Here is a 91,002-nt window from a genome sequence, read left to right on the forward strand (position 1 = left end):
GTACCCCAAGATTTCTCATTGCGGTACCCCAACCCCAAGTAATTTTAGAGCGCCAGAATAATAATCTTTCCTAATAAGGCTCCATGCAAAGGTATCCGAACTATCGGATGCCTTTTATTTTTCCTGTAAGTAAAAAATATGCAAAATGCGAAAGTGGAAAACTTATTGGAAAAGAAAGCTAATTTTTAAAAGTAAATAAATATGCTTTCGATATGTCGTAAAGTGTAATTCTTATCTTGAAGCAAGTTGTCTTAATGATTAGGTCTGCCTTGTGTTTTGCATGTAAGAACAGGGCATGTAATATCCAAATAAATAAGAATACTCATCTGTTGTAAATCACATAATGCATATAACAACATTAGATTCTTAAAGTTTGATTAAGAAATGATTAAGATTTGAGCATGTTAGTTGAGTAAAAATGATAAATCCGATACTATATGGACAGGATGCCAACGTATCGGTTTTTTTATGTGGTTAACCGAATTTGCGCAAACTGGGAGGAAGCAAATGAAAATTATTAAAAGATTTTTTGCATTACTAGTAGCCCTTACATTTATGCTAGGGTTATTCTCAACAAATTGTAATGTATATGCCGATACACAAAAGGATGGCTATAACATTTCAATCTCAAATGTATCAGTTTCACCAAACCCGGTGACTGTCGGTGCACTTGCATCTCTGAAGTTTGATTTTAATATCTATACTCTGGCACAGAATGCAATGAATGTAGGGGATACAGTAACACTTTCTACAAATATTGGAACAATGTTTGGGAATTTACCAATTACAGATTTACCATTACTTGCACAAAATGGAGAGCAGATTGCGACAGCAACAATTACAGATACTGAAATTAAGTTAACTGTTATTTCTGAGTTTCCAACAGATAAAAACTTCTTCTCTGGAAGTGTATATACTGGTGGAAGACTAAAGGCTTTAGAGAATGGTGCTATTGCAGGCAATCCATCCACAAAGCAATTAACAATTGAAGATGCTAGTACAAACGTAACATTTAAAGTTCCACCTACAGTTCCAGGTACGTCAACTGGTGGAGGGACTCCAGATCCAAACACGAGAACAATTAATAACCGTTTGCTTGAAAAGCAGGGTTGGACTTCTAGCTATGATACTGCGCATATCAAGTTAATTGCGAATCAAATTGGATCGCTGCGTTTATTTAATACATATAACAATATTGATAGTTCCTTTGGAACATATGTTGAACAAACAAATTTAATGGTTGTGGATAAGATTCCTTATGATGGCGTTATCGATGAAAATACAGTTTCATTCACTGCGGTCCGTTATAACTGGATGGAAGTTCCTGCTGCTGGTAATGCGTACTATGCTCAAGCAACTCCAGGTACAGTCATGCCAATTGAATATCAAAGCAACTGGATCCCTGTAAAACAGTACTTCACACAGATTTACCAGTCGGGTTCTGATACATATGATTCTTTCTATGCAAAAGTGAAGGCACAAAAACTAAGCTATGGTATCTTTAGAGACCCAGCAACTGGTGGCGATACATTCATCGCAAATATGTCTAACGATTCATTGAAATATACAGATTTAGAACCAAACTTAGCTGGTATCGCTAAGATTAAAGATATCTATGGTGTAAATGGACCATCAAATGGAAATGTGGTTACATTCTTTGCGGAGTTTGATACACATTATCCAAGCATTACAGGTTTAGAGAATGTGACAAATACAGGTGAAGTGAAGTCTGATCAAGCAACTGATTCAGCATCTGTTTCTTATACAATCGATAAATCAAGTGGTACAGCCTCTGTGGCTGCTGGCACAGTTATCGTGAAGGCTGTAGATGCAAATGACAATACGGATGTCATTCCTAGTGCAACATTTAAGATTCAACGAAAGATCAACAATACATGGGTTGATTACTTTATTAGAGGACGTAAGGCGACTGCAACAACAAATGCAAGTGGTATCGCTACATTCTCCGGCCTATCTGTTGGTAATTATCGCTTAGTACAAGAAAGCAGTTTAGGTGATTACATATTTAATAACGATGAATTCAAGCCTAATCCTACTTACGCTACAGCAGGTACATTAGCTGCAACAACAGGTGAGTTTAGTATTACAAGCGCAACACAGCCTGGTTTTGCGACGATCGTTCCAAACTATTTATCAGTGTCTGTAAAGATTACCGGTTCAAAGGAATATGTTGATCAAAATAATGTTGAAATGACAATTCCTGGAAATACATTTAAGACAGTTCTTGCACAGATTCCTGGTGAAAACTATGATGGTGTGACATTGCCAACTTCGTTGACAGCTGATATTCAGGCTTCTCCACTAGGAAATGGTTCCTTTGAATTTGATGAAATTAAGTTCACAAAACCAGGGGTATATAAGTTCAGCGTGAAGGAAGATTTAACAAATCCATTAGATGGTGTAACGTATGATACTTCTGAAAAGATAGTTACGATTACAATTACACAGAACAACGGTACTTTGACGGCTAGTGTTGATAGTGAGCCAAGTTTCAAGAATATATTTAACTTTACATATCAAAACTTCAAGGTAAAGAAGATGCTAACTGGCGATACACCAACCACAGCTGGTGAATTCAAGTTTGAATTAACGGCAGTTAGTACAACAGCAAACGTAACTGAAGTACCAATGCCACCTGGTTCGAATCTTTCGAAGAAGGTTGTATCTGTAAATGGTGCTGGTGAAGTTGAATTTGGCCAGATTGAATTTGAAGCAGTCGGCAAGTATGTTTATAAAGTTGTAGAAGTAAATACAAACTTAGCAAATTACACATACGATCAAACAGAGTACACAGTTACAGTAGATGTAACAACAGATGCAGATAACAAATTGGTATCTACTTACGAAATCAAGAGAGGTACAGAAGTAGTTGGAAATCTCGAATTCACGAATAAATACGAGACTCCAAAAGCACCTGTAACTCCTAAGACAGGTGATAGTACAGCAAATATGATGTTCATGTTTGGTATGCTAGCAGCTTCTGCGGTATTGATGTTGTTGGCTGCTGGATATAAGAGACAATTACGTTAATAAAACTTCTATTCATACATGCATACAACATGCATGTATGAATTAGTAATATGAAAAGGATGTACAGTGTACATCCTTTATTTGTGACTAATCCACTTTAATTCGTATTCACCTGTGCACTCTAATACACCACCATCGCTGAGGTCGATGACTTCTTCGTTTTCATAGTAGTCTTTTACTCTACCTAATGAATCTTTCATGTGAAGACCTGCATCACGGATTGCAGTAACGACATATTTGCCAGGGCGTAAGCTCTTTGGAATATCGTATACACCAGGGGTAATACGTATGTGATTATCATCTGACATATAGATTAAGTGTGTATCTTTATTGTTTCTAGCAGCGTTTAATTTCTGATAGAAACGTTCACGCATGAAAATTAAATCAGAGTTATCTAGCATGTATGTATAACGTGCTGTTGGTGTAACGACATTAATACGATCTGTATCGCTACGATTGCGTAATGCATATCCCAAACGGTGACAGTTGACATAGTTTGGAGATAAGAAGTAGAACGCTACATCAGTTTCATAGAGAATACCCTCAACTTTATGGGAGTTGGTACGTGTTGTAGAATCAACGATATTTTGAATTGTAGCTTTAGAAATCTCTGCAATCTTTGAAACTGCACGTGTATAAGGGATGGAATCCTTGGTGACTGTTTGGTATGCCTTTACCTTAGAAATACAATGTTCCCCAGGATGCAGTGGCATATCATCGACAGGGTAGAACTTCGCCATCATTTCATCGATATTATGATTCTTGATGTAGGATTCCATAATCATATCGCGCATATTCTCTTGTGCGGTAACGAGTATCTGGAAGATATCGTGCTTGATAGGAAGATTATAAGAAGCTAATATGGAACGACAGTCTTTACAGATGTAATGGCCATCTTCTATTTTCTTAGGTTGGTTAAAAAGACCTTTTCCTTCACTTAGGCAGAAATCACATACTTTGTTTGCCATTGGAACCTCCTTGAATAAAAACAATATGAAAAATACATATTGGACTTTCTATTACTATAATACATATGGCAATGATATTCCATGATATAAGAATGAACTTTTCGTGTAGAGATTATACGGAGGCAAAAGTCCATAGAACCGTCAAAAATATGATAAAAAGTATATTGACTTTGAAGGCATTAAAAGGTATCATTATTACGCTTAGCGAAAAAACTGGCTTTACGGAAGTAAGGCTTATATTTAGACTAAGGTTTGGCACACTTGGAAATGTGTGCATAAAATGAAAGGAGAAACTGAAATGCCTACAATAAACCAGTTAGTACGCAAAGGTCGTACTGATAAAGTTTACAAGTCAAAGTCCCCTGCATTAAACAGAGGCGTAAACTCACTTAAGAAGCGTGTAACAAAACTCAGCAGTCCACAGAAGAGAGGTGTATGTACTCGTGTTGGTACAATGACACCTAAGAAGCCTAACTCAGCTTTACGTAAGTATGCCCGTGTTCGTCTATCCAATGGATTAGAAGTAACAGCATACATTCCAGGAATTGGACACAACCTACAGGAGCATAGCGTTGTTATGATCCGTGGTGGACGTGTTAAGGACTTACCTGGTGTACGTTACCACATCATCCGCGGTACATTAGACTGTGCCGGTGTAGCAAACCGTAATCAAAGCCGTTCATTATACGGTGCAAAGAAGCCAAAGGCTGCTAAATAAGAGAAGGGAGAATAGAACATGCCAAGAAAAGGTTATATAGCAAAGCGTGATGTACTTCCTGATCCAATTTATAATTCAAAGTTAATCACTAAGTTGATCAACAAGATTATGATTGATGGTAAGCGTGGTACAGCTCAAACAATTTTATACGATGCATTCGCTCAGATTGAGAAGAAGACAGGCGAGAACCCAATGGAAGTATTCGAAAAGGCTCTCGGCAATGTAATGCCTCAATTAGAATTGAAGGTTCGTCGTGTAGGTGGTGCAAACTTACAGGTACCAGTAGAAGTATCTGCTGAACGTAAGTTGACATTATCTTTACGTTGGATCGTTAACTACGCAAGACTTCGCCATGAAAATACAATGGAAATGCGTCTTGCCAATGAAATTATGGATGCTGCAAATGGAACAGGTGCATCTGTAAAGAAGAAAGAAGATACACATAAGATGGCAGAAGCGAACAAAGCATTCGCTCACTACCGTTTCTAATCGGGGAAGGAGCAATCAATGGCTAGAGAATTCCCGCTTAATAAGATTCGTAATATCGGTATCATGGCTCACATCGATGCTGGTAAAACTACAACAACTGAACGTATCCTTTTCTACACAGGTAAGATTCATAAGATCGGTGAAACACACGAAGGTGCGTCTCAGATGGACTGGATGGCTCAGGAACAGGAACGTGGTATTACAATCACTTCCGCTGCTACAACTTGCCACTGGCAAGATTGCCAGATCAACATTATCGATACACCGGGCCACGTAGACTTCACAGCTGAAGTTGAACGTTCCTTACGTGTATTGGATGGAGCAGTTACAGTATTAGACTCTAAGGCTGGTGTAGAACCACAGACAGAAACAGTATGGCGCCAAGCTACAGAATACCGCGTACCACGTATCGTATTCTCAAACAAGATGGATGCGACTGGTGCTGACTTTGAAATGAGCGTTGCTTCTATTGGAAATCGTTTAGGTGCTAAGGCAGCTGCAATTCAGATGCCTATCGGTGCTGAATCATCATTCCGTGGAATCATCGACTTAGTAACTATGAAGCAGCACATGTACACTAACGATAACGGTACAGATATTCAAGTTAGTGAAATTGATGAACAATTCAAGGCTAAGGCTGAAGAGATGCATTTAGCAATGCTAGAAGCAGTTGCAGACTATGACGATGAATTGATGATGAAGGTTCTTGATGGTGAAGAACCATCAGTTGAAGAAGTGAAGGCTGCTATCCGTAAGGGTGTTATGACTTCTGAATTCTTCCCTGTTATGTGCGGTTCCGCATATAAGAACAAGGGTGTTCAGTTATTACTAGATGCAGTTGTAGACTACCTACCTGCACCTACAGATATTGAAGCTATCAAGGGTACATTAGAAGATGGCACACCAAGTGAACGTCATCCTTCTGATGATGAACCATTTAGTGCCTTAGCATTTAAGGTGGCTACAGACCCATTCGTAGGTCGTCTAACATACTTCCGTGTATACTCTGGTATCGCGAAGGCAGGTAGCTATGTATTAAATGCTTCTAAGGAAAAGCGTGAACGTTTCGGACGTTTGGTTCGCATGCATGCAAACCACCGTGCGGATATTGAAGAAGTTTATGCTGGTGACATCGCTGGTGCAGTTGGTCTTAAGAACACAACTACAGGTGATACATTATGTGATGAAGAACATCCAATTGTTCTTGAATCCATGGTATTCCCAGAACCAGTTATCCAGATGTCTGTAGAACCTAAGACAAAGGGTGACTCACAGAAGATGGATGAAGCATTAGCTAAGCTTGCTGAAGAAGACCCAACATTCAGAACTTATACAGATGAAGAAACTGGACAAACAATTATCGCCGGTGTAGGTGAATTGCAGTTGGATATCATCATGGACCGTATGAGACGTGAATTTAAGGTTGAAGCTACATCAGGTGCACCACAGGTAGCATACCGTGAAACAATCCGTAAGGAAGCTGAAGTACAAGGTAAGTTTGTTCGTCAGTCTGGTGGTCACGGTCAGTATGGTGACGTTTGGATTAGATTTAGCCCTAACCCAGGTAAGGGATTTGAATTTGCTGATGAAACAGTCGGCGGTTCAGTACCTAAGGAATTTATCAAGCCTACACAACAAGGTTTGGAAGAATCCTTAAACAACGGTTTAGTTGCTGGTTATCCAATCGTAGACATTAAGGCTGTCTTATTCGACGGTAGTTACCATGATGTCGACTCATCTGAACAGGCTTATAAGATTGCGGCTTCACTTGCATTAAAGGAAGCAGCTAAGAAGTGCGATCCTGCAATTCTTGAACCTATCATGGCAGTTGACGTAACAGCTCCAGCTGATTACTTAGGCTCTGTAATGGGTGATATCACAAAGCGTCGTGGACAAATTCGTGAACAAGAAGAAACAGGTAATGCAATTAAGGTACGTGCATTCGTTCCATTAGCAGAAATGTTTGGATACGTTACAGACTTACGTTCATTTACACAGGGTCGTGGTATCTATACAATGCAAATGGACCACTATGAAGAAGTACCTAAGAACATTGCTAAAGAAATTATTGAGAAAAACACAACTAAGTAGTAAAAATGATTGTAAATAAGTACTGTTTCTAATAAAATGGAAACAGCTTATAAAGGTAGAAAAAACCAGGAGGAAAAAATATTATGGCAAAGGAACATTTCGACCGGTCGCTCGAACACGTTAACATTGGTACTATCGGTCACGTTGACCACGGTAAGACAACATTAACAGCGGCAATCACAAAGTATTTATCAACACACCCAGAAGATGGTAAGGCTCGATTCGAAGCTTACGATCAGATCGACGGAGCTCCAGAAGAGAAGGAGCGTGGTATTACAATCAACACAGCACACGTTGAATACCAAACAAATACACGTCACTACGCTCACGTAGACTGCCCAGGCCACGCTGACTATGTTAAGAACATGATCACTGGTGCTGCTCAGATGGATGGTGCTATCTTAGTAGTAGCTGCTACTGATGGACCAATGCCACAGACACGTGAACACATCTTATTATCTCGTCAGGTAGGCGTACCTAAGATTGTTGTATTCTTAAACAAGTGCGACATGGTTGACGACCCAGAATTAATCGACTTAGTAGAGATGGAAGTTCGTGAACTTCTTTCTGAGTATGGATTCGATGGAGACAACGCTCCAGTAATCCGTGGTTCTGCATTAAAGGCTTTGGAAGGCGATCCAAAGTGGGAGCCAGCAATTAAGGAATTATTAGATGCTGTTGATGCTTACATCCCAGCTCCAGTTCATGAATTCGACAAGCCATTCATGATGGCAGTTGAAGACGTATTCACAATCACAGGTCGTGGTACAGTAGCTACTGGACGTGTTGAACGTGGTAAGTTAAACTTAAACGACGAAGTAGAAGTAGTTGGTATCAAGCCTACTCGTAAGACAGTTGTTACAGGAATTGAAATGTTCCGTAAGACTCTTGACTTCGCTCAGGCTGGTGACAACATCGGTGCATTGCTCCGTGGTGTTAACCGTGAAGAAATCGAACGTGGACAGGTATTAGCTAAGCCAGGTTCAGTTACTCCACATACACAGTTCAAGGCTCAGGTTTACGTATTAACTAAGGAAGAAGGCGGACGTCATACACCATTCGTATCTAACTACCGTCCACAGTTCTACTTCCGTACAACTGACGTTACTGGTGTTATCCAGTTACCAGAAGGCACAGAATTATGCATGCCTGGCGATAACGTAGTTATGGACGTAACTCTATTAGCTCCTATCGCTGTAGAACAAGGAACTAAGTTCTCTATCCGTGAAGGTGGACGTACAGTAGGTTCTGGTTCTATCACAGAAATCGTTAAGTAATTTAATTACTTGCATAAGGCACTCATTGAGTGCCTTTTTCTGTGCGATTTCTATGAATCAAAATTCGTAATTTGCGTTATACTAGTTGTTGTAGTAAATTACAGGGGAGAATTTAACTCTATGAATAAGAGTAGTAGCAAAAGAAACATAATTATTATCATATCTTTGTTATTGATGTTTGGTATGCGTTTTCTGCCTGCATTAGCTGGTTTATCCGCATCTGGAATGCAGGTATTAGGAATCTTTGCAGGAACTTTATTATTGTGGTTAACGATTGCGATTGATTGGCCATCAATTCTATTAATAGGTGCACTTGCATTTGTGCCTGAATTAAAGATTGGTACAATCTTATCCGGTGCGTATGGTGGAACGATTGTTGTATTCTTGATGTTTACCTTTGTGGTAACATATGCACTATCGAAGACTTCCTATATCAAGAGAATAGCATTACTATTTATTAATTCTAATCTTGCGATGAAAGGTCCTTGGATGTTTATTGCATTATATTTTGCAAGTATTCTTGTGATAGGCAGTTTTATTTCACCTACGGTGTTATTCTTTGTATATCTTCCAATCTTAGAAGAAATCTATGTTTTATTAAAACTGAAGAAAGGTGATAAGTTTGCGTCTGTATTAATGATGGGAACAGTCATTATGTGCGGAATCTCTTCTGGTATGACACCGATTGCGCATGTATTTCCTGTGATAGCCATGAATGCATATACGGAGTTATATGGAAATGTGATTCATTATGGCAGTTATATGCTTGCGGCAATCCCGGTTGGTATCTTAACGGCACTAGTCACACTATTAGTTTTTCGATATGTGATTAATCCAGATACTTCAGCATTTGTAAATTACGAAAAAAAGAAGATTCATGTGGAACAGGAAAAAACAACACGTGCTGAAAATCTTGTGCTTGCGGTATTCATTCTTGTTGTATGCATGTGGGTTTTACCGAACCTATGCATGCATATCATTAAGGAAGGATGTATCTATGTTTGTCTCAAGTATTTAGATAAGTTAGGTACGGCTTTTCCGCCTTTAGTGGGAGTTGTTCTACTATCGATTATGACGGATGAAGGAAAGCCTTTATTGAACTTTGGTGAAGCAATGAGCAAGGGCGTATCTTGGCCTTCACTGATCATGTGTGCTGGTACTACTGCGCTTGGTGCAGCTATTACCAATGGTGATATTGGTGTTACTGCATGGATATCTGCAGGATTATCTCCGATTACATCGCATTTACCTGTGATGATCATGGTGTTGATTTTTATTCTTTGGGCTGCTATTCAAACAAATTTATCAAGCAATATGGTAACTGCTACAGTTGTTTCTGCCGCTGCTCTAGCGGTAACGGCGAATGTTACAGCGGTAAATATTGCTGCATTGATTGTGAATGTTGGAATGATGTCTGCATTTGCGTTTGCGACACCTCCAGCAATGCCTTGTGTAGCAATTGCGGTGTCGAGTGGTTGGACAAACACAAAGCAGATGATGGTATATGGATTTATGATTATGGTTGTAGCGGTAGTGATCTCTACGCTTATTGGTTATCCAATTGCGGCAGCGTTACTATAAATTGATTAAAACAACTAAATTTACTTGTGATAAATGATGGTTGTTCACATGCATGCCGGTAGAAGAGTCTACCGGTTTTCTTATGAAATTGGTTAAATAAATATAGATACTATACAATTTCATATTTTTGTGAAAAAATTATCATTTTCATATTGACTAACTGAATAGTGATAGTTATTATCAATAAGCAGACTTAAGTTAGATGGAGGGAAATTTAGAAAATGAAAAAGATTCTAACAACTTTATGTGCTGTTGCAATGCTGGCAGGTTGCACAGCTGGAGGATCCAAGAAGTCTTCCACAAATACAACTTCTACAAAGGAAGAAACAGCTGCTACTGTAATGGTTGGTACGGGTTCTGTTACTAACGTAGTAGGCAAAATAAATGAAGGTTATGATAAAGAAGTAAAGTTCGATACAACATTTGCGTCAGTTGTATTAGAAGGCAATGTAATCAAGTATGTATACTTTGACGTAGCTCAGGATAAGGTTACTTTTGATTCAGCTGGTCATGTTACTTCTGATAATGCTACTTCTATGTCCAAGAAGGATTTAGGAGATAAATATGGAATGAAGGACAAATCTTCAATCAAGAAGGAATGGTTCGAACAGGTTGAGGCTTTAGAGAAGTGGGCTGTTGGTAAGACAGTTGAAGAAGTATTAAATATGCCTACAACACAAAAGGATGAAAAGCACACAGTTACAGCTGATAAGGACCTTATGACAGGATGCACAATCAGTGTTACTGGTTTCCAACAGGCTTTAGATAAGGCTGTTAAGAACGCTGTTGAAGTGAAGAATGTAGCTTCTGTAGGTTCTGCAATCTTGACGGAAGTTTCCGGTAAGGACGCTACTGCTGAAAAGAGTGGTGAAGCGAAGGCTAGCTCTACATATGGTGTAGTTGCGTTAGATAATGACGGTAAGGTTGTATTCACACAGACTGACGTAGCTCAAAACGCTGTGAAGTTTACAACAACTGGTGCTTTAGATGGTGAAGCAAAGGCTGTACCTACAAAGGCTGAAAAGAAGGATGAATATAGCATGAAGAAGGCTTCTTCTATCGGTAAGGAATGGTTTGAACAGAATCAGGCATATGATGAATGGACAGTTGGTAAGACTGCTAAGGAAATCGCTGCTATGAAAGTTACTACGAACGAAGGTGGTAAGACTGTAACAGCTGATAAAGACCTTATGACAGGATGCACAATGGGTGTTGATTCTCTACAGAAGGTAACAGCAACAGCTATCGCTACCGCTTCAAAACTTAACTAATTCAAATCTATTAGAACAATCAGAATATCTTTGGGAAACCGGAGATATTCTTTTTTCTATGCGTAGAAGGAAAGTGAGGGATAGTGGTGACTATGCTATAATGAGTGGCAGGAGAAAATATGGAAGAACTACGTAAAAGTATTATTTTAAAAGTATTAATTACACTTGTATCTGGAATCTTGATGATGGTTGTGACATCGTTTTTGATGATTTTATGTAACTTTAAGATAATGTCTGTGAATGGAATAATAGGAATGATTTTATTAGTGACATTACCGCAGTTATGGTCTGTTTTAAGAAATTATAAAATTCCTACGACAGCGATATCTTTAGGGATGATTGCAGTTTCGCTTGTGCTATCGATAATCTATGGATGGACCGTCGCTAATAGTGTTGCACAGTATACAGAACCAATGAAGATGTTTGAAACAATCTTGACATATATTTTAAAGGTACATGGTTTAGCAGCTTTAGTAACAGTATTTATCGGTTATCGAACACGGAAACAATAACCAGTAGGAAAGGAAGGCTAGCATGAAAGTGATGAGTCGTTGGGGTAAGAATGTAAATCTAAATAGCCCGCTACAGGAATATCCTCGCATGCAGTTGCAGCGTGGTAGTTATACGAACTTAAACGGTCGTTGGGAATATCAGATTACAGATACAAATCAGTTACCGTATGAACATAATTGGAAGCCAATCAACGTTCCTTTCCCTTTGGGTTCACAGCTTTCAGGTAGTGATGAGATATTATTACCTGGGAAAGTATTATGGTATAAGAAACAGTTCTCTTATAAGCCAGGAGAATATCACACGTATTTAAACTTTGAAGCAGTTGATCAACAATGTATTGTTTACCTTAACGGTATTGAAGTTGGTAGACACATTGGTGGATATGAGCCATTTAGTTTTGATGTATCTAGTTATATCAAGTATCAGAATGCATTACTTGTGAAGTGTACCGATCCAAGTGATACAGGTGAGTATGCATATGGAAAACAGAAAATCCAACATGGTGGTATGTGGTATACCCCAATATCTGGTATTTGGCAGACGGTATGGTTAGAAGATGTACCGCTACATGGGGTCCATGCTTTGAAGATTACACCAAACTATGATAGACAGACAGTTTATCTGGAGATGGAAGGTGACTTTAATCATGCGACAATTACAATCAGTGCCGCAGGGAAGATGATTTATCATGAGATGACGGCGGAGATGCGCAATGAAATCTATATTGAAGACATGCATCCATGGTCACAGGAAGATCCTTTCTTATATGACTTATATATTGAAACAGAAGATGATATCGTGAAGAGTTATTTTGGTATGCGCTGTTTCACTTGTGAGAAGGATGAAAAAGGTTATCCTCGTTTCTGTTTAAATCATGAACCAGTATTCTTAAGTGGTGTATTAGATCAAGGCTATACGCCAGAGGGAAACTTAACGTATCCTGATGATGAGATGATGATTTATGATATTCAAAAAATAAAAGAGTTAGGTTTTAACATGATACGCAAGCATGTCAAAGTGGAATCTCGTCGTTGGTATTATCATGCGGATAGATTGGGAATGCTTGTCATGCAGGATATGCCGAATGGTGGCCAACCAAGTAAATTGACAACTTTATACTTACCACACTTAAATATCACGCGTATGAATGACCAGAAGCAAAAACACCTAGGTAGAGGTGATGACTGGGCTAAGAAAGCATACTATGATGAATTAAATGCAATGATTCATAACTTGTATAATGTTGTATCTATCTTCGCGTGGGTTCCTTTCAATGAAGGTTGGGGACAGTTTGATAGTGCTAAAGTAACCAAGCACATTCAATTGGTGGACTTAACACGTTTTGTGGATAGTGCGAGTGGTTGGCATGATCAAGGTGCTGGGGATTTCTATAGTCGCCATGTGTATTTCCATACCTATACAAATCCACAGAATCATGAAAAGAGAATGTCAATTTTATCTGAGTTTGGGGGTTATTCTTATTTAATTCCAGGACATAGCCTTGCTCAAAAGCTTTATGGTTACAAAAAATTCACAGATAAGTTAAAGTTAAATACAGCGATTCGTAAATTGTATGAAGATAGTATTATCCGTAATATTCCAAAGGGATTAACTGCTTGTGTATTTACGCAGTTAACGGATGTGGAAGATGAGTGTAATGGTATTATGACGGCGGATAGAGAAATCGTGAAGTTGGATGAGAAGAGAATTCGTAATCTTAATCAACGATGCATGAGGAGGTTAAAGAAATGAGAAATCAAATTGTTATCGCAGAAGCGTTAGGTGGTAGTGTTAGAATCCACGCAGTTGATACAACAGATATCGTAGAAGAAGCTAGAAAGTTACATCACTGTATGCCTACTTCTGCTGCAGCGTTAGGTAGAACCTTAACGGTTACAGCTATCATGGGTAGTGATTTGAAGAATTCCTATGAAAAGGTAACTTGTATCTTTAATGGACATGGTCCAGCTGGTACTGTACTTGCACAAGCTGATGGTAGTGGAAATGTGAAGGGCTTTATTGGAGATCCTGCAATCTATCTTGTACGTGAGGATGGGCATTTAGATGTTGGTAAAGCAATTGGTAAGAAGGGTACGTTAACCGTAACTCGTGATATGGGTTTGAAAGATCCTTTCTCTGGTATGGTGAATATTCAGACAGGTGAGGTTGGTGATGACTTTGCGTATTACTATGCAGTCTCTGAACAGACGCCTTCGGTTGTAAATGTAGGTGTACTAGTAAATCCTGATGGTAGTATTTTGGCTGCAGGTGGATTTATCTTACAGTTACTTCCAAACGCAACGGAAGAAGTCATCAGTGCATGCGAAGCGGTTGTAGCAAAGATGAAACCAGTATCCACATTGATTAGTGAAGGAAAGTCAATTGAAGACATTATTCATATGTATTTCGAAGATGCGAATTTCTTGGAATATAAGGATGTTCGTTGGTATTGCGGTTGTTCACATGAACACTATAAGGATGCGCTCGCAACGCTTTCTGACCATGACTTACAAGAAATGATTGATGATGGTAAGGGTGCAGATATTCATTGCCAATACTGTAATAAAGAATATAAATTTACACCAGAAGAATTAAAAGAAGTATTGGAGTTAAAGAAACGTGGTTAAGATTGGAAATATAGAATTACGGAATCAAATTGTCGCAGCACCTTTAGCTGGAATTTCTAATCCGGTCTATCGTGAAATCATGCATGATTATGGAGCTGGTCTTGTGGTCAGTGAGATGATTAGTGATAAAGCATTGCATTATCAAAACGCAAAGACACAGGATATGTGCCGTATTAGTGAGGGTGAACATCCAGTTGCTTTACAGTTATTTGGTAGTGATCCTGTTACGATGGCTGAAGCAGCTGAGTATCTAACCAAAAATACAAGTTGCGATATGATTGATATTAATATGGGCTGTCCTGTACAGAAGGTGGTAAAAGCTCATTCTGGAAGCTATTTGATGCGGACACCGGAGCTTGCGTATGAAGTCATGCGTGCAGTGGTGACTCATACAGATCGTCCTGTAACGGTAAAGATGCGTGCAGGTTGGGATATTGACCACATTAACTGTGTAGAAATCGCAAAGCTTGCAGAGAAGGCTGGTGTTAGTGCTGTAGCAGTACATGGCCGTACACGTGGGCAACAATATACAGGACATTCTAATAATGCATATATCAAAGCAGTAAAGGATGCAGTGAATATCCCTGTGATTGGCAATGGTGATATTCGGACACCAGAAGATGCTAAACGTATGTTAGAAGAAACGGGTTGTGATGCAATCATGATTGGGCGTGGACTTCTAGGAAGACCATTCTTCTTAAAGGAAGTAGATGCCTATCTGAATGGTGGTAGTTATGTAGAACCTGATTACAATGAGAAGTTGGATCTTGCATATCACTATGCAGAAAAGCTTTGTGAGTATGAAGGCGAAAGGAATGGCATCTGTATGATGCGTGGTATGGCTGGTTGGTATATTACAGGCTTACCACATGCCTCAGAGTATAAGAATCGTTTATCTTCTATCTCTTCTCTTCATGAGATGAAGGAAATTATCGAAGAATATCGTTTATTAATTAAGAACTTTATGGAGAAACAATAGCCATAAAGTTCTTTTCATGCATGCATAAAAAAAGCCCTGTTTTTATACAGGGCCAAACATTCATGTCGAAAGATAAGGGGGTTAGTTTCCTTCAACAGCGTTTGTACTTTCGGATAGATCTTCTGTTAGATTTAACTTACCAAAGTCAGAATCTGTTGGAAGAACTAAATCAAATTCAGGAATAGCGTTCATCTTGAATGTGAATTCATCAGCGCTTAGTCCTAAGATATGTCCACCATGTGTCTTATCATCTGATAAGAAGTGGAAGTGCCAACCTGGGAGGTTGATACCTTCTACATAATCAGGGCAGTAGATTGCGATAATCTGTCCTTCTTCATTTTCATAGTGATATTCTCTTTGTTCGCAAGCTGCTTCAGCAAGTGTAGGATATGGTTTTGCGCACTTGTAACAGCTACGTACATGCATCTTAGAGAACTTAGCATGTGCTAAGAACATGTAGAAGATATTCTTGTTTTGATCAACGATTGGTTGTAACTTTTCCTTTAATGTCTTAATATCTTCAACATTTGTGATTGTTTGTTCCTTAACAGAGTGATCAAATTTAGTAACTGTAGAGAATGCTAATGTATCTGTATCAGCCATCTTAACAACTGTTCCATCAGCTGTTCCCTTATAAGCGACACCATCAACAATTAATGCTTCGCCATCAAGTCCTTCATATGTACCGATACCTGTGTCGCAATCACTTAGTAAATCCTTTACTGTCATTGCGCCATTAAAATCACCTAACATTAATGCGTTTAATGTAGAAACCTGTAAAACCTTTTGCATAATAACTTTTTCCTTCTTTCTTTTCTTTATTTCGCCATGTTGTCTGCTGGATGTCTTTGTAATTCAGCTTTAACAAGGAATGGTGCTGCAACGTTTGTAATTGCTAGTACGAATGCTAAGATCGCGATTGTTGATGAAACAAATGGTTCAAATGCTGCGTTACTTGAAGCAGCCATTGCAGGAATAGCAAGTGCAACACCTGCAAGAGAAGCTGAAGCAACACTGATATATCCTGGACGATGTAGAATGTTACGTTCTACGAAATAAGATGGACCAATAACAATAACGAAGTATGCAATACTTAATAAGATACCTTGTGGAATCATACCTAGTGCTTTGAATAAGTTGATTGTAGAACCAAACTCAAATCCTAAGAATGGTAAGATTGTTGCATTACCACCAGCAAATACTTTACGAATATCTGCATCAAGACTACCGAGAATCATACCTAAGATGAATGGAATCAATAATGCGATAATCTGCATAACCTGAGCGATACCAAATCCAGATGTTCCATAGAAACCTAAGAATAAGATTGGTAATAGAGGCATTGAGCAAATCAACATGATACCAAATCCAGCCTTATCAGCTTCATCACCGAATGGAGAAATAATACCCATATATAGTGCAGCGTTAGCACTTGTGATTGCACATGCAACGGCTAGGAATGGAATACCGAATACACCTTCAAATCCAAATAATACATAGTATAGTGCACATAATGCATATGCAACTACAAGACGAACAATAATAAGTGGAACACTTCTACCAAGTGCAGATTTCAAATCTGAAACCTTAACACCAGTACCTGTAAAGAATAACATCAAACCAATGATCAACATCTGACCAGAGGATGAGAACATATCCTTCATAGGATTTCCTAATACAGCCCAGATATCTACATTGAAGATTCCTTGACCAATTGTGGTGATGATTGCACCAATAATTAATGGAACAAACATTGTTCCTGCTGGAACCTTCTGTAAGGATTTCCAGATGTTAACATTCTTTTTTTCTTCTGACATAACTATCTCCTTTAAAAACAACGTAATCAATATATAATTTTTTATTTGATAATGAACCGTTCTGAACATATAATAGTGAGTATTCTTTTTGTGCTATCAGCATAATCGGAGGTGTGGATGGATATTTCAAAATTAGTGGATGCGTTTTTAACTGGTGTTAACCTAGATGGACTGGTAAAAATATCATCAATATTATTAAAATGCCCAATATTAATATTAGATGATGCCTTTCATGTAGTTTCTTATTATAAGTCAGAAGACTTTCAGGATATCCCTTTTGATTCAACAATCGAGAGTAAACATATTACTTATGAAGTTGTACGTAATTTAAACTGGCAGCCAAATTTAAAGAAGCCAGTATTTTTGTCAATCGAAGAAAGCCCGTGGAGACGTAGAGTCTCAACGCTAAGCGCAGAACATAAAAATATCGGTTATTTATTTTGTGTAGATGTAGAAGGTCATTTAGAACTAGTCAGTGATAATGATATGTATAAAATTGAAATGATCCTGGCAAAACAATACTTAGCCCAGATTGAAAATCAATTTCTTTCGAAAAATACAGAAGAAGAGATTCTGACCCACTTATTAGATGGGGATTATCAGAATCCTGCTTTATTTAAACTACAAATAACGAACACGTGGCTTGAACAGATGGATCAAGGACATCTTGTACTTATTGATGTATCAAATAGAACAAATCTACAGATGTCATATCGTTCATTAGACGCAAAGTTAGAAACTGCTTTAGCAGGAACACGTCCATTCTTATATCAGAAGAATATTCTGCTATTTATACATGAAAAAAGACAAGTTGAAATACTAGAGACCATTGCAAAGGAATTCCAGGTATGTGTTGTTGTCTCTAGTGTTATAAAAGATATCTATGAGTTGCCAAAGGTTTATAAACAAATTTTAGAGGTAACCTCATTATTACAAAATAGGACTTTCTCGGCCAAAGTATTCTATACGGAAGGGTATCGTTTGCGTCTGATGTTGGACCAGATGAAAAGTCGATTTGATTTAGTACCTGATGTATATAAAAGAATGTACGAGTATGATAAAGAAAATCATACGGTATATTGTGAAACACTATATTATTATGAATTAAAAAATCATTCTGTAATTGAAACTGCACAAGAGTTATTTACGCATCGGAATACAATTGTGTATCGTCTTAGAAAAATTAAAGATATGTTTCATATCGATGATGCTCACGAGAGTGAAAAATTAATTCGTTTAATTAGTTTGGGCTTATGTTTAATTAAAATGAATCAAGATGATATTGTTCTAGAACATATGCATGCCAGTGATATATTTGGAAAGTAATGAATTATGTTATTTTGGTGAATATTGAGCTTAACAAAAAGATATCAGAAAAAATTATGATAAACTTACCGCATTGAGGTGATGAAGTATGAAAAAAGGACTAGTTCTTGAGGGTGGTGCGATGCGAGGCATCTTTACGGCAGGTGTTATCGATGTATTAATGGAAAACCATATTACATTTGATGGTGCGATTGGTGTATCTGCTGGTGCGTGCTTTGGCGTAAATCTAAAGAGTAAGCAGATTGGTCGTACGTTCCGCTATAACATGAAATACGCAAAGGATCCAAGATATGCAAGTGTTCAATCATGGATTAAAACAGGAGACTTCTTCAATGCGGAGTTCTGCTATCATACATTGCCTGAAAAGTTAGACCCAATGGATGCAGCAACATTCTCTAAAAATCCAATGAAGTTTTATTTAGTCGCAACAGATATTGAAAGTGGTAAACCATATTATTACGATGTTAAGGATATCAATAATGAATCATTAGATTTTGTACGTGCTTCTGCTTCAATGCCAGTATTTGCAAGTCCAGTACATATCAATGGACATATTTATCTAGATGGTGGTATCTCTGATTCTATCCCTATTAAGAAGTTTCAAGAGATGGGATATGAAAAGAATGTAATTGTCTTAACACAACCAGAGAATTATGTAAAAAAGCCACAGCCAATGATGAGGGCAATTCGTGCAAAGTATCGTAAGTATCCAAATATGGTACGTGATTTAGAATCGCGTCATGAAACCTATAATGAAACAATTGCATATATCAAAGAAGAGGTTGCGAAGAATAACGTATTTGTAATTCAACCAGAAAGAGCGTTAAACATTGGTAGAATTGAACATGATCGTACAAGAATTCGTGCAGTCTATGAAGAAGGTCGTAAAACAGCGATGAAAAGACTAGCAGAATTAAAGATGTTTTTAAGACAGGGTGAATGACATCATTTGAAATAGTAATTTATGATAAAATAAATACGCTATTGGGGGAATGATGAAAATAACAACGGATATGATTCATCGTGATTTACGAAAATACGCAAATGTGGTGTTAAACAATCAACCATTACTCAATTCGATTACTGCAATTCGAGAGCGTGATAGAAATCTAAAACGTAAGTTTTATGGGAAATGGTTTGGTAAGACAACCCATATGGAAGAACAAATGATTCTAAGAAATGATGGTTCTTCTTTGCGTATCTGTATTGTTTATCCAAATCATTTTAGCAAAGAGGAATGTACAGGTCTTTTATGGCTTCATGGTGGTGGATATGGAACAGCACTACCTGAAGAGTGCTATCCATATGCGGAACGTTTCCTAATAAATGGAAACGTAGTTATGGTATTGCCAGATTATCGCAAGAGCTATGAGGCTCCATACCCGGCGGCCTTAGAAGATGCTTATCTAACACTCAAGTGGATGAGGGAACATGCATGCAAGTTACATATTAACCTTCACCAACTATTTGTAGGTGGTGAAAGCGCAGGTGGTGGATTGGTGGCTGCGTTATCTGCATATGCACGTGATATGAATGAAGTGAAGATTGCATTTCAAATGCCGCTATATCCGATGATTGATGATCGCCCATCTAGCGAAAATAAACAAGAAACATTAGCCTGGACGACTTCACAAAAGTACTTCCATTGGCAGTTATATAAACGGAATCTACAGGATGTACCAGTGTACTGTGCACCCGCAAGATTAAAGGATTTTCGAAATCTACCACCGACCTTTACGGTTGTAGGAACATTAGGACCGTTCCATGAAGAAACGGTAACCTATATGAAACACTTGTATAAAGCTGGTGTGACTATCATGTTAAAAGAGTATGCGGGTTGTTTCCACATGTTTGATACATGCTGTCCAGATGCAAAGATATCCAAAGAACTCATACATCTTGAGCAGAAGGTATTTCAATATGCGCAACAAAACTTCTTTGCAAGACAAGATGAAATCAGTCAAGAAGATATATCTTTTCAAGAGGATATATTCCGTAATTTCCATGCATACATGGATAGGAAAAATAAATATTAAAGTAAAACCCGAGATGTTTATCCCGGGCTTATTTTTATAGTTGTTCTGCTTGTACTTGAATAAGATTCTGTAGCTGCATACGATACAATAATAAGTCATCCTCAAGAGGATTTAATACAGCTGCCGCAACCTTTGTGTTTAGATTTAGGAAATCTAATATATCTTGTTTTGTGACGATGTAGATATGTTCATCTTTTTGTAGTGTTGGTTTAAATTTTTGTAGTCCTTTTAATGTAGAAAATACAGGAAGATACTTTTCACCATCAGTTGCCTGCATTAAATCAACACGGTCAATATTAGATGCTTGAATACTGTCATTTTTGATTGCGTCTTCTTTTGGATAGAAGGCAACATAGAATCGACGGGCACCTGCCATATAGAGTGTTAACTCTTCTAGTATCTTTTGCATACCTTCTTCACTAAGAGGTGCTTTGCGATCTAAGAGTAGGCTTTCTAGTTTTGTATCTATCGTTGTATCAGTTAATGAATTAAATTTTTGCATGTAATCCTCACAATTTCTGCATTTATTATATAATAGGAACATGAAAATAATATTCTCTCCAACCAAAAAGATGATTCAAGATGAAGATTTAGCCCCAAAAACAACACCAGTTTTTCTTTCGAAGACAGAAATATTACTAAAAAAACTGCGTGGAATGAGTGCTGAACAACTACAGCATATGTACCGTTGTAACGATAAAATCTTAGCTGAAAATATGAAACGGATTGAAACGATGAACTTATATGAGAATCTTTCACCTGCACTATTTAGCTATAGTGGTCTTGCGTTTCAGCATTTATCTGCGACTTCTCTATGTCAGGATGAACTAGACTATCTGCAAGAGCACTTCCGCATTCTTTCTGGTTTTTATGGTGTATTAAAGCCAATGGATGGTATTACACCATATCGTTTGGAAATGTTATCGGTATTTCCAGATGGTAGTAACCTATATGACTATTGGAATGATGCGCTTTATCGTGAGCTCAATGACAATATGATTATCAATCTTGCGTCCGAAGAGTATTCACGTTGTATTAAAGATTATCTTCAAGAAAATGATCGCATGATTCATATTATCTTTGGCGAATTCAAGAATGGAAAGCTAATTACAAAGGCGACCAAGGCAAAGATGGCACGTGGAGATATGATTTGGTATATGGCACAAAATCACATCACTGATCCTGAAGACATTAAGAAATTTAATGAACATTATTACTATGATGCTGAACTTTCTGATGATACACACTTTGTATTTATTACACAGGAGTAAGATACAATGATTGGTATGATTATCGTAATCAGTATTTGTTTACTCTATCTATGGATGATTCATCCCCAGAATCTTAATGATGACAAGTGGGAAGGATTTCGTCATCACTATTATGCTCACCGTGGTTTACATGATGCACAAAGGAATATTCCAGAGAATTCAATGGCTGCTTTTTTGAAAGCAGTAGAGAATGGTTATGGTATTGAGCTAGATGTGCAACTAACCAAAGATGGTGTACCTGTTATTTTTCACGATGGAAAGACTGGTAGATTATTACGTGATGAAAATGGTGCAGTCATTAATACAGTACTCACAGAACTACCACTAGAAGAATTACAGAGATATCACTTACTAACAAGTAAAGAGAAGGTTCCTCTGTTTGAAGATGTATTAAAATTGGTAGATGGAAAAGTTCCTTTGATTGTGGAATTAAAGGTAGCCAATTCATCAACTGATACAAATGTATTGTGTAGTAAGGCAGATTTGTTGTTGCGAAAATATCACGGTGTATATTGTGTGGAGTCGTTTCATCCTGCTTGTGTAAACTGGTATCGCAAGAATCGTCCTGAGATTATTCGTGGTCAACTCGCTGAACGTCCTAACGCACAAGCAAAAGGAAAGATGTTTGTTGCAACGAGGATTATGCAGTATCTTCTAACAAACTTTATTACACGACCAAACTTTATTGCGTATAACCACCATAACCGTTATAACCTTTCACGCATGTTGTGTCATTGTCTATTTAAAAATCCTGCAGTAGCTTGGACAATTCGCTCTAAACAGGAGTTAGAAGAAAACCATAAGTATTTTGATTACTTTATTTTTGAACACTTTTTGCCAGATGGTAAATCAAGTTCCGAAGAACAGTAAATGTTTCGGAACTTTTCATTTGAACAAGGGCTTGAATAGAGAATAATATGATAAAATACTAACTATAAGGAGCTCCAATCAGGAATGAGTGATACGAGTAATTTTATTTTGAATCTATCAGTATTGTTTCGCAATACACAAAAATATTTTGATAAGATGCTGGCGCCATATGATATTGGCTCCGGCCAATTAACATTTTTATTGATTATCAATGAGAATGAGGGTATTACAATGCAAGATGTTACACGTATCAGTGAAGTGGATAAAGGTACAACAACGAAGAGTATTCAGCGTCTAATTGAACAGGGATACGTGAGTGCAGTACAGGATGAAAAAGACCACCGCATGAAGCATTTACATACCACTGATAAAGCATCCGCGATGATGACGGCTGTATATGATTTCCGTAATCAATGTCGTGCAGCACTAGCTAGTGGTGTCGATTTCGACCAGTTTGAGGAGATGTTAAATGTTGCCTGTGAAAACTCTCGTAATATTTTATCTAGTGAGCCAACTGCGTTTCATACATTAAAAATTGGTGCTTTACAGAAGACAACGATTACGGATTACCCTGGAAAAGTTGCGGCGACAATCTACACAGCTGGATGTAATATGAAGTGTCCATTCTGTAATCAGAAAGATCTTGTGTTTATTCCTGAGAAATATCGCTATATCACACCAGAGGAAATTCTTTCATACCTCAATCAGCGTAGTGGCTTATTGGATGGTGTTGTCATCAGTGGTGGTGAACCATTATTACAAGAAGAACTCATCCCATTTATTCGCCAGATTAAAGAACTAGGCTACGCAGTAAAGCTAGATACCAATGGCACAAACAATGAGAAGCTTGGAGTATTATTGGAAGAAGGCCTGGTGGATTTTGTATCACTAGATATGAAGAATAGTGCCGAGAAGTATCCGCTAACCAGTGGTCTAAAATCGGATATGGAATACAAACATCCAATTTCAGAAAGCGTACGCTTACTGCAAGAATATAAAGTAGAACATGAATTTAAAACAACTGTTGTAAAGGAATTTCATACGGTTGATGATTTGATAAAGATTGCCAAGTTTATTGGCAGTGATGCTCATTATGTATTACAACAATTTGTATCTTCGGATTCAGTGATTCAACCTGACCTGCATGCATATACTGCTGAAGAGATGGTAGAAATGAAGAAAGCGGTTGAACCGTATGTGAAGACTGTGGAATTAAGATTAGCGAAGGAGGTGTAAGTGATGTATCGTGTAAAGAAAAGAGATGGTAGTACTGCAGCGTTTAACATCAAGAAGGTCGCAAGTGCGATTCGTAAAGCGTTTGATGCATGTGATCGTGAATACACCGATAGCGTAATCGATTTAATTGCATTACGTATTACCAGTGATTTTGAACCTAAGATTCAGAATAGCTTAATTGACGTAGAAAAGATTCAGGATAGTGCAGAAAAAGTATTAAGCGAATCTGGATATGCGGATGTATCAAAGGCATATATTCTCTATCGTAAACAGCGTGAAAATGTACGTAATATTACAAATACAACATTTGATTATCATTCTGTTGTGGATAATTATATCAATACTGGAAATCAACACAGTAAAGGGAATACAACGTACTCTGTTGGTGGTTTGATTTTATCAAACTCAGCCTCCATCACCACCAATTATTGGTTGAGTGAAGTATATGATGAAGAGGTTGCTAATGCACATCGTGATGGTTATATTCATATTCATGATTTGAATATGTTAACAGGATGTAATGCAGGGTGGTCTTTAAAAGAGTTAATTCAACAAGGCTTGGGTGGGGTGGCTAAGCAAACTTCTTCCGCTCCTGCAAAACATCTGATAACCATCTGTAATCAGATTGTAAACTTCTTTGGGATTATGCAGAATGAATGGGCAGGAGCGCAATCCTTCTCATCCTTTGATACGTACCTGGCTCCGTTTGTACGCATGGATCATTTATCATTTGATGAAGTAAAGCAGAGTATGCAGACATTAATCTATGGGTTAAATACACCATCTCGTTGGGGAACGATTTCTCCGTTTGCGAATATCTGCTTTGATTGGACAGTTCCTGAAGATCTTGCGAAGCGTCCAGCGATTGTTGGTGGCGAGGAACAAGACTTTACGTATGGTGATTGTCAGGATGAAATGGCAATCATCAATCGTGCCTTCCTTGAAGTTATCTTAGAAGGTGATGCGGAAGGAAATATATTCTCATTCCCGATTCCAACATATGCAATTACAAAGAAATTTGATTGGAATAGTGAAAATGCAAAATTGTTATTAGAAGTTACTGTAAAGACAGGTCTTCCATACTTTGCGAATTTTATTAATGGAGATTTAAAGCAGAAGAATGCGCGTAGTATCTTTAGCGGTACTCATTTTAACGCAAAGAAACTATTTAAGAAGACTGGTGGTTTATTTGCGTATGGAGAAAATACCGGAACGATTGGGACTGTATCGATCAATATGGCTAGACTTGCTTATCTTGCCAAAGATGAAGAAGATTTCCTGAAACATCTAGATAAGGTATTGGATATCTCTGCTCGCTCTTTGAGTACAAAGCGTCAAGTTCTTGCAAGCCTTTTAGAAGCGGGGCTGTATCCTTATACCAAGCATTATCTTGGTACCTTTGATAATCATTTTTCTTCGATTGGAATCGTAGGTATAAATGAAGCATGCATGAATGCAAAGTGGATCCAAAAGAGTTTAGAAACAGAAGAGGCACAGGACTTTGCGGAGAATGTACTCATGCATGTGCGTAAGCGTCTAAAGGAATATCAAGCAGACCACCATGAACTTTTTAGTATTGAAGCAGTAGCGGCAGGAGATATCTCACATCGCTTTGCGTTAAAGGATAAAAATGAATATCCTGATATGGTGATTGCGATGCAAGGTGATACACCATACTACACAGGTAGTACTGAGTTACCAATCGATGGAAATGTAGATTTATTTACTCGTTTAGATATACAGAATCGCATGCAAGAAATCTATACTGGTGGAACCATCTTTAATGTACGTCTTGCGAAGAATGAGTATGACGCAAAAGGGATTGCGATACTTTTAGAGCGTATTATGGAAAACTATACAATTCCATATATCACACTCAATACATGCAATCGTGATTATCCAATTGAAGGTTATTTATACCAAGAGGCTGTTAACGAAAGATGAGTAAACTTCCACAATTAATCACAACAAAAAACTGTCCAAAGTGTAAACTCATCAAAGAATATATGGCACAAAAAAACTTCGCGTATGAAGTTATAGAAGCAGAGAAGAATATGAAACTCTGTAGAAATCTAGGAATTATGATTGCGCCTACGATGTTGGTCTATCACCAGGATAGGATTGAACAGCTCATTGGTTTTGAGGCGATTCAAAAATTTATCGATAAATAGAGTGTAGAAAGAGCTAAGACATTATGTCCTAGCTCTTTTTGTTAGATTTTATTTTTTTGAAGCAAATTTACGATATCCTGCGAAGCATAGAATAATCACTGCTCCAGCAAGTAGGAAAATATAACCAGTAATATTTGTATGGTCACTTGTTTGTGGAGAAACAGCAGTATTTTGGTTTAGGATAAATTTCCATGTACCTATAAATGTGGTGTCAGTGCCATCTGCTGTAAAAGTATCATGGTCATAGCCAACAAATACCCATTTGCCATTAGAAACTGTGATTTCTGTTTGTGCAGGTGCTTGTGCTGTGATAACTGTTCCAGGTGTGATTCCGTTTACGGCAGAAGGAAGTAAATCTGTAACCGCAGAAGGTAATACTTCTCCATTTTGACTAACGAAGGAATAATTTACATTGGAATTTCCTAAAACTCTTACGCTTGCAGTTTTTGTGACAAATCTACCTGGCGCTACTTCTGTAGAATACGTAATTGTATAATTGCCAGGAGTTGTTGTATCAACATTGTTATGTGTAATACTAATATCACTTGTATTAATAACTGTATTACCAAACTGATGATATGTTAAGTTATCAAATGGATCCCAAGAATCACCAACATGAAGTGTGATATCTTGTGTATCTAAGACTTTAACTAATTCAACATAGAATGGAGAGAGTTGAACATTTGCGGCTGCGTCAAATGTATCTGTCGTTAATGGATTTCCATCTGTATCGATCAGGTTAAGACCAGTTGAGCCTAGAAGGTAACGATAAGATGTCATCAAATCTCCAGCACTTGTTCGCTGTACACTATAACCTTCATCCTTAACAGCAGCGAAGATTGGTTCGTTATTGATAGAGTAGCTAGTATTGGAGAACGCAAGACCATCACTTGGTTGTGTAAAGTCAACTGGTGATAACATCATACTGAACATGTTGAAGCGAATATTTGATGAATTCACAGCAGGCATAAGGGCCTGGATGTTCGCTGGAACTTGACGGTATGTAGAGCCGCTCTCACGAATTGTACCGATAAATACACCATGTAGTTTATCGGCTACCTTATATCTGTAAGCAGAAGAAACGGCTTGTACAGCTGTTCCTTCACGTGCAGGTGAATAAGAGTAAACGATTGTACTCATCTGTACTTGTTCATCTGTTGTTAGTTTCATTGGAATATCCAAAGTTAATGTTTCGCCAGCACGGATAGAACCATAGAAATTAATGGAAGTAACTGTTGACCAATCAAAACTTGGAAGAGCCTGAATTTCATCATACGTATAGTTTCCTGCTGGAGAATCGTATGACACTCTAAGAGTAGAACTGTAAGTACCTGTTGTTGGATTTGAAGTGAGACGATCTGGATCTGGTACTAATGTTCTACTTGGATAATAAGGAAGTTGTAATTTAATATTTACGTTTGCGTCTGTTGTTGTGACGTTGTTTAGTTGTCCGCAAAGAGCTAAATCATGTGCGTAGTCTCTGTTGTAAATATCGGAATTGTTAGGAACAGTTGTATACCAGTTAATAGTGGAATTTGTATTCCAGTTTGTAGAGGAATACGCTCTATTTCCTGTAATGTTATCGATTGCGGCATAACGGAAGAAATATTCGACACCTCCGCCTGTGTAAATCGCATCTGGATTTGGATTTAATGGATTGTTGTAAAATGGCTGTAGTGTATCGTTGCTTGCGTGAACGGTTGTAGATGGAGTTGTTGTAAAGATTAATAAAGTGCCAAGCATAATACTTAATAGCCAAGAAACAGTCTTTTTCATTGAATTGGTCCTCCTTCTAGTTCAATAATTAAAAACAGAACAATTATATTAGAATAAGTAGTCTACAGCAAGAAAAATGAACAAATAAATGCATAAGTTGTTAAAACAAAACACATTTTGTCATATACATTTTTATATGGCGCAAGAAATGCATAAATTGAAAAGTGGTGCTACAATACATTGGATGAAAATGAATAAACCAAAAAGAAAAGTAAATACAAAAAGGTTACTGTTGGTGCTTATCGCTGTGGCGATGTTATTCGTTACAATTGGTAGTGTGCTATTACTGGGGTTGTCCTCGTTAATTGATGGCGTACGTAATTATTTTACAGGTTTTTCATTATCTATTGATGAATCGAAACTCAACGTTGAGTACGGTACTAACTTTGACCCTAAGGATATCATTACAGATGTTCATGGTACGGTAGAAGTGGATGGCACTGTAGATACTCACAAAGTAGGTACATATCCAATTACATATATTTTAAAAGGTAAGGATATTCGTAAGGAGTATCAGTATACTGTAAAAGTTGAAGACCATACAGCACCAATCATTACGATGGTGGATTCTGCCATTACGGTAAATAAAGGGGATGCATTTCAAGTAACGTCACTAGTATCTTCTGTAAAGGATCTTGTTGATGGTAACTTATCGTATAGTATGGAACTAACAAATGGTACGTATACGATGAGTGGAACTGTGGACACAAACACAATGGGTACTTATCCTGTCACTGTAACTGCCAAAGATAAAAATGGTCTTGAAGCGAGTGATATAACTTATGTGACAGTTGTAGACCCTACAATCAGTACGCCATATAAGATTGGTGTCAATCGTGTATTCAATACGGTTACGATTTACGCGTATGACCAAACAACAGGAAGTTGTACATTGCCAGTCAAAGCGATGTTGTGTTCAGTGGGGCCAGAGACACCTGCAGGTGTATTCCAAACCTTTAATCGCAGTCGTTGGCGTCCTTTGTATGGAGATGTATATGGCCAGTATGTAACAGATATCGTAAATGATATTCTATTTCACTCGGTTCCGTATTTTACGCAGAATCCAAGTGATTTGGAGTATGAAGAGTTTAATAAGCTAGGTACATCAGCTTCACTTGGCTGTGTACGTCTTTCGGTGAAAGATGTAAAGTGGATTTATGATTACTGTCCACTAGGTGTGACGGTTGAAATTTATGATGATGCGCAAAACCCAGGACCGTTAGGTACTCCTGAACAGACGAAAATTGATGTGACAAGTCCAAATCGTGGTTGGGACCCAACAGATCCAGACCCAAATAACCCTTGGCTATCTACGATACATTAAAAGAAAACCCTGTAATGTTTGATAACAACTTTATGGGGTTTTCTTATATAATAGTTGTATCTAGTTTTAGATAGTGGGGAGGTAAGGATGAGCGTGCGCAAGATTTTAATTATCGGAGGTACTGGTGTCATTTCTTCGGCTGTACTAGGAATGCTAGCGAAGAGTCGAGATACCGAGTTATACGTTATCAATCGTGGACATCGTCCATTACCTGTAATGGCTAATCATATTATCTGTGATGCCAATGATACAGCTGCGATGCAGACGATTATTGGAAGTACTGTATTTGATGCGGTTATTGACTTTGTGGTCTATACACCAGATCAAGCAAAAGATCGTGTATATTTATTCCAAAACCATACAAGACAATATATCTTTATCTCCACTGTCGTGGTATTCAATCATGAAAATAACTTCATTCTCAATGAAGACTCTGTCCAGAAGAACCGGTTATCACAGTATGGAAGAGATAAGTCGGCTTGTGAAGATGTATTCAACCAAGCAGCGAAGAAGGGCTTTCCAATCACTATCGTTAGACCTTCACAGACGTATGGCTTTGACCGTTTCCCATTGAGTGTAAAGGGTAAGAATTGCTGGAGTGTTGTATCGAGAATTCTGAGTGACAAACCAGTCATTATCCATGGAGATGGCCAATCCATCTGGCATATGATGCACAGCTTTGACTTTGCGTATAACTTTATCCAATTGATTGGAAATATGAATGCAATCAATCGTTCGATTAACCTTGTTAATCCAGAGATTGTAACCTGGGATATGATTTACGATTCATTAGGAAAGGCATTGAATCGTAAAGTACAGAAAGTACATATCGCATCTGAAACACTTGCGATGAGCACAAAGTATCCTCTTTCCGAACAGATTGCTGGGGATAAGCAATTCTCTAATCTATATACGGATATCGTAAGAGATACACTAATTCCTGATTTTAAATGTCTGATCAATTTAGATAAGGGAATTGAACTTTATACACAATATATTTGGGAACATAGTGAATCAAGAATTGAAGATCCTGAGTTTGACTTATGGTGTGACCAAGTGATTAATGATTACCATGCCTATATGGGAAGATTCAATGCGAAATTTTAAACGTAGAGAAATCTACGTTTTTTTTCTTGAGATAATATCAGTTGACATATACCCTGCGGGGGTATATAACAGATATGTAAAACGGAGGTGTGAGATGCATCAATGTGAAGTGAAACATAAAAAAAGAACTGCAGATGAGCAGAAGAAACTTGTGACTAGATTAAAGCGTATTGAGGGCCAGGTACGTGGAATACAGAAGATGGTAGAGGATGATTTATACTGTCCAGATATCTTGGTTCAGGTATCCGCTATTACAAGTGCACTAAATAGTTTTAATAAAGAGTTATTGGCATGTCACATTCGTGGTTGTGTCGCAACAGATATACGACAAGGAAAAGATGAGTCGATAGATGAACTCGTAACAGTACTTCAAAAGTTAATGAAGTAATTAGAAATGAGGTTTTATGGAAAAATATATTGTAGAAGGTATGACTTGTGCGTCTTGCCAAGCCAGAGTTGAAAAAGCTGTATCCAAGGTAGATGGTGTACAATCCTGTGCAGTCAGTCTACTAACAAATTCTATGGGAGTTGAAGGTAGTGCAGATCCAAATGCGGTTATAAAAGCTGTCGAGAATGCGGGTTACAGTGCAAAGTTACAGTCAGAGACTACTACCGAAAAAGCAGATACAGCCAGTGTTTCTGCAGAAGAGGAAGCTTTACAGGATCATGAAACACCAAAATTAAAGAAGCGTCTATGGTATTCACTAGGCTACTTAGTGATCCTAATGTATATCACGATGGGCTATGGCATGTTAGGCTTGCCATTACCAGCATTCCTAAATCACAATCATATTGGTTTAGGTTTAACACAGATGTTTCTAACATTAATTGTGATGGTTATTAATAAGAAGTTCTTTATCAGTGGATTTAAGTCATTCATGCATGGTTCTCCAAACATGGATACATTAGTCGCATTAGGTTCTTCTGTATCCTTTGCATGGTCGGTCTATGTATTGTATGTGATGACAGTGCAGATTACAGATGGTGTAGCGAACATGGAACTGATGCCACTCTATCATAGTCAGTTGTATTTTGAATCTGCCGCAATGATACTGGTATTCATTACCATTGGTAAGATGTTAGAAGCAAAATCCAAGGGTAAGACAACAGATGCACTAAAGAGTCTAATGAAGTTAGCGCCAAAGAAGGCTACCATCCTTCGTGATGGTGTTGAGACAATCATCAATATCGATGAAGTGAAGTTGGACGATATCTTCGTTGTAAAACCTGGTGAAAGTATTCCGGTAGATGGTGTGATTGTCTCTGGAGATAGTTCTATCAACGAATCTGCTCTAACAGGTGAGTCAGTACCAGTGGATAAGAGTGTCAATGATACGATTAGTGCAGGTACCTTAAATATCTCTGGGTATTTACAAGCGAAGGCCACGCATGTTGGAAAAGATACGACACTTTCTAAGATTATTCAAATGGTAAGTGATGCGGCTGCCACAAAGGCTCCAATCGCAAAGATAGCTGATCAAATTTCAGCAGTATTCGTGCCTGCAGTCATTGTCATTTCCGTCATCGTGATGATTGGTTGGTTACTTGCAGGAGCCAGTTTTGTATATGCGCTAGAACGTGCAATTTCTGTACTAGTTATCTCTTGTCCATGTGCATTAGGACTTGCGACGCCGGTAGCTATCATGGTTGGAAACGGTTTAGGCTTCCAACATGGTATCTTATTTAAGACTTCTGAAGCTCTAGAAGAAATGGGAAAGATGAATATCATCGCCTTAGATAAGACAGGAACGATTACAACTGGACAACCAACAGTAAAAGATATCTATCCAATTGGAGATATGAGTAAAAATGATTTACTGCAAATCGCATATTCTGTAGAGCAGAAATCGGAACATCCATTTGCGAAAGCAATCGTTGAAAAAGCCCAACAAGAAAACATTCAAGTATTACCAACAGAACAGTTTAAGAATGTAGTTGGTAGCGGTATTGAAGCGACACTCAACAATCATTTGATACAAGCAGGTTCGATGAGTTATATTCGAACAATCGCAGATATCTCATCTGATGTTCAAGCAAAAGCAGATGGATATGCAAGTGAAGGTAAGACACCATTATTCTTTGCGCAAGATGGAAAACTCATAGGTATGATCACCGCTGCAGATACAATCAAGGAAGATTCATTCGACGCAATTACAAAGCTAAAGAAGCTGGGTATGCAGGTAGTTATGTTAACGGGTGATAATGAGCGTACTGCTAGTGCGATTGCGAGGGTTGCAGGTGTTGACCGCGTTGTGGCTGGTGTAAAACCAGATGGAAAAGAAGCAGTTATCTCAGAACTTCAAAAACAAGGAAAAGTTGCGATGGTTGGTGATGGTATCAACGATGCACCAGCACTGACAAAAGCAGATATTGGTATTGCGATTGGTGCAGGTACTGATGTCGCAATTGATTCCGCAGATATCGTATTGTCTAACTCAACCTTAACCGATGTTGTTAGAGCAGTAAGACTTAGTCGTGCAACACTACGTAATGTCAAAGAGAATCTATTCTGGGCATTCTTCTATAACTTGATTTGTATTCCATTAGCAGCTGGTTTATTTGGCTTATCGATGAATCCAATGTTTGGTGCAGCAGCGATGGCTCTATCAAGTGTTACAGTATGCATGAATGCTTTAAGATTGAATTTATTTAAGATTGATAAAGATATTGAAGAAAAACATATAGAAAGAAAAGAGGAAAAACAAATGGAAAAGAAGATTATGATTGAAGGTATGGTGTGTGGTCATTGTGAAAAGGCTGTAAAGAATGCACTAGAAAAGATTGATGGTGTAACATCTGCCGAAGTATCACATGTTAGTAAGCAGGCTATCGTAACATTAAATAAAGAAGTATCTAATGAAGAGTTACGTAAAGCTGTTGAAGCAGAAGATTATACAGTTACAGGAATTGAGTAACAACTAGATATCGATGATATTCATCGATATCTTTTTTGGTTAGTTTTATCAAACCATGCATACAAGAAAAGAATGTCAATAAATGGCATTCTTTTTTAGACTTTCATGGGATTTTGTAGTGTTTTGTTATATTGTGAAAAAACTAATTAAATATTAAAATAAATGAAACAAACAACAAGGAGTAAACATGTACGAGATTTTTGAGACAAAAGAACGATTGAGTGCAGATAATACCTTGGAAGCCCAAAAAGTACGTAATACATTGAAAGAACATCGTGTATATCTAATCAATTTGATGGCTTCGCCAGGTGCAGGTAAGACAACAACACTTGTCAGAATGATAGAGGAGTTGAAGAAGGATTACCGTGTAGGTGTGATGGAAGCAGACGTCGATTCTGATGTGGACGCAAAGACAATTTCTAATCTAGGAGTAAAGGTAATCCAGCTCCATACAGGTGGTAGTTGTCATATGACAGCAGATATGACTGCTCGCGGAATGGATAGACTCAACATTGAAGACTTAGATGTTGTGATCTTGGAGAACATCGGTAACTTGGTATGTCCAGCTGAGTTTGATACTGGTGCGAATTTAAAATTAGTTATTCTAAGTATTCCCGAGGGTGATGATAAGCCGCTAAAATATCCACTGATGTTTCAGGTAGGCGATATCTTACTCTTTAATAAAATCGATACTAAGGCAATCTTTGATTTTGATGAAGAACGCTGTAAGGGCCATGTTCGTAAGCTAAATCCAAATATGGAATTCTATCCAATCAGTGCGAAAACTGGTGAAGGATTTTCTGACATGATAAATGCAATACGCATGCGTATTGAAGCGTGGAGGAATGTGGAATGAAAATCATAGAACTCCATAAGAGTATAACCGCATCAAATGAAAAGGATGCAGATGCACTACGTGCACAGATGAAAGAACAGGGGACGCTTCTTATCAATCTAATGAGTTCTCCAGGCTCTGGTAAGACAACACTTCTAAGTTCAACGATACAGTTGTTATCTGAGATAAAGATTGCAGTTCTTGAAGCAGATATTGAATCTGCGGTTGATGCGGAAAGAATTGAACAGTTAGGCGCTGTTGCAGTACAGGTACATACAGATGGTATGTGTCATATGGATGCAGGGATGACAAAGACAGGTATTGATGCGATGAAGGGACACGACATTGACCTAGCATTCTTAGAGAATGTAGGAAACCTAATTTGTCCTGCGGAATATGATACGGGTGCTGGAAAGAATGTCATGATTCTAAGTGTGACAGAAGGTGATGATAAACCTCTCAAATATCCATTAATGTTTGAAAAGAGTGATGCCCTAGTCATCAGTAAGATTGATGCGCTACCATATTTTGATTTTGATTTAGAAACGTGTATCAAACGCGTAAAGCGTTTAAACCCAAATATTAAAATTTTCCCTCTAAGTGCTAAAACCAAAGAGGGTATGAAAGAGTGGCTCAACTGGTTACGAGAAGAAACAGGTGAGTGGAAAGTGAGAAGATAATTATGACAACTGCCCCAAAGAAGAGAATGACAAATGAACGTGACTTCATTCCAGATCCAAACTATGTAGCTGCAGATCCAGAGAAGGAGAAACTATTACTTGACCTTGCATGCATGATTACAAACCGTATCAAGGCAAAGTTAACGCATTCTGTTAAAACAGAAGATCCAGAATATTGGATGCTAGATGAACTGCTTACAAAAGATGAAGTAAAGTTCATGTTATCATTCAAGAAGACTCGTGTTGGATATAAACCAGAAGTTCTAGCGAAGAAAAATAACATGACGCTAGAAGAAACACAAAAGATGATTGACCATCTCTGTTGGATTGGTTTGATTGAGATGAACCGTGAAAATCCAGAGAACGAGAAGCAGTATAATGTACCTATTTTCGTTCCAGGTTCTGCTGAGTTTATGATGATGAATGATGAACTAACAGAAGCTCATCCAAACCTTGCGACATTCTTTAACTTAATGACACAGATGCCGCTAGAACCTGTAACACCAATGGTTCCACTTGGTGGTGGTGGAATTGGTATGCATGTTATTCCTGTAGAAAAAGCAATTGAACATGTAAATCAATCCGTATCTGTAGAACACTTGAGTCACTGGTTAGATAAGTATGATAAGTACGCAATCAGTCAATGTACATGCCGTCGCCAACAAGAGATGCGTGGTGAAGGCTCTGGTGAAATCAATGGTGAATTCTGTATTGGTGTTGGAGACATGGCTGAATATCAGGTTGACCGTGGTAGAGCACATTATGTTTCCTATGATGAAGTCTTAGAAATCTTAAAGCGTGGTGAACGTCATGGCTTTGTACATCAAATTACAAATATTGATGGTGAAGGTAAGATTGTAGGTATCTGTAACTGTGCACCTGGTGTATGTAATGCATTACGTACATCACAGTTGTACAATACACCAAACCTATCTCGTTCCGCATATCGAGCACATGTCGAGAAAGAAAAGTGTGTTGCCTGTGGTAAGTGTGTTGAAGTTTGCCCAGTTGGGGCTGCGAAGCTAGGTCAGAAGTTATGTACAAGTTTAGGTGCAATCAAGTATCCAACAACATTATTACCAGATGAGACAGAATGGGGCGAAGACCATTGGAATCCAAATTATCGCGAAACTTCTAAGATTAACTGCTATGACACAGGTACTGCGCCATGTAAGACTGCTTGTCCTGCTCACTTAGCAGTACAAGGATATGTAAAGATGGCTTCTGAAGGAAGATTCATGGATGCCCTTAAACTAATCAAGCAAGATAATCCATTCCCTGCGGTATGTGGTGCAATCTGTAATCGTCGTTGTGAAGACGCATGTACACGCGGTAAGGTTGATCAACCTATCGCAATTGATGAAATCAAGAAATACATCGCCGCACAAGAATTAAACGCCGAAACACGCTTCGTTCCTTTATGCGAAAAGGACGATGGTGGAATGTGGTCTGATGAATATAAGATTGCGATTATCGGTGCTGGTCCTGCTGGTCTTTCAGCTGCCTATTACCTCCGTATGCATGGATATCCTGTAACAGTATTTGAAAAGGAAAGCCGTGCAGGTGGTATGTTGCTGAATGGTATTCCATCTTTCCGCTTAGAAAAAGATATTATCGAAGCTGAAATCGATGTCCTACGTCAGATGGGGGTTGAGTTTAAATACAATATTGAAATTGGTAAGGACACAACAATCCCATCATTACGCAGCGAAGGCTATAAAGCATTCTATATTGCGATTGGTGCCCAGGGTGGACGTAAGACAGGTGTTCCTGGTGAAGACGCAAATGGTGTTCAAACAGGTGTAGAGTTCTTGCGTAAGGCAAATAATGAAGCTTCAAGACATACATTAGAAGGTGATGTAGTTGTTATCGGTGGTGGTAATGTTGCAGTTGACGTAGCACGTACTGCTGTTCGCTTAACAGAAGGCAAAGTCACAATGTTGTGCCTTGAAGGTGAAAAGGAAATGCCTGCAGCTAGAGATGAAGTACTAGAAGCCAAGGAAGAAGATATTTCTGTAATGAATGGCTGGGGTCCAAAGGAAATCCTAACTGAAAATGGAAATGTTACGGGTGTTGTATTTAAGAAGTGCTTATCTGTAAAGGATGCAGATGGTAAGTTTAATCCTCAATACGATGAAAATGAAACCATCACGGTTCCATGCAAGAATGTATTACTATCGATTGGTCAATCGATTGAATGGGGCAAACTCTTAGAAGGAACAAAGGTTGAACTCAATCGCAACAATACTGCTAAGGCTGACCCAGTCACATTACAAACTGCTGACCCAGATATCTTTGTTGGTGGTGATGTATATACAGGTCCAAGATTTGCGATTGATGCGATTGCGGCTGGTAGAATTGTAGAGGATTCCATTAATCGTTTCGTTCATCCAGGACAATCTATGACAATCAACCGTGACCTACGTCATTTCATTGAATTAAATAAGGATAATGTTGTATTAGAAGAGTTTGATACAGCCAAGCGTCAAATTCCTGGACATAAACAAGGAAATCCAAAGGCTACATTCAACGATATGCGTTTGGCATTTACAGATGAACAAGTTCGTACAGAAGCAAAACGTTGTTTGGGTTGTGGTGCGACATTCGTTGATCTCAATAAGTGTATTGGTTGTGGTCTATGTACAACACGTTGTGAATTTGATGCGATTCATCTACAAAGAGATTTACCAGATGCATCTAGAATGTATCGTTGTGAAGATAAGATTAAGGCTGTTCTTCCTTACGCCGCAAAACGTAAGCTTAAGATTTTATTCAAGAAGAAGAGTAAATAACCATGCATGAGATGGGAATCGTTACACACCTTGCGAAATCTCTTACCGAAATGGCAGAAGAAAACAAGGTCACAAAATATGGCTCAGTAACCCTAGAGGTTGGTGAAGTGTCTGGTATCATGACAGATTACTTCGTAGATTGTTGGGATTATTTCAAAGTAAAGTATCCTCTATTACTAGAGTGTGAATTAAAACTAGAGACAATTCCTGCCGTGACATTTTGTGAATCGTGTAAACAGGAATATGAGACAGTAAAACATGGAAGAATATGTCCATATTGCGGTAGTGAAGAGACATACCTTGTAAAAGGTGATGAATGCGTTATCAAAGAAGTTGAAGCAGAAACAGAGGAGTAGAAATTCAAAATCTACTCTTCTTTTTTGAATGAATTGATATATAATGAACATTATTCTTTGAAGGGAGGAAAACGTGATGAGAAAAAGCATGGTTGAGGGAAACTCTTTAAAACTGATATTACAATTTGCGATTCCGCTCTTATTAGGAAATCTTTTCCAACAGACATATAATGTGGCAGATGCCGCAATTGTAGGACAAACACTAGGTCCTGCAGCGCTAGCAGCTGTTGGTGCGACCAGCAGTGTCCAGTTTTTGGTATTGGGATTTTGTATTGGTACAATGGCAGGTTTTGGGGTACCGATTGCCCAACGCTTTGGCGCAAATGATCCAAAGGGAATGCAGAGATTTGAATTCCAAGGTTGTGTCTGGACTTTCATTATTGCGGTTATCCTAACTGCCGCAACCTGTTTCTTCTGTCCGTTAATCTTGGATTTATTACGTGTTCCAGCTGAAATCTATCAGGATACATATAACTATATTATTGTGATTTTTATTGGCATACCTTTTACACTTTTATATAACTACTTATCGAGTATCCTACGTGCAATCGGTGACTCTAAAACACCATTTATCTTCTTAGCGATTTCGGCTGTACTGAACATCTTTTTGGATATATTCTGTATCATTAACTTGAAGTGGGGTGTTGCTGGTGCAGCGATTGCGACTGTATTCTCACAAGCAGTTTCAGGAGTTTTATGCTTAATTTTAATTGTGATAAAATTTCCAATTTTACATATTCATTCAGAAGAAAGAAAGTTTGATCCTGAACTATCAAAGCGATTATTGATAATGGGAATTCCGATGGGCCTACAGTATTCAATCACAGCCATCGGTTCAATGATTATGCAATCAGCAAATAACTCTCTAGGAACAGTGTATGTTTCTGCCTTTACTGCTGGTGTCAAGATTAAGCAGTTCTTGTTGTGTCCGTTTGATGCCTTGGCTACTGCTGTTTCTACCTTTGTCTCACAAAACTACGGCGCAAAGAAAGAAGACCGTATCAAAGAAGGTTTGCGTAAGGGTACTTATGTTGGTGTTGCGTATGGTGTGCTAGCAGGAATCTTCATGATTCTATTTGGAAAAGTACTCAGTACTTTATTTATTACAGGTGATGAAACAGTACTATCTGCGGCAGATTTATATCTAAGAAGAGCGGGATATGCTTGGTGGTTATTAGGTATCTTGAATGTTGTGCGTATGAGTATTCAAGGATTAGGATATGCGATGCGTGCAATCTATTGTGGTGTTGTTGAAATGATTTGTCGAACAGCCGTCTGTGTATTTTTGGTAGCAGACTTTGGATTTAATGCGATTACGTGGGCTGATCAAAGTGCATGGCTTGGCGCGGTACTCTATCTAATACCAGTAACGATTATCACGATGCGCGATATTTCAGAACAGATTCACAATGAAGCTAACGCAGATATTTTAATGAAGTAAAAAAAGATCACATGAAAATAGTGCGGAAACAATAAACATTAAATTTAAAAATGAAATAAGCATAGTATTTTATTCTTTAAATTAACAGATTGTTGAAGTATCGTTTATTTTCATAGATGATCTTTTTTAGTGAATTGCTGGTTTAATTTCTTGTGAAGAATTATACCTCTTCCGTCCCGAAGGTATAGTATTTAATTGATTTTTTAATACAAACTGTTGATAAAACAGTTCCAATCACAGGAAAAAGGAAAAAGTATATGTTTTCAATCAGATTACAGTTTTTAATCATCATTTTAGTAGGAATAGCACTTGTTAAATAAATAGGTATGATATAGATGAAAATACTACGAATAAAAGTATTAAAAATTTTATCAGGTCGATCTCGTAATTCTAGTAATTCTACCATAATTGGATTAATAGCTTCCGATCGAAGTCCTATAAAATCAAGACAAATAATTAATAGAAATATTACACCCATTGAGTATACTGCTACCAGAAGGAATAAGAAATTCATTATATGAAGCGAAATGTGATTTAGGTAAAGACAATATACATTAAAAACTATTAAAAACGGAGTAATAACAAGAGACTTCAAATTCAGATTTTTTGCAATATAAAATACTGTTAAAGGTAAAGGTTTTAAAAGCGAATAATACATTTTGCCATTGCGAATATCAATAGATATAGTATCAATGGCCTCCGAAAATAAAATTGAATAGATATTATTAATGAGAAAACTATTGCTAATATACAAGAGCATCTGGGAGTTGTTGTAGCCAGCAAAAAGGAAAACAGTTCCTCCTAATAAAAGGTATACAAAGATAGTAGAAAGATACATGCCTAAATCGGCAAGCATCCAGCTTGCTAAGTTGGCCTTATAAACGGTGGTTTTTTTCCATGAGAATCGTAAGCACGATACTATATATTGAAACATATTACACTCCGCAACTTTGATATTTTTTTATTCCATCTCCCCAAATAAATATGGAGATGATTAAAAAAATTATGATATAAATAAGTGGAATTATGAACATAAATGGCTCAATTAAGAAATTGGAATCGGTAATAATTTTTGTTGGTATATAACTAATATATGGGAATGGCGTCAATAAAAGTATTTTTTGAATTGATTTGAGAGTTAAGTCAAAAGGGAATAATGATCCGGATAAAACGTAAGATATGAATGAAATAAATGCTTTTAACCCCCATATTTCTGTGAAATAGAAAGCGGATAATCCAATTAGGATAGAAATCAAAATACTAATCGAACATGCATATAGTAAGAATGGAATAGCTTTTAGCATGCATGTGAGTATATTAGAAGTTCCCAATGCAAATATACTTACTGTAAAAATCGGGATATATACACAAATAATGCGGACAGCCATTTTTGCTAGAGCTTTGAAAATAACTAGTATAAAGTAACATTTTGGTAAGAGCAGCTTTTGACCTAAACCATTCCCTTTGATATCTTTTGCAATTTCTCTAGATACATCCATGGTAATTACCACGTAGGTTAAATTAGAGATAATAACATATAGGATTATTCCGCTATTGGTATATGCTTTAATATCAGTAGTTGACATAATACTGATGATAAAAAAGCAATTAATCACAATTGGAAAAAGTACAGATCCCAGTACTTCTCCAATGAAATAGAGAGGATACGAGACATATTGTTTGAATGAATTCTTCAGCAAACTTGTAATCACTATTTACTCCTTCTATATAATTCCTCTATTACCTCATTCAAGTCCATATCAACTAAGTTAATTTCTTTTAATCTATCAGAAGGTATTTTTCCTATGGTTTCTAGGAATTTTTGGTTATATTGTTGTATTTCTACTTGTTTTATAGTTTCATCATCCATCTTAAATTCTAAAAATTTTTTGGGCTTAACAATCATATATAATTCACTAATTGTACCTAGGAATAATTGCTTGCCCTCGTTGAGAATCAATATATTGTCACTGAGTTCTTTGATATCATCAATATTATGACTGGTTAGAATCAAAGATGCATTATTTTGTTTAACATATTCTTTCAGAAATGAACGAACGGAGCATTGAGTCGAATAATCTAAGCCTATCGTTGGTTCGTCTAAAAAGATGATTGTTGGAGTATGTAAAAAAGCAATAAGTAAATCGCCTTTCATCCTCTCGCCTAAAGATAATGTTCTTACTTGTTGTTTTAATTGGGTAGTAAGTCCAAGCTTAGATGAGAGTGAGGAAATGCGAATGTCCGCAGTTTTTCTATTGATCCCGTATACAGAAGCCATAAACAGCGCATTATCATATATGGAAATATCTTCGTCCATTTGACTTTTTTGTCCCATGATAATTGCTACGGAATTTCTGTATGATTTAATTCTCTTAAAAGGGTTGGTTCCCGTTACTTCTACCTCACCACTGTCAGGAACCATAATACCTGACAATATTTTAATAAGTGTCGTTTTACCTGCACCGTTTTTCCCTATAATTCCTAATATTTCACCATGGGAAACAGAAAAAGTGATATTTGCAAGAGCGATAGTAGATCTACAATCACTAAAAATTCTAGAATGATTGTATTTTTTACTAATATTATTGCATATAATACTCTTTGTTAACTCTTGCATTGTAGTATAGTACCTCCATGTGCTTGAACATATTTGGTGAAAGATAATGAAAATGTTGTGAGTTGATTATGGGAATGTTGATTTTAAAATACGAAGGCTATCACCTTTCAATACAGATAAACATTTATATTTGTTGCAATTATTATACATCATATTTCAATGATAGAATCCATAAGTTAATGAAGCGAGGTGAATGCTGGATTTATGGGTGATAATACCATTCAATACTCATGCATATAAAATTGAAATAAAGCTTACTCATAAATAAAAGGGAAGAACCTTTCGGAACTTCCCTTTTGTTTATGGTGGTCTCTGAGGGGCTCGAACCCTCGACCCACTGATTAAGAGTCAGTTGCTCTACCAACTGAGCTAAGAAACCATCTCGCTAATGCTTTATGATTATATAATTTAAATTTTATCTTTGCAAGAGGTTTTTAAGATAAATTTCTGTCTTTTGTTCGGAATTTTTTTAATTTTACAGAAAAATTCAAAAATGACTTGCTTGTGACGCTGCGTGATAAACTATTGTTATTATGAGGTGAGAGATATGCGTGATACTATCGAAAGAAATAAACAAAAAATGTATTCGACAGGTGAGATTGCGAAATTGTGTGGTATTACTGTTCGTACTGTTCAGTATTATGATCAACGAGGACTACTAATTCCTACTGAACTAAGTGAAGGTGGTAGACGTATGTATACTTCCGAGGATGTAGAAAAATTAAGATTATTAATTTATTTGCGCTCTCTAGGATTATCCATTGATGATATTGCCAGTATTTATCAGCAAGACAATGGTGAGAATATAATAAAGGCTTTAATTGATGAACGTATATTTGCGATAGAGAAAGAAGTTGAGGAACAAAAAATAAAACTTCAAGATGCAAAATCATTTCGTGAACAATTAAATGCAATACCAGTGATAACACAAGCATCAATGCCAAATATTGCGTATATTTTGAAACGGAAAGAGCGATTGAAACATTACCGGATACAGCTTTTCATTATTGGAATCATAGTTGGAATCATACAAGGTGCATTTTTTGTATATTCGCTATTTAGCAGAAAGTGGTGGATATATCTTGTTGTTGAGATATTGATAATTATTTTTGGATCAATTTTATTCAAAAAATATATGCATATTGTTGCCTATATCTGTCCTGAATGTCATACCGTTTTTAGGCCAAATGGAAAAGAGGTTTTTTGGGCGAGACATACGTATCGTACTAGAAAACTGACTTGTCCATGTTGTAATAAAAAAAGGTTCTGTGTAGAAACCTTACGGGAGGAAGACTTATGATTGAAATTAAAAATTTAACGAAGAAGTATGATGGGAAAGTTGCTGTAGAGCACTTATCTTTGTCTGTTTCTGATGGAGATATCTATGGTTTTATTGGGGCTAATGGTGCAGGGAAAACTTCTACCATAAAAGCAATCGTTGGTATTCATGGCTTTGATGAAGGTGATATTTTAATAAATGGTCATTCTATTCAAAGTGAGCCAATCTTATGTAAACAACAAGTGGCATATATACCAGATAATCCTGATTTATATGAGCATTTAACGGGGTATCAATTCATTAACTTTATCGCTGATTTGTATCATGTGTCTTCTGAAGATAGAAAAAATCGCATACAAACATATGGGAATCTTTTCGAAATGACAGATTCCCTGGGAAATATGATTTCTTCATATTCACATGGGATGAAACAGCGTACTGCAATTATTGCGGCTCTTATACATGAACCGAAGATATTGATCTTAGATGAACCATTTGTAGGGTTGGATCCAAAAGCTACATTTGAACTCAAGAATATTATGAAAGAAATGACACAGAAAGGATGTACAATTTTCTTCTCGACTCATGTTTTAGATGTGGCAGAGAAACTCTGTAATAAAATTGCTATCATCCATAAAGGAAAACTTGTTACATGTGGTAATACGGATACCGTAAAGGGAACAAAGTCATTAGAAGAGTTCTTTATGGAGGTGGATGCATAATGAATCAAATCATTCATTTATCAAAAGCAAAACTCTTAAATACACTACCCATAAATGATTTTTGCGGAAACAATAAACAAAAACGTAATATAGCGGTATTATTCGTTGTTGTTATTGTCTATATGGCAATAAATGTTGGTGCATTTTCTGTCACAACAACAATGAACTTGATACATGCAGGACTTGTTGAATATGTGTATGCAAGCTTGTTGTCGCTAACGAGTGTCGCTTTAATAACATTATTATTGTTTACGTTGAATGCATTATTGTTTGAGGGCAATGATTATGACATGTTGCAGTCACTGCCAGTTTCTAAAAGAGATATTATCGCAAGTAAACTATTGATTGTTTATATCTTTGCGTTTTGTTTCACCTGTGGAATGATGTTGCCAGGTATGGTGGTACATGTACTTATTACACATGCATACTTACAGCTTGCATTCGGTATTCTCTCTCTTGTGTTTGTTCCGGTAATACCGATAGGAATTGCAATCATCTTTGGTGTGGGTATTCTTTATATAGCATCTTTTGCTAAACATACAACAGTATTAAAAGTACTATTATCTGTTTTATTGTTTATTGGTTTGATGGTAGGAATCTTTCTGCTTCAAAGTGCCGGCGGTTTATCTACTATGATAGGATTACAAATGATACAGATATACCCACTATCTTTGATCTTTTTGAAGTCTAACCTATTATATGCATGCATATCAATCGTCGTTTCTGTATTAATCTTCTATATGCTTACATGGAAATATGAAGTTCTGCATAAGCTTTCCACAAAACGTAGAGTTATATACCATGATGCAACTTTTAAGCATCATTCAGCATTCCATGCGTTATATCAAAAAGAATTGAAACGTTTCTTTGGTTCGTATTTAGCAGTAATTAATCAGGGGTTTGGTGTCATTATGTTAGTAATAGGGAGTGTTTTGTTGGTATTTGTGCCACCAACAATGCTGTTTTCCATGTTGAAAGTGTCGCAAATTCCTGCAAATGTGGTGGATTATATTCCGCTTGTGATTGCGGGAATGTTGGCGTTTACATTCCCTTCAGCTTCTTCCTTATCATTAGAAGGGAAGAATCTATGGATTATTCAAACTGCTCCAATCAAGATGAAAGATATTATATTTAGTAAGATATCGGTAACATTATCTTTACATCTAATAGGATATGTTTGCGCAATCATCGCAGTATTCTTACGATTTTCGCTGTCGGTCGAACAGATGATTGCGGTGCTACTTATTCCATTAGAATATTCTTTCTTTACTGCAATCTTGGGATTTACGCTAGACTATCGATTTGCGAATTATAGTTGGGACAATGAAATTGTTCCAATTAAGCAAGGTTTACAGGTTGGCTTAACGATGTTGACTGGTTTATTTATGGTTGGATTACCGATACTACTTTCAACTTGTTTAGTCATAAATCTTTATTTTGCAATGTATCTGGTAGCGAGTATTCTATTCATTGTAAGTGTGATTCTATTTCTACTTTTGAGTAGAATTCGTACATTATCCTAGTTCAATTCCATTGCATATTAGTTTAGAACCGCATTCTGTACAGTCGATATCAAATTGTCGTTGGTATCTTTGCTCTTCTGGAATGTAGTTATTAAATTGGTCGACAAGAATATATTTGTGTTTTCTGCCTTGGTGTTGTAAACCGGAGCGGAAGGCTTGTTTAGATTGAATGGTTTTGGATGGGATTTGATATGTTTTTCCATCTTTTACAAAGTGTGTTCCTGTTTCGATGAAGGCAAATGTAATATCGTGTTTGGTGGCTTGGTGATAGAGGCTTTTAACCCACTCGTACTGGCAAGGTCTACTACCGCTGTAGTTTTCTCCACCAACGATGATTTGTTCGATTTTGTCGGATAGGTATTGTTCAATGTGTATCTCTGATAAGAGTGGGGCACACATGATTCCTTTATGTTTGAAGGGTAAATCCAATAAGATGGGGATACGTTCATCAGCACGCTTTTGATTTTCCGCTGTAACATTGATTATGATGTTTTCCCATCCATCACCCCAATCAGATGGTAAACAGGAGAGTATACGTTCTGGTCGTTTGGTTAGCAGGAAGAATTTTACATCACTGCGGATCCGCATGATATCCCAAGCTTGTGTACGCCAAGCATCTGTTTCTTCTAGGAAGAAATCCGAGGTCATACATACACGTATGAGTTCACCGCTTTTAATCTTATATTCACCCTTGCGATTATTCGCTAAGGGTTTTTTCATGTTGTTTGTTAAGCGGATGAGTGAGCCATCTTGAGCACGTATTTGGTCGAGAAAATACATATAGCAGTTTGCGCATCCTTCGCTAATCTTCTTACATCCATGCCAAGGGTTCCATGTGTCATGCATTGTGTTAGGTGAACACAAATAATTAGTTTGTGAATTTGAGTAAATTTTATACATTGAAAAAATAATCTGTATTTCTGAAAGAAATTTACATCAAATGTGAAAGAAATGTGTAAAAATACTCTGAATATAGTTGATTTTAAATTTTTACATCAATATAATAAGAACATCTTAAATAAGAGATTAGAAAACGAGGGTGGAAATGATGAGTTTCAAGAAATTGGTAAAAGGTGGCCTTGCGGCACTCATGGCTCTATCACTAGCGGCTTGTGAAGCATCCGAAGGATCTTCTGGTAAATCTACATCAACAGAAACAACTTCTGATTATGTTGCGGCTGGAGATTTGAAGTCATATACGATTGGTACATTAGGACCAACAACAGGTGACTATGCAGTATATGGTCTGGCAGTAACAAATGCGGTTAAACTTGCGGTTGAAGATTACAACGCTGCGAAAGGTACAAACATTAAGGTGGATGTACAGGATTCTCAAGGTGATCAGACACAGGCGTTAAATATCTATAACAAGTTTGTTTCTGATACAAAGGTTGCAGGTATTATTGGTGGTACTGTTTCAGGTGAATCTTATGCGATTGCAGTACAGAGTAAGGATACTGGTGTTCCTATCATTACACCTAGTGGTACTGCTGCTAATATTACGGATGAAGGTGGACCAAATGTATTCCGTGCATGTTATACAGACCCACAGCAAGCAAAGCAGGTAGCTGACTTTACATATGAGACATTAGGTTTAAAGAAGGCTGCTATGATTTATAACAGTGATGATGATTACTCAACTGGTGTAGCGGAAGCTTTCAAGGCTGAATTCGAAAGTAAAGGTGGAAAGGTTGTTCTTTCTGAAGCGTTCTCTACTTCTGATCAGGACTTCAGTTCTCAGTTAACAAAGATTGCGGCTGAAGATGTTGATGTATTATTTGTTCCAAACTACTATGAAAAGGATGTACAGATTGCAAAGCAGGCAAGAAATCTTGGCATTAAGGCACAGATTGTTGGTGCTGATGGTTGGGATGGAGCTACTAGTGTAGCTGGTAACGATGCTTCCGCAATTGAAGGTGTCATCTTCATTAACCAATACTCACCAGATATGGAGAGTGTTCAGGATATCATGAAGAAGTACAAGGAGAAGTTCGGTACAGATATTAACTCATTTGGTATCAATGCATATGACTCAACAATGTTGTTGTTACAGACGATCGAAAAGGTTGGTTCTCTTAAAGCTAGCGATATTGTAAAGGGCATTGCATCTACAGACTACAAGGGAATCTTGGGAAGTATCTCCTTTGATAGTAATGGTGACCCAATCAAGGAACCAGTATTCGTTCAAATTAAGAACGGTCAATATACAACTTATAAGAAGTAGTACTTTGAGATAGGGAGGCAATACTCCCTATTTCGTTATTTGTGGTAAGGAGGGACATGCATGAATCAGTTTTTTATGCAATTTATCAATGGATTAAACATCGGCTCAATTTATGCACTGATTGCGCTAGGCTATACGATGGTATATGGTATTGCAAAGTTAATTAACTTTGCGCATGGTGACGTCATCATGGTCGGTGCGTATATTAGTTTTATCAGTATGAAGTTTGGGTTACCGTGGTGGCTTGCGGTCATTATCTCTATCGTCGCATGTGCTGTTTTAGGCGTTGTAATGGAGAAAGTTGCGTATAAACCTTTACGTAACGCAAGTCGTATTTCATTATTGATTACTGCGATTGGTATTAGTTACCTCCTACAGAATTTGTTCCAATTGATCTTTGGCGCAAACCCACAACCATATCATGCGTTTATTACTTTACCAGCGTTAAATCTTGGTGGTATTTCAATTCAGGCAAACTATTATATTACATTTAGTGTATCTGTACTGCTGATGATCTTATTGACGTTATTTGTAAATAAGACAACGATGGGTAAGGCGATGCGTGCTGTATCAGAGGATGAAGGCGCTGCCAAGTTAATGGGAATTAACGTTGATACTACAATTAGCTTAACGTTTGCGATTGGCTGTGCTCTTGCGGCAATTGCGGGTATTCTTTATGCAAATTGTTATCCAATGATTAATCCAACCCTAGGTTCTTTACCTGGTATTAAGGCATTTATTGCGGCGGTACTTGGTGGAATCGGTTCAATCCCTGGTGCGGTACTTGGTGCGTTTATCCTTGGAATGGTGGAAGCTATGACCAAGGCATATATTTCCTCTCAGTTAACAGATACGATTGTATTTGCGATTTTGATTTTGATGTTGGTATTTAAACCGGCAGGTATTCTAGGAAAGAATGTAAAGGAGAAGGTGTAAGTGATGAAAAAACTCAATTTAAAAAACAGACTCCTACTCGAATTTGGCATTACTGCACTAGGATATATCTTGCTCGTTGTGTTAATGCGTATTGGTGTATTAAAGAGTTATTGGCAAGGTATCTTGATTACAATCTGTATCAATGTAATCTTGACGGTATCTTTAAATATGACAGCAGGTTTCCTTGGTGAACTTGCACTAGGTCATGCGGCTTTTATGGCAGCGGGAGCTTACGCTTCTGCGGTATTCACAAAGTCGATGCGTTTATTACCTATTATTGAATTTCCGATTGCGATTCTCATTGGTGGTATCGTTGCAATGATTTTAGGTCTACTTGTTTGTTTGCCAACCCTACGTTTACGTGGAGACTATCTCGCAATCATTACATTAGCCTTTGGTGAAATTGTGCGTAATGTATTGATCAACTTAAAAGTGTTGGGTGGTGCTGGTGGTTATTCCGCAATCGCAAAGAATACTACATTTACATGGGCATTCGCTTTAGCTGCGATTACGGTGTTCTTGTCGTTATCGCTAATTCATTCTCGACATGGTCGTTCGATTATTGCGATTCGTGAGGATGAGATTGCGGCTGAATCTTCTGGTATCAATACCCAGAAGTATAAAATTATTACGTTCCTATACTCTGCATTCTTTGCGGGTGTAGGTGGTGCTTTATACGCTCATTACATGGGCTTCTTACAACCGAGCGTATTTACATTAGATAAGTCGATTGAGATTTTGGTAATGGTTGTATTAGGTGGTATGGGTAGTATCTTTGGCTCTATCGTTTCCGCAAGTGTATTAACATTACTACCAGAAGTATTACGTAGTGTAAGTGACTATCGTATGCTTGTATATTCTATTGTGTTAATTCTGATGATGTTAGTGAAACACGCTCCACAAATGCAGGCGTTTTTCCATCGTTTCAAAAGGAATAAGGAGGTTCATTCATGAGTGAGAAGAAATATATTCTAGAAGTTGATGAACTCGGTATTAACTTTGGTGGTTTACGTGCTGTAAATGACTTCTCCATGAAGATTGAAGAAGGTCAGCTATATGGTTTAATTGGTCCAAATGGTGCTGGTAAAACAACTGTATTTAATATGTTAACGGGTGTATATACACCAACGGATGGTACGGTAAAGCTCGAAGGTAAGAAGATTAATGGGATGAAGCCATATGCGATTACTCGTTTAGGAATTGCACGCACATTCCAGAATATTCGTTTGTTTAAAGATATGACAGTGAAAGAAAATGTCTTAGCTGCTTTGGATACACAAGCAAGTTATGGATTATTCTCGGGTATGTTTAAACTACCGAATTCCTTAAAACAGGAAAAAGATATGGATCAAGAAGCTATATCTTTATTAGAAGTATTCCATCTGGAAAAGGATGCGGATAAACTTGCAAAGAATCTACCATATGGTAAACAGCGTGAGTTAGAAATCATTCGTGCCTTAGGTGCACATCCAAAACTATTGTTGTTGGATGAACCTGCAGCAGGCATGAATCCTCAGGAAACAAAGAACCTCATGGAAACAATTCGTCTGGTACGTGATCGTTTCAATATCGCTATCTTATTAATTGAACATGATATGAAGCTTGTCATGGGTATCTGTGAAAAGATTTCGGTATTGAATTATGGTATGTTGTTGGCAGAGGGGACACCAGAGGAAATTCGTACAAACCCAGATGTTGTAAAAGCATACTTAGGAGAGTGATGATATGCTGAAAGTAGAAAATTTAGTTGTACGTTACGGAATGATTGAAGCTATCAAAGGTATCTCCTTTGAAGTTCATGATGGTGAAATTGTTACGCTAATCGGTGCCAACGGTGCTGGTAAGACAACGACCATGCATACGATCTCAGGTTTATTAAAACCTGCAGAGGGTTCTATTTTGTTGGATGGAGTTGATATTACAAAGATTCCTGCCCATAAGATTGTTACAATGGGGCTTGCACAGATTCCTGAACGTAGAAGAGTATTCGCTTCCCAAACAGTTGAAGAAAATCTTGATCTTGGTGCCTTTACAAGAAAAGATAAGGAAGGGATTGCACAAGACTTAGAGCGTGTCTATACGTTATTTCCACGTTTAAAAGAACGTAAGAAACAATTAGCTGGTACCTTATCTGGTGGTGAACAGCAGATGCTTGCAATGGGTAGAGCGTTAATGGCTAAACCAAAGATTCTATTATTGGATGAGCCATCCATGGGTTTATCTCCATTACTTGTAAAAGAAATCTTTAGAATTATTGAAGAAATTAACAAACAAGGTACTACAATATTACTAGTAGAACAGAATGCAAAGATGGCACTTGCGATAGCTGATCGTGCATATGTACTAGAAACAGGTAAAATAACATTAGAGGGTAGTGGCCAAGAGTTGGCAGCTAGCGAGCAAGTTCAGAAAGTTTATCTAGGAGGATAAAACAATGTACGTTAAAGATCATATGACGGCAAATCCCATTACAATTACTGCGGATACACCGTTATCCAAAGCACTAGAAATTATGGGTAAAAATCACTTCCACCGTTTACCAGTTGTGGATGCGAATCATAAACTGATTGGTTTGATCACAGAAGGACTAGTAAATGACACATCTGGAAAGAACGCAACTTCCTTATCCATCTATGAATTGAATTACCTGTTATCTCGTACACAGGCAAAGGACATCATGATTCGTGATGTGCATACAGTTTCTCCGATGGTCTTCTTAGAAGAAGCTGCGCAAGTGATGTTAGAAAATACGGTCAATGTATTACCGGTCGTGGATGAAGAGAATTACGTGATTGGTATTATTACAGAAAAGGATATCTTCTTAACATTTGTTGACTTAATGGGCTTAAAACGTCAAGGCACAAGATTTGTCATGTTGATTGATGATAAACCTGGTGTATTTGCACAGGTAACGAAGTTATTTGCACAAGAAAATGCAAATGTAGAAAACATCGCTGTATATCATACAGACCGTGGCTCAGAGGTTGTTGTTAAGGCAACAGGTGAGGTTGCGGTAGATAAGATGACAAAGATTCTACAGGAAGCTGGATTCAATATTACCAATGTTGTCCAAACAACAACAGAAGATAAGACTGTTGTTTGGTTGAAGTAGATGAAATGGGGTTCTGCAAGCGCAGAACCTTTTATGATAGAATAAAGAATACGGAGGACGTATGGATATTCAGAATTTGATTTTATATGTATTTGATGTAGTGATGTTAGTTGCGTTTGCGAGAATGTTGATGGTTTCAAATACCGTAAAGATAGAGACTAAGGTTGGTAATAAGATGAAGTGGATGATTCCTGTCTTATTTCTTGCGATTGCGATGATTGGCTTTATACGTTATGAGGGTATATTCCGTATCGTACAATTCATCGTTCCAATTATTTTGGGAGTGATGTACTATTTTATGAAATCTGGATTATCAGATGAGGGCATTGTAATGATGGGCTCACTGATTAAATTCCATAAGGCAGGGCAGGTAATGCTTTCACGTTCAGATAATAGTATTTATTTTGTGAGAAATAAGATTCAAACTGCACTTTTCTTTGAGGAAGACCAGTTTGATGAAGTTAGAAACTTCTTGAAGGAACATAGTGTTAAGTCGGATTATTTAAAGAAAATATAGTTGCGTGTTTTTTAAAATATGTTATTGTTTTAAATTGTATTTCATTACAGGGGGAACATGGTTAGAAAAATCAAGCGACTAAGAAAGCCTGCGATTATACTATTAATCTTGGTGATTATTGCAATCATTGGGTGGTTAGTATACCGTGCTTTTGGGCCAGTGGTTCAAGAGGTATGGCAGATATTACAGTCTGGAAATCAGTCAGATCTAGCAGAATATATCCAAGGACAGGGTCATTATGGTGCCTATATTGCACTATTTATGATTAGTGTGCTCCAGGTAGTCAGTGTTATTTTACCGGGTGTCATTATCCAGTTTGCGGGTGCCTTCCTATTTGGTTGGTGGAGAGCTTTCCTACTATGCTGGCTTGGTTTTACTGCTGGTAATGTCTTGGTGTTTGCGATATTGCGTGGTGTGGGTAAGTCTATCCGCATTGCGATGAATAATAAAACACCAAAAGAAAACTGGTTAATGAAGAAAATCAATGAGGGAAAACCAATCTTTGTTGTGGCGGTATCATGTATGTTACCGGGGATACCAAATGGTATCATCCCTTATGTAGCAGCGCATACTAAAATAAGTTTAAAAGATTTCTCTCTAGCGATATTGTGTTCTAGTTGGATACAGATTTTATTAAGCTGTACTTCTGGTCACTTTTTAGCAGAAGGAAACTATGTCGTATCTGCACTTGCAGTGGCGATTCAAGTAGTTTCTGTTGTGGTTATCTTATTTAACAAAGATAAGATTTTAGAGAAATTATAAGGAATATAGAAATGATATCTGTATATTTTATGGGGTGATAAAATGTATCGGATATGGATTGGAATATTCGGCTTCCATTTAGGAAGCTTTTTATTATGTATGTGTCATGGGTATCTTCGAAAACGGTATACTTTACGAAGCCAGTGTGATGCATGTCATCATGTACTACATTGGTATGACTTAATACCTATACTAAGTTATGTATGGTTAAAGGGAAGATGTCATTATTGTGGTAAAAAACTTTCGAAAGAATATATTCTTGCGGAGATATTAACAGGGTTTTTATGTATGTGCATTGTTTGGAATATTGATGTTTTCAAGTGGGATGTACTCATAAGGATTCTTTTGTTCGCTATGCTTTGGTGTGTATGTTATATCGACTCTCTCATCATGGAGATACCTGATGAGATACACATCGGTATCATCATGTTATTTATCATACATGCATGTATGATAAATAACATAAGTCTACAACCATGGATACGAATGTTAGTTATATTTGTTGGTGGATGTATTATTTCGATTCTCTGTCAGAAGTTGTTCGACAAGGAATGCATTGGTGGTGGAGATTTAAAACTTTTATCTTGTATGAGTTTATTTCTTCCATTTCGAAGGATATGGATGATGTTATCCATTGCATGTTTCCTTGCGATTTTGTGGATGGATATTTGTAAGAAGAAGTGTATTGCGTTTGGACCGTTTCTTTCCATATCTTTTCTATTGGTTTTTTGTGGTTATTTTGATAGCCTCAGATGGGGATTGTGATAAACTTGTTCTATTGGAGGGAGTCGATGAAAAAGTATCTATTGATTTTAGTAATGTTAATATCGATGGTTGGTTATGTAGTAGGACTATATGGCTTCTTTCATAATCTGAATTTTATATTTCAGAAGATTACAATATCTCCATGGATGATTATCCAGGGTCTATTTCCGCTTCTTTGGGGAATCCTTGCGATCCTAACGTTTGCCATGGCGGAATATATGTATCGAAAAACTTGTCGAAATGAGGTTTATTTCCGACTCAAAGTCTCGCCATGGACAAAAAATCTATTCTTTTTTGGAATTGTTGGTGTATTAATTGCACGTCTAATAGGGATGACATACGTTGTTGTAAGTCAATCGGGAACAAATGCGAATAGAGAATTAACGCAGATCTATTTAACCACGATTGCTTTAGGAATTGCGGTGGTTATCTTTGCACAACAGCAGTACACAAAGATGAAACACCAAAAGGAATTAAAACAATTTGAGAAGAAAGCGATCCTGAATGGTGAAAGACGCTATACGATGATGGTTGTCGAAAGTGACCAAGATACAATCTGTACTGGTTTTGTCTATGGTGAAATGAAAGTAAATGATGCGATATGTCTTCACTGTAGTGATAAGGGAGATGTCGACGCAACAATTGTGGAGATACTCTGTGATAATAAGCAAGTATCTTCCGCAAAAAATCGTGTGGTAACAATCAAACTCAATCATTCCTGTAAAGATTTCTTATTGAAGTATAGTGTTATCAGCAGTATTCAAGCTAGTGCTGATCCAAGTATTATAGAGAATCCAGGTTTAAGTGGAATTTTACGTGAGTATGCAAAGTTCTTTATGAATCAAGAGTATATTGGCACACTTGTATATGAAATCTGTATGAGCGAGTATTATCTCATTAAATATACAAATGAAAACATCGATGATGAACGATTCATGTCAGTTCGTCTAAATGTTGATCCAGATAAAGCGGTATTGGTATTATTTACAGATTGGAATGCATTATTGCGATATAGTAACATATATGAAGAGGATGAAATCCAAATGGAAGTGCGTAATATCAAGGAGTGTTTTCACTTAATTCCCACGAAATATGACTCTATTGTAATCAATCCATTTGGACCAAAGTCATTCATTATTACCAAAGACTTTATGCGTCATATTCAAGAAGTTCCAGGGTATGACGAATTATTTAAAAAATAGGAGGATCTTATGAGTGCAAGTAAAGCGATGTATCAAAAGTTAGCGAAATTAGCAGTTGTACGTGGTGTAAATGTACAGCCCAATCAACCACTAGTGATTACCGCATCCGTTCGTGACTATGAGTTTGTACGCATGGTTGCGAAAGAAGCATATGCCGTAGGTGCTAGAGAAGTCATTATGAGTTGGACGGATACGGAATTAGCAAAACTAAATTATACATATCAAAGTGAAGAGACATTAACCGATATTCCAGATTGGAAATATGACATGGTAAAGCGTGAACATGATTTAGGCGCATGTTATTTACGCATTCATTCTGATATGCCTGGTGCTTTAAAAGATGTAGATCAATCTAAGGTTCGTACATACCAGATGGCTTATAGTAAGAAGATGAAGGACTTACGTAAGTATACAATGAATAACGAAGGACAATGGTGTGTAATAGGAATTCCTTCTGTGGAATGGGCAAAGGTTGTATTTCCTCATCTTTCTGAGGAAGAAGCGTTTGAGAGGTTAGAAGACGCAATCTTTATGACAAGCCGTGTTACGGAAGATAGTGATCCACTTGAGAACTGGCGCATTCATGATGCGGAACTTGTAGAACATGCACGCAAGTTAACAGAATTAAATTTCAAGCAGTTGCATTTTATAAGTGAACTAGGAACAGACTTAACAGTAGAACTTGTGGATAACCATATATGGATTGGTGGTGGGGATAAGACGCCAAAGGGAGTTTACTTCGACCCAAATATTCCAACCGAAGAATGTTTTACAATGCCTAAGAAAACAGGTGTAAATGGTATCGTGTACGCATCAAAGCCTTTAAGTTACAGTGGTAAGGTGATTGATGGCTTCTGGTTCCGTTTTGAAAATGGTAGGGTTGTTGACTTTGGCGCAAAACAAGAAGAGGAAACACTCAAGAATTTATTGGACTTTGATGAGGGTTCTAGATACTTAGGCGAGGTTGCCTTAGTTCCATATGATTCCCCAATCTCAAATTCAAATATCCTATTCTTCAATACTTTGTTTGATGAAAACGCTGCGTGTCATTTAGCGCTAGGTATGCCATATCCTGAAAACGTAAAGGGTGGTGCGGATATGAGCGAGGAAGAACTCAAAGCTGCAGGCGCAAATGAATCATCTCAACATGAAGACTTTATGTTTGGTACAAAAGAAATGAATATTGATGGTATCCAACAAGACGGTACGGTTGTGCCAGTATTTAGAAATGGAAATTTTGTAATCTAAATAGAGAAGCCACCAATTACGGTGGTTTTCGTCTATAATAAATAAGTAACTTTATATAAGGAGAGTTTATGGTAGATATCAATGAAAAATTATTAGATTTTCTACACAAGAGTCCGACTTGTTTTCATGCAATCGATGAGATAAAGAAGGTATTAGTAAAACAAGGATATCGTGAATTATCAGAGGCAGATTCTTGGAATCTTGAGATAGATGGTAGATACTTTACGGTGAGAAACCAATCCAGTATCATTGCATTCCGTATTCCTACAACAGACTATAAGGGATATATGATTGGGGCAGCACACAGCGATTCCCCAACTTTCAAAGTGAAAGAAAATCCAGAGATTGTTGGTAACGGGGTAGTGAAGCTAAACGTTGAAAAATATGGCGGTATGTTATGTGCGCCATGGTTTGATCGCCCATTATCTGTAGCGGGTAGAGTTATCGTAAAGGAGAATGGAAAACTTGTTACAAAGCTTGTACGTGTGGATAAAGACTTATTAGTTATTCCTAATCTTGCGATTCATATGAATCGTGAAGCGAATACAAATGCGACTTATAACGCACAGGTAGATATGTTGCCAGTATTTGGTACTGAAGATGCCAAGGGTAAGTTTATGGAAGTCGTGGCTGAATCAATCGGCGTAAAGGTGGAAGATATTCTCAGTCATGACCTATATCTCTATACACGTGAAAAGGGTACTGTTTGGGGCTATCAGAATGAATTTGTATCTGCAGGTCATCTAGATGATTTACAGTGTGCATTTGGGTGCCTCTATGGCTTTTTAGGCGCAAACGATAGTGAAAGTGTTCCTGTTGTGGCAATCTTTGACAATGAAGAAGTTGGTTCAGGCACAAAACAAGGTGCAGATTCCACTTTCTTAGAAGATACATTGGAAAGAATTGCGTTATCCTGTGGTAAGACTCCAGAAGAGGCTAAACGCGCAATCGCATCTAGCTTTATGGTATCTGCGGATAATGCACATGCGGTACATCCAAACCATGTGGAAAAAGCAGACCCTATCAACAGACCACAGATGAATAAGGGTATTGTCATCAAGTATAATGCAAATCAGAAGTACACAACAGATGCGGTATCTGCGGCAGTATTTAAAGAAGTATGTGCAGCTGTGAATGTTCCTGTACAGACATTCACAAATCGCTCTGATATGGCAGGTGGTTCAACGTTGGGTAATATTTCGAATGCCCATGTATCGTTGAATACAGTAGATATTGGACTTGCACAACTTGCGATGCATTCATCTTATGAAACAGCAGGCGCAAAAGATACAGAGTATCTTGTAGAGGCGATGTCACATTTCTTCTCCCTCACTTTAGAAGATGAAGGAGAAGGTGTATTCTCACTTCGTTAATTAGAATTACGATGAACAAGTCTTCGGTAGTGGGGCTTGTTTTTTGTTATGGATTGCATGAAAAGTTATTTATACATACAATATTTAAATAGAGGTGGATTTGATGGATGATTTTTTATTAGAAAAATGCAATACATTCCTGGATAATCGAAGGGCGTTACGCCGTAAATATTTCCTGTATAGCCCAGAAGGAATTGCGGATATTGCATTTATCTACATGTCTAACGAAAGAGAAATAAATTTTGAAATGTTGGAACACTGTGAAGGTGTCATCCAGAGTTCATTTCCGTTTAGCTCATTTCAATACCGTTTTTTAACGAAGGTATATGCGGCGATGATGGATGTGTCCAATATAGAACCAGATATCGTAGTCAATCGTGTGATGAGTTTTGAAGAACTTTTTAACCGTACATTTAAGGATACGATAGGGCTTGGAGTACTATGTTTTAGTGCTGCGGAAAGACCACAGGTAGAGTATCAAACCATCTACTATAGGGCACTTGCAATCTATAACCAAATGAAGGATTTACAACGCTCCTTAACAAATGATCTGGACGTGGTGTATGCAGGAATTCTGGCGATGTCTTCAAATGTTAAGGAAGATGTTGTGGATGAGCTAGTTATTATGGATGATCTGCTTGTAAATGAATATAGACTACCTAGGGATTTTTCTAGAAGACTTTCCTATGCCCTCGCCTTCTGTGACGGTACTGCAACGCAGAAGGTTCAGAATGCGATGGAATTCATTGAATCTTGTACAAGTAAATGGAATCGTCGCATAGGGTATATTTACTATGTCCTTCATGCAGTAGTCGCAAATCTTTCTATTCCGCTTGATACAATTCAAAAAGATTATGATGACGTGATAGAGTATTTAAAAAAGAGTAGACAGTATGGTTGGTTTTCTAAACCGGAAAGATCCTTACATGCATGTATGATTTTATTAAGTTACTACGTTGGAAATAATACATCTATTTATACACTGACAAATGCAATCCTTTATACGATTGCATTAATGAAAGCACTTGCCCAACGTAGTTCACGATAAACAAGCTCTATAGAGGGCTTGTTTTTATGACTTTGATTGAGGGAAAGTCATATTCTGCTTATAATATTAGTTAAAAGGGGTAAATGAAATGAATGAGCTATTATTAGAAAAATGTACAAAATTTGTAGATGATAAAAGTGAACTAAGTCGTAATATCTTCTCGTTAGAGCAGGAAAATGTGGCAATCGCCTATATATATTCTCACTTTGAAAAAGATATCAACTATGAGGCTATCAAAATTTGCGAACGAGTTATTAGTAAGTCATTCTCATTTACATCGCCTTATCGTGTTTACATGCCAAAAATATATGCTGCGATGATTGCGGCGACTGATATCGAGCCAGATGAATTTATTTCTCATGCCAAGGCATTTGAGGAACAATTTAACCGCAGTTTTTCAGATAATAGTGGTCTTGGTTTATTATCATTTACTGCGGCGAGTTTACCGGGGCTTGATTATAAGAGCATTTATTATAAGGCTCTTTCCATTTATAATCAGATGAAAGATTTACATCGCTTTTTGACGAATGATACAGATGTGGTTTATGCAGGACTCCTAGCACTTTCACCAAATCTAAAGGATGATGTGGTTGATGAGCTAGTTATCATGGATGATTTGTTAATTCATGAATATCGACTTGATAATGACTATGCAAGATTATTATCTTATATCCTAGCTTTGTGTGAAGGTACAGCGACCACAAAAGTAAGACGAACAATGGAATTTATTCAATCGTCTAGTAGTAGCTTTGATCGCGCAGTAAACTATTACTATTTTGTATTGCATGCGATTTTAGCGAATCTAGGCGTTTCACTTGATTGTATTCAGGAAGACTATAAAGAAGTTATGACGTTTTTAAAATACCAAAAGGGATATGGTATCTTCTCTGAAAATGCCAAAGAGCTACATGCATGTATTCTGTTGTTAGAGTACTACGCACCAAATTCAATTACGAATTACACTTGGATTATTGCAATTCTATTTAGAATTGCACAGAATCAAACGTTACACGGCTAAGAAAGAAGTGGTCAATATGAAAATTGCACATTTATCAGATCTTCATTTAGGAAAAAGACTCAAGGAATATTCGTTAATCGAAGATCAAAAGTACATTTTGCGACAAATCATTGACATTCTAAAACAAGAAAAAGTGACTACAGTATTACTGGCTGGTGATATCTATGATACTGGTAACCCTAGTTCAGAAGCAGTCGCTCTTTTAAGTATGTTTTTGTTGGAGTTAAAGAACTTAGATATCCATGTGATGATGATTGCTGGAAACCACGATAATGGTACAAGACTTTCGTATGGGGCTGAGATATTTGCGGACTCTAATATTCATATTACTGGAAAATATACAGGTAAGCTTGCATGCACTACCATCGAAGATGAATATGGACCAATTCATTTCTTCAGTCTTCCATATATACGTCCAATCTACGTAAATCAATATTTGGATGAGACTGAGGCTGTAGAAGGATATACGGCAGCAGTAAAACATGCATTACAAACAGTTGAGTTAAATCAACAGGAACGTAATGTAATCTTATCCCATCAATTTATTACAGGTACTGTAACCGATGAACAAGGTTCAGAGGTAAGCGTTGGTGGTACAGATAATGTGGATGGAAATGTGTTCCGTGATTTTGATTATGTTGCGTTAGGGCATATCCATCATCCACAGACAATCTTGCGAGATACAATGCGATATTGTGGTACACCTCTGAAATATTCGATTGGTGAAGCAAATACAACAAAGTCAGTCACCATCATCGATATGAAAGAGAAGGGGAATACAACCGTTTACACGGTTGATTTAAAACCTCTACATGATGTGGTTGTCATCAAAGATACCTTTGCAAATATTCTGCAAAGAAAGAATGTAAAGAATGATGACTACGTATACTTCCAACTGCAAGATGAGCGCATGGTATTTGATGCGATGAATACACTGCGTTTACGTTATCCGAATATTCTTGGAATTTCATATCCAAATTCAGCATATGAACAAAGTGAACAAGGTATTAGCTATACAAAACAAAAGAACCAAACACCACAAGAAATCTTTGGTGATTTCTTTGCGCAATATACAGGCCATGGGCTCGATGATACACAAGAGAAGATATTAGATGAACTTGTGACAAAAATCTGGAAAGAGGGGGATGAAGAATGAGACCAATTAAGTTAGTGCTCTCTGCCTTTGGACCATATGCCTCCAAGATTGAGCTTGATCTTTCGAAGTTGGGTGAAAATGGGGTTTATCTGATTACTGGGGATACTGGTGCAGGTAAGACAACCATTTTTGATGCGATTACATTCGCTTTATTTGGCAAGCCAAGTGGGGATATTCGCGATGTAAAGACCTTACGCAGTGAATACGCAAAAGAAGAGATTGAAACCTACGTCGAATTAGATTTTGTCTATCATGACGAGGAATATCATATCTATCGACGCCCTGAATATACTTATACGCATGTCCAAAAAAATGGTGAAGTAAAACAGCGTAGTAAGGCAACAGACGCATATCTCATTTTGCCAAATGGGGAACGCATTGTAAAACCAACAGAAGTTACCAAACAGGTTGAACAATTACTCGGTATGAAGAGAGATCAATTCCGCCAGATTGCGATGATAGCGCAAGGAAGTTTCCTTGAAATTTTAAATGCGGACACAAAAGAACGCGGGAAGTTATTTGAAAAAGTGTTTATGACAAGTAAGTACTCTGTTTTGATGGACCGTTTAAATCAGATGGCAAAGGAAAGTTACCTCGCACTGAATGACGCAAAATTACGTTTACAGCAGATTATCAGTGATGTGCGTGTGCCAGAGATTTTACAAGAACAATATGCGCAAACTTTAGAAACATTTGCGATGGATGATATTCAGCCAGTATATGATTTATTGGATGAAATTATCGCTAGTTCTAAAGAAAGTACAGAAAAACTACAGAGGCAAAAAGCACAAGTTCAAAACCAACTTCAGAAATCACGTAAAGAAGAAACAGAGAAAACAAAACAGCTACAAGATCTTCTATCACTTGAAAAACTATTGAAAGAAAAGCCAGCAAAGGAAGAGAAGGCTAATCTTTACGCAGAAAGAGTAAAGAATGATGGGGAAAAGTATCATATTCAAATCGATGCGTTAAAGAAAGAACAAGCACAAATTGAACATGAGTTACCTGAATATGAGAGCTTAACAAAGCTCAGTACAAAACTTGCGGAGATTAGAAAACAAATTTCTATTATTTCAAAAGATTTAGCAACCAAAACAAACTTTAAGAAGCAGTTGGATGAAGATATCGCTTTAAAGCAGAAGGAAGCACACACATTAACCGATAGTGAATTATCTTTGAATAAAGTTATTTTAAAAGAAGAAGAGATAGAAAAGAAAATTTCTGCTTTTCATCATGCAAGCATGATTCAAAGTAATTATCAAAATGCGGTTAATACTTTGAAGGAGAAAACCCAGTTACTCCAAGAAAGTACAGATAGAAAAGTAATACTTCAAAAGCAATATGATGATGCACAAATATCCTATTTCGCAAATCAGGCAGGATTGCTAGCATTAAGACTGACGAAGGGTGAACCATGTCCTGTATGTGGATCTTTAGAACATCCTCGTCCTGCCAGCCATAGTAATAAGCTTGTTACGGAAGAAGAATTTAACCAATATAAAAAGAAAGTGGATCAAGCAGAAAAAGAATATCAGATAACTAGTAAAGCATGTGCTGATGCTAGTTTAAAGATGAATGCTTTACAGAATGAGCTGGAACTAGTATTAAAGTCTGTTACAGAAGAAACAGTTTCATTTGAAGATGTACAACTGTTTATCGATGAACATACAGTACAGCTAAAGAAAGAGGAAAAAGAAATTTCAACTCGTATCAAGCAACTTCAACAGCAGTCAAAACACTATCAAGAATTGCAGAAGATAATTCCACAACTACAGCAAAAATTAACTGCTATATCTGAAGAAGTGAGTCAAAATCAAATTGCACAAACAAAGCTATCGGTGGAATATGAGCAGTTACAAAAACAAGTACAGGAAATTACTGCAAAGTTAAAGTATACTTCTGAAACAGAAGCGAAGAATCGCATATCAATGATTACAAAGCAAATCTTAGAATACCAACAACAAATCAATCGACTTGAGAATGAAAGTAAACTGGCAATGGATGAGTTAGTTTATGTAAGTGCACAGATTGATATGTTAAAGGGGAAGGTGTCATCATCTATTGATGAGATTCCAAATCAACAGAAACAACTTAAGATTCTTCAAACAGAAATTGAAAACCTACAAGTACAACAAGAAGAGATACTGAAGTGTATTCATAATACAGAAATGTATGAGAGTGATGCGCAAGATACAAAGAAGAAAATTGTGTCTGAAAGTGATGCATATCAAATAAAGCTTTCTCGTTATAGTAGTTTGAAAGAACTGGCTGATGTTGCGATGGGGAATGGTCGCTCTAGTAAAGAGAAGATTACATTACAAGAATATGTTCAGATTGCCTACCTCGATCGTATGATTCATAAGGCAAATGAGCGTTATTTATCGATGTCTAATCAACAATATCAACTTGTACGTAGTGCAGGTACGAAAGATAAGAGAAGTCATGAAGCATTAGATTTAGACGTAATCGACTTCAGCAATGGCTCAATCCGTCCGGTAAGTTCTTTATCTGGTGGAGAGTCCTTTATCGCATCACTTGCCTTAGCGTTAGGAATGTCGGATGAAATACAATCCCAAGCTGGTGGTATTCAAATTGATACGATGTTTATTGATGAAGGCTTTGGCACATTAGACCAAGATTCACTCAATAACGCAATACAGACACTAACAAATTTGTCTGGAGAAAATCGACTAGTAGGTATTATTTCACACGTCAAAGAGTTAAAGGAGCGTATCCATAAAGGTATTATCGTAACTAAAGATTTACATGGAAGTCATGGCTCTATTGCGAAAGTAATCAAGGAGGAATAAATATGTTAGAAATACGGGAATTAAATTGGCAAGATGCGGATGCTATATACCAGGTGTTCAAAGATTTACCGGAAGATGAAAATGGCTTTATGAATCCATATCATGGAATTGATAAAGAAACATTCATGCATGAAACAATGCCGAAGCTAATTAATATCGCAAATGGAATCAATTTAAAACCTGGCTATGTGCCACAAACATATTATTTTCTGTGGGAAGAGAATCATATCGTTGGTGTATATAAGTTAAGACATTATCTTAATGAAAATTTGAGAAATGGATCAGGTCATATCGGATATGGTATTTTACCGGCGTATCGAAATCAAGGTTATGCAAAGAAAGGATTAGCACTATTATTGGATATCGCAAAAGATGTGATTCGTGAGGATGAAATTTATATGGCTTCTCACAAAGATAATCCAGCATCTCTACATGTCCAACTCGCAAATGGGGCATATATCCACCATGATGATGAAGAAGAGGTATACACAAGGCTACCAATCAAACCAATCCATGCATGCATATGGGATTTAGATGGGACACTGCTAGATTCCTATGATGTAATTTTAGATAGTTTACAAGAAACAATGACGCATTACGGTCATACATATGACCGTGAATACCTTCGTAAATATGTCATACTTCATTCTGTACATCAATTTATTCATGAATTTGCAGGGAAAGAAGGATTGCAGTTTGAAATCGTGTATCAGTATTACACAACATTACAGGATGCAGGTAATGATCAAGTAAAGTTAATTAAGAACGCTAAACAAACACTGCAGTTATTAAAGTGTAAGGGTGTTAGAAATTATGTATACACACATAAAGACCACACCGCAAAACAAGTTTTGGAAGATTTAGGGATTGCGGAGTATATAAGTTATACCATTACCGGTGATGATGGTTTTGCGAAAAAACCAGATCCAGAAGGAATTCGTTATTTGCTAGATAAATTTAAGTTAAATCCAGAGTATTGCACATATGTTGGTGATCGTCGTTTAGATGAAGAAGCAGGCAAGAAAGCTGGGATTAAATGTATCCTATTCTTGGATGAAGATACTCCAGTAACACCACGCTATGAAGATACAGTTGTCGTAGATGATTTATTAAAGATTGTGGAACTATATGAATAAAGAAATCATAGATAATGCCTTATCGTATTATGGTGTCAATGATGATTGGTATCGTAACCAATGTTATGCATGCATGAAAACTATTAAAACTGACAATGGCTTAATGCAAAAGTTTGAAGAACTTCTAGATGTTTTATATGTTGATAAAACGCAGAAGATCAATCAACTTTGGTCAATTGAAAGCACTGAAGAATTATTTCATCAGCCAGTCCATCCTTTTGTGACAAGTGTTGCGTTGCTATGTGGATGTCAACTACACCAAAAGAATATGGAAAAGCATCAGTTTGATGAGGTACAACAATCTATCCACAAGACGAGGATGAAGGAAGTACTTACAAAGGATATCGTTCAAAGAAAATTAAAATCGATACGTATATCACAGATGATTTGGGGAACTTACTTTATCAATGTGCGTCTTGTGGAAGTTGGACGATTACAGTATGAATATGTAGATATGCATACCATACGAATTCATATTCCATCCGATGAGAAACTTGAGGTTTTAAAGGTAATCGATTCAATCACATCTTCTAAAAATGTTATCATGCGGTATTTTAAGGTTGAAAAACCACAATATGTTTGTGATTCTTGGCTCTTAAGTCCTGAGATTCATCAACTTGTTTCAAAAGATTCAAATATTTATCAATTCTATGAATTATTTGATGTTTCTAAAGGGTATGACTGTATTAGGGATATCTTTGATTTCGTGTATCGAACAAAGGAATGTGATTATCGTGAATTAGCAGAAGAAACATCTCTACAACGTGTTATAAAAGAGTATTTATTAGATGGAAATTGTATTCATTTAGGTTGTGGAATTCTAAAGTAGCGACAAAATTTGAGTTTTGTATAATATTTATTGACCTTTGGTCAAATGAGTAATATAATCAAATCATAAAGAGGCACTCGTATAGAAATTTTGTACGGGTGTTCCTGTTTTAACAATTGTATTTCCTTGGAAATGAAAGGGGTAATTATGATATTAGAAGTAAAGGGAATTAAGAAGACCTTTGACAAGACGGAAATTCTCCATGGAATCAGTTTTACTGTACAAAGTGGTAAGGCAATGGGATTCCTTGGACGAAATGGTGCTGGTAAGACAACAACATTCCGTTGTTTGATGAATGTGTTCAAACAAACAGAAGGCGAATTCTTGTTAGATGGCAAACCATTTGATGTGAATCAAAACCATATTGGTTATCTGCCGGAAGAACGTGGTATGTACGCAAAGGTATCTCTAAAAGATCAATTGGCGTACTTTGCAAAGTTAAAAGGGGCAGATAATAAAAAGGCTGCTGAAGAAGCAGAGTACTGGATTGATTACTTTGGATTAAAAGAATATACAAATAAAAAGTTAGAAACATTATCCAAAGGTAATCAACAAAAAATTCAGATTGCGCAAGCATTTATTAACGATCCAGCAATTATTATCCTTGATGAACCATTCTCGGGCTTAGATCCAGTCAATGCTCAAATCTTTAAGGATGCGATTAAAGAAGCTGTTGCGAAGGGGAAACTCGTTATCTTCTCCTCACACCAGATGGCATATGTTGAAGAAATGTGTGATGAGATTACATTAATTGACCATGGTAATATCATTGTCACTGGTGACTTGGAAGAAATTAAGAAAAAAGAGGGACAAGATAAGTTAGTACTTCGTGTAAATCCTGAGGATTCTACTGTTGTAGAGGATATTTTGCAAAATAAATTTGGCTTAGAGTTTCAGCTTGTGGATGGGGAATATCTGATTACAAAGAATACCGACTATACTTCGAATGAAATTTTACAGGAATTATTAAATCACGTACATGAAGTCGTGTCCTTTGGACAATATCTTCCTAGTCTACAAGATATCTTTGTAAATAAGGTAGGAGGTGAGACAAATGCGTAACTTTAGAACTGTATTTGAATTTGAATTCTTCCAACAAATAAAGAAGAAGGCAGTTATCGTCTCGACGATAATACTCGCAATTGTCGCTTTCGGTGGTGGTGCTGCTCCAGCAATCATCAACTATTTTAACAAGCCAACTGAGTTTGATAGTTCTGAGGGTGCTTCCTATCTCAATGACAGCATTCCTGGTGGATACTTTGTATCGAATGAAGATATCGCAAAGACATTAAACATTGATGAATCTAGTCTTTATCCTTCAGAAGAAGCTTTAAAAGAAGCGGTAAAGAGTGGTAAGGAATCAAAGGGATATGTAATCTATGATTACGATCACTATAAGACATATTTCCACGATAAAGGCTTCTTAGGTGGAATGGGTGATCCTTTAAATGAAGTTTTAAAAGATCATATCATCACACAAAAGTTTAATGAGAAGGGTATTAGTACCGCTGAGTATCAGGCATTAACGAATGTGAAGATTAATGCGGAAGAAGAGGTGTTAGGCCGTGATACATCAACACAGTATCTACTTGCGTTTGTATACATCATTACATTATATTCTGTAATCTTAATGTTTGGTTCTATCGTCGCTACAGCTGTCGCAAGAGAAAAAGACAGTAGAACAATGGAACTGCTCATTACAACAACTGATCCAAAGAACCTTATTATTGGTAAAGTTCTAGCAGTAACATGCGCATCGGTAATTCAATGTGGCATCATCTTTACTTCTGGGCTTGTTTCCTATTTTATCTTCAAGGGAATGTATCCAAAGATGGCTCTCTTGATTGCAAAATCGATGTTTGATCTATCGATGTTAGGTATGTATATCTTCTATTTCGTTCTCGGTCTATTATTGTATATGTTTATCTTTGCGGCTTTAGGTTCTGTCGTATCAAGAATGGAAGATGTAAACAATGCGATAAGTCCAGTAATGTTCTTGTTTATTGCTAGTTATATGATTGCGATGTCTGCTTTACAGGGTGGAGAGTCGATTGTAGTAAAAATTGCTTCATGGATTCCATTCTTCTCTGTCATGGTAATGCCGATTAGAAATGCGATTACAACAGTTGCAGCGTATGAAGTCATTGGATCGACGGTACTGACAATTATATTTATTTACTTATTCGCAAGATTATCTATCCGTATTTATCGTTGGGGAACATTGAACTATGGCAATAAGCCAAACTTCTTTAAAGTTTGTAAGGAAGTATTGTTCTCGAAACAATAATCTCAATATGCATGCATAGAATATATGTATGTGTAAAAACGATAAAAGGCTCGTGTGTTACGAGCCTTTTTGATGGTTAAGCATCTGATCTCGAGAAGCTATTCTTCATACCCATGCTTGCGGTAAAGAGAACTTTATCTAATAGGTCATCTGTATGTTGTTTTGCCATATCTGCGATTTCTTGATTCGCTGTTTGGCAGAATGTGACAGGGTCTACATCTTTTGTAAATAAAGAGTCATACTTGTTGATGAGTTGATGACCTTTTGTTTGTACTGCATTTTGATAACGGTCGATTGCGGAAGTTGTATTACTGAAATGTGCATCCGCAAGAGCACCAATAATACGATTAGCCCAATAGAAGTTATCTGTTGATACAGTTTTCTCTGTATTTGCTGTATAGATAGGTGTTTCATCGATATTTACGTAGAATGGTACAAACGCATTAAATGTATTTGAACCGAAGGCAATCCATTCAATAGAGCGGATTTCTTCCGGTGCGTATGGACGAATCTGTACGCAGGATAGGAAGTTATTGCGGTTGATACCGATTGGTCTAAAGGAGCCACGAAGTGAGGAATCACCATGCTTTCCGTATGGGTCATATGGTGTGCCTTGATAGTGATGAGATAGGACATACTTCACATCTTCTACAGTAATCTTTTGTTCTGGCACAAAACTCCAAGGAATATTGTCGGAATCAGGACGATAGTCAGCCTTAGGTCCATCCCAACGATAAGTTGTTGGATTAAAGTATCTACCAATAATCCAAGCACGTGGTGTGTTGTATACATGGTCTGCATCCGAGTGTGAACCAAAAGCATATCTTGGATTAAAATGCTTATCTTGATTTAGATTGAGATGATTCTTTTCAATAAATTCTACAAGGTCACTTGAACATAGGTGTTCTTTTTGTTTGCCGAAGGCATCCTTTAAATCGAAACTATCGATACCTAACTGGTTTGGCATTACAACGTATTCATCATCTTTGACACGCTTTGCAATCCAATGGTGTCCACCGATTGTTTCTAACCACCAGATTTCATCGATGTCTTGGAAGGCAATACCATTCATTTCATAGGTGCCGTACTTCTCTAAGATTTCACCAAGACGAAGAACACCTTCGCGAGCACTCTTGATATAAGGGAGTACAAGTGTAACAATGTCTTCTTCCCCAATACCACCAACGACTTCTGGGGTATAATCTACATCGCCTTCTTTGCCTTTAGCAGGAATATATTTTACAAGAGGATCTGCACCGAGAACTCTTTCGTTTGAAGTAATTGTCTCAGTCGCTGTAATAGAAACGTTTAATGCATTGACACCAGCAGCTCCCCAAATTCCTTTATCATTTAATGCGTCTGGCATACAGGTATAACGCATTGGGTTATTTGGAAGTGGAATTTCTACGTGTGATAAAACGGATTTATACATTTTTGGTTGGTCACTTGGATGAACTACGATAAACTTCTTGGCGGTAAAATCGCCAGCGCCGGAATCTTCGTTACGTGCTACTAAAGTAGAACCGTCATAACTAGCTTTCTTACCGACGAGTAATGTTGTACATGGCATATTGTTAATCTCCAATCTATTGTTGTGTTAATCATAACACTTCAGTGTGGTATTCATAAAAAAATTACTTCTAATTTACGGATGGATACTATATGATAACCATACGAAAAGTAAGAGGTATATAGATGTCATTAGCAGTTTTAGCATATTTAGCAGTGATCAATGTCATTGCGTTTGGTTTATATGGTTTAGATAAATATCGTGCGATGAACAACATGTGGAGAATTCCTGAGAAGACATTACTAGGAGTTGCCGCAATTGGGGGAGCCTATGGAGCATATTTAGGCATGCGTATTTTTCATCATAAAACAAAGCATTTAAAGTTTCAGATTGGGGTTCCGATTATGATGTTGGTATGGATTTATTTTGTGACAAAAGGATTTCCTGAAATACGTTAAGGGGGGTTTATGATGAAGGCAATTTTATTAGATATTGATGGTACATTAACAAATGATCAGAAGGAGATAACTCCTGAAACAAAAAGAGTATTAATGAAAGCACAAGAGCAGGGGATTCGCCTAGTCATTGCGAGTGGCCGTCCTGCAAAGGGAATTGAAAAGTATGGAAAGATGCTGGAAATGGATAAGCATCATGGATTATTTCTTTGTTTTAATGGCGCAAAGGTAATTGATTGCCAAACTGGGGAAGTTCTAGTGAATACAACGATGCAGCAGGAGTTAGTAACGAAGACACTGCAACATTTGAAACAATTTGATGTGCATCCAATTATTGTAGAAAATGAGTATATGGTGGTTGAGGATGTATATAACTGCATGATTACTGATAAAGGACGTACATTTAATGGATTTCAGTATGAAGCACGTATGAACAATTATTTACTCAAAGAGGTTAAAGATCTTGCAAGTTATGTAGACTTTCCACTCAATAAGATTTTGGTTGTTGGAGAGCCCGAGTATTTACGTGAAAATTATAAGGCTATCTCTGCACCGTTTGAAGGAAAGCTTTCTATGATGTTTAGTTCAAATTTCTTCTATGAGATGACATCTCAAGGAATTGATAAAGGTGCAGCACTACAGAGTGCATTATCAAAGCTTGGGATTGAAGCCAAAGACTGTATTGCGTTTGGGGATGCAGGTAATGATATTACAATGTTGCGGTTTGCAGGCGTTGGTGTTGCGATGGCAAATGCACAAGAGGAAGTAAAAGCAATCGCTGATGAAATTACAGATGATAATAATCACGATGGTATCGCAAAAGCACTGTTAAAATATATCCCATCTTTACAATAAAAGAAGCTAGTATGCATGCATACTAGCTTTCATGTTTTTATAAATCTTTGCACTCGTGAATTCTACGCTTAACACCATTCAAAACAACATATCCTTTTTCTGGTGCCTCACGATGAACAATGTTTTTACCATTGATATCATCTGTATGATTTGGCTCCATGATACTTGGAACATGGCGTGGTACTGTACGTACTGGTATATCTAGTGGTGACTTTGGTGGAATATAGTCATTGTTGAAAGTTTTTCTCTGTTGGTTATTTGCCTGTTGTAACTTATTGGAAAGCCCAATTAAGAGAGCAGATGTGACAACCGTCAGAAGAATTAAAGGGAAAAAACTATCTGACATAATAGTTACTCTTTAATACTTTCTGTAATTCCTTTTGCAAGACCAGCAAGACTTTGAATCTCTGAAGGGATGATAATCTTAGTTGCTTTACCATCTGCAGCAGCAGCGAAAGCTTCTAAGCTCTTTAAGCGAATGACTGTCTCATCAGCACCTGCTTCTTTGATAGCACGGATACCATCGGCAGTAGCTTCTTGGATAGCACGGATTGCTTCAGCACGACCTTCAGCTTCTTTAATTTCCTTTTCACGAGCAGCTTCAGCAGCCAAGATTGTAGCTTGTTTTTCAGCTTCGGCATTTAACACAGCAGATTCTTTCTTACCTTCTGCCTCAAGAATCATTGCTTGTTTTTGACCTTCAGCAGTTAAGATAGCAGCACGCTTTTCACGTTCAGCCTTCATCTGCTTCTCCATGGATTCACGAATCGCTGTTGGTGGTTGGATGTTCTTTAACTCAACACGAGTAACTTTGATTCCCCATGGGTCTGTTGCCAGGTCAATTGTTTGTAACATCTGAGAGTTGATTGCTTCGCGGGATGTTAATGTTTGGTCTAACTCCATGTCACCAATGATATTACGCAATGTAGTAGCAGTTAGATTTTCCATCGCCATGATTGGATTTTCTACACCGTAAGCATAATCATGTGGGTTCATAACCTTGAAGTACACAACGGAGTCAATCTGCATTGTTACGTTATCCTTTGTGATAACAGGCTGTGGTGCGAAGTCGGCTACCTGTTCCTTTAGAAGAACTCTACGACGAACATGATCTACAAATGGGAATTTGAAGTGAATACCTGCATCCCAAGTTGTACGATATCTACCGAAACGTTCGATAACATATGCGTTTTCCTGTGGAACGATGTTTGCACATGATACTGCAAGTGCGATAGCTAAGATAAAGAAAATAGCTGGAATAATAATGATTTCCATTTTAATATCCCCTCCTTATGGGTGACGGATAATAGTCTTATCCATGACATAATCGTACTCAAAATTTGACCACAAGTCAATATATTATTCAGACATTTATTCACTTTTATCTAAATTGAAAGAAAGCCTGAATTGGTTTCTTTGCGAGAGTTTTAAAATAAAGTGAATCAGTGATAAAATAGTAGGGATGAAGGGAGTCACATCATGAACGAAAATATCATTCAGGCGATTGCGACGGAGTTAAAAGTTCAACTCAGTCAGGTCGAAAATACACTATCTTTATTAGCGGAAGGAAATACAGTTCCATTTATTGCCCGCTACCGTAAGGAAGCCACAAAGGGTTTGGATGAAGAACAGATTTTCTATATCCAGAAACAATATGAATATCAACAGAAATTAGCGGAAAGAAAAGAGAATGTTCTGAAGCTAATTGAAGAGCAGGGTAAGTTAACAGAGGAAATTAAGCAGTCTGTTATCGAATGTACAAAACTATCCCAGGTAGAAGATATCTACCGCCCATATGCACAAAAGAAGAAGACGCGTGCCACAACAGCGATCAAGAATGGTTTACAACCTCTTGCGGATTGGATGCTTGCGCTACCTACCGAAGGTTCCTTAGAAGCTGAGGCAGAGAAGTACTTATCAGAGACGGTGACTTCCGTTGCGGATGCGATTCAGGGTGCGAAGGATATTATCGCTGAAGTTGTCAGTGATAACGCAAAACAGCGTTGGGCATTTAAAGATACTATCATGCAGGCAGGTGTTCTTCAGACAAAGTTAAAGAAGGATGCAGTTGATGAAAATAAAGTCTATGAAATGTACTACGATCGTAGTGAAAAGATTTCTCAACTCGCAGATCACCGTATTATGGCAATTGATCGTGCCGAGAAAGAAAAAGTTATTACAGTTTCCTTTGTCTTCGATGATGAACAGTTAAAGAAGAATGCATTAAAGACACTTCTTAAAGCCCAAACAACAATTGTTGAAGAGACTTTAAATGAAGCGGTTATAGATGGTTGTGATCGTCTATTATTCCCATCTATCGAACGTGAAATTCGCTCTGAGTTAAGTGAAAGAGCACAGAATAAGTCCATTGAAATCTTCTCTATGAACTTAGAGAAGTTACTCTTACAGGCTCCATTAAAGGGAAGAATTGTATTAGGATTTGATCCGGGTTTCTTCAATGGTTGTAAGTTAGCGGTCATTGATGAGACTGGTAAGATGTTAACTGTTAGTAAGATTTTCCCATTCTCAAAGAAGGGTGAAGATATTGAAACTTCTAAGAAGAAGTTACTAGCACTCATCCAAAAGTATCATGTTCAGATTATCGCAATTGGTAATGGTACTGCATCTCGTGAAAGTGAGAAGTTAGTCGCTGAACTGATCCATGAACAGAAGTTAGATGTTTCCTATGCAATCGTATCAGAGGCAGGTGCTTCTGTATGGTCAGCACAAGAAGCAGCACGTAAAGAGTTCCCAGATATTGAAGTTGAAGAGCGTTCTGCAGTATCGATTGGAAGACGCTTACTTGATCCACTTGCAGAGCTAATTAAGATTGATCCACAATCTATCGGTGTAGGTCAATACCAACACGACCTTCCACAGAAGGCATTAGCAGAAAGACTTGATGAGGTTGTATTGAAGTCAGTAAACCGCACTGGTGCAGATTTAAATACAGCTTCCCTAGAGTTACTCACACATATTTCTGGTTTAAATAGTGGTACAGCACAAGAAATCGTAAACTATCGTAATGAAAATGGACGCTTTACGAACCGTAAACAATTGCTGAAGGTTAAGAAGTTAGGACCAAAGGCATTTACACAGTGTGCAGGTTTCTTGCGTATCACAGATGGTGATGAACCGCTTGATCAAACATCCATTCACCCAGAAAGTTACGAAGCCGCACGTAAACTCATGCAAGCATGTGGTATTACAAAACTTGGTGAAGCAGATATCTCTTTCCCTAAGGAAAAGACAGCAGAACTTGGTATTGATGAATATACACTTAAGGACATCGAAGAAGCGATTCGTCAACCATTACGAGACTACCGTGAACAATTTGATGGTGCACTTCTTAAGAGTGATGTACTGAATATCTCAGATCTACATGTAGGGGATCAGTTATCTGGCACAGTTCGAAACGTAGTAGATTTTGGTGCCTTTGTGGATATTGGCCTACATGAAGATGGCTTAGTTCACTTATCTCATATGTCGATGAAGAGAATTTCTCATCCATCTGAGTGTGTGGCAGTCAATGATATTATTAAGGTTTGGGTATATCAAATCGATGAAGCAAGAAATCGTGTACAGTTATCCTTACTGCCGCTTGATCAATTAGAACAACGTGATGCGGCATATCGTCATCGTAAAGCAGCTGTTGGAAAGCATAACAATCAAAGACCAAAACAAAATAAGCCAATAAAGAAAGAAGTATCCATGGACGATGCGTTAGCACGTCTTAAGGAAAGATTTGGTAAATAAGCAATAAAAGATGGGTGAACATCCATCTTTTATTAATTTCTAAAAGTTTATAAACAAGTTAGTTGACACTAACTATAAAACGCAGTATTCTTTAACTGTAGTTAGTATAAACTAACTTATGGAGGAATTATGATTAAGAAAATATTGTTAGTCATAGCGATTGCTATGATGACTGCGTGTGCAGGAAATAAATCAAGTATGACAACAGGTTCTACAAAGAAATCAGATAAATTAAATGTTGTAGTGACAACCTCATTTTTAGAAGACATGGTGAATGTTCTTGTAGGAGATAAGGTTGATACACAACTGATTATCCCGGCAGGAGAAGATCCGCATACCTATGAGGCTAAGCCTGAAGATAATACAAAACTACAAAATGCAGATTTAGTTTTATATCATGGATTGCATTTTGAAGGAAAGATGGTTGAACTACTTGAATCGATTGGTGCGGTATCTGTATCGCAGAACTTTGATGAATCAAAAGTAGGTCGAATGGAAGAAAATGGAGAAACGATTATCGATCCACACTTTTGGTTTGATATTGACTTATATAAACAAGCAACGCAAGAAGCTGCTAAAGCACTTGAGGATAAATTGCCAGATTTAAAAGATGAAATTGAAGAAAACTTGCAGGCATACCTTAAGAAGTTGGATGAACTAGATGCGTATAATCGTGAACAACTCAATCAGATTCCATCTGATCATAGAATTCTAATTACACCACATGACGCGTTTAATTATTTCTCCCGTCGCTATGACATTACCGTAAAGGCACCACAGGGTGTTAGTACCGATGCGGAATTATCCAATAGTGATATGGCAGAAACTGCGGCGTATATCGTTGAACATCAGGTAAAGGCTATCTTTGCGGAAACAACAACTGACCCTGCACGCATGGAGAAGTTGAAGGAATCGTGTAAGGCAAAGGGATTTGATGTGACAGTAGTAGGTGGAGAGGGAAAAGAATTATTCAGTGACTCTTTAGCACCTAAGGGACAGCCTGGAGATACGTATATTGATATGTATCGTTTCAATGTTGACCTCATCGTATCAAATCTCAAGTAAAGGAGTCATCTATATGAGTTATATACATGTTGAAGATTTAACAGTCTCATATGGAGAAAGTCCAGTCCTTTGGGATGTGGATGTTGATATCGAAAGAAATGCAATCACAGCGATTGTAGGTCCAAATGGTGCAGGGAAATCAACATTATTGAAATGTATTCTCGGATTTATCAAGTCCATTTCAGGTGTGATAACAATCGATGGTAAAAGTCTTGCGGAAGTACGGAAACAGATTGCTTATATCCCACAGGTATCTGCAGTGAATTGGAATTTTCCGATTCGTGTAAAAGATGTAGTATTAATGGGACGTTATGCGAGTCTGGGATGGTTAAAATGGCCGCGTAAAAAAGATAAGGAACTAGCTCGTCATGCCCTCTATGAAATGGGACTTGAAGAATTTGAAAATCGGCAGATATCACAATTATCCGGAGGACAGAAACAACGTGTCTTTATCGCTCGAGCACTTTGTCATGACGCGGATTTGATTGTGATGGATGAACCACTTGCGGGAGTTGATCAAACCAGTGAACAAATTATCATGGATAAAATCAAGCAACTACAAAAAGCAGGAAAGACAATTGTCTGTGTACACCATGATTTACATACGCTAAAGAAGTACTTTGACCATGTTATATTTATCAATAAGTATGTGATAGCCAATGGCAAAATCGATGATGTATTAACAGAAGAAAATATTAGAAAGACGTATCAAAATGACAAATTTAACACAGATACTATTCTCTTATGATTTCTTAGTTGTGGCGATTGGAACAGTATTACTGGCAATTCCAAGTGCGATTGTAGGATGTTTTAGTGTTTATAAGGGACAAAGTTTAATGGCAGATGCAGTAGGACATGCGTCTTATCCTGGAGTTGTCATTGCGTTCATGTTATTTTCTGTACGTAGTTCTGTGATATTAACACTCGGTGCTGCGGTAGTTGGTATTCTTGCGTATCTAACAATACAAATGATTCGAAAGCATAGTGTGATTGATTTTGATGCGGCACTCGCGATTACCCTTACAGGTTTCTTTGGACTTGGAATGGTATTAAAGAGTTACTTACAAGGAAACTCTTCCTACATGCGTGCATCACAAGCGGGACTAAAGAATTATATCTTTGGATCTGCAGCGTTTATCATGAAGGAAGATATCATCATGATTGCGATATGTGCAATTATCGCAGCAGTATTATTGGCTTTATTCTATAAAGAATTAGTGGCTAGTATCTTTGATCCACAGTTTGCAAGTTCAATTGGGATTTCAATGCCTATCGTAAGTGGTGTCTTATTACTGATGATGGTGATGTTTATCGTTGTTGGATTAAAGTGTATTGGTGCAATTTTGATTTCCTCATTTTTAACCATGCCGTGTATCTGTGCAAATCAACATTCTAGAGATCTTAAATGGGTATTGTGTATCGCAGCTTGTGTAGCTGGAATTTCCGCATTTATAGGAACCTTTCTTTCTACAGCATATAGTGGTATTGCGACAGGGCCAATGGTAATACTTTGTATGGGTATATTTACAATCCTATCTATGATATTTGGCAAGTATGGTTTAATTGCACAAAGAAAACTTGGAAAGGATGCGAAATCATGTCAGAAGTATTGTTAACACTAATGGTAACGGCCATTGGATGTGCAATCCTAGGACCTGTTCTAATCCTTCGGAAATTAGCGATGACAGCCGATGCACTATCACATTCTGTATTGCTAGGAATTGTAGTCGCATTCTTCTTTGTGCCAGATTTACGTTCCATATGGTTGGTCGTTAGTGCATCTATCTTTGGTGTATTTACAATTTGGCTAGTTGAAGAATTGTCTCGGCATCATTTGGTAGAACGTGATGATGCTTTAGCGATTGTCTTTCCTGTATTTTTTGCCTTAGCTGTACTACTAATTACAAAGTTTTTTCGGAATACCCATCTAGATGTTGAAATTGTATTAATGGGTAATCCGCTCTTTACACCGTTTATTCGACAATTTGGCATGCCGAAGTCGTTATTTGAGATGTTGGTGATTACAGCGATGAACGGAATATTTTTACTAGTGAATTATCAGAAGTTGAAGATATCAATATTTGATCCAGAGTATGCACAATTAATTGGAATACCTGTTACATATTTATATCGTGTATTCATGGTACTAGTATCGATTACCTGTGTTGTGGCGTTTAATAGTGTTGGTGGTATGTTGGTGATTTCATACTTTGTGGCACCTGCAGCTGCCGCATGTATGATTACAAAAGACCTAAAGATTACAATATTTGTATCGATACTCTTTGCGATTATTAATTCATGGTTAGGATATCATTTCGCAATGTTGTGGAATGTATCGGTTTCTGGCATGTGTAGTTTGGTGGGTATGATTACAGTAATATTGGGTATTATCTTTCATCGAAATGGTATGTTGAGACAATGGGCAAAGTCATTTGTCAATTATGAGAAGTTCTGTGAAGATTTACTACTAGTCCATCTTTATCGTCACAAGGGAAATGCAATTGAGTTAGGGTATCAAACAATTCATCAACATCTCAACTGGTCAAATAAAATTACAGATGATCGTATCGAAAGATTAATCAAGCGAGGATATGTTGCACGTAATGATGCAAAACAACTATATTCCTTAACGGAAAAAGGAATCACATATGTTACAAAACAATTATTTCAATAGAATTTATGGATATGACAAAACGTTATATCCATTTTTGTTTTGTCTGTTAGGCGGTATAATAAGCATAAAGAATTGAGGTGTTTGAAATGAAATTATTTGAACAATTCCCACAGTATGAAGATGGGTTTATAGTATTACGTCGTTTTGTACAGGAAGACGCAAAATACCTTTCGGATGTATATGAAGTAAGATTGACAAAACGCCAAGCAGCGAAAACAATAGAAAACTATGAAAAGTCCTACCAGGATAAGGATGAAGTGATTCTTGGCATTTTTGGAAAAGAGGATGAACAATTAAAGGGTATTATTGAGATTTACGATATTCATGAGACGGAACTTTCTATCGGTTATATGGTTGTTGAGAAGTACCGTCATCAATCATATGCGAAAAATAGTGTTTATCTTCTAACGAAGAAACTAATTGAAGATTATGGTATTACATGCATACATGCAAATTGTCATGTGGATAATATTTATTCTATCCGTGTATTAGAACACAATGGATATGAAAGACTTGGACAAGATGAGGATGAGTATGTTTATGAATATAAACCAAAACAATTAGTACAGGATGCATTTGATCAAAATGAGAAGACAATCGTGCTTGCCGGTGGATGTTTCTGGGGTGTTGAAAAGGTATTTAAAGCGTTAGATGGTGTTGTGGAAACAACCACCGGATACGCAAATGGCATCACAGAGAATCCAACATATGAGGAAGTATGCCGCAATGAGACAGGGTATAAGGAAGCGGTGAAGGTGGTTTATCAACCGGATGTAGTTTCGTTATCTATCATCATTCGTGCATTCTTCTTATGCATCGACCCACGTCAACGTAATCGCCAAGGTAACGACATTGGTACACAATATCAAACGGGTATTTACTATGTAGATGAAAATGATCTTGACGTGATTAAGCCAATTTATGCACGTGAGCGTATGAAGTATGATCGTTTCTTTGTGGAACTAGAACCACTTAAAAACTTTTATACTGCGGAAGAATATCATCAGGATTATCTGGATAAGCATCCTAATGGGTATTGTCATATCACTGCGTTTGAGATGGAAGAAGTAAAGAAGTTAAATCAACTACCATGTCAAATTACAGTCATTCTTCCATCAGAAAAAGAACTGAAATTAGAAGTAAAGAAAAATACAACGATTGTGGAACTGATTCAAGAAGTACATACCGAACATCGGATTTACGCTGCACTCATCAATCATAAGAATGTACACTTTAATGAACGTATTGGTGAAGGTGATATTGTAGAACTACAGGATATTCGTGCATCGTATGGCAATACCTGTTATCAAACGTCATTAACACTTTTATATTTGAAGGCGATTCATGATGTAATGGGTAAGAACGTGACGGTTACGATAGCCAATTCATTATCCAAGGGATTATTTACTGTAATTCATGCTGGGAATGTGACAGATAATCTTGCGAAGGAAATTGAAACACGTATGCATGAACTTGTCGAGGATGATCTAGAGATTACAGAAGAGTATGTAGACCGTGATAGTGCTATTCAACTCCTACAGGATGTCAAAGATAAGAAGAGCGTAGACCTATTAAATACCGCAAGTGATTTAAAGAATGTCTATGTGCTTACACTTGCGGATGAAAAGATGATGTCTTTTGTACATGCATTACCATCCACAAGTTATATTCCATTCTTTGAAGTACGTCGCTATCGTAATGGATTGTTATTGCGTTTTCCACATCCAAACTATCCTGACGAGATTCCTCCATACGAGGAACAGAAATTACTATATGATGCATTCTCGGAGGAAACACAATGGGAGAAGTTATTAAAGGTTAGTTTTGCGTCTGACTTGAATCGCATGATTGAAAAGCAAGAATCTAAAGATTTAATTATGTTAAGTGAAGCATTACATGAAAAGAAAATTGCGATGATTGCGGAACAAATTCAAAGTGCGAAGAAGAGAATTATTTTGATTGCAGGTCCATCTTCATCTGGCAAGACAACATTTGCGAAACGTCTATGTATTCAGTTGAAGGTGATAGGTTTAAATCCATTGTATCTTGGAACAGATGATTACTTTGTTAATCGTGATGAAATGATTCCGGATGAGAATGGAAAATATGATTTTGAGGAATTAGAAGCAGTTGACCTTCATCTGTTTGAAACACAGATGAATGCATTACTGCATGGTGAGAAAGTGGATTTACCAGAATTTGATTTTATTACTGGCAAGAAGATATTTGGTAAGAGAATTACTTCCATTGATGCTTCACAACCAATTGTGATTGAAGGTATTCATGGTCTAAATCCACAACTGACGGAAGGGATTGATGATAGTGAGAAGTTTAAAATCTATATCAGTCCTCTAACACAGATTAATCTTGATGCGCATCATCGTATTCCAACGACAGATGCACGCATGTTAAGAAGAATGGTTCGAGATAATCGCACACGCGGACGCGATGGTGCGGTTACCATTTCATCATGGCCATCTGTACGTCATGGTGAAGAGAAGTATATCTTCCCATTCAATAAGGAAGCTGACGTATTCTTTAATAGCCAATGTGTTTATGAACTAGCGGTATTAAAGAAATACGCAACACCACTATTAGAAAAAGTAAAGCCTGACCAGGCTGAGTATGCTGAAGCGCAGAGGATGTTACAATTCTTATCTTGCTTTGCATCGATTGATGATGACAGTATCATTGCAAATAACTCGATTATTCGTGAATTTATTGGTGGTTCTATTTTAGTTTCTTAAAAAGGATGCTCGAGCCTTCTTTCAATTTGAAGTTATGTTTGATAAAATATGAATTTATCAGAAGGAGGGGGAAAGAATATGTCGAAGGAGAAATTCCCGACGAAATTAAGCATGATATGGCATTTTTTAAGGGGTTCCAAAGTATATTTTGGTTTGTCTATCCTCTTTGCATGTCTTGTTTCGTTATTAGAATTAATTAATCCAAGAATTATTGCATTTACTGTAGACTCAGTAATCGATCATAAAGATGTTGTATTACCAGAACTAATTCAGAACTGTGTTGATAAGGTTGGTGGAATTGCGTTTTTACGTCATAACCTTTGGATAATCGCAATTGTTGTAGTGATTGTTGCGCTACTTGCGGTATCTTGTCGTTACTTCTTCCAGTCTTTTACAGCGATGGGATCAGAGAAGTTGGTAAAGACCATGCGTGATGACCTATTTACGCATATCATGCATTTACCATTTAAGTGGCATAGTGAAAATCATACTGGTGATATTATTCAAAGATGTACATCAGATGTAGATACTATCAAGGGTTTCTTATCGGAACAGTTAATTTATCTTGTGCGTATCATTATCTTGATTGTGTTGGTGTTGTTCTTTATGTTCTCAATCAATGTAAAGTTAGCCCTAGCAACATCCACATTTATTCCAATTATTGTAGGCTATAGTTTCTTCTTCCATGCAAAGATTGGTAATGCATTTGAAGTTGCAGATGAAGAAGAAGGTAAGCTATCATCAATTGCCCAGGAAAACTTAACAGGTGTACGTGTTGTTCGTGCATTTGGACGTGAAGCTTACGAACGTGAACGTTTTGAAAAACAAAACGAACACTATACAAATATGTGGACGCATTTGATGCGACTGTTATCTGCGTTCTGGATGTCATCTGACATGATTTCTAATTTACAGATGCTAGTGGTTATTTCCTATGGTGCTATCATCACGGTAAATAATGGTATGTCTGCAGGTAACTACATTGCGTTTATTGCGTATAATTCATTATTGTTATGGCCTGTACGTTCTTTGGGAAGAACAATTGCGAATATGTCGAAGGCGGGTATTTCTATCGACCGTTTACGTTACATTATGAATTCTGAGATGGAAGAGGATAAGCCTAATGCGGTTACTCCTGATTTACTACAAGATATTGAATTTAAGAATGTATCCTATCAGTATGAAAATGGTTCGACTGAGGTATTGGAAAATGTTTCCTTCAAAATCAAAGCGGGAACGACATTTGGCATTTTAGGTGGAACGGGTTCAGGGAAATCTACACTAATGTATCTGTTAGACCGTCTATATCAGTTGCCGAATGATCATGGTCAAATTACGATTGGTGGCGTTGATATTAGAGATATGAAAGCGGAGTGGATTCGTCAGAATATTGGTATGGTATTACAGGAACCATATCTCTTCTCTCGCTCCTTATCGGAGAATATCAAGATTGCTAAACAGTCTGCAGATATGAAGGAAATACGTACAGCTGCGAAGATTGCGTCATTGGATGAAGCTATCTCACATTTTAAAGAAGGATATAACACATATGTTGGTGAACGTGGTGTTACACTCTCTGGTGGTCAAAAGCAGCGAGCTGCGATTGCACAGATGTTGATACGTAAACCGCCAATCATGATCTTTGATGACTCTCTTTCTGCAGTCGATGCAGAAACGGATGCGAAGATTCGAGCAGGTCTCAAAGATAATATTTCAGAATCGACTGTTATCTTGATTTCGCATCGTATTACAACGTTAATGGCAGCCGATCATATTATTGTTTTAGATAAAGGTAGGGTTGTAGAAGAAGGTACACATGAACAACTGTTAGAGAAACAGGGAATTTATCGTCGTATCTTTGAAATGCAATCACAACAGAGTGAGTAGGGAGGTACGTATGCAAGAAGAAAATAAAAATATATCACTTCCATACTTTGGCATTCCGAAGATTCTACCATTTGCGAAGAAATATAAATACAGAATCATTGCGATGATTCTAATGGGTTTATTTTCGAGTTTAGTAGATTCATGTTATCCGCTATTTAATCAGTATGCATTAAATCACTATGTTGGAGAGAATACTCTTGATACACTTGGACTATTTATCGCACTCTATATTGGAATATTGATTGTTCAAGTTTTACTGAACTTTATTAGTGTATTCTGGGTATCTAAGACAGAGTTAGATTTGAATCGTGATCTTAGAAATACTTCATTCAATCATTTACAGGAATTATCCTTTGCGTACTTTAACCAAAACAATGTTGGTTATATTCATGCAAGAGTTATGAGTGATAGTGGTAAGATTGGTGAACTCATGTCTTGGCGTATGATGGATGTTGTTTGGAATGGATCGTATATTCTATTCGTTATGATTAACATGGTAAGAATTAGTTGGAGACTTGCATGCATGGTGTTTGTGCTTGTTCCATTTGCAGTATTCATCATCGCATTCTTCCAGAAACGACTTGTAAAACTGAATCGTCATATTCGTGAATTGAACTCCCAAATCACAAGTGACTTTAATGAAGGTATTACAGGTGCAAGATCAATCAAGACAATGGTAATTGAAAGTATCATTGGAGATGGATTTCAAAAAGATACAGAAACGATGCGCCATGTGTCTGTGCAAGCTGCACGCTATCAGGCGTTCTTCTATTCTACAGTTACGATGATGAGTTCGATTGCACTAGCAATTGTCATGTGGCAAGGTGGCAATCTAACCATTAACAACATGATGTTAATTGGTACATTATCTGTATTTATGAGTTATGCATTAGGTATTATGGATCCATTACATAGTGTGATTACTACAATATCTTCGCTTGTCTCAATTCAAGTAAATATCGAACGTTTCAATCGATTAGTGAATACAGAGTCAGATGTTGCGGATTCACCAGAAGTTATTGAAAAGTACGGAGATACCTTCCATCCAAAGAAGGAAAACTGGGAACCACTGATTGGCGATGTAGCGTTCAAGAATGTGGACTTCAAGTATCCTGATGGCGATGAGATGGTCTTAGAAAACTTTAATCTCGATGTACCACATGGAACAAATGTCGCAATCGTTGGGGAAACAGGTGCTGGTAAATCAACGCTTGTAAATCTAGTTTGTCGTTTCTTTGAACCAACAAAGGGGCAAGTTCTCATTGATGGAAGAGATGCTCGGGAGCGTTCACAGCTTTGGTTACATTCCAATATCGGTTATGTTTTACAAACACCACACTTATTCTCTGGAACGGTTAGGGATAATCTTCGCTATGGTAAACCTACCGCGACGGATGAAGAAATTATGCATGCGCTAGATCTAGTCTCTGCAAAGTTTGTAATTGAAAAGATGGAGAAGGGTTTAGACAGCGATGTTGGTGAAGGTGGTGGAATGTTATCGACTGGTGAAAAACAACTCTTGTCCTTCGCTCGTGCAATCTTAGCAGACCCACGCATCTTAGTGTTAGATGAAGCGACAGCATCAATTGATACTCTTACAGAAAAGGCAATTCAAGATGCGATTGATACAGTTATCAAAGGAAGAACATCCTTTGTAATTGCACACCGTCTATCTACGATTGTAAATGCGGATGTTATCTTGGTTGTTCGTGATGGTAAGATCATTGAACGTGGTACACATTCAGAGCTCATGAAACAAAAGGGTTACTATTATGAACTCTATACACGTCAGTATGAAGAGATGGTAGTAGATACTGTTTCATAAAGTATGATGAGAACCTAGCGATAGGTTCTCATTTTTCGTGGTATATGCATTTGTATTCAAACTGTAGATGAGTTAACATAATTCTATGATAAGAAAAATAACAAAAATATTGATGGTATCCATTCTAGCACTGATTACACTAGCTGGGTGTCAGAAAGGCTATAGCGATAAGAATCTTATTGGGCAGTATTCATTGGTTGAAATTGAAAAGGATGGACAAGCAATTCTAGCTGATGAAATTAAGGTTGGTGATGTGACGGGTTTTATCATCTTCAATGAAGATGGAACAGGTACATTTATGATGTTGAATGATAGATTACCTTTCACCTGGAAAGATGGAAAGATTACAGGTGGTGATCAAACAATTAGTTATGAACTTGATGGCGATAAGTTAACACTCATTATATCGGCGACAGAGAAGATTTATTTGCAGAGAGAAAAATAGGATAGATACAAAAAACATTTGCATATTCAAAATTAAAAGACTTATTCAAGTACGCCAATCTTGAATAAGTCTTTATTAGTGATGAGTGTAATATAATTGACCAAGTTTCCTATATAGTGGAAATTTGTAAATCTGGTATTTCATACATACCTTGCGGTATTCTAAACGTGATTTTGTTTGCAGGTTTGCAAAATCCATTAACATATTATGATATGGATTATTTTGTAGTTGCTTTGTAAAGATATTACAGAAATAGTTAACTTCTAGGATATGGTCGTAATTACTTCGGCGCATCTTCATAGGGTTTAGTAAACGATGCAACTTATATTGAATACTATTTGCGTTAATTGCACCTACAGAGTTATTCCCATGTTGGCGATATAGAATTAGTGATTTGTTAATATAAATCACTTTTCCAAATGTCATAGCAGTAATGCCATACCATGAATCATGCATTAAAATTTGATCATAATTTTTTGCTTGAATACATAACTGGTTCAACGCTTTGTTTGCTAGTATCGTACATCCAGTAATTTGATTTTGGCAAATAAGATGTTGTAACTGTGGATTTATTCTGTAATTTGAATACGAGAAGAATGATGGACTGATAAGGTTTAAGTCATTATCAACAACCTTTAAATCACTATAGATCAGTATTGGTAAAGATGTATCTTCTTTTTCAGCGTTACGCATTGCCTGCATACATGTTTCTAACTTGTTTGGTAACCATACATCATCTTGGTCACAGAAGGCAATATAGTCACTGGTAGATTTTTTTGCCAGTGCGAAAAAGTTATCTTTGCCACAACCTACAGGTTTAGAATTTATAAAAATTTCAACAGAATGTTTTGATGTTTCTTTGAAAGAATGCAAAATATCAATTGTTTTATCTTTAGAACAGTCATCGATGATGATAAGTTTCCAATCGGTATACGTCTGCTGTTCAAGAGAAGATAAAAGTTCTGGTAAGTACTTTTCACCATTATAAGTTGCAAGTAATATGTCAATCATTTCTTCTCCTTTTCTAACCCTAGTTCAGATAATACCCTTTGATTAAAGTCATCACGTTCTCTATCGAAGAACCATCCATACTTATTAAAGTATTTACACGCACTGCTGATGTGAATGAGTAACATTTTTATATCGTGATATGATGAAGCCGCATGATTATGTACAATTGTGACATATGGATAAAAAATTGTTTTTGCGACTCTATGTATACGCCGTATTAGATCGAAGTCTTCACAGTACATAAAGAAGCGGTCATCAAAGAAAAGTTGATATTGCTCAAGTGTACTGACGCGTAAAAACATAAAGCAACCCGATAAACATGGTGGATTAAAAATTTTGTTATATCCTGAGTCTTTTAAGGTATATCGATCATTATGTGTATTATGGTGTCCAAAATGCGGAATAAAGCGCCTGAAAATCAAATCGGCGGGTGTCGGTAGTAGTTTGCAAAGGTATTGTAGATCACCGTTAGGATAAATGACTTTTGGTAACACATAACTGACATCAGGATGTTCATCACAATAGTGCTTTAATTCTGCAATAATATCAGTATCAAATTCTATGTCTGGATTTAAAACAATATGATATTCAGACTTTAAATCGATTGCTTTATGGATTGCGATATTATGGGCAGCACCAAAACCTATATTTTCCTCATTGAAAATATAGTGTACATATTTCATATTTACAAAATAATCTGTTGGTGTGGGACTGTTATCAATAATCAATAGTAATCGTTCTTGGCTTGGATGATAACTTTCTAAAACAGATTCTAATAGGTCTTTATCTGTGTTGTATAAAACTATTGATGCGCTAATCATTGGATGTAATCCTCCGAATCATCCATTTCCTTAATTTCTTGTACACGTTGTTGGCTAAATCCTTCTGTACTATCTTTACGTACGAGGATTTTAATTGTTTCAAAAATAATTTGCAAATCTAAAAGCGGTGTGTAATTTGTAATATAAATCAAATCAAGCTTTAATTTATCCAATGCAGTTGTATTATACTTACCAAATACTTGTGCATAGCCTGTTAAACCACCTTTTACCTTTTCACGGAAGGTGAATTCAGTAATCATTGCACTATATTTTTCGACATGCTCGACACGCTCTGGGCGAGGTCCAACAATACTCATATCTCCGAATAAGATATTAACCAACTGTGGGAGTTCATCAATGCGGAAAGCACGAATAATCTTTCCGACCTTAGTGATACGAGGGTCATTTTCGCCTGCCGGAATGGAACGGCCATCTTTTTCGGCATCTACAATCATGGAACGGAATTTCAAAATCCAGAAACGTTCACCGCCCAAGGAACTTCTTTCTTGTCTGAAGAAGACTGGACCGTTATCCTCTAATTTAATTGCAATTGCTGTTAAGATGAATACAGGTGACAAAAAAATCAAGGAAAGACCAGATAGGATAATATCAAAAGCGCGTTTTAAAATACGTTCGCTAAGCGATAGGCCCTTATTCTTACAAACATAAATAGGGGTATCCACTACATTTATCTCAGAAGATGATTTGATAATAATATCTGAAATTTTAGGGACTAAATGACATTGTCGGTTATATCGAAAGCACATTTTTACTAAATGATTTTCAACACGAGCAGGGACATCATTTATTAGGATTGAATCAGCATTTTTTACAATCTCTTCGAGTTTATCTTCACCTACGGAATAATGGATTGAATCTACAACGTGATACTTAAATGGGATACCAGAAATCTTTGCAAGCAATTGATTTGGTTTTCCGTAAATTTCAATGATATCTAAAGGCTTAAATAAATAACGCATTAGATTAATCATATAGTTATCTAAAACGCATAGTACGAATGATTGTACTAAGAATAGAATGAAGTATCTAAATGTAAATTCAAATAAGAAACGGAACTGACCAGTAATGGCCATAGAAATTAATACTTCGATAATATTAACTGTAAATAGTGTTAATACTTGCCCAGCAATTACATTTGCCTTACGACCAGCATCTAACGAGAAAGTCTGAATCCAATTACCGATAATGGTATACAAAAGTGTATAGATGATAACGGCCATTCCTAGATTGCCAAGACCAGTCAAATGCCCTGTTTGGTTATTTTCGATTACGAATTCGAGCCAGACAGAGTAAAACATGAATGTCGATAGAAATATCATTATAAACATACATATTGTTATGTATATATTTTTATAGAATTGATTTCTTTTCATAAAAATCTCCTTGGTTAATTATCTATTAACCATGTTACTTGTAGTGTACTAAATTGAGGACTAAAAGTAAAATTCACAAGTAATCTATTATATTTTAGCAAATCTTAAGGTGATAATGAATTGATAATTATGATAAGAGATGACAAAGTTATTTATTTGCATGGACCAGCATAAATTATTTATGGATATAGAAAGAATCAAGATGAGGCTAAACTGGAGGTAATTCAATTAAAATTAAAATGATATGAATGATTTGGAATGGAATCGTTGGTGAATATGCTTTTATTCAATTTTGGGATATAATAATTTGGTAATGTGAATTGGGTAATAAAAATACGCATTTTGGCTATGAATTTATGGTTAAAAGAATGAGATTTACCATCTATTACATAAAATAAGATTCAAGTGAAATTGAATATAAAATTACGGTAAAGAGTGATTTATTATATAATTCGACTGTTATATAAATCTAGCATATAGGGGAATAGAGATAATATGGACAAAGAAAATGCGATTGAAGTCAGAGAAATGTCAAAAACATTTAAGGTTCAGTCAGATAGGGCCAACTCATTAAAAGCTTTGTTAGTTGTAAAAAGAAAGAATCGTGTAGAACAGCATGAGGTTTTAAAAAATATTAACTTAGATATAAAAAAGGGCGAAACTGTTGCATTGATTGGAACAAATGGATCTGGAAAATCAACCCTGTTAAAGTTGATGACAAAGATTATCTATCCAACAGAGGGAACGATTAAAACTCAGGGAAAGTTAACATCACTTCTTGAATTGGGCGCAGGTTTCCATCCAGATTTTTCCGGTAGAGAAAACATATATTTTAATGCATCGATTTTTGGGCTAACAAAAAAAGAAATTGATAAACGTATTGACTCCATCATTGAATTCTCTGAATTAGAAGCATTTATTGATGAACCTATTCGTACCTATTCTTCCGGTATGTACATGCGTCTTGCGTTCTCGGTCGCAATTAATGTAGATGCAGAAATATTACTAATCGATGAAATTTTAGCTGTGGGAGATCAACACTTCCAGGACAAGTGTTATGCTAAACTGAGTGAACTAAGTGCCTCTGATAAGACGATTGTGATTGTTTCACATAGTTTGGATGTTGTTAAGAAGCTTTGTTCTCGTGCTATTTGGGTATATAAAGGTAGCATTCGTTTAGATGGTGCTCCTGCATATGTCATTAGTGAATATCTAAAACAATCAGCAATCGATAATAAAGAGAAGAAAAAGGAAGCAATCAAACTAGGTACTGCTGAATCTAGAGGAGCAACCTTTATTGATAAGCCAATTGATTTTACTTATGTTAATGAGAACACAAAAGAGTTAAAAATTAGTGGATGGTCCATCAGCGATAATCCAAATAGCCATTGTGAAGTTTGTATTGGTAAAACATTGATAGCTACCAATCCTGAGTCTAGAAAAGATGTGTTCGAAGTATATGCGCAGGATTATGCTGGCTTCATTGATGTGGATACAATTGGGTGGTATGCTACTGTAGATCCAAATGATTTTAGAGATCAAGTAGATGAAGCGGGAAATTTGTATATTACATCTAAAGTTATCTTGGAAGATGGAAAGGTAATCGCAGAGGCGAAAGTAACGGTATTTGTCGAGGATTAAAGAAATGTTCAATGAAATTTATCAATACAGAGAGTTATTAAAAACAAATATCAAAAAAGAAATTAGAGGAAAATACAAAGGATCATTTCTAGGTGTCTTATGGAGTTTTATTAACCCATTATTACAAGTAATGGTATACGCGATTGTATTTCCATATTTAATGCGTGGCACAGGGGATGATTATATTGTCTATCTAGCGACAGGTATTATTCCGTGGACATTCTTCCAGTCCACCGTGGTTGCATGTATGGCAAGTGTAAAAGTGAATGCTGGTATTATTAAAAAAGTATATTTTCCGCGTGAGATTCTGCCAATCTCAATTGTAATGAGTGGTCTAATCAACTTCTTTATATCATGCATTATTATACTCATCTTTTGTCTAGCCTACGGCTTAGGTGTGAGTTGGCATCTTATTTTCATTCCAGTGGTAGCCTTGTTACAAGCAATTTTAACATTAGGGTTTGGCTTTGCATTAGCAGCGCTTACTGCATATGCTCACGACTTAGAATATATCGTAAACTTCTTATTAACATTAGGTTTTTATGGAACACCTGTTGTTTATAAGTTAGAGATGTTTGCATCTAACTCATTTTTGATTACTTTAGTACGTTATAATCCATTAACTCTTGTTTTGAATGGTTATCGTTCAGTATTTTTATACCATCAAATACCAGCACTAAATGGATTACTTATTTTAGCTGTAATGGCGTTTGCTATATTATTTATTGGTTATTCTATCTTTGAAAAGTTAGAAAAAGGTTTTGCAGAACAGTATTAATTGCCTAATGTAAAATAACTTGGGGTTTTAGAAAAATCCGCTTTAAAATTACATGG

At 37.0% G+C, this 91,002-nt stretch carries 79 protein-coding genes and 1 tRNA gene; 64 read left to right on the forward strand and 16 right to left on the reverse strand.

Features of this window, described 5'->3' with window-relative positions; all coding sequences use genetic code 11:
- The first annotated feature begins 507 nt into the window (after positions 1 to 507).
- Complete coding sequence (locus RWM19_RS06225; RefSeq protein WP_313984956.1) at positions 508 to 3,051, forward strand: Spy0128 family protein; 2,544 nt, start codon at positions 508 to 510, stop codon at positions 3,049 to 3,051.
- 77 nt (positions 3,052 to 3,128) lie between these two features.
- Here RWM19_RS06225 and RWM19_RS06230 read toward each other — a convergent pair whose 3' ends face one another.
- Entirely contained in the window at positions 3,129 to 4,019 is an 891-nt protein-coding gene (locus RWM19_RS06230) for a hypothetical protein (protein ID WP_313984960.1), read from the reverse strand.
- Positions 4,020 to 4,317: 298 nt separating this feature from the next.
- On the opposite strand from RWM19_RS06230, the gene rpsL reads away from it, so the two are divergent.
- The 10 genes from rpsL to dusB all read left to right on the forward strand — a co-directional run bounded on the left by rpsL (position 4,318) and on the right by dusB (position 15,565).
- Positions 4,318 to 4,737 carry a 30S ribosomal protein S12 gene (gene rpsL / locus RWM19_RS06235; protein ID WP_028078655.1) on the forward strand — a complete coding sequence of 140 codons (420 nt, stop codon included), beginning with the start codon at positions 4,318 to 4,320 and terminating at the stop codon, positions 4,735 to 4,737.
- Between the two features lie 18 nt (positions 4,738 to 4,755).
- Positions 4,756 to 5,226: a 30S ribosomal protein S7 gene (gene rpsG, locus RWM19_RS06240; RefSeq protein ID WP_006526017.1), complete on the forward strand. Its 471-nt coding sequence runs from the start codon at positions 4,756 to 4,758 to the stop codon at positions 5,224 to 5,226.
- Positions 5,227 to 5,244: 18 nt separating this feature from the next.
- Positions 5,245 to 7,317, forward strand: coding sequence for an elongation factor G (fusA, locus tag RWM19_RS06245; protein WP_294024434.1), 2,073 nt, complete (start codon positions 5,245 to 5,247; stop codon positions 7,315 to 7,317).
- A gap of 83 nt (positions 7,318 to 7,400) precedes the next feature.
- Complete coding sequence (gene tuf / locus RWM19_RS06250; RefSeq protein ID WP_313984968.1) at positions 7,401 to 8,594, forward strand: elongation factor Tu; 1,194 nt, start codon at positions 7,401 to 7,403, stop codon at positions 8,592 to 8,594.
- 120 nt (positions 8,595 to 8,714) lie between these two features.
- Complete coding sequence (locus RWM19_RS06255; protein WP_313984971.1) at positions 8,715 to 10,175, forward strand: SLC13 family permease; 1,461 nt, start codon at positions 8,715 to 8,717, stop codon at positions 10,173 to 10,175.
- Between the two features lie 221 nt (positions 10,176 to 10,396).
- The gene (locus tag RWM19_RS06260) at positions 10,397 to 11,446 is read left to right on the forward strand and encodes a lipoprotein (RefSeq protein ID WP_313984973.1); all 1,050 of its coding nucleotides are present in this window, start codon (positions 10,397 to 10,399) and stop codon (positions 11,444 to 11,446) included.
- A 119-nt stretch (positions 11,447 to 11,565) separates the two neighbouring features.
- Positions 11,566 to 11,958: a hypothetical protein gene (locus RWM19_RS06265; RefSeq protein WP_313984975.1), complete on the forward strand. Its 393-nt coding sequence runs from the start codon at positions 11,566 to 11,568 to the stop codon at positions 11,956 to 11,958.
- Between the two features lie 22 nt (positions 11,959 to 11,980).
- On the forward strand, positions 11,981 to 13,711 hold the full coding sequence (locus RWM19_RS06270) for a sugar-binding domain-containing protein (RefSeq protein ID WP_313984978.1): 1,731 nt from the start codon (positions 11,981 to 11,983) through the stop codon (positions 13,709 to 13,711).
- On the forward strand, positions 13,708 to 14,586 hold the full coding sequence (gene hslO, locus RWM19_RS06275) for an Hsp33 family molecular chaperone HslO (RefSeq protein WP_313984980.1): 879 nt from the start codon (positions 13,708 to 13,710) through the stop codon (positions 14,584 to 14,586). The genes RWM19_RS06270 and hslO overlap by 4 nt, the downstream gene beginning before the upstream one ends.
- On the forward strand, positions 14,579 to 15,565 hold the full coding sequence (gene dusB, locus RWM19_RS06280; RefSeq protein WP_313984982.1) for a tRNA dihydrouridine synthase DusB: 987 nt from the start codon (positions 14,579 to 14,581) through the stop codon (positions 15,563 to 15,565). The genes hslO and dusB overlap by 8 nt, the downstream gene beginning before the upstream one ends.
- 81 nt (positions 15,566 to 15,646) lie before the next feature.
- Here dusB and budA read toward each other — a convergent pair whose 3' ends face one another.
- Both budA and RWM19_RS06290 read right to left on the reverse strand, forming a co-directional pair.
- Entirely contained in the window at positions 15,647 to 16,357 is a 711-nt protein-coding gene (budA, locus tag RWM19_RS06285; protein WP_313984985.1) for an acetolactate decarboxylase, read from the reverse strand.
- A gap of 26 nt (positions 16,358 to 16,383) precedes the next feature.
- Positions 16,384 to 17,382 carry a 2-keto-3-deoxygluconate permease gene (locus tag RWM19_RS06290; protein WP_313984988.1) on the reverse strand — a complete coding sequence of 333 codons (999 nt, stop codon included), beginning with the start codon at positions 17,380 to 17,382 and terminating at the stop codon, positions 16,384 to 16,386.
- A 117-nt stretch (positions 17,383 to 17,499) separates the two neighbouring features.
- Here RWM19_RS06290 and RWM19_RS06295 point away from each other — a divergent pair, with 117 nt between their 5' ends.
- From RWM19_RS06295 to RWM19_RS06305, 3 genes are all read left to right on the forward strand, one after another.
- Entirely contained in the window at positions 17,500 to 18,708 is a 1,209-nt protein-coding gene (locus RWM19_RS06295; RefSeq protein ID WP_313984991.1) for a helix-turn-helix domain-containing protein, read from the forward strand.
- 88 nt (positions 18,709 to 18,796) lie between these two features.
- A complete protein-coding gene (locus RWM19_RS06300; protein ID WP_313984993.1) occupies positions 18,797 to 19,651 on the forward strand; it encodes a patatin family protein in 855 nt (284 codons plus the stop codon).
- 49 nt (positions 19,652 to 19,700) lie between these two features.
- Positions 19,701 to 20,744: an alpha/beta hydrolase gene (locus RWM19_RS06305; protein WP_313984995.1), complete on the forward strand. Its 1,044-nt coding sequence runs from the start codon at positions 19,701 to 19,703 to the stop codon at positions 20,742 to 20,744.
- Positions 20,745 to 20,778: 34 nt separating this feature from the next.
- Here the strand turns inward: RWM19_RS06305 and RWM19_RS06310 are convergent, their stop codons facing one another.
- Entirely contained in the window at positions 20,779 to 21,246 is a 468-nt protein-coding gene (locus RWM19_RS06310) for an SseB family protein (protein ID WP_313984998.1), read from the reverse strand.
- Between the two features lie 40 nt (positions 21,247 to 21,286).
- Here RWM19_RS06310 and yaaA point away from each other — a divergent pair, with 40 nt between their 5' ends.
- The 5 genes from yaaA to RWM19_RS06335 all read left to right on the forward strand — a co-directional run bounded on the left by yaaA (position 21,287) and on the right by RWM19_RS06335 (position 26,292).
- Positions 21,287 to 22,015, forward strand: coding sequence for a peroxide stress protein YaaA (gene yaaA, locus RWM19_RS06315; RefSeq protein ID WP_313985001.1), 729 nt, complete (start codon positions 21,287 to 21,289; stop codon positions 22,013 to 22,015).
- Positions 22,016 to 22,021: 6 nt separating this feature from the next.
- The gene (locus tag RWM19_RS06320) at positions 22,022 to 22,885 is read left to right on the forward strand and encodes a glycerophosphodiester phosphodiesterase family protein (RefSeq protein WP_313985005.1); all 864 of its coding nucleotides are present in this window, start codon (positions 22,022 to 22,024) and stop codon (positions 22,883 to 22,885) included.
- Positions 22,886 to 22,969: 84 nt separating this feature from the next.
- Positions 22,970 to 24,121: an anaerobic ribonucleoside-triphosphate reductase activating protein gene (locus tag RWM19_RS06325; RefSeq protein ID WP_313985008.1), complete on the forward strand. Its 1,152-nt coding sequence runs from the start codon at positions 22,970 to 22,972 to the stop codon at positions 24,119 to 24,121.
- Positions 24,122 to 24,124: 3 nt separating this feature from the next.
- Positions 24,125 to 26,065: a ribonucleoside triphosphate reductase gene (locus RWM19_RS06330; RefSeq protein ID WP_313985011.1), complete on the forward strand. Its 1,941-nt coding sequence runs from the start codon at positions 24,125 to 24,127 to the stop codon at positions 26,063 to 26,065.
- Positions 26,062 to 26,292, forward strand: a complete 231-nt coding sequence (locus RWM19_RS06335) for a thioredoxin family protein (protein WP_313985013.1) — start codon at positions 26,062 to 26,064, stop codon at positions 26,290 to 26,292. The genes RWM19_RS06330 and RWM19_RS06335 overlap by 4 nt, the downstream gene beginning before the upstream one ends.
- Positions 26,293 to 26,340: 48 nt before the next feature.
- Here the strand turns inward: RWM19_RS06335 and RWM19_RS06340 are convergent, their stop codons facing one another.
- The gene (locus RWM19_RS06340; RefSeq protein WP_313985015.1) at positions 26,341 to 28,068 is read right to left on the reverse strand and encodes an SHIRT domain-containing protein; all 1,728 of its coding nucleotides are present in this window, start codon (positions 28,066 to 28,068) and stop codon (positions 26,341 to 26,343) included.
- 190 nt (positions 28,069 to 28,258) lie between these two features.
- Here RWM19_RS06340 and RWM19_RS06345 point away from each other — a divergent pair, with 190 nt between their 5' ends.
- The 9 genes from RWM19_RS06345 (at position 28,259) to RWM19_RS06385 (ending at position 39,518) form a co-directional block, all read left to right on the forward strand.
- Complete coding sequence (locus RWM19_RS06345) at positions 28,259 to 29,392, forward strand: L,D-transpeptidase family protein (protein WP_313985018.1); 1,134 nt, start codon at positions 28,259 to 28,261, stop codon at positions 29,390 to 29,392.
- 87 nt (positions 29,393 to 29,479) lie between these two features.
- Positions 29,480 to 30,499 carry an NAD-dependent epimerase/dehydratase family protein gene (locus tag RWM19_RS06350; RefSeq protein ID WP_313985021.1) on the forward strand — a complete coding sequence of 340 codons (1,020 nt, stop codon included), beginning with the start codon at positions 29,480 to 29,482 and terminating at the stop codon, positions 30,497 to 30,499.
- 94 nt (positions 30,500 to 30,593) lie between these two features.
- Positions 30,594 to 30,887, forward strand: coding sequence for a metal-sensing transcriptional repressor (locus tag RWM19_RS06355; RefSeq protein ID WP_294020266.1), 294 nt, complete (start codon positions 30,594 to 30,596; stop codon positions 30,885 to 30,887).
- Between the two features lie 16 nt (positions 30,888 to 30,903).
- A complete protein-coding gene (locus RWM19_RS06360; protein ID WP_313985025.1) occupies positions 30,904 to 33,414 on the forward strand; it encodes a heavy metal translocating P-type ATPase in 2,511 nt (836 codons plus the stop codon).
- A 187-nt stretch (positions 33,415 to 33,601) separates the two neighbouring features.
- Positions 33,602 to 34,270 (forward strand): hydrogenase nickel incorporation protein HypB, encoded by a 669-nt coding sequence (gene hypB, locus RWM19_RS06365; RefSeq protein ID WP_313985028.1) that lies wholly within the window; start codon positions 33,602 to 33,604, stop codon positions 34,268 to 34,270.
- Positions 34,267 to 34,929: a hydrogenase nickel incorporation protein HypB gene (gene hypB / locus RWM19_RS06370; protein WP_313985031.1), complete on the forward strand. Its 663-nt coding sequence runs from the start codon at positions 34,267 to 34,269 to the stop codon at positions 34,927 to 34,929. The genes hypB (RWM19_RS06365) and hypB (RWM19_RS06370) overlap by 4 nt, the downstream gene beginning before the upstream one ends.
- A 2-nt stretch (positions 34,930 to 34,931) precedes the next feature.
- Positions 34,932 to 37,721, forward strand: coding sequence for an FAD-dependent oxidoreductase (locus RWM19_RS06375; protein WP_313985034.1), 2,790 nt, complete (start codon positions 34,932 to 34,934; stop codon positions 37,719 to 37,721).
- Between the two features lie 2 nt (positions 37,722 to 37,723).
- Positions 37,724 to 38,077, forward strand: coding sequence for a hydrogenase maturation nickel metallochaperone HypA (locus tag RWM19_RS06380; protein WP_294020272.1), 354 nt, complete (start codon positions 37,724 to 37,726; stop codon positions 38,075 to 38,077).
- A 76-nt stretch (positions 38,078 to 38,153) separates the two neighbouring features.
- Positions 38,154 to 39,518: an MATE family efflux transporter gene (locus tag RWM19_RS06385; protein ID WP_313985039.1), complete on the forward strand. Its 1,365-nt coding sequence runs from the start codon at positions 38,154 to 38,156 to the stop codon at positions 39,516 to 39,518.
- A gap of 160 nt (positions 39,519 to 39,678) precedes the next feature.
- On the opposite strand, the gene RWM19_RS06390 is transcribed toward RWM19_RS06385, so the two are convergent.
- The 4 genes from RWM19_RS06390 to RWM19_RS06405 all read right to left on the reverse strand — a co-directional run bounded on the left by RWM19_RS06390 (position 39,679) and on the right by RWM19_RS06405 (position 42,514).
- Positions 39,679 to 40,452, reverse strand: a complete 774-nt coding sequence (locus RWM19_RS06390; RefSeq protein ID WP_313985042.1) for an ABC-2 family transporter protein — start codon at positions 40,450 to 40,452, stop codon at positions 39,679 to 39,681.
- A gap of 1 nt (position 40,453) precedes the next feature.
- A complete protein-coding gene (locus tag RWM19_RS06395; RefSeq protein ID WP_313985045.1) occupies positions 40,454 to 41,230 on the reverse strand; it encodes an ABC-2 family transporter protein in 777 nt (258 codons plus the stop codon).
- The gene (locus RWM19_RS06400; RefSeq protein ID WP_313985049.1) at positions 41,230 to 42,135 is read right to left on the reverse strand and encodes an ATP-binding cassette domain-containing protein; all 906 of its coding nucleotides are present in this window, start codon (positions 42,133 to 42,135) and stop codon (positions 41,230 to 41,232) included. Before RWM19_RS06400 ends, RWM19_RS06395 begins: the two co-directional genes overlap by 1 nt.
- Before the next feature lie 303 nt (positions 42,136 to 42,438).
- A tRNA-Lys gene (locus RWM19_RS06405) sits at positions 42,439 to 42,514 on the reverse strand.
- A gap of 168 nt (positions 42,515 to 42,682) precedes the next feature.
- On the opposite strand from RWM19_RS06405, the gene RWM19_RS06410 reads away from it, so the two are divergent.
- Genes RWM19_RS06410 through RWM19_RS06420 form a run of 3 tightly spaced genes read left to right on the forward strand, consistent with a single transcriptional unit; the run spans position 42,683 to position 45,659 of the window.
- Positions 42,683 to 43,435: a MerR family transcriptional regulator gene (locus RWM19_RS06410; RefSeq protein ID WP_313985051.1), complete on the forward strand. Its 753-nt coding sequence runs from the start codon at positions 42,683 to 42,685 to the stop codon at positions 43,433 to 43,435.
- Positions 43,432 to 44,136, forward strand: coding sequence for an ABC transporter ATP-binding protein (locus RWM19_RS06415; RefSeq protein ID WP_313985054.1), 705 nt, complete (start codon positions 43,432 to 43,434; stop codon positions 44,134 to 44,136). Before RWM19_RS06410 ends, RWM19_RS06415 begins: the two co-directional genes overlap by 4 nt.
- A complete protein-coding gene (locus RWM19_RS06420; RefSeq protein WP_313985056.1) occupies positions 44,136 to 45,659 on the forward strand; it encodes a hypothetical protein in 1,524 nt (507 codons plus the stop codon). Before RWM19_RS06415 ends, RWM19_RS06420 begins: the two co-directional genes overlap by 1 nt.
- Here RWM19_RS06420 and RWM19_RS06425 read toward each other — a convergent pair.
- On the reverse strand, positions 45,651 to 46,559 hold the full coding sequence (locus RWM19_RS06425) for a DUF5131 family protein (protein WP_313985059.1): 909 nt from the start codon (positions 46,557 to 46,559) through the stop codon (positions 45,651 to 45,653). The genes RWM19_RS06420 and RWM19_RS06425 overlap by 9 nt on opposite strands.
- Positions 46,560 to 46,704: 145 nt before the next feature.
- On the opposite strand from RWM19_RS06425, the gene RWM19_RS06430 reads away from it, so the two are divergent.
- The 20 genes from RWM19_RS06430 to RWM19_RS06525 all read left to right on the forward strand — a co-directional run bounded on the left by RWM19_RS06430 (position 46,705) and on the right by RWM19_RS06525 (position 68,082).
- Positions 46,705 to 47,883: an ABC transporter substrate-binding protein gene (locus RWM19_RS06430; RefSeq protein ID WP_313985062.1), complete on the forward strand. Its 1,179-nt coding sequence runs from the start codon at positions 46,705 to 46,707 to the stop codon at positions 47,881 to 47,883.
- A gap of 60 nt (positions 47,884 to 47,943) precedes the next feature.
- On the forward strand, positions 47,944 to 48,819 hold the full coding sequence (locus RWM19_RS06435; protein ID WP_294022504.1) for a branched-chain amino acid ABC transporter permease: 876 nt from the start codon (positions 47,944 to 47,946) through the stop codon (positions 48,817 to 48,819).
- A 3-nt stretch (positions 48,820 to 48,822) separates the two neighbouring features.
- Entirely contained in the window at positions 48,823 to 49,773 is a 951-nt protein-coding gene (locus RWM19_RS06440) for a branched-chain amino acid ABC transporter permease (RefSeq protein WP_313985066.1), read from the forward strand.
- A complete protein-coding gene (locus tag RWM19_RS06445) occupies positions 49,770 to 50,540 on the forward strand; it encodes an ABC transporter ATP-binding protein (protein WP_313985069.1) in 771 nt (256 codons plus the stop codon). The genes RWM19_RS06440 and RWM19_RS06445 overlap by 4 nt, the downstream gene beginning before the upstream one ends.
- 4 nt (positions 50,541 to 50,544) lie before the next feature.
- Positions 50,545 to 51,249 carry an ABC transporter ATP-binding protein gene (locus RWM19_RS06450; RefSeq protein WP_313985072.1) on the forward strand — a complete coding sequence of 235 codons (705 nt, stop codon included), beginning with the start codon at positions 50,545 to 50,547 and terminating at the stop codon, positions 51,247 to 51,249.
- A gap of 4 nt (positions 51,250 to 51,253) precedes the next feature.
- Positions 51,254 to 51,931 carry a CBS and ACT domain-containing protein gene (locus tag RWM19_RS06455; protein ID WP_313985075.1) on the forward strand — a complete coding sequence of 226 codons (678 nt, stop codon included), beginning with the start codon at positions 51,254 to 51,256 and terminating at the stop codon, positions 51,929 to 51,931.
- A gap of 61 nt (positions 51,932 to 51,992) precedes the next feature.
- The gene (locus RWM19_RS06460) at positions 51,993 to 52,448 is read left to right on the forward strand and encodes a hypothetical protein (RefSeq protein WP_313985078.1); all 456 of its coding nucleotides are present in this window, start codon (positions 51,993 to 51,995) and stop codon (positions 52,446 to 52,448) included.
- A 57-nt stretch (positions 52,449 to 52,505) separates the two neighbouring features.
- Entirely contained in the window at positions 52,506 to 53,210 is a 705-nt protein-coding gene (locus tag RWM19_RS06465) for a VTT domain-containing protein (protein ID WP_313985081.1), read from the forward strand.
- Positions 53,211 to 53,252: 42 nt separating this feature from the next.
- Positions 53,253 to 53,975 (forward strand): prepilin peptidase, encoded by a 723-nt coding sequence (locus RWM19_RS06470; RefSeq protein ID WP_399553446.1) that lies wholly within the window; start codon positions 53,253 to 53,255, stop codon positions 53,973 to 53,975.
- 26 nt (positions 53,976 to 54,001) lie between these two features.
- Positions 54,002 to 55,177, forward strand: a complete 1,176-nt coding sequence (locus tag RWM19_RS06475) for an SseB family protein (protein WP_313985084.1) — start codon at positions 54,002 to 54,004, stop codon at positions 55,175 to 55,177.
- Between the two features lie 9 nt (positions 55,178 to 55,186).
- Positions 55,187 to 56,425 carry an aminopeptidase gene (locus RWM19_RS06480; protein ID WP_313985087.1) on the forward strand — a complete coding sequence of 413 codons (1,239 nt, stop codon included), beginning with the start codon at positions 55,187 to 55,189 and terminating at the stop codon, positions 56,423 to 56,425.
- 68 nt (positions 56,426 to 56,493) lie between these two features.
- Positions 56,494 to 57,798, forward strand: coding sequence for a M18 family aminopeptidase (locus RWM19_RS06485; protein ID WP_313985090.1), 1,305 nt, complete (start codon positions 56,494 to 56,496; stop codon positions 57,796 to 57,798).
- Between the two features lie 103 nt (positions 57,799 to 57,901).
- On the forward strand, positions 57,902 to 58,846 hold the full coding sequence (locus RWM19_RS06490; RefSeq protein ID WP_313985093.1) for a DUF4003 family protein: 945 nt from the start codon (positions 57,902 to 57,904) through the stop codon (positions 58,844 to 58,846).
- 88 nt (positions 58,847 to 58,934) lie between these two features.
- Positions 58,935 to 59,864, forward strand: coding sequence for a DUF4003 family protein (locus RWM19_RS06495; RefSeq protein WP_313985096.1), 930 nt, complete (start codon positions 58,935 to 58,937; stop codon positions 59,862 to 59,864).
- A gap of 16 nt (positions 59,865 to 59,880) precedes the next feature.
- Positions 59,881 to 61,020, forward strand: a complete 1,140-nt coding sequence (locus RWM19_RS06500; RefSeq protein WP_313985099.1) for an exonuclease SbcCD subunit D — start codon at positions 59,881 to 59,883, stop codon at positions 61,018 to 61,020.
- Positions 61,017 to 63,830 (forward strand): SMC family ATPase, encoded by a 2,814-nt coding sequence (locus RWM19_RS06505; RefSeq protein WP_313985102.1) that lies wholly within the window; start codon positions 61,017 to 61,019, stop codon positions 63,828 to 63,830. The genes RWM19_RS06500 and RWM19_RS06505 overlap by 4 nt, the downstream gene beginning before the upstream one ends.
- A 2-nt stretch (positions 63,831 to 63,832) precedes the next feature.
- On the forward strand, positions 63,833 to 64,966 hold the full coding sequence (locus RWM19_RS06510) for an HAD-IA family hydrolase (RefSeq protein WP_313985105.1): 1,134 nt from the start codon (positions 63,833 to 63,835) through the stop codon (positions 64,964 to 64,966).
- On the forward strand, positions 64,959 to 65,795 hold the full coding sequence (locus RWM19_RS06515; protein WP_313985108.1) for a hypothetical protein: 837 nt from the start codon (positions 64,959 to 64,961) through the stop codon (positions 65,793 to 65,795). Before RWM19_RS06510 ends, RWM19_RS06515 begins: the two co-directional genes overlap by 8 nt.
- Before the next feature lie 147 nt (positions 65,796 to 65,942).
- Positions 65,943 to 66,857 (forward strand): ATP-binding cassette domain-containing protein, encoded by a 915-nt coding sequence (locus RWM19_RS06520; protein ID WP_313985111.1) that lies wholly within the window; start codon positions 65,943 to 65,945, stop codon positions 66,855 to 66,857.
- Positions 66,850 to 68,082, forward strand: coding sequence for an ABC transporter permease (locus RWM19_RS06525; protein ID WP_313985114.1), 1,233 nt, complete (start codon positions 66,850 to 66,852; stop codon positions 68,080 to 68,082). The genes RWM19_RS06520 and RWM19_RS06525 overlap by 8 nt, the downstream gene beginning before the upstream one ends.
- A gap of 76 nt (positions 68,083 to 68,158) precedes the next feature.
- Here the strand turns inward: RWM19_RS06525 and RWM19_RS06530 are convergent, their stop codons facing one another.
- Positions 68,159 to 69,652 carry a C69 family dipeptidase gene (locus RWM19_RS06530; protein WP_313985116.1) on the reverse strand — a complete coding sequence of 498 codons (1,494 nt, stop codon included), beginning with the start codon at positions 69,650 to 69,652 and terminating at the stop codon, positions 68,159 to 68,161.
- Between the two features lie 125 nt (positions 69,653 to 69,777).
- On the opposite strand from RWM19_RS06530, the gene RWM19_RS06535 reads away from it, so the two are divergent.
- A complete protein-coding gene (locus RWM19_RS06535) occupies positions 69,778 to 70,050 on the forward strand; it encodes a DUF1294 domain-containing protein (protein ID WP_313985119.1) in 273 nt (90 codons plus the stop codon).
- Between the two features lie 9 nt (positions 70,051 to 70,059).
- Positions 70,060 to 70,902 (forward strand): Cof-type HAD-IIB family hydrolase, encoded by an 843-nt coding sequence (locus tag RWM19_RS06540; RefSeq protein WP_313985121.1) that lies wholly within the window; start codon positions 70,060 to 70,062, stop codon positions 70,900 to 70,902.
- A gap of 37 nt (positions 70,903 to 70,939) precedes the next feature.
- Here the strand turns inward: RWM19_RS06540 and RWM19_RS06545 are convergent, their stop codons facing one another.
- On the reverse strand, positions 70,940 to 71,248 hold the full coding sequence (locus tag RWM19_RS06545; RefSeq protein WP_294021610.1) for a hypothetical protein: 309 nt from the start codon (positions 71,246 to 71,248) through the stop codon (positions 70,940 to 70,942).
- A gap of 5 nt (positions 71,249 to 71,253) precedes the next feature.
- Positions 71,254 to 72,177 carry an SPFH domain-containing protein gene (locus tag RWM19_RS06550; protein WP_294021609.1) on the reverse strand — a complete coding sequence of 308 codons (924 nt, stop codon included), beginning with the start codon at positions 72,175 to 72,177 and terminating at the stop codon, positions 71,254 to 71,256.
- Positions 72,178 to 72,381: 204 nt separating this feature from the next.
- On the opposite strand from RWM19_RS06550, the gene RWM19_RS06555 reads away from it, so the two are divergent.
- The 9 genes from RWM19_RS06555 to RWM19_RS06595 all read left to right on the forward strand — a co-directional run bounded on the left by RWM19_RS06555 (position 72,382) and on the right by RWM19_RS06595 (position 85,301).
- Positions 72,382 to 74,658: a Tex family protein gene (locus RWM19_RS06555; protein WP_313985127.1), complete on the forward strand. Its 2,277-nt coding sequence runs from the start codon at positions 72,382 to 72,384 to the stop codon at positions 74,656 to 74,658.
- Positions 74,659 to 74,787: 129 nt separating this feature from the next.
- Complete coding sequence (locus tag RWM19_RS06560; protein WP_294023499.1) at positions 74,788 to 75,723, forward strand: metal ABC transporter solute-binding protein, Zn/Mn family; 936 nt, start codon at positions 74,788 to 74,790, stop codon at positions 75,721 to 75,723.
- A gap of 13 nt (positions 75,724 to 75,736) precedes the next feature.
- The gene (locus tag RWM19_RS06565; protein ID WP_313985133.1) at positions 75,737 to 76,471 is read left to right on the forward strand and encodes a metal ABC transporter ATP-binding protein; all 735 of its coding nucleotides are present in this window, start codon (positions 75,737 to 75,739) and stop codon (positions 76,469 to 76,471) included.
- Positions 76,437 to 77,339, forward strand: coding sequence for a metal ABC transporter permease (locus RWM19_RS06570; protein WP_294023497.1), 903 nt, complete (start codon positions 76,437 to 76,439; stop codon positions 77,337 to 77,339). Before RWM19_RS06565 ends, RWM19_RS06570 begins: the two co-directional genes overlap by 35 nt.
- Positions 77,321 to 78,397 carry a metal ABC transporter permease gene (locus tag RWM19_RS06575; protein ID WP_313985137.1) on the forward strand — a complete coding sequence of 359 codons (1,077 nt, stop codon included), beginning with the start codon at positions 77,321 to 77,323 and terminating at the stop codon, positions 78,395 to 78,397. Before RWM19_RS06570 ends, RWM19_RS06575 begins: the two co-directional genes overlap by 19 nt.
- Positions 78,398 to 78,483: 86 nt before the next feature.
- On the forward strand, positions 78,484 to 81,144 hold the full coding sequence (gene msrA / locus RWM19_RS06580; protein WP_313985140.1) for a peptide-methionine (S)-S-oxide reductase MsrA: 2,661 nt from the start codon (positions 78,484 to 78,486) through the stop codon (positions 81,142 to 81,144).
- A 78-nt stretch (positions 81,145 to 81,222) separates the two neighbouring features.
- Positions 81,223 to 83,031, forward strand: coding sequence for an ABC transporter ATP-binding protein (locus RWM19_RS06585; protein ID WP_313985143.1), 1,809 nt, complete (start codon positions 81,223 to 81,225; stop codon positions 83,029 to 83,031).
- A gap of 10 nt (positions 83,032 to 83,041) precedes the next feature.
- Positions 83,042 to 84,856 (forward strand): ABC transporter ATP-binding protein, encoded by a 1,815-nt coding sequence (locus RWM19_RS06590; RefSeq protein ID WP_313985146.1) that lies wholly within the window; start codon positions 83,042 to 83,044, stop codon positions 84,854 to 84,856.
- A gap of 85 nt (positions 84,857 to 84,941) precedes the next feature.
- Complete coding sequence (locus tag RWM19_RS06595) at positions 84,942 to 85,301, forward strand: hypothetical protein (RefSeq protein ID WP_313985149.1); 360 nt, start codon at positions 84,942 to 84,944, stop codon at positions 85,299 to 85,301.
- Positions 85,302 to 85,376: 75 nt separating this feature from the next.
- Here RWM19_RS06595 and RWM19_RS06600 read toward each other — a convergent pair whose 3' ends face one another.
- From RWM19_RS06600 to RWM19_RS06610, 3 genes are read right to left on the reverse strand one after another with little or no spacing between them, the layout of a single operon-like run.
- Positions 85,377 to 86,312 carry a glycosyltransferase family 2 protein gene (locus RWM19_RS06600; RefSeq protein ID WP_313985152.1) on the reverse strand — a complete coding sequence of 312 codons (936 nt, stop codon included), beginning with the start codon at positions 86,310 to 86,312 and terminating at the stop codon, positions 85,377 to 85,379.
- Entirely contained in the window at positions 86,309 to 87,133 is an 825-nt protein-coding gene (locus RWM19_RS06605) for a glycosyltransferase family 2 protein (RefSeq protein WP_313985155.1), read from the reverse strand. The genes RWM19_RS06600 and RWM19_RS06605 overlap by 4 nt, the downstream gene beginning before the upstream one ends.
- Complete coding sequence (locus tag RWM19_RS06610) at positions 87,130 to 88,473, reverse strand: exopolysaccharide biosynthesis polyprenyl glycosylphosphotransferase (RefSeq protein ID WP_313985157.1); 1,344 nt, start codon at positions 88,471 to 88,473, stop codon at positions 87,130 to 87,132. The genes RWM19_RS06605 and RWM19_RS06610 overlap by 4 nt, the downstream gene beginning before the upstream one ends.
- Before the next feature lie 549 nt (positions 88,474 to 89,022).
- Here RWM19_RS06610 and RWM19_RS06615 point away from each other — a divergent pair.
- The gene (locus RWM19_RS06615) at positions 89,023 to 90,168 is read left to right on the forward strand and encodes an ABC transporter ATP-binding protein (protein WP_313985160.1); all 1,146 of its coding nucleotides are present in this window, start codon (positions 89,023 to 89,025) and stop codon (positions 90,166 to 90,168) included.
- 4 nt (positions 90,169 to 90,172) lie between these two features.
- The gene (locus RWM19_RS06620; RefSeq protein WP_313985164.1) at positions 90,173 to 90,946 is read left to right on the forward strand and encodes an ABC transporter permease; all 774 of its coding nucleotides are present in this window, start codon (positions 90,173 to 90,175) and stop codon (positions 90,944 to 90,946) included.
- Positions 90,947 to 91,002: the final 56 nt, after the last annotated feature.

It is taken from the genome of uncultured Solobacterium sp. (assembly GCF_963517755.1).
Taxonomy (GTDB): Bacteria; Bacillota_I; Bacilli_A; order Erysipelotrichales; family Erysipelotrichaceae; genus Bulleidia.

Coding starts and splice junctions, on each gene's coding strand:
- RWM19_RS06225 (WP_313984956.1), top strand. CDS start 508: ATGAAAATTATTAAAAGATTTTTTGCATTACTAGTAGCCCTTACATTT.
- RWM19_RS06230 (WP_313984960.1), bottom strand. CDS start 4,019: ATGGCAAACAAAGTATGTGATTTCTGCCTAAGTGAAGGAAAAGGTCTT.
- rpsL (WP_028078655.1), top strand. CDS start 4,318: ATGCCTACAATAAACCAGTTAGTACGCAAAGGTCGTACTGATAAAGTT.
- rpsG (WP_006526017.1), top strand. CDS start 4,756: ATGCCAAGAAAAGGTTATATAGCAAAGCGTGATGTACTTCCTGATCCA.
- fusA (WP_294024434.1), top strand. CDS start 5,245: ATGGCTAGAGAATTCCCGCTTAATAAGATTCGTAATATCGGTATCATG.
- tuf (WP_313984968.1), top strand. CDS start 7,401: ATGGCAAAGGAACATTTCGACCGGTCGCTCGAACACGTTAACATTGGT.
- RWM19_RS06255 (WP_313984971.1), top strand. CDS start 8,715: ATGAATAAGAGTAGTAGCAAAAGAAACATAATTATTATCATATCTTTG.
- RWM19_RS06260 (WP_313984973.1), top strand. CDS start 10,397: ATGAAAAAGATTCTAACAACTTTATGTGCTGTTGCAATGCTGGCAGGT.
- RWM19_RS06265 (WP_313984975.1), top strand. CDS start 11,566: ATGGAAGAACTACGTAAAAGTATTATTTTAAAAGTATTAATTACACTT.
- RWM19_RS06270 (WP_313984978.1), top strand. CDS start 11,981: ATGAAAGTGATGAGTCGTTGGGGTAAGAATGTAAATCTAAATAGCCCG.
- hslO (WP_313984980.1), top strand. CDS start 13,708: ATGAGAAATCAAATTGTTATCGCAGAAGCGTTAGGTGGTAGTGTTAGA.
- budA (WP_313984985.1), bottom strand. CDS start 16,357: ATGCAAAAGGTTTTACAGGTTTCTACATTAAACGCATTAATGTTAGGT.
- RWM19_RS06290 (WP_313984988.1), bottom strand. CDS start 17,382: ATGTCAGAAGAAAAAAAGAATGTTAACATCTGGAAATCCTTACAGAAG.
- RWM19_RS06295 (WP_313984991.1), top strand. CDS start 17,500: ATGGATATTTCAAAATTAGTGGATGCGTTTTTAACTGGTGTTAACCTA.
- RWM19_RS06300 (WP_313984993.1), top strand. CDS start 18,797: ATGAAAAAAGGACTAGTTCTTGAGGGTGGTGCGATGCGAGGCATCTTT.
- RWM19_RS06305 (WP_313984995.1), top strand. CDS start 19,701: ATGATGAAAATAACAACGGATATGATTCATCGTGATTTACGAAAATAC.
- RWM19_RS06310 (WP_313984998.1), bottom strand. CDS start 21,246: ATGCAAAAATTTAATTCATTAACTGATACAACGATAGATACAAAACTA.
- yaaA (WP_313985001.1), top strand. CDS start 21,287: ATGAAAATAATATTCTCTCCAACCAAAAAGATGATTCAAGATGAAGAT.
- RWM19_RS06320 (WP_313985005.1), top strand. CDS start 22,022: ATGATTGGTATGATTATCGTAATCAGTATTTGTTTACTCTATCTATGG.
- RWM19_RS06325 (WP_313985008.1), top strand. CDS start 22,970: ATGAGTGATACGAGTAATTTTATTTTGAATCTATCAGTATTGTTTCGC.
- RWM19_RS06330 (WP_313985011.1), top strand. CDS start 24,125: ATGTATCGTGTAAAGAAAAGAGATGGTAGTACTGCAGCGTTTAACATC.
- RWM19_RS06335 (WP_313985013.1), top strand. CDS start 26,062: ATGAGTAAACTTCCACAATTAATCACAACAAAAAACTGTCCAAAGTGT.
- RWM19_RS06340 (WP_313985015.1), bottom strand. CDS start 28,068: ATGAAAAAGACTGTTTCTTGGCTATTAAGTATTATGCTTGGCACTTTA.
- RWM19_RS06345 (WP_313985018.1), top strand. CDS start 28,259: ATGAATAAACCAAAAAGAAAAGTAAATACAAAAAGGTTACTGTTGGTG.
- RWM19_RS06350 (WP_313985021.1), top strand. CDS start 29,480: ATGAGCGTGCGCAAGATTTTAATTATCGGAGGTACTGGTGTCATTTCT.
- RWM19_RS06355 (WP_294020266.1), top strand. CDS start 30,594: ATGCATCAATGTGAAGTGAAACATAAAAAAAGAACTGCAGATGAGCAG.
- RWM19_RS06360 (WP_313985025.1), top strand. CDS start 30,904: ATGGAAAAATATATTGTAGAAGGTATGACTTGTGCGTCTTGCCAAGCC.
- hypB (WP_313985028.1), top strand. CDS start 33,602: ATGTACGAGATTTTTGAGACAAAAGAACGATTGAGTGCAGATAATACC.
- hypB (WP_313985031.1), top strand. CDS start 34,267: ATGAAAATCATAGAACTCCATAAGAGTATAACCGCATCAAATGAAAAG.
- RWM19_RS06375 (WP_313985034.1), top strand. CDS start 34,932: ATGACAACTGCCCCAAAGAAGAGAATGACAAATGAACGTGACTTCATT.
- RWM19_RS06380 (WP_294020272.1), top strand. CDS start 37,724: ATGCATGAGATGGGAATCGTTACACACCTTGCGAAATCTCTTACCGAA.
- RWM19_RS06385 (WP_313985039.1), top strand. CDS start 38,154: ATGAGAAAAAGCATGGTTGAGGGAAACTCTTTAAAACTGATATTACAA.
- RWM19_RS06390 (WP_313985042.1), bottom strand. CDS start 40,452: ATGTTTCAATATATAGTATCGTGCTTACGATTCTCATGGAAAAAAACC.
- RWM19_RS06400 (WP_313985049.1), bottom strand. CDS start 42,135: ATGCAAGAGTTAACAAAGAGTATTATATGCAATAATATTAGTAAAAAA.
- RWM19_RS06410 (WP_313985051.1), top strand. CDS start 42,683: ATGCGTGATACTATCGAAAGAAATAAACAAAAAATGTATTCGACAGGT.
- RWM19_RS06415 (WP_313985054.1), top strand. CDS start 43,432: ATGATTGAAATTAAAAATTTAACGAAGAAGTATGATGGGAAAGTTGCT.
- RWM19_RS06420 (WP_313985056.1), top strand. CDS start 44,136: ATGAATCAAATCATTCATTTATCAAAAGCAAAACTCTTAAATACACTA.
- RWM19_RS06425 (WP_313985059.1), bottom strand. CDS start 46,559: ATGTATAAAATTTACTCAAATTCACAAACTAATTATTTGTGTTCACCT.
- RWM19_RS06430 (WP_313985062.1), top strand. CDS start 46,705: ATGATGAGTTTCAAGAAATTGGTAAAAGGTGGCCTTGCGGCACTCATG.
- RWM19_RS06435 (WP_294022504.1), top strand. CDS start 47,944: ATGAATCAGTTTTTTATGCAATTTATCAATGGATTAAACATCGGCTCA.
- RWM19_RS06440 (WP_313985066.1), top strand. CDS start 48,823: ATGAAAAAACTCAATTTAAAAAACAGACTCCTACTCGAATTTGGCATT.
- RWM19_RS06445 (WP_313985069.1), top strand. CDS start 49,770: ATGAGTGAGAAGAAATATATTCTAGAAGTTGATGAACTCGGTATTAAC.
- RWM19_RS06450 (WP_313985072.1), top strand. CDS start 50,545: ATGCTGAAAGTAGAAAATTTAGTTGTACGTTACGGAATGATTGAAGCT.
- RWM19_RS06455 (WP_313985075.1), top strand. CDS start 51,254: ATGTACGTTAAAGATCATATGACGGCAAATCCCATTACAATTACTGCG.
- RWM19_RS06460 (WP_313985078.1), top strand. CDS start 51,993: ATGGATATTCAGAATTTGATTTTATATGTATTTGATGTAGTGATGTTA.
- RWM19_RS06465 (WP_313985081.1), top strand. CDS start 52,506: ATGGTTAGAAAAATCAAGCGACTAAGAAAGCCTGCGATTATACTATTA.
- RWM19_RS06470 (WP_399553446.1), top strand. CDS start 53,253: ATGTATCGGATATGGATTGGAATATTCGGCTTCCATTTAGGAAGCTTT.
- RWM19_RS06475 (WP_313985084.1), top strand. CDS start 54,002: ATGAAAAAGTATCTATTGATTTTAGTAATGTTAATATCGATGGTTGGT.
- RWM19_RS06480 (WP_313985087.1), top strand. CDS start 55,187: ATGAGTGCAAGTAAAGCGATGTATCAAAAGTTAGCGAAATTAGCAGTT.
- RWM19_RS06485 (WP_313985090.1), top strand. CDS start 56,494: ATGGTAGATATCAATGAAAAATTATTAGATTTTCTACACAAGAGTCCG.
- RWM19_RS06490 (WP_313985093.1), top strand. CDS start 57,902: ATGGATGATTTTTTATTAGAAAAATGCAATACATTCCTGGATAATCGA.
- RWM19_RS06495 (WP_313985096.1), top strand. CDS start 58,935: ATGAATGAGCTATTATTAGAAAAATGTACAAAATTTGTAGATGATAAA.
- RWM19_RS06500 (WP_313985099.1), top strand. CDS start 59,881: ATGAAAATTGCACATTTATCAGATCTTCATTTAGGAAAAAGACTCAAG.
- RWM19_RS06505 (WP_313985102.1), top strand. CDS start 61,017: ATGAGACCAATTAAGTTAGTGCTCTCTGCCTTTGGACCATATGCCTCC.
- RWM19_RS06510 (WP_313985105.1), top strand. CDS start 63,833: ATGTTAGAAATACGGGAATTAAATTGGCAAGATGCGGATGCTATATAC.
- RWM19_RS06515 (WP_313985108.1), top strand. CDS start 64,959: ATGAATAAAGAAATCATAGATAATGCCTTATCGTATTATGGTGTCAAT.
- RWM19_RS06520 (WP_313985111.1), top strand. CDS start 65,943: ATGATATTAGAAGTAAAGGGAATTAAGAAGACCTTTGACAAGACGGAA.
- RWM19_RS06525 (WP_313985114.1), top strand. CDS start 66,850: ATGCGTAACTTTAGAACTGTATTTGAATTTGAATTCTTCCAACAAATA.
- RWM19_RS06530 (WP_313985116.1), bottom strand. CDS start 69,652: ATGCCATGTACAACATTACTCGTCGGTAAGAAAGCTAGTTATGACGGT.
- RWM19_RS06535 (WP_313985119.1), top strand. CDS start 69,778: ATGTCATTAGCAGTTTTAGCATATTTAGCAGTGATCAATGTCATTGCG.
- RWM19_RS06540 (WP_313985121.1), top strand. CDS start 70,060: ATGATGAAGGCAATTTTATTAGATATTGATGGTACATTAACAAATGAT.
- RWM19_RS06545 (WP_294021610.1), bottom strand. CDS start 71,248: ATGTCAGATAGTTTTTTCCCTTTAATTCTTCTGACGGTTGTCACATCT.
- RWM19_RS06550 (WP_294021609.1), bottom strand. CDS start 72,177: ATGGAAATCATTATTATTCCAGCTATTTTCTTTATCTTAGCTATCGCA.
- RWM19_RS06555 (WP_313985127.1), top strand. CDS start 72,382: ATGAACGAAAATATCATTCAGGCGATTGCGACGGAGTTAAAAGTTCAA.
- RWM19_RS06560 (WP_294023499.1), top strand. CDS start 74,788: ATGATTAAGAAAATATTGTTAGTCATAGCGATTGCTATGATGACTGCG.
- RWM19_RS06565 (WP_313985133.1), top strand. CDS start 75,737: ATGAGTTATATACATGTTGAAGATTTAACAGTCTCATATGGAGAAAGT.
- RWM19_RS06570 (WP_294023497.1), top strand. CDS start 76,437: ATGACAAATTTAACACAGATACTATTCTCTTATGATTTCTTAGTTGTG.
- RWM19_RS06575 (WP_313985137.1), top strand. CDS start 77,321: ATGTCAGAAGTATTGTTAACACTAATGGTAACGGCCATTGGATGTGCA.
- msrA (WP_313985140.1), top strand. CDS start 78,484: ATGAAATTATTTGAACAATTCCCACAGTATGAAGATGGGTTTATAGTA.
- RWM19_RS06585 (WP_313985143.1), top strand. CDS start 81,223: ATGTCGAAGGAGAAATTCCCGACGAAATTAAGCATGATATGGCATTTT.
- RWM19_RS06590 (WP_313985146.1), top strand. CDS start 83,042: ATGCAAGAAGAAAATAAAAATATATCACTTCCATACTTTGGCATTCCG.
- RWM19_RS06595 (WP_313985149.1), top strand. CDS start 84,942: ATGATAAGAAAAATAACAAAAATATTGATGGTATCCATTCTAGCACTG.
- RWM19_RS06600 (WP_313985152.1), bottom strand. CDS start 86,312: ATGATTGACATATTACTTGCAACTTATAATGGTGAAAAGTACTTACCA.
- RWM19_RS06605 (WP_313985155.1), bottom strand. CDS start 87,133: ATGATTAGCGCATCAATAGTTTTATACAACACAGATAAAGACCTATTA.
- RWM19_RS06610 (WP_313985157.1), bottom strand. CDS start 88,473: ATGATATTTCTATCGACATTCATGTTTTACTCTGTCTGGCTCGAATTC.
- RWM19_RS06615 (WP_313985160.1), top strand. CDS start 89,023: ATGGACAAAGAAAATGCGATTGAAGTCAGAGAAATGTCAAAAACATTT.
- RWM19_RS06620 (WP_313985164.1), top strand. CDS start 90,173: ATGTTCAATGAAATTTATCAATACAGAGAGTTATTAAAAACAAATATC.